Annotated in this window: 109 protein-coding genes, 4 tRNA genes and 1 pseudogene (1 of these 114 running past the window's edge); 65 read left to right on the plus strand and 49 right to left on the minus strand. The window is 71.7% G+C overall.

All coding sequences use genetic code 11. The annotated features are described in order from the left end of the window. Positions 1 to 346 (minus strand): DMT family transporter (locus ABME01_RS02980; protein WP_495532341.1); only part of this gene is annotated, 346 nt, incomplete at its 3' end. A gap of 87 nt (positions 347 to 433) precedes the next feature. On the opposite strand from ABME01_RS02980, the gene ABME01_RS02985 reads away from it, so the two are divergent. Beyond that, positions 434 to 796 carry a hypothetical protein gene (locus tag ABME01_RS02985; RefSeq protein ID WP_353826874.1) on the plus strand — a complete coding sequence of 121 codons (363 nt, stop codon included), beginning with the start codon at positions 434 to 436 and terminating at the stop codon, positions 794 to 796. 6 nt (positions 797 to 802) lie between these two features. Here the strand turns inward: ABME01_RS02985 and ABME01_RS02990 are convergent, their stop codons facing one another. Next, complete coding sequence (locus ABME01_RS02990; RefSeq protein WP_353826875.1) at positions 803 to 2347, minus strand: FAD-dependent monooxygenase; 1545 nt, start codon at positions 2345 to 2347, stop codon at positions 803 to 805. Positions 2348 to 2468: 121 nt separating this feature from the next. Between ABME01_RS02990 and ABME01_RS02995 the strand changes: the two genes are divergently transcribed. Then, positions 2469 to 3014 carry an RBBP9/YdeN family alpha/beta hydrolase gene (locus ABME01_RS02995; RefSeq protein ID WP_353826876.1) on the plus strand — a complete coding sequence of 182 codons (546 nt, stop codon included), beginning with the start codon at positions 2469 to 2471 and terminating at the stop codon, positions 3012 to 3014. Here the strand turns inward: ABME01_RS02995 and ABME01_RS03000 are convergent. Both ABME01_RS03000 and ABME01_RS03005 read right to left on the minus strand, forming a co-directional pair. Then, entirely contained in the window at positions 3001 to 3816 is an 816-nt protein-coding gene (locus ABME01_RS03000) for a DNA/RNA non-specific endonuclease (protein WP_353826877.1), read from the minus strand. The genes ABME01_RS02995 and ABME01_RS03000 overlap by 14 nt on opposite strands. A 64-nt stretch (positions 3817 to 3880) precedes the next feature. After that, positions 3881 to 4867 carry an acetylxylan esterase gene (locus tag ABME01_RS03005; RefSeq protein ID WP_353826878.1) on the minus strand — a complete coding sequence of 329 codons (987 nt, stop codon included), beginning with the start codon at positions 4865 to 4867 and terminating at the stop codon, positions 3881 to 3883. A 143-nt stretch (positions 4868 to 5010) separates the two neighbouring features. Here ABME01_RS03005 and ABME01_RS03010 point away from each other — a divergent pair, with 143 nt between their 5' ends. Then, the gene (locus tag ABME01_RS03010) at positions 5011 to 5919 is read left to right on the plus strand and encodes a carbohydrate kinase family protein (RefSeq protein ID WP_353826879.1); all 909 of its coding nucleotides are present in this window, start codon (positions 5011 to 5013) and stop codon (positions 5917 to 5919) included. Here ABME01_RS03010 and ABME01_RS03015 read toward each other — a convergent pair. The 3 genes from ABME01_RS03015 to ABME01_RS03025 form a co-directional block, all read right to left on the minus strand. Then, positions 5916 to 6347, minus strand: a complete 432-nt coding sequence (locus ABME01_RS03015; protein WP_353826880.1) for a pyridoxamine 5'-phosphate oxidase family protein — start codon at positions 6345 to 6347, stop codon at positions 5916 to 5918. The two genes, ABME01_RS03010 and ABME01_RS03015, sit on opposite strands and share 4 nt — an antisense overlap. A gap of 60 nt (positions 6348 to 6407) precedes the next feature. Continuing rightward, on the minus strand, positions 6408 to 7244 hold the full coding sequence (locus ABME01_RS03020; RefSeq protein ID WP_353826881.1) for a universal stress protein: 837 nt from the start codon (positions 7242 to 7244) through the stop codon (positions 6408 to 6410). A 109-nt stretch (positions 7245 to 7353) separates the two neighbouring features. Continuing rightward, positions 7354 to 8271 (minus strand): DNA-3-methyladenine glycosylase family protein, encoded by a 918-nt coding sequence (locus tag ABME01_RS03025; protein ID WP_353826882.1) that lies wholly within the window; start codon positions 8269 to 8271, stop codon positions 7354 to 7356. 119 nt (positions 8272 to 8390) lie between these two features. Between ABME01_RS03025 and ABME01_RS03030 the strand changes: the two genes are divergently transcribed. Continuing rightward, on the plus strand, positions 8391 to 9377 hold the full coding sequence (locus ABME01_RS03030) for a TIGR00341 family protein (protein WP_353827098.1): 987 nt from the start codon (positions 8391 to 8393) through the stop codon (positions 9375 to 9377). Here ABME01_RS03030 and ABME01_RS03035 read toward each other — a convergent pair. Beyond that, positions 9361 to 9837 carry a hypothetical protein gene (locus ABME01_RS03035; protein ID WP_353826883.1) on the minus strand — a complete coding sequence of 159 codons (477 nt, stop codon included), beginning with the start codon at positions 9835 to 9837 and terminating at the stop codon, positions 9361 to 9363. The genes ABME01_RS03030 and ABME01_RS03035 overlap by 17 nt on opposite strands. Positions 9838 to 10012: 175 nt before the next feature. Between ABME01_RS03035 and ABME01_RS03040 the strand changes: the two genes are divergently transcribed. The 3 genes from ABME01_RS03040 to ABME01_RS03050 all read left to right on the plus strand — a co-directional run bounded on the left by ABME01_RS03040 (position 10013) and on the right by ABME01_RS03050 (position 13487). Next, a complete protein-coding gene (locus tag ABME01_RS03040) occupies positions 10013 to 11170 on the plus strand; it encodes a trans-sulfuration enzyme family protein (protein WP_353826884.1) in 1158 nt (385 codons plus the stop codon). Positions 11171 to 11258: 88 nt separating this feature from the next. After that, positions 11259 to 12248: a hypothetical protein gene (locus ABME01_RS03045; protein WP_353826885.1), complete on the plus strand. Its 990-nt coding sequence runs from the start codon at positions 11259 to 11261 to the stop codon at positions 12246 to 12248. 9 nt (positions 12249 to 12257) lie between these two features. Next, positions 12258 to 13487 carry a DNA polymerase domain-containing protein gene (locus ABME01_RS03050; RefSeq protein ID WP_353826886.1) on the plus strand — a complete coding sequence of 410 codons (1230 nt, stop codon included), beginning with the start codon at positions 12258 to 12260 and terminating at the stop codon, positions 13485 to 13487. A 4-nt stretch (positions 13488 to 13491) separates the two neighbouring features. On the opposite strand, the gene ABME01_RS03055 is transcribed toward ABME01_RS03050, so the two are convergent. Next, entirely contained in the window at positions 13492 to 14094 is a 603-nt protein-coding gene (locus ABME01_RS03055; RefSeq protein WP_353826887.1) for a TetR/AcrR family transcriptional regulator, read from the minus strand. 80 nt (positions 14095 to 14174) lie between these two features. On the opposite strand from ABME01_RS03055, the gene ABME01_RS03060 reads away from it, so the two are divergent. The 3 genes from ABME01_RS03060 (at position 14175) to ABME01_RS03070 (ending at position 16605) form a co-directional block, all read left to right on the plus strand. Further along, complete coding sequence (locus ABME01_RS03060) at positions 14175 to 15260, plus strand: SDR family NAD(P)-dependent oxidoreductase (protein ID WP_353826888.1); 1086 nt, start codon at positions 14175 to 14177, stop codon at positions 15258 to 15260. Positions 15261 to 15306: 46 nt separating this feature from the next. Continuing rightward, a complete protein-coding gene (locus tag ABME01_RS03065; protein WP_353826889.1) occupies positions 15307 to 16326 on the plus strand; it encodes an SDR family oxidoreductase in 1020 nt (339 codons plus the stop codon). A 108-nt stretch (positions 16327 to 16434) separates the two neighbouring features. Further along, the gene (locus tag ABME01_RS03070; RefSeq protein ID WP_353826890.1) at positions 16435 to 16605 is read left to right on the plus strand and encodes a hypothetical protein; all 171 of its coding nucleotides are present in this window, start codon (positions 16435 to 16437) and stop codon (positions 16603 to 16605) included. 65 nt (positions 16606 to 16670) lie between these two features. On the opposite strand, the gene ABME01_RS03075 is transcribed toward ABME01_RS03070, so the two are convergent. Continuing rightward, entirely contained in the window at positions 16671 to 17855 is a 1185-nt protein-coding gene (locus tag ABME01_RS03075; protein ID WP_353826891.1) for a low temperature requirement protein A, read from the minus strand. A 157-nt stretch (positions 17856 to 18012) separates the two neighbouring features. Between ABME01_RS03075 and ABME01_RS03080 the strand changes: the two genes are divergently transcribed. After that, a complete protein-coding gene (locus tag ABME01_RS03080; RefSeq protein ID WP_353826893.1) occupies positions 18013 to 18672 on the plus strand; it encodes a DUF305 domain-containing protein in 660 nt (219 codons plus the stop codon). A gap of 106 nt (positions 18673 to 18778) precedes the next feature. Here ABME01_RS03080 and ABME01_RS03085 read toward each other — a convergent pair whose 3' ends face one another. Next, entirely contained in the window at positions 18779 to 20554 is a 1776-nt protein-coding gene (locus tag ABME01_RS03085) for a hypothetical protein (protein ID WP_353826894.1), read from the minus strand. Between the two features lie 249 nt (positions 20555 to 20803). On the opposite strand from ABME01_RS03085, the gene ABME01_RS03090 reads away from it, so the two are divergent. The 3 genes from ABME01_RS03090 (at position 20804) to ABME01_RS03100 (ending at position 22598) form a co-directional block, all read left to right on the plus strand. Further along, positions 20804 to 21526: an SOS response-associated peptidase gene (locus tag ABME01_RS03090; RefSeq protein ID WP_353826895.1), complete on the plus strand. Its 723-nt coding sequence runs from the start codon at positions 20804 to 20806 to the stop codon at positions 21524 to 21526. A 28-nt stretch (positions 21527 to 21554) separates the two neighbouring features. Beyond that, positions 21555 to 21941 carry a DUF2255 family protein gene (locus ABME01_RS03095; RefSeq protein WP_353826896.1) on the plus strand — a complete coding sequence of 129 codons (387 nt, stop codon included), beginning with the start codon at positions 21555 to 21557 and terminating at the stop codon, positions 21939 to 21941. 114 nt (positions 21942 to 22055) lie between these two features. After that, the gene (locus tag ABME01_RS03100; RefSeq protein WP_353826897.1) at positions 22056 to 22598 is read left to right on the plus strand and encodes a YbaK/EbsC family protein; all 543 of its coding nucleotides are present in this window, start codon (positions 22056 to 22058) and stop codon (positions 22596 to 22598) included. 22 nt (positions 22599 to 22620) lie between these two features. On the opposite strand, the gene ABME01_RS03105 is transcribed toward ABME01_RS03100, so the two are convergent. The 5 genes from ABME01_RS03105 to ABME01_RS03125 form a co-directional block, all read right to left on the minus strand. After that, positions 22621 to 23253 carry a hypothetical protein gene (locus tag ABME01_RS03105; protein WP_353826898.1) on the minus strand — a complete coding sequence of 211 codons (633 nt, stop codon included), beginning with the start codon at positions 23251 to 23253 and terminating at the stop codon, positions 22621 to 22623. 85 nt (positions 23254 to 23338) lie between these two features. Further along, positions 23339 to 23414 (minus strand) — tRNA-Gly (locus tag ABME01_RS03110). Positions 23415 to 23509: 95 nt separating this feature from the next. Further along, a complete protein-coding gene (locus ABME01_RS03115) occupies positions 23510 to 24547 on the minus strand; it encodes a hypothetical protein (protein WP_353826899.1) in 1038 nt (345 codons plus the stop codon). 9 nt (positions 24548 to 24556) lie between these two features. After that, complete coding sequence (locus ABME01_RS03120) at positions 24557 to 26428, minus strand: substrate-binding and vWA domain-containing protein (protein ID WP_353826900.1); 1872 nt, start codon at positions 26426 to 26428, stop codon at positions 24557 to 24559. A gap of 60 nt (positions 26429 to 26488) precedes the next feature. Continuing rightward, positions 26489 to 27160 (minus strand): phosphatase PAP2 family protein, encoded by a 672-nt coding sequence (locus ABME01_RS03125; RefSeq protein WP_353826901.1) that lies wholly within the window; start codon positions 27158 to 27160, stop codon positions 26489 to 26491. A 119-nt stretch (positions 27161 to 27279) separates the two neighbouring features. Between ABME01_RS03125 and ABME01_RS03130 the strand changes: the two genes are divergently transcribed. The 3 genes from ABME01_RS03130 to ABME01_RS03140 all read left to right on the plus strand — a co-directional run bounded on the left by ABME01_RS03130 (position 27280) and on the right by ABME01_RS03140 (position 28727). Then, on the plus strand, positions 27280 to 27819 hold the full coding sequence (locus ABME01_RS03130) for a YaeQ family protein (RefSeq protein ID WP_353826902.1): 540 nt from the start codon (positions 27280 to 27282) through the stop codon (positions 27817 to 27819). A gap of 222 nt (positions 27820 to 28041) precedes the next feature. After that, complete coding sequence (locus ABME01_RS03135) at positions 28042 to 28359, plus strand: hypothetical protein (RefSeq protein ID WP_353826903.1); 318 nt, start codon at positions 28042 to 28044, stop codon at positions 28357 to 28359. Positions 28360 to 28448: 89 nt separating this feature from the next. Further along, positions 28449 to 28727 carry a hypothetical protein gene (locus ABME01_RS03140; RefSeq protein ID WP_353826904.1) on the plus strand — a complete coding sequence of 93 codons (279 nt, stop codon included), beginning with the start codon at positions 28449 to 28451 and terminating at the stop codon, positions 28725 to 28727. A 70-nt stretch (positions 28728 to 28797) separates the two neighbouring features. On the opposite strand, the gene ABME01_RS03145 is transcribed toward ABME01_RS03140, so the two are convergent. Next, positions 28798 to 28884 (minus strand) — tRNA-Leu (locus ABME01_RS03145). A 257-nt stretch (positions 28885 to 29141) separates the two neighbouring features. On the opposite strand from ABME01_RS03145, the gene ABME01_RS03150 reads away from it, so the two are divergent. From ABME01_RS03150 to pknB, 9 genes are all read left to right on the plus strand, one after another. Then, positions 29142 to 30023: an HAD family hydrolase gene (locus tag ABME01_RS03150; RefSeq protein ID WP_353826905.1), complete on the plus strand. Its 882-nt coding sequence runs from the start codon at positions 29142 to 29144 to the stop codon at positions 30021 to 30023. After that, positions 30020 to 32539: a glycoside hydrolase family 65 protein gene (locus ABME01_RS03155; RefSeq protein WP_353826906.1), complete on the plus strand. Its 2520-nt coding sequence runs from the start codon at positions 30020 to 30022 to the stop codon at positions 32537 to 32539. The genes ABME01_RS03150 and ABME01_RS03155 overlap by 4 nt, the downstream gene beginning before the upstream one ends. 99 nt (positions 32540 to 32638) lie before the next feature. Continuing rightward, positions 32639 to 33388, plus strand: a complete 750-nt coding sequence (locus tag ABME01_RS03160) for an FHA domain-containing protein (RefSeq protein ID WP_353826907.1) — start codon at positions 32639 to 32641, stop codon at positions 33386 to 33388. Further along, positions 33385 to 33915, plus strand: coding sequence for an FHA domain-containing protein FhaB/FipA (locus tag ABME01_RS03165; RefSeq protein ID WP_353826908.1), 531 nt, complete (start codon positions 33385 to 33387; stop codon positions 33913 to 33915). The genes ABME01_RS03160 and ABME01_RS03165 overlap by 4 nt, the downstream gene beginning before the upstream one ends. Positions 33916 to 33918: 3 nt before the next feature. After that, on the plus strand, positions 33919 to 35151 hold the full coding sequence (locus ABME01_RS03170) for a PP2C family protein-serine/threonine phosphatase (RefSeq protein WP_353826909.1): 1233 nt from the start codon (positions 33919 to 33921) through the stop codon (positions 35149 to 35151). Positions 35152 to 35212: 61 nt separating this feature from the next. Further along, positions 35213 to 36544 carry an FtsW/RodA/SpoVE family cell cycle protein gene (locus ABME01_RS03175; protein WP_353827099.1) on the plus strand — a complete coding sequence of 444 codons (1332 nt, stop codon included), beginning with the start codon at positions 35213 to 35215 and terminating at the stop codon, positions 36542 to 36544. Continuing rightward, positions 36541 to 37995: a peptidoglycan D,D-transpeptidase FtsI family protein gene (locus ABME01_RS03180; protein ID WP_353826910.1), complete on the plus strand. Its 1455-nt coding sequence runs from the start codon at positions 36541 to 36543 to the stop codon at positions 37993 to 37995. Before ABME01_RS03175 ends, ABME01_RS03180 begins: the two co-directional genes overlap by 4 nt. Then, positions 37992 to 39689, plus strand: a complete 1698-nt coding sequence (locus ABME01_RS03185) for a serine/threonine-protein kinase (RefSeq protein WP_353826911.1) — start codon at positions 37992 to 37994, stop codon at positions 39687 to 39689. Before ABME01_RS03180 ends, ABME01_RS03185 begins: the two co-directional genes overlap by 4 nt. A gap of 46 nt (positions 39690 to 39735) precedes the next feature. Beyond that, positions 39736 to 41412: a Stk1 family PASTA domain-containing Ser/Thr kinase gene (pknB, locus tag ABME01_RS03190; RefSeq protein ID WP_436407391.1), complete on the plus strand. Its 1677-nt coding sequence runs from the start codon at positions 39736 to 39738 to the stop codon at positions 41410 to 41412. Positions 41413 to 41473: 61 nt separating this feature from the next. Here pknB and ABME01_RS03195 read toward each other — a convergent pair whose 3' ends face one another. Then, positions 41474 to 42112, minus strand: coding sequence for an anthranilate synthase component II (locus ABME01_RS03195; protein WP_353827101.1), 639 nt, complete (start codon positions 42110 to 42112; stop codon positions 41474 to 41476). A 221-nt stretch (positions 42113 to 42333) separates the two neighbouring features. On the opposite strand from ABME01_RS03195, the gene ABME01_RS03200 reads away from it, so the two are divergent. Beyond that, a complete protein-coding gene (locus tag ABME01_RS03200) occupies positions 42334 to 42573 on the plus strand; it encodes a cell division protein CrgA (protein WP_353826913.1) in 240 nt (79 codons plus the stop codon). A 413-nt stretch (positions 42574 to 42986) separates the two neighbouring features. On the opposite strand, the gene ABME01_RS03205 is transcribed toward ABME01_RS03200, so the two are convergent. Both ABME01_RS03205 and ABME01_RS03210 read right to left on the minus strand, forming a co-directional pair. After that, entirely contained in the window at positions 42987 to 43841 is an 855-nt protein-coding gene (locus ABME01_RS03205; RefSeq protein ID WP_353826914.1) for a rhomboid family intramembrane serine protease, read from the minus strand. 10 nt (positions 43842 to 43851) lie between these two features. Next, positions 43852 to 44391, minus strand: coding sequence for a peptidylprolyl isomerase (locus tag ABME01_RS03210; RefSeq protein WP_353826915.1), 540 nt, complete (start codon positions 44389 to 44391; stop codon positions 43852 to 43854). Between the two features lie 120 nt (positions 44392 to 44511). Here ABME01_RS03210 and ABME01_RS03215 point away from each other — a divergent pair, with 120 nt between their 5' ends. Beyond that, the gene (locus tag ABME01_RS03215) at positions 44512 to 45039 is read left to right on the plus strand and encodes a hypothetical protein (RefSeq protein ID WP_353826916.1); all 528 of its coding nucleotides are present in this window, start codon (positions 44512 to 44514) and stop codon (positions 45037 to 45039) included. A gap of 552 nt (positions 45040 to 45591) precedes the next feature. Further along, entirely contained in the window at positions 45592 to 45828 is a 237-nt protein-coding gene (locus ABME01_RS03220; RefSeq protein ID WP_353826917.1) for a hypothetical protein, read from the plus strand. Positions 45829 to 45943: 115 nt separating this feature from the next. Here ABME01_RS03220 and ABME01_RS03225 read toward each other — a convergent pair whose 3' ends face one another. The 12 genes from ABME01_RS03225 to dnaA form a co-directional block, all read right to left on the minus strand. Continuing rightward, positions 45944 to 46387 carry an NUDIX hydrolase gene (locus ABME01_RS03225; RefSeq protein WP_353826918.1) on the minus strand — a complete coding sequence of 148 codons (444 nt, stop codon included), beginning with the start codon at positions 46385 to 46387 and terminating at the stop codon, positions 45944 to 45946. A 20-nt stretch (positions 46388 to 46407) separates the two neighbouring features. Continuing rightward, positions 46408 to 47229, minus strand: a complete 822-nt coding sequence (locus tag ABME01_RS03230; RefSeq protein WP_353826919.1) for a class I SAM-dependent methyltransferase — start codon at positions 47227 to 47229, stop codon at positions 46408 to 46410. A gap of 110 nt (positions 47230 to 47339) precedes the next feature. Then, positions 47340 to 47561 carry a hypothetical protein gene (locus ABME01_RS03235; protein ID WP_353826920.1) on the minus strand — a complete coding sequence of 74 codons (222 nt, stop codon included), beginning with the start codon at positions 47559 to 47561 and terminating at the stop codon, positions 47340 to 47342. A gap of 126 nt (positions 47562 to 47687) precedes the next feature. Then, positions 47688 to 47760, minus strand: a tRNA-Ala gene (locus ABME01_RS03240). A 40-nt stretch (positions 47761 to 47800) separates the two neighbouring features. Further along, positions 47801 to 47874 (minus strand) — tRNA-Ile (locus tag ABME01_RS03245). Between the two features lie 66 nt (positions 47875 to 47940). Next, positions 47941 to 48345, minus strand: a complete 405-nt coding sequence (locus ABME01_RS03250) for a DUF3566 domain-containing protein (RefSeq protein WP_353826921.1) — start codon at positions 48343 to 48345, stop codon at positions 47941 to 47943. 5 nt (positions 48346 to 48350) lie between these two features. Next, complete coding sequence (gene gyrA / locus ABME01_RS03255; protein ID WP_436407392.1) at positions 48351 to 50861, minus strand: DNA gyrase subunit A; 2511 nt, start codon at positions 50859 to 50861, stop codon at positions 48351 to 48353. 79 nt (positions 50862 to 50940) lie between these two features. Continuing rightward, a complete protein-coding gene (gene gyrB, locus ABME01_RS03260; protein WP_353826923.1) occupies positions 50941 to 52953 on the minus strand; it encodes a DNA topoisomerase (ATP-hydrolyzing) subunit B in 2013 nt (670 codons plus the stop codon). 123 nt (positions 52954 to 53076) lie between these two features. Continuing rightward, positions 53077 to 53559, minus strand: coding sequence for a DciA family protein (locus tag ABME01_RS03265; RefSeq protein ID WP_353826924.1), 483 nt, complete (start codon positions 53557 to 53559; stop codon positions 53077 to 53079). Then, positions 53552 to 54754: a DNA replication/repair protein RecF gene (gene recF, locus ABME01_RS03270; RefSeq protein WP_353826925.1), complete on the minus strand. Its 1203-nt coding sequence runs from the start codon at positions 54752 to 54754 to the stop codon at positions 53552 to 53554. Before recF ends, ABME01_RS03265 begins: the two co-directional genes overlap by 8 nt. 70 nt (positions 54755 to 54824) lie before the next feature. Further along, the gene (dnaN, locus tag ABME01_RS03275) at positions 54825 to 55979 is read right to left on the minus strand and encodes a DNA polymerase III subunit beta (protein ID WP_353827102.1); all 1155 of its coding nucleotides are present in this window, start codon (positions 55977 to 55979) and stop codon (positions 54825 to 54827) included. 459 nt (positions 55980 to 56438) lie between these two features. Continuing rightward, positions 56439 to 57944, minus strand: a complete 1506-nt coding sequence (gene dnaA, locus ABME01_RS03280; protein WP_353826926.1) for a chromosomal replication initiator protein DnaA — start codon at positions 57942 to 57944, stop codon at positions 56439 to 56441. 411 nt (positions 57945 to 58355) lie between these two features. On the opposite strand from dnaA, the gene rpmH reads away from it, so the two are divergent. From rpmH to ABME01_RS03325, 9 genes and pseudogenes are all read left to right on the plus strand, one after another. Then, a complete protein-coding gene (rpmH, locus tag ABME01_RS03285; RefSeq protein WP_019181680.1) occupies positions 58356 to 58493 on the plus strand; it encodes a 50S ribosomal protein L34 in 138 nt (45 codons plus the stop codon). A gap of 8 nt (positions 58494 to 58501) precedes the next feature. After that, on the plus strand, positions 58502 to 58897 hold the full coding sequence (gene rnpA, locus ABME01_RS03290) for a ribonuclease P protein component (RefSeq protein WP_353826927.1): 396 nt from the start codon (positions 58502 to 58504) through the stop codon (positions 58895 to 58897). Further along, a pseudogene (yidD, locus tag ABME01_RS03295) lies at positions 58897 to 59193 on the plus strand (membrane protein insertion efficiency factor YidD); the annotation flags it as partial. The gene rnpA and the pseudogene yidD, both read left to right, overlap by 1 nt. 201 nt (positions 59194 to 59394) lie before the next feature. Next, positions 59395 to 60354: a membrane protein insertase YidC gene (yidC, locus tag ABME01_RS03300; protein ID WP_353826928.1), complete on the plus strand. Its 960-nt coding sequence runs from the start codon at positions 59395 to 59397 to the stop codon at positions 60352 to 60354. Between the two features lie 4 nt (positions 60355 to 60358). Beyond that, positions 60359 to 60859, plus strand: a complete 501-nt coding sequence (locus ABME01_RS03305; RefSeq protein ID WP_353826929.1) for a Jag family protein — start codon at positions 60359 to 60361, stop codon at positions 60857 to 60859. Positions 60860 to 60881: 22 nt separating this feature from the next. Further along, positions 60882 to 61535 (plus strand): 16S rRNA (guanine(527)-N(7))-methyltransferase RsmG, encoded by a 654-nt coding sequence (gene rsmG / locus ABME01_RS03310; RefSeq protein WP_353826930.1) that lies wholly within the window; start codon positions 60882 to 60884, stop codon positions 61533 to 61535. A 223-nt stretch (positions 61536 to 61758) separates the two neighbouring features. Further along, entirely contained in the window at positions 61759 to 62814 is a 1056-nt protein-coding gene (locus ABME01_RS03315; RefSeq protein ID WP_353826931.1) for a S66 family peptidase, read from the plus strand. A 2067-nt stretch (positions 62815 to 64881) separates the two neighbouring features. Further along, on the plus strand, positions 64882 to 65808 hold the full coding sequence (locus tag ABME01_RS03320; protein WP_353826932.1) for a ParA family protein: 927 nt from the start codon (positions 64882 to 64884) through the stop codon (positions 65806 to 65808). Then, positions 65808 to 66782: a ParB/RepB/Spo0J family partition protein gene (locus tag ABME01_RS03325; protein ID WP_353826933.1), complete on the plus strand. Its 975-nt coding sequence runs from the start codon at positions 65808 to 65810 to the stop codon at positions 66780 to 66782. The genes ABME01_RS03320 and ABME01_RS03325 overlap by 1 nt, the downstream gene beginning before the upstream one ends. Before the next feature lie 31 nt (positions 66783 to 66813). Here ABME01_RS03325 and ABME01_RS03330 read toward each other — a convergent pair whose 3' ends face one another. The 6 genes from ABME01_RS03330 to ABME01_RS03355 form a co-directional block, all read right to left on the minus strand. After that, the gene (locus tag ABME01_RS03330; protein ID WP_353826934.1) at positions 66814 to 67773 is read right to left on the minus strand and encodes a D-alanine--D-alanine ligase family protein; all 960 of its coding nucleotides are present in this window, start codon (positions 67771 to 67773) and stop codon (positions 66814 to 66816) included. A 16-nt stretch (positions 67774 to 67789) separates the two neighbouring features. After that, positions 67790 to 69115, minus strand: coding sequence for an aminotransferase-like domain-containing protein (locus ABME01_RS03335; RefSeq protein WP_436407389.1), 1326 nt, complete (start codon positions 69113 to 69115; stop codon positions 67790 to 67792). A gap of 162 nt (positions 69116 to 69277) precedes the next feature. Further along, positions 69278 to 69601: a thioredoxin gene (trxA, locus tag ABME01_RS03340; protein ID WP_353826936.1), complete on the minus strand. Its 324-nt coding sequence runs from the start codon at positions 69599 to 69601 to the stop codon at positions 69278 to 69280. 68 nt (positions 69602 to 69669) lie between these two features. Next, complete coding sequence (gene trxB, locus ABME01_RS03345; RefSeq protein WP_353826937.1) at positions 69670 to 70680, minus strand: thioredoxin-disulfide reductase; 1011 nt, start codon at positions 70678 to 70680, stop codon at positions 69670 to 69672. A 172-nt stretch (positions 70681 to 70852) separates the two neighbouring features. Beyond that, positions 70853 to 72475: a murein biosynthesis integral membrane protein MurJ gene (gene murJ, locus ABME01_RS03350; RefSeq protein WP_353826938.1), complete on the minus strand. Its 1623-nt coding sequence runs from the start codon at positions 72473 to 72475 to the stop codon at positions 70853 to 70855. Further along, positions 72468 to 74672 (minus strand): DUF6049 family protein, encoded by a 2205-nt coding sequence (locus ABME01_RS03355; protein WP_353826939.1) that lies wholly within the window; start codon positions 74670 to 74672, stop codon positions 72468 to 72470. Before ABME01_RS03355 ends, murJ begins: the two co-directional genes overlap by 8 nt. 118 nt (positions 74673 to 74790) lie before the next feature. Here ABME01_RS03355 and ABME01_RS03360 point away from each other — a divergent pair, with 118 nt between their 5' ends. The 6 genes from ABME01_RS03360 to dnaB all read left to right on the plus strand — a co-directional run bounded on the left by ABME01_RS03360 (position 74791) and on the right by dnaB (position 79908). Next, the gene (locus tag ABME01_RS03360; RefSeq protein WP_353826940.1) at positions 74791 to 76224 is read left to right on the plus strand and encodes a CCA tRNA nucleotidyltransferase; all 1434 of its coding nucleotides are present in this window, start codon (positions 74791 to 74793) and stop codon (positions 76222 to 76224) included. A gap of 150 nt (positions 76225 to 76374) precedes the next feature. Further along, on the plus strand, positions 76375 to 76746 hold the full coding sequence (gene rpsF, locus ABME01_RS03365; protein WP_353826941.1) for a 30S ribosomal protein S6: 372 nt from the start codon (positions 76375 to 76377) through the stop codon (positions 76744 to 76746). A 5-nt stretch (positions 76747 to 76751) separates the two neighbouring features. Continuing rightward, on the plus strand, positions 76752 to 77270 hold the full coding sequence (locus ABME01_RS03370) for a single-stranded DNA-binding protein (RefSeq protein ID WP_353826942.1): 519 nt from the start codon (positions 76752 to 76754) through the stop codon (positions 77268 to 77270). A gap of 63 nt (positions 77271 to 77333) precedes the next feature. Then, positions 77334 to 77588, plus strand: coding sequence for a 30S ribosomal protein S18 (gene rpsR / locus ABME01_RS03375; RefSeq protein WP_353826943.1), 255 nt, complete (start codon positions 77334 to 77336; stop codon positions 77586 to 77588). An 11-nt stretch (positions 77589 to 77599) separates the two neighbouring features. Beyond that, the gene (gene rplI / locus ABME01_RS03380) at positions 77600 to 78052 is read left to right on the plus strand and encodes a 50S ribosomal protein L9 (protein ID WP_353826944.1); all 453 of its coding nucleotides are present in this window, start codon (positions 77600 to 77602) and stop codon (positions 78050 to 78052) included. A gap of 485 nt (positions 78053 to 78537) precedes the next feature. Beyond that, on the plus strand, positions 78538 to 79908 hold the full coding sequence (dnaB, locus tag ABME01_RS03385; protein ID WP_353826945.1) for a replicative DNA helicase: 1371 nt from the start codon (positions 78538 to 78540) through the stop codon (positions 79906 to 79908). A 90-nt stretch (positions 79909 to 79998) separates the two neighbouring features. Here dnaB and ABME01_RS03390 read toward each other — a convergent pair whose 3' ends face one another. Further along, positions 79999 to 80487: a DUF6326 family protein gene (locus tag ABME01_RS03390; RefSeq protein WP_353826946.1), complete on the minus strand. Its 489-nt coding sequence runs from the start codon at positions 80485 to 80487 to the stop codon at positions 79999 to 80001. A 212-nt stretch (positions 80488 to 80699) separates the two neighbouring features. Here ABME01_RS03390 and ABME01_RS03395 point away from each other — a divergent pair, with 212 nt between their 5' ends. Next, positions 80700 to 81317 carry a TetR/AcrR family transcriptional regulator gene (locus ABME01_RS03395; protein WP_436407393.1) on the plus strand — a complete coding sequence of 206 codons (618 nt, stop codon included), beginning with the start codon at positions 80700 to 80702 and terminating at the stop codon, positions 81315 to 81317. A 6-nt stretch (positions 81318 to 81323) separates the two neighbouring features. On the opposite strand, the gene ABME01_RS03400 is transcribed toward ABME01_RS03395, so the two are convergent. Beyond that, the gene (locus ABME01_RS03400) at positions 81324 to 83036 is read right to left on the minus strand and encodes a cytochrome c biogenesis protein DipZ (RefSeq protein WP_353826948.1); all 1713 of its coding nucleotides are present in this window, start codon (positions 83034 to 83036) and stop codon (positions 81324 to 81326) included. Between the two features lie 177 nt (positions 83037 to 83213). On the opposite strand from ABME01_RS03400, the gene ABME01_RS03405 reads away from it, so the two are divergent. Next, a complete protein-coding gene (locus ABME01_RS03405) occupies positions 83214 to 83864 on the plus strand; it encodes a fasciclin domain-containing protein (protein ID WP_353827103.1) in 651 nt (216 codons plus the stop codon). Positions 83865 to 83942: 78 nt separating this feature from the next. Here ABME01_RS03405 and ABME01_RS03410 read toward each other — a convergent pair whose 3' ends face one another. After that, on the minus strand, positions 83943 to 85256 hold the full coding sequence (locus tag ABME01_RS03410) for an FAD-dependent oxidoreductase (protein WP_353826949.1): 1314 nt from the start codon (positions 85254 to 85256) through the stop codon (positions 83943 to 83945). 196 nt (positions 85257 to 85452) lie between these two features. Here ABME01_RS03410 and ABME01_RS03415 point away from each other — a divergent pair, with 196 nt between their 5' ends. Continuing rightward, on the plus strand, positions 85453 to 87384 hold the full coding sequence (locus ABME01_RS03415; RefSeq protein ID WP_353826950.1) for an FAD-dependent monooxygenase: 1932 nt from the start codon (positions 85453 to 85455) through the stop codon (positions 87382 to 87384). A 50-nt stretch (positions 87385 to 87434) separates the two neighbouring features. On the opposite strand, the gene ABME01_RS03420 is transcribed toward ABME01_RS03415, so the two are convergent. After that, positions 87435 to 88151: an IclR family transcriptional regulator gene (locus ABME01_RS03420; protein ID WP_353826951.1), complete on the minus strand. Its 717-nt coding sequence runs from the start codon at positions 88149 to 88151 to the stop codon at positions 87435 to 87437. A 115-nt stretch (positions 88152 to 88266) separates the two neighbouring features. Here ABME01_RS03420 and ABME01_RS03425 point away from each other — a divergent pair, with 115 nt between their 5' ends. After that, positions 88267 to 89463 (plus strand): adenylate/guanylate cyclase domain-containing protein, encoded by a 1197-nt coding sequence (locus tag ABME01_RS03425; RefSeq protein WP_353826952.1) that lies wholly within the window; start codon positions 88267 to 88269, stop codon positions 89461 to 89463. A 29-nt stretch (positions 89464 to 89492) separates the two neighbouring features. After that, a complete protein-coding gene (locus tag ABME01_RS03430) occupies positions 89493 to 90134 on the plus strand; it encodes a hypothetical protein (protein WP_353826953.1) in 642 nt (213 codons plus the stop codon). A gap of 21 nt (positions 90135 to 90155) precedes the next feature. Here the strand turns inward: ABME01_RS03430 and ABME01_RS03435 are convergent, their stop codons facing one another. Continuing rightward, the gene (locus ABME01_RS03435; RefSeq protein ID WP_353826954.1) at positions 90156 to 90515 is read right to left on the minus strand and encodes a GntR family transcriptional regulator; all 360 of its coding nucleotides are present in this window, start codon (positions 90513 to 90515) and stop codon (positions 90156 to 90158) included. A gap of 30 nt (positions 90516 to 90545) precedes the next feature. On the opposite strand from ABME01_RS03435, the gene ABME01_RS03440 reads away from it, so the two are divergent. From ABME01_RS03440 to ABME01_RS03460, 5 genes are all read left to right on the plus strand, one after another. Further along, entirely contained in the window at positions 90546 to 91619 is a 1074-nt protein-coding gene (locus ABME01_RS03440; protein ID WP_353826955.1) for a hypothetical protein, read from the plus strand. A 237-nt stretch (positions 91620 to 91856) separates the two neighbouring features. Further along, entirely contained in the window at positions 91857 to 93413 is a 1557-nt protein-coding gene (locus ABME01_RS03445; protein WP_353826956.1) for a Re/Si-specific NAD(P)(+) transhydrogenase subunit alpha, read from the plus strand. Between the two features lie 32 nt (positions 93414 to 93445). Further along, positions 93446 to 94861 carry a Re/Si-specific NAD(P)(+) transhydrogenase subunit beta gene (pntB, locus tag ABME01_RS03450; protein WP_436407390.1) on the plus strand — a complete coding sequence of 472 codons (1416 nt, stop codon included), beginning with the start codon at positions 93446 to 93448 and terminating at the stop codon, positions 94859 to 94861. A 169-nt stretch (positions 94862 to 95030) separates the two neighbouring features. Further along, positions 95031 to 95636: an HdeD family acid-resistance protein gene (locus ABME01_RS03455; RefSeq protein WP_353826957.1), complete on the plus strand. Its 606-nt coding sequence runs from the start codon at positions 95031 to 95033 to the stop codon at positions 95634 to 95636. Continuing rightward, positions 95633 to 95917 carry a hypothetical protein gene (locus ABME01_RS03460; protein ID WP_353826958.1) on the plus strand — a complete coding sequence of 95 codons (285 nt, stop codon included), beginning with the start codon at positions 95633 to 95635 and terminating at the stop codon, positions 95915 to 95917. The genes ABME01_RS03455 and ABME01_RS03460 overlap by 4 nt, the downstream gene beginning before the upstream one ends. A 22-nt stretch (positions 95918 to 95939) precedes the next feature. Here ABME01_RS03460 and ABME01_RS03465 read toward each other — a convergent pair whose 3' ends face one another. The 4 genes from ABME01_RS03465 to ABME01_RS03480 form a co-directional block, all read right to left on the minus strand. Continuing rightward, positions 95940 to 96608 carry a DUF305 domain-containing protein gene (locus ABME01_RS03465; protein WP_353826959.1) on the minus strand — a complete coding sequence of 223 codons (669 nt, stop codon included), beginning with the start codon at positions 96606 to 96608 and terminating at the stop codon, positions 95940 to 95942. Then, positions 96605 to 97513, minus strand: coding sequence for a YHYH protein (locus ABME01_RS03470; protein WP_353826960.1), 909 nt, complete (start codon positions 97511 to 97513; stop codon positions 96605 to 96607). Before ABME01_RS03470 ends, ABME01_RS03465 begins: the two co-directional genes overlap by 4 nt. A 117-nt stretch (positions 97514 to 97630) precedes the next feature. Continuing rightward, a complete protein-coding gene (gene purB / locus ABME01_RS03475) occupies positions 97631 to 99016 on the minus strand; it encodes an adenylosuccinate lyase (protein WP_353826961.1) in 1386 nt (461 codons plus the stop codon). Further along, a complete protein-coding gene (locus ABME01_RS03480; RefSeq protein ID WP_353826962.1) occupies positions 99013 to 99540 on the minus strand; it encodes a low molecular weight protein-tyrosine-phosphatase in 528 nt (175 codons plus the stop codon). The genes purB and ABME01_RS03480 overlap by 4 nt, the downstream gene beginning before the upstream one ends. Positions 99541 to 99609: 69 nt before the next feature. Between ABME01_RS03480 and ABME01_RS03485 the strand changes: the two genes are divergently transcribed. The 3 genes from ABME01_RS03485 to ABME01_RS03495 all read left to right on the plus strand — a co-directional run bounded on the left by ABME01_RS03485 (position 99610) and on the right by ABME01_RS03495 (position 102465). Then, on the plus strand, positions 99610 to 100530 hold the full coding sequence (locus tag ABME01_RS03485) for an aminoglycoside phosphotransferase family protein (RefSeq protein WP_353826963.1): 921 nt from the start codon (positions 99610 to 99612) through the stop codon (positions 100528 to 100530). A gap of 97 nt (positions 100531 to 100627) precedes the next feature. After that, positions 100628 to 100987 (plus strand): hypothetical protein, encoded by a 360-nt coding sequence (locus ABME01_RS03490; RefSeq protein WP_353826964.1) that lies wholly within the window; start codon positions 100628 to 100630, stop codon positions 100985 to 100987. Further along, complete coding sequence (locus ABME01_RS03495; protein WP_353826965.1) at positions 100975 to 102465, plus strand: alpha/beta fold hydrolase; 1491 nt, start codon at positions 100975 to 100977, stop codon at positions 102463 to 102465. The genes ABME01_RS03490 and ABME01_RS03495 overlap by 13 nt, the downstream gene beginning before the upstream one ends. 4 nt (positions 102466 to 102469) lie before the next feature. Here ABME01_RS03495 and ABME01_RS03500 read toward each other — a convergent pair whose 3' ends face one another. Beyond that, positions 102470 to 102853: a phage holin family protein gene (locus ABME01_RS03500; RefSeq protein WP_353826966.1), complete on the minus strand. Its 384-nt coding sequence runs from the start codon at positions 102851 to 102853 to the stop codon at positions 102470 to 102472. Between the two features lie 52 nt (positions 102854 to 102905). On the opposite strand from ABME01_RS03500, the gene ABME01_RS03505 reads away from it, so the two are divergent. Genes ABME01_RS03505 through ABME01_RS03520 form a run of 4 tightly spaced genes read left to right on the plus strand, consistent with a single transcriptional unit; the run spans position 102906 to position 107646 of the window. Then, positions 102906 to 103988 (plus strand): histidinol-phosphate transaminase, encoded by a 1083-nt coding sequence (locus tag ABME01_RS03505; protein ID WP_353826967.1) that lies wholly within the window; start codon positions 102906 to 102908, stop codon positions 103986 to 103988. A 43-nt stretch (positions 103989 to 104031) separates the two neighbouring features. Next, the gene (locus ABME01_RS03510; protein WP_353826968.1) at positions 104032 to 105165 is read left to right on the plus strand and encodes a thiamine pyrophosphate-dependent dehydrogenase E1 component subunit alpha; all 1134 of its coding nucleotides are present in this window, start codon (positions 104032 to 104034) and stop codon (positions 105163 to 105165) included. A gap of 59 nt (positions 105166 to 105224) precedes the next feature. Next, positions 105225 to 106190: an alpha-ketoacid dehydrogenase subunit beta gene (locus ABME01_RS03515; RefSeq protein ID WP_436407394.1), complete on the plus strand. Its 966-nt coding sequence runs from the start codon at positions 105225 to 105227 to the stop codon at positions 106188 to 106190. A 55-nt stretch (positions 106191 to 106245) separates the two neighbouring features. Then, positions 106246 to 107646 (plus strand): dihydrolipoamide acetyltransferase family protein, encoded by a 1401-nt coding sequence (locus ABME01_RS03520; protein WP_353826970.1) that lies wholly within the window; start codon positions 106246 to 106248, stop codon positions 107644 to 107646. Between the two features lie 18 nt (positions 107647 to 107664). On the opposite strand, the gene ABME01_RS03525 is transcribed toward ABME01_RS03520, so the two are convergent. Then, positions 107665 to 108162 carry a GNAT family N-acetyltransferase gene (locus tag ABME01_RS03525; RefSeq protein WP_353826971.1) on the minus strand — a complete coding sequence of 166 codons (498 nt, stop codon included), beginning with the start codon at positions 108160 to 108162 and terminating at the stop codon, positions 107665 to 107667. 122 nt (positions 108163 to 108284) lie between these two features. On the opposite strand from ABME01_RS03525, the gene ABME01_RS03530 reads away from it, so the two are divergent. The 4 genes in view from ABME01_RS03530 to ABME01_RS03545 are tightly spaced (at most 37 nt apart) and all read left to right on the plus strand, a layout consistent with a single transcriptional unit that may run on beyond the window. Beyond that, complete coding sequence (locus tag ABME01_RS03530) at positions 108285 to 109343, plus strand: metal ABC transporter substrate-binding protein (protein WP_353826972.1); 1059 nt, start codon at positions 108285 to 108287, stop codon at positions 109341 to 109343. Between the two features lie 4 nt (positions 109344 to 109347). Then, positions 109348 to 110115 (plus strand): metal ABC transporter ATP-binding protein, encoded by a 768-nt coding sequence (locus ABME01_RS03535; RefSeq protein WP_353826973.1) that lies wholly within the window; start codon positions 109348 to 109350, stop codon positions 110113 to 110115. Positions 110116 to 110152: 37 nt separating this feature from the next. Next, the gene (locus tag ABME01_RS03540; protein ID WP_353826974.1) at positions 110153 to 111028 is read left to right on the plus strand and encodes a metal ABC transporter permease; all 876 of its coding nucleotides are present in this window, start codon (positions 110153 to 110155) and stop codon (positions 111026 to 111028) included. Further along, on the plus strand, positions 111028 to 111551 hold the 5' portion of the coding sequence (locus tag ABME01_RS03545; protein ID WP_353826975.1) for a metal ABC transporter permease. Its footprint extends 319 nt past the window's final position; 524 of the gene's 843 nt are visible here — the first part of the coding sequence; the start codon lies at positions 111028 to 111030; its stop codon lies off the right edge, out of view. Before ABME01_RS03540 ends, ABME01_RS03545 begins: the two co-directional genes overlap by 1 nt.

Below are 111551 nucleotides of genomic sequence, written 5' to 3' on the forward strand. Positions count from 1 at the left end.
GGCCGAGGAACTCGATGGTCGCGGCGATGCCGAGCCCGAGCCGGTCGACCGATTCGTAGAACGACACGTTCATGACCGCGAGCACGAAACCGAGTGCCAGGGCGGGCCGCAGTCGTCGCCAGGTGAGCTGCGCCCGCCGGGGACGGTAGAACGGCAGGACCGCCGCGACCATCACCAGCTGGCGCACGGCCACCACGACGAACGCGCCGACCACCGGGATCACGAGGCCCGCGAGCGAGGAGCCGAAGTTGATCGAGACCTCGGTGCCGAGCTGCGTCGCGGCACCCGCGACCCTGCGCCCCGTGGCGTCGTCGGCCGTGTTCCCCGCCCCGTCCGTCACGTCCACGGGACGACGATACGCGCTCGCGCGACTCGCCCACGCGCCTGTCGCCGTGCCGCGGCCGCCTGGGGTTGGCTTGGTCGGGGGTGCACGATGACGAAGCCATTCGGGAGCCTGACTGACGACGAGGTGCAGCACGCGGGGCGGGCGGAACTGCGCCGCGTGGTCGTGACCGACGACGTCGAGTCGTGGGACCTGCTGCTCTACGCGAATGGCGGCATCGAGCCGATCGCGGTCGACGCGTTCAGCCTCGACGAACTGAACCGCACCAACCCGCCGTCCTCGCGCGACCTCGCCGACGGGGTCGCGAAGGTCGTGCTGGGATGCCACGGCCTGCGCCGGACCGAGCCGTGGGCCATGTCGCGCGATGCGACGAGCTGGTCCGCGCGCGTCGCCCCGGTGCCGGCCGCCGCCTCCCCCGAGGAGGCGGAGCAGCCCGGCGCCGCCTCCGGCTGACGCCGCTCAGCCGTCGAGCTGCTCGCGGAAGGTCGCGGGCACCGTGTCCGGTCCGGCTCGGCGTCCGGCCGGCACGCTCGCCTGCGCCGCCACGAACCCGTCCGGGCGCACGAGGTAGAGGCGGTCGGAGCGCAGGCGACCCGGGGCGGGCGGGAAGACGTGGTGCTCGAGTCCGAGCGAGGTCGCGACCCGCCGCACCAGCGTGGCCGGCGCGCCGTAGCCGTGCACCTGCCAGCGCATCGATCGCAGCGCGTCGAAGTTCGACGGCTCGCCCGCGACGTACGGCAGGCGCTTGCCCACGACGTCGTCGCGCACCTGGGATCGCGACGGCACGAGCTGCGACATCCGGTACCGGATGCGGATCTGCGAGATCAGGCCGAACACCCGAGCGCCGCCGAGCACCCTGGGCAGCAGCGGGACGACGACCCGGCCGACCGTCGGGATGACGCGTGCGCGGATCAGGTGCGCCCGGCGCGACTCGGACGTCACATCGGAGAACAGGCGGTCCGTCGTGGCCACGAGCTTCAGGGCGACCGGGCGCCGCTCGGCCTCGAACCGGTCGAGGCGGCGCGGCGGCATGCCGTCCACGAGCACGTCGGCGAGCGCGTGCGCGAGGTTGTGCGCGTCCTGCAGGCCGGTGTTCATGCCCTGCCCGCCGACCGGGGAGTGGATGTGGGCGGCGTCGCCGACGACGAAGCAGCGGCCGTCGCGGAACCTCGCCGCCACGCGGTGGTGCAGTCGGTAGGTCGCGAACCAGGTCGACGACCGGTACCCGACCGTGAACCCCCGCGCGAGGCGGGAGCGCAGGAGCGGCTCGGAGAGCTCCGCAGCGCCCCCGAGCTCGCGGTCGCGCACGACTCCGAGGATGCGATGGTGCCCCTCCCCGCCCATCGGGAACGACAGGAGGAGGTCGTCCGGCGCGAAGCGCACGTTGACCCACCCCTCCACCAGTCCGGTCGCCCCGATCGCGTCGGCGACGAAGAAGGTGTGCTGGTTCGTCACGCCCTCGAACGGGATGCCGTGGAGCTCCCGGACGGCGGAGTGGGCGCCATCCGCACCGATCACGTGCCGAGCCTCGACGACGACCTCCCCGTCGGGTCCCTCCAGCGTCGCCGCGACGGAGGACCGCTGCGAGTGGAGGGCGACCAGCCGGTGCCGCCAGCGCACGTCGCGACCGGCCTCGCCGAGCGCATCGACGAGCAGGCGTTCGTTCCGGCTCTGCTCGAAGATCGTGAGGTCGGGGAAGGGCGTGAGGCCCTCGCCCAGCCGGCGAAGCGGGATCCGTCCGATCTCCTCGTGCCGGAACCCGAGCACGGCGCCCTGCGCCTCGGCGCGACCCGCGAGCACGCGATCGGCGAGTCCGAGCTGGTCGTAGAGCTCCATCGACCGGGCCTGCACGAGCAGCGCGCGGGACTCGCGCGTCGGGCCGTCCTTGCCGTCGACGATGATCGCGTCGACGCCGCGGCGCGCCAGCACCAGGGCGGCCATCAGCCCGCTCGGCCCGGCGCCCACGACCAGGACGTCGGTGCGGAGGGTGTCGGGTTCCGCCATGCCCCCAGCCTGTCACCGCGCGCGACGTCACGTCACCCGTCGCGACCGCGCGCCGCGACTGGCATGCTGAACGCACCGGGCGAGGGCGCGCCGCCCCGTCCGCGCATTCGAGGAGCCGTCCATGCCGCACCCCCTGGTCCTCGTCCCCGGCGTCTTCGGGTCCGGCGCGACGCACTGGCAGTCGGCCTGGGAGCGCACGCTCCCCGAGGCGCGGCGCATCGCCCCGGCATCATGGGACCGTCCCGACCTCGACGACTGGATCCGGGCCGTCGACGCCGCGGTCGCCGCGGCATCACGGCCCCCGATCGTCGTCGCCCACAGCCTCGGCTGCCTCGCGGTCGCCCACTGGGCGATGCGAGCGCCGGCGGTGCGGCGGCGTGCCGTCGGGGCGTTCCTCGTCGCGCCGCCGGATCCGGATGCAGCCGCGTTCCCGCCGCCCGCGGTGGGCTTCACGATCGCCGACGGCCCGCTGCCGCTGCCGAGCGTGGTGCTCGGATCGTCGGACGACCCGTACGCGACGCCCGAGCGCATCGCGGCGTTCGCGGTCGCGTGGGGGGCGCGACTGGTCGAGCTCGGGCCGCTCGGACACGTGAACGCCGACAGCGGCCTGGGCGAGTGGCCGGAGGGGCTGCGCCTGCTCGAGGAGTTCGCCGTCATTCCAGGATGAGGTCCTCCGGCCCGCTCAGCTCGCGCGGCCCGGCGACGGCTGCGGCCACCGGCATGCGGTCGGCCGCCGCGAGTTCGGGCATGGAGAGCCCCGTGGCGGCCGCGATCTCGGAGACCGGCACCTGGAACGTGCGGAACGGACCGAGGTCGGGGACCTCCGCCGCACCGGCCGCGACCCGTTCGCGCTCACGGGCGTCGAGGCGCACGAGTGGCGACTGGTCGAGCAGGAACCCGGCGGTCGCGAGCACGTCGCCCGACCGCCAGGCGACGACCTTGACGAACCGCAGCGGCACCAGGATGCCGCGGTACGGCGGATCGTCGTCGTCGAGCACGGGCGCGGTGAACACGCTCAGCCGCTGGGCGTGCACCGTCGCGAAGGCGAGGACGTGATCCTCCAGGCCGTTCCAGAGCTCGAGCGACTGGTTGAACTCGGCCTGCTGCGGGGCCGCGTTCGTGAACCGGAACGTGTCGTCGTTCGCGCGGCGCGCGACCTCCGGCGGACCCCAGACCGGGTCGCGTCGACGCACGAGGTGACCGCGATCGAGGTCGTTGCGCGCGTAGACGTCCGGACCGGCCTGCCAGTCCTCGGGGATCCGCGCGTCGAAGCGCCAGTCGTCGGCGCGCGGCACCTCGACCACCCGCCCGCCGTCGACGTTGACGCCCGTCATCCGCGCGAACCGCCGGCACGTGTCGAGGACGATGGTGAAGTGCAGGTAGTCGAGCGCGACGGTCGCGGTGCGCTCATCGGGCGGCACCTCGGGCATCGGTGCGTCGAGGCCGAGGAAGCGCGCGTCGAAGCCCATGACCCCAGCCCAGCACGGACATCCGACACGGCGCGCCGCGGCGCGCCGACCGGCCGCGGCGGGTTCAGCTCGCGAGCGGCCCCCCGCGCAGCCGGTCGGCGAGCCACGAGGCCTGCCGCGACCAGTGCACGCCCTGCCCGCCCTCGTGCTCGTTGAAGGCGTACTCGGCGACCTCGGCCCCGACCGCGTGGTGGTTGGCGGCGGCGTAGACCGTCGACGGGGCGCAGACCGGGTCCATGAGCGCGACCGAGACGAGGGCCGGGGCGCTCGCCCGCTTCGCGAAGTTGACGCCGTCGAAGTACGAGAGCGTCGAGAAGACGGTGGGGGCGGCGTCCCGGTGCACGGCCAGGTACCGGACGATCTCGTGGTACGGGTCGCGATCGGTGAGTCCGACCGATCGCTCGAAGCAGCACAGGAACGGCACGTCCGGCATCGCGCCCACGAGTCCCTCCACGAGTCCGGCCGCGGCCAGCGCGATCCCGCCGCCCTGCGAGCCGCCCGTCACCGCCACGCGGCCGGCGTCGACCACGTCGAGCGAGCGCATCGCGTCGACCGCGAGCACCGCGTCGGTGAACACGCGCCGGTAGTAGTACTCGGCCGGGTCGTGGATGCCGCGCGTCATGAACCCCGGGAACGACGGTCCGGTGCCGTGCGGATCGGGCGTACCGCCGCCCGTCCCCCACGCCGACCCCTGCCCGCGCGTGTCCATCACGAGGTGCGCGTACCCGGATGCCGCCCACTGCAGCCGCTCGTGCGGCAGCCCGCGGCCGCCGCCGTAGCCGACGTACTCGACGATCGCCGGCAGCGGCCCCTCGGCGCCGGCGGGCGTGAGCAGCCATCCCTTGACCGGGTCGCCGGCGAACCCGGAGAACTCCACGTCGTGCACGTCGACGACCGAGAGCGGGGAGTCCACGCGGGCCACCCGCGGCGGCGTGGCGAACGCGCGCGACGCCGCGAGCGTCTCCGTCCAGAACGCGTCGAAGTCGACCGGCTCGGCGACCTCCGGACGGAACGCGCGCAGCTCGTCGGCGGGCAGGTCGAAGAAGGGCATGCGGACTCCTCGCGAGTGGTGGCCGGGTGGTCGCCAGCGTACGCGGTCGGCAGGGCGGGCTCGCCGACCCCTCCCGGCGGAACGCCGGGCGGTGCAGGATGGGACCGGATGCCGCGACCTCCGCGGCCGGAGCGGAGCGCAGCATGGGCGACCGGGTCGTCGTGTCGGGACCGGCATCGTGGAACCGGATCGTCCGGGTGGAGCACCTCCCCGAGCCCGTGCCGCACATGCAGTTCGCGCTCGGCGACCACGAGACCGTCGGCGGGACCTCGGCGGGCAAGGCGCTCGGGCTCGCCGCGCTCGGACGGCCGGTGGAGCTGTTCACCCTGATCGGGTCGGACGCCGACGGCGAGCGGCTCCGCAGCATCCTCGCATCCGTCCCGGGCCTCGAGCTCGACGAGGTCGACGGCGTCCGCACGGAGCGGCACCTCAACCTCATGACGCCCCTCGGCGAGCGCGTCTCCATCTACCTCTCCACGCCGGACGACCGACCGTCGCCAGAGGACGACCGACTGACGGCGGCGATGGAGGACGCCGCCGCGATCGTGCTCGACCTCTCCGAGCGCTCGCGCCGGGTCATCCCGGACGCCCGCGCGTCGGGCCGGCCGATCTGGACCGACCTGCACGACTACGACGGCACGAGCGCGTTCCACCGGCCGTTCCTGGATGCCGCCGACGCGGTGTTCCTCAACGCCGACCGCATCGGCGAACCGCTCCCATTCCTGCGCCGGGTCGTCGACGATGGCGCCCGGCTCGCGGTCTGCACGCTCGGTGCCGAGGGCGCGGTCGCGCTGTCCGCGCGCGGCGGCACCGTCACCGAGCACCGAGTGGACGCCGTGCCGGTCGACGTCGTCGACGCCAACGGCGCGGGCGACGCGTTCATGTCCGGTGTGCTGCACGCCATGCTCGACGGCGCCGACGTCGACGCGGCGCTCGAGGTCGGCGCGCAGCACGCCGCGTCGGCGCTGTCGACGCCGCACCTCCACCCGACGCTCGACGCGCTGCTCGACGGCGCGTCGGACACGGCGGATGCGGCGGCGGCCTCCTCCTAGCGGGCGCGCTGGAACGTCCGGCCCTGCACCTCGGTCGGCTGGACGCGAACCCAGCGGTCCTTGGCCTCCGGCGCCCACGGCTGCACGCCGAGGGTCTCGGCGTGCTCGATCTCGCTGTCGCGTTCGAGCTGCTTCGCCTCCCCCTTGAGCACCACGCTGAACGCGTCCTCATCGGTGTAGCCGTCGACCTGGAACGCGACGTGCGAGTGGATGGTCAGCTCCAGCAGCTTGGTGCCCGCGGCGGTGCGGAACACGATCGCCGGTCCGTCGACGCCGCTGCGGTCGACCCGGTGGTTCACCGGGAAGATGTCGACCTCCCCGGCGGCGTGCGCGGCGATGCGGCCGAACGGCGCGGCCTCGATACGCGCCCAGCACTCCTCCTCGGTCAGGCTTCGGGTGGGGGGACGGTCGTCGTCCAGTTCGTCCATGGCGTTCCTTCCTCCGGTCCTTCTCTCTCAGGTCCTGCGCCCGTGACGCGTGCGCGCCGGCTATCCCGCCTCGCCGACGACCACGACGGGGCCTGCCGCGCTGAGCAGCAGGTCGTGGCTCACCGAACCGAGCAGGAAGCGGACCATGCCGCCGGCGGCATGGCTCCCGACGACGACCAGGCGCGCCGTCTCGCTCGCCTCGGCGAGGATCGGCGCCGCGGCGCCGCGCTCGAGCCGGCCGGTCGGGTCGCCCCCGATCGAGCGCGCGTACTCGACGGCGGCGTCCAGCAGGTCGTGCCGCATCTCCTCCATCAGCGACACGTCGCCGAGGTACTCCACGTAGGCGGAGTTCCAGCTCGTCGGCACGACCCACGCGTGCAGCAGTTCGAGCGGCTCGCCGGTCCGGGCGGCCTCCTCGACGCCCACGCGGATGGCGGCCTGCGCCTCGTCGGAACCGTCCACGCCGACCACGATCCCCCTCCGGGTCGCGACGTCCCAGTCCGGCGGGATGACCGCGACCGTGCCCGAGCCGCGCCGGCCGGCGAGTCGGGCCCCCAGCGTCCAGGCGGTCTCGTGTCCGCTCTGCGACGCGCCGACCACGACGAGCGCGTCGTGCGCGACGCACGATCCGAGCACCTTCTCCGCCCGGCCGTGCACGGTCTGCGCCGACACGACGCGATTCGGATGCGTCGCGCGCAGCCCCTCGATGCGCTCGAGGAATCCAGCCGCCTCGTCGTCCGGTGCGAGGCGGGCGCGGGAACCGGGCTCCTCCGCGGCGGGAACGGCCACCGCGTGCACCAGTCGGAGCGGTTCCTCGTCGGAGCGCTCCGCGGCCCATCGCAGGGCGGCGTCCGCATTCGGCGAGCCGTCCCACCCCACGACCACCTGCGTGAACACGTCCGATCACTCCCTCGCCGCCGTCATCGGCGGCTCGCTGCCAGCCTCGCCGAGCGCGGTCGCCGCTGTCGGGCCGAAGGTCACTCGATCGGCGCGGCGGAGGCCGCGATCACCGCGACCGGTGGTCGACGAACGGCATCCGGGGTCCGCGTCGGGGGCGGCCCGGCAGGCCCGCCGCCATGATCAGGCGGATGACGCGATAGCGCTGGCCGGTCCACGGCGCGAGCGCCTCGAGCATCTCGTCGTCGTCCATGTCGCGCCCGAAGAGGGCATGCCCCACGTAGCCGGCGAGGTGGTAGTCGCCGACCGACACCGCGTCGGGGTCGCCGAAGGCGCGCTGCGCGACCTCGGCGGCGGTCCATGCGCCCACCCCGGGGAAGACCGTCAGTCGCGCGGCGGCATCGACGTGGGAGAGCTCGGCCGCCTCCTCCACGCGTGCGGCGCGGGACGCGACGCGCTGGATGGTCGCGGCCCGGCGCGGGTCGACGCCGGCGCGATGCCACTCCCAGGTCGGGATCGCGCGCCATCCGTCCGCCGACGGCGGCACGAGCATCGGACGCGGCGACGGACCGGGCGCAGTGGCGCCGAAGGCGCGCAGCAGCCGACGCCAGGACTCGTGCGCCTGCCGCGAGATGACCTTCTGCTCGAGGATGGCGGGCACGAGCGCCTCCATCACCCGCGCCGTGCGCGCCACGCGCATGCCCGGATTGCGGCGATGCGCGAGGTCGAGCACCTCGACCCCGGTGCGGAAGCCCGTCGTGTCGTCGCGTTCGCCGAGCATGGACGGCGCGAGGGCCACGGCGGCCTCGGCGCCGGGACCCCAGGCCTCGATGCGGACGAGGTCGGCGCCCCGCTGCACCACCCGGAGCGTCGCCGGCCCGTCGTCGGTCAGCGTCGACCGCCAGACGGCGCCGTCCGCGGCGCGCACGTAGGTCGGGTCGCCCGGGCCGCGGCGGAGCACGCCGAGCGTCTGCGCGACGTCCGTCTCGTGCGGTGCGCGCCAGTCGAGGGCGAGGTCGGGGGTCACCACTCCAGTCTGCGCCCTGCCCGTGTCACCGGGGTCGTCGCGGCGGGGACTCGCCCGACGTCGCGCGCCGATCCGGGCCGCACGGGCTCCGCGGTGGCATCATCCGATTCGTGGCGACCATGAGAGAGCTCCTGCTCCCGCCGGTGACGCGGAACCCGGTCGAGGACCTCCTCGACCAGCTCGACCTGGACTCGGGCGAGCGGGTCGGCAAGCGGAGCGGCTTCATCATCATGCTGATCCTGTCGGGCGTCATCGCGACGGCCGGCGTCCTCCTGGACTCGACCGCGACCGTGATCGGGGCCATGATCATCGCCCCGCTCGGCACGCCGATCCTGGGCATCGCCGTCGGCATCGTCACGGGTCGTGCGCGCCTGGTCCTCTCCTCCGTGCTCTGGGTCTCGGGAGCGGTCGCCGCCGTCATCCTCATCGGCGCGCTGTTCTCCCTCGGGGTTCCGAACAGCGCGAACCTCAACGCGAACTCGCAGATCGCCGGCCGCACCTCGCCGCAGCTGATGGACCTCGTCGCCGCGCTCGCGACGGGCGTCGCCGGGGCGTTCGCGATGAGCCGCAAGGACCTCAGCGCCGTCCTGCCGGGCGTCGCGATCGCGATCTCGCTCGTCCCGCCCCTCGCGGTCGTCGGGGTGACCCTGGGCCAGGGCGACTTCGACGGGGCCGTCGGCGCGTTCCTCCTCTTCTTCTCGAACGTGGTGGCGCTGATCATCGCCGGGGCGATCGTCTTCACCCTCGCCGGATACGCGCGCGACGCGCTCTCGCAGCGATCGCGGCGCCGCCGCGCCTACGCGATCATCGCCGTGCTCACGGTGCTGACCGCCATCCCGCTGGCCCTGAACACGGTCGTGATCCTGGCCCAGGCCGCCTGGACCGCGCGCATCCAGGCGGCGACGACGGACTGGCTCGGCGAGGGCGAGGTCCAGGGCATCACGTGGAAGAACCTCCGCGCGCGGGTCGCGGTCGAGGCGCCGGGGGGGAGGGTGCCGCCGCTGTCGCAACTGCGCGACGCCCTCGAGCCCGACCTGCCGACGTTCGTCGGCGTCGACGTAAACGTCACCGACGGCGTGGTGCAGCCGGTCACGAAGACGGACTGACCCCCGCGCGCCGCGTTCCGTCGGGAGGGGAACCGGGGCGGTCGGCCACGAGCACGCCCGGGATCGAGAGCAGCAGGCCGACCACCGCGACCGCGACGAGCCCCAGCCCGAAGTACCCGAACGCCTGCTGGTTGTCGGTGCCGAGCAGGCCGACGATGCCCGGCAGCATGAAGACCGGCAGCAGCCACAGGGCGAACCACGACCAGCGCTGCGCCGTCCGGAGCGCGAACACGCAGACGAGCACCGAGTAGAGCCCGACGACCAGCGTCCCGGCCAGCGACGCCCGGTTGGCGATCTCGAACTGGGCCGTGACCGTTGGGTACGCCGCCTCCAGCGCCTCCCACCGCACGCCCGTGTCGCCCTCGAAGGTCGCGCGCACGTCGCCGAGGAGCATCGCCCCGCCGGCGAGCACCTGCACCGCGGCGACGGCGAGCACCATCAGCCATCCGACCTGTCGCATCGCCTGCTCCTCCCCCGGCGCACGATGCCCGCGGGGACCGGTGGGATGGCGCCGGCCGGTCGGCCTCCGCGCACCCCCGCGCGCCCTCAGGGCGGACGATACCCGGATCGGCGGGCGTCGTCATCGCCGCCGCGATGGGCGAGGATCGAACCAGTCCGTCCAGCGAGGAGCCGCCATGCACGACCAGCCCGAGCCCGTCCCCGAGGGCGAGCACGCCCTCGACCTGCATCCGGAGACCCTCGCGGTGCACGTCGGACGCCCGGCGCGCGACCCGGACGCCCCGATGAGCACGCCCGTGCACCTCGCCTCGACCTTCCACGCGGGCGGACCGGCGGCGTACGGCCGATACGGCAACCCCTCGTGGACCGCCTTCGAGGAGGCGCTCGGCGCACTCGAGGGCGGCTCGTGCGTCGCGCTCGCCTCCGGCATGGCCGCGATCTCCGCGGTGCTGTCGCTGGTGCCGACCGGTGGAACGGCCGTCGCGCCCCGGCACTCGTACACGGGCACGATCGGCCTGCTCCACGACCTCGCCGCGACGCGCGGGGTCGTCGTGCGGCTCGTCGACGTGCGCGACACCGCGGGCATCGCGGAGGCGGCCGTCGGCGCCGACCTCGTCTGGGTCGAGTCCCCCACGAACCCGGCGCTCGAGGTGGCCGACCTGGCCGCGATCGCGCGCGCCGCGCGCGAGGCGGGCGCGCTGACGGCGGTCGACAACACCTTCGCGACCCCGCTGCTGCAGCGCCCGCTCGCCGAGGGCGCCGACCTGGTGGTGCACTCGGCGACGAAGTCGATCTCCGGCCACAGCGACGTCCTCATGGGCGCGGTGATCGCGCGCGACGACGACCTGCTCGAGCGGATCGTCGCGCATCGCAGCCTGCACGGCGCAGTCCCCGGGCCGTTCGAGACCTTCCTCGCACTGCGCGGACTCCGCACGCTGCACGTGCGGCTCGAACGGGCCCAGGCCACCGCGCGCGAACTCGTCCGCCGCCTCGACGGGCATCCGTCCCTCGAGGAGGTCCGCTACCCCGGCTTCGGCGCCATCGTCTCGATCGTCGTCGCGGGCGGGGCCGATGCCGCGGAACGGGTCGCGGCTGCGACGCGCGTGTGGGTGCATGCGACGAGCCTCGGCGGGGTCGAGTCCCAGCTCGAGCGCCGTCGGCGGTGGCCCGCCGAGGCCGAGACGATCCCCGACGGCCTGGTGCGGCTCTCGGTGGGCCTCGAGCACGTCGACGACCTCGCGGAGGACCTCGAGCAGGCGCTCGCCCGCGCAGGCGCGCCCGATGCGAGGGACGCCCCATCCGGCCCGCCGCCGTCCCCGTCCGCGGGCTACTGAGCGCACGACCGCACCGGGTTCCGCCGCCCGTCGATCCGTGCCATGGTGGGGTCAACGGCACCTGCTGCCGGAACGAGATGAGGTCGTCATGACCCGGATGCCGAGGAGCGGAGCCTTCCCGGGCCGGCGCGCCCGGGCCGGCGCCTCGTTCCTCGCGGTCGCGGTCGTCCTGGCGGCCACGAGCGTGTCGGTCGACCTCGCGGTGCCCGGCATCGCGTCCGATGCATGGCGCGACGTGGTCTCGGCCACCTCGGTGGTGCTCGAGGTCGCCGCGGTGTGGGCGGCGCTGCCGCTCGGGATCCTGCTGCTGGTCACCGCCGGCACGCCGGCCCTCTGGCGTCGGTGGGTTGCGGTCGCCGTCGCGGTGGGCCTGCCGCTGGCGGTCTGGTTCAGCGGCGCGGCGCGCTCCCCGTTCCTGATCCTGCTCGCCCTCGCCGCGGCCGTGGGCGGCTACGCCCTCATCGCGTTCGGACTGTCCGAGCATCGCGCCGATGCACGGAGCCTTCCGCGGGTGCGCGCGGCGGTGGCGGCCGCGGCGGGCGCGGAGCTGGCCGTGATCGTGCTCGGGACGCTGCACCTGCTCGTCTGGAACCCGGCGGCGAAGGTGCCCGACCTGCCCCTGCGACAGGTCTACGAGACGATGATCGACCGCGACGGGATGATCGACGGCGGCCCGCTGCTGTGGGCCCTCGGTGCGACGCTCGCGACCGTCGCCGGCTCGTACCTCGCGCTCCAGGGCGCGCGCCGCGGCCTGGTGACGCCGCACGACACCGTGACCGGCGGCCTGCTGCTCATCCACGCCACCACGTTCTTCCTGTGGTGGGCCGGGTTCGGGCTCGGACTGACGCTGGCCGACACGTTCGCGACCTCGGGCGGCGACGCGTCGCCCGTCGGGTCGATCCTCGCCCTGGCCGGCGCCTGCTGCCTGGCGGCGGCGATCCTGATGCAGCTCCGGCGACCGGCGGCGACCGTGGCTCCCGCGGCGGACCAGGATCCCGGCGTCGCGACGTCGAACCCGGACCGGCCGGGCGCCGCCGCGCCGGGCTCGACGGGCGCCACGGCGCAGGTCACCCCCTGATCCGGTGTCATGGCCGCACGCGACGACGCCGTGATGCTCGAGGTCGACGGGCACGAGGTCCGCGTGAGCCATCCGGACCGCATCGTCTTCCCCCAGGCGGGACTGACCAAGCTCGACCTCGTGCGCTACTACGTGGCCGTCGCCGACGGGGCGCTGCGTGGCGCCGGTGGCCGGCCCATGGTGCTCAAGCGCTTCGTGAAGGGCATCGATCGCGAGCCCTTCTTCCAGAAGCGGGTGCCCGAGAACCATCCGGCGTTCATCGACACCGCCACGCTGCACTACGCGCGCGGCACCTCGGCGGAGGAGGCCGTGGTGCGCGATGCCGCGGGCCTGGCCTGGGTCGTGAACCTCGGATGCCTCGACCTCAACCCGCACCCGGTGCGCGCCGAGGACCTCGACCATCCCGACGAGCTCCGCGTGGACCTCGACCCGATGCCCGGCGTCGACTGGTCGCAGATCGTCGACGTGGCGATGGTCGCGCGCGACGTGCTCGAGGACCACGGCCTCGTCGGCTGGCCGAAGACCTCGGGCTCGCGCGGCATCCACCTGCTCGTGCGCATCGCCCCGCGCTGGGAGTACCCGCAGGTGCGGCTCGCGGCCGAGGCCCTTGCGCGCGAGGTCGAGCGTCGTGCGCCCGGCCTCGCCTCCGCGCGGTGGTGGAAGGAGGAGCGCGGCGAGAGCGTCTTCGTCGACTTCAACCAGAACGCGAAGGACCGCACGGTGGCGTCGGCGTACTCCGTGCGTCCGCTGCCCGACGCGCGGGTCTCGACCCCGCTCGGATGGGAGGAGGTGCGCTCGCGGCGACCGGAGGAGTTCACGGTGCCGACCGTCCTCGAGCGCTTCGCCGAGCGTGGTGACGCGCACGCGGGCCTCGACGACGCCGTGGGCTCCCTCGAGGGCCTTCTCGCCCTGGCCGACGAACTCGGTCCGGCCGAGCGCGCGCCGCGGGGCGCGTCGCGCGGCGAGGGCTCGGGACGCCGGGTGTCGTCGATGCCGCTCATCGAGGTGGCGCGCACGGAGACCAGGGCGGAGGCGCTCGATGCGCTCGAGCGCTGGACGGCGTCGCATCCGGATGCCGCAGCCCGGCTCGCACCCGCGGACGTCCTCGTCGACGGCATGCGCGGATCGAGCTCGCTCTGGTACCGCGTGCGCGTGAACCTCCAGCACGTTCCCGAGGGCGAGCGGCCGGGGCAGGAGCCGCTGCTGGCCGACTACGATCCGTGGGCGGGGCGCGGCTGACCGGTCAGCGGTGGCCGGGACCGCCGGGCTGCGGGGCGAATGCGCCGTGCAGGAGCGCCCAGGCCCGCTCGGCGGTGCGTTCCCGCGCGTCCGGTTCGGTGCGGGCGAGCAGGCCCGCCAGCATGGAGATCGCGAGCAGCACGTCCTCGAGGTCGACGTGCTCGCCGAACCGGCCCGCCGCGCGCTCGTGCTGCACGGCGCCCTCGGCGATCCCGCGCATGCGGTCCCCGAGGCGCTCGACCCGAGGGTCGTGGGGGTTCGCCGAGATCAGGTCGATGAGCGCCGTCGAGCTGAGCGCCTGCGCGATGACGCGCTCGAGCAGCACGTCGAGCCCCGCGTCGGGTGCGGCGACGGCCTCGTCGAGCTCGTCGAGGTTCTCCTCGAACACGGCGACGGCCAGCGACAGCCGGTCGGGGAAGTGGCGGTAGAGGCTCCCCTGGCCGACGCCGGCGCGCTTGGCGATGGCGCTGAACGGGGCCGAGAGCCCATCGGCCGCGAAGATCTCGCGGGCGGCCGCGATCAGCGCGCGGCGGTTCCCGGGGCCCGCGCTCGGCCCGCGGTTGGGCCGGCGGGCGGTCGTGCCGACTCCCGGCTGACGCTCGGACATGGGTGCTACGTTACTACCGGACAGCGTTGTCCGGTGTCGGCGATCGCCGTCGGCGCCAGTGAAGGAAGGACATCCCCCTCATGAGCACCACGACGACCCTCACCGGAGACTCCTCGATCAGGACCTGGCTGAAGGACCCCACCGGCGGCCCCATCATCCGCGACCTGCTGTCGCAGTCGGGTCAGGACCCCGACGTGCTCCGGCCCGTCCACCGCCTCGCGCTCAAGCGCCTCGTCACCCTGAGCAAGGGACGCTTCTCGCAGGCGATGCTCGACGAGCTCGTCGCGCGGGCGGCGGCCGGCGAGGTGCCCGCGGGTGCGGCCCCCGCAGACGCGTCGACCGAGACCGCCGAGGCCGCGGCCACGGAACCGGCACCGGTCGAGCGCCCCGAGTGGCGCGAGCGGATCGATCGCGGTCGCTTCACCGGCAAGACGGTCATCGTCACCGGCGCCGGATCGGGCATCGGCCGCGCCACCGCCTCGCGCATCGCCCGCGAGGGCGGAAGGGTCGTCGCCGTCGACGTCTCGCGCGAGCGCCTCGACGACCTCGCCGGCGAACTCCGCTCCGCCGAGGACGCCGGGGCCGACCTCGTGACGCTCGCCGCCGACATCACCGACGACGCCGGGATCGACGAGATCGTGGCGGCCGCGGGCGAGCGCATCGACGGCCTCGCGAACGTCGCGGGGATCATGGACGACATGACCCCGGTCGGCGAGCTCGACGACGCCGTCTGGGAGCGCGTCATGCGCGTGAACGTCGACGGCACCATGAAGCTCATGCGCGCCGTCGTCCCCGCCATGGTCGCCCGCGGCGCGGGCTCCATCGTGAACACCGCGTCCGAGGCCGCGCTGCGCGGCTCGGCGGCCGGCGTCGCCTACACGACGTCGAAGCACGCGGTGGTCGGCCTCACGAAGTCGACCGCGTTCATGTACGGCCCGAGCGGACTGCGGGTGAACGCCGTCGCACCCGGCCCGACCATCACCAACATCGAGGCGAGCTTCGCCTCGCCGCTCGGCGCGCAGCGCGTGCGGCAGGCGATGGCGATCCTCCCCGACGCCGCCGAGGCCGAGGCCCTCGCCGCGTCGATCACGTTCCTGCTCTCGGACGACGGCGTGAACGTCAACGGCGTCGTGCTCGCCTCCGACGGCGGCTGGTCCGCCGCCTGACCCGCGGGGTCGCAGGGCCTGTCGTCGAGGGCCGCCGGATGGCACCATGGGGTCGGTGAGCGCGAAGCGGATCCTGTTCATCGGCGGCAGCGGCATCATCAGTTCCGCGTGCGTCCGGCGCGCCCTCGCCGTCGGCCACGACGTGACCGTCCTGAACCGCGGCGGCTCATCGGCCCTGCGACCCCTCCCCGGCGACGTGCGCAAGATCGCCGCCGACGTCCGCGACGTGCACGCCGTGAAGGAGGCGCTCGGCCGCGGAGGCGTCGATCCGCTCGAGTTCGACGTCGTCTGCCAGTTCGTGGCGTTCGCGCCCGATCACGTTCGCGCCGACCTCGAGCTCTTCGAGGGCCGCATCGGCCAGTACGTGTTCATCAGCTCGGCCTCGGCCTACCAGACCCCGCCGAGCCGCCTCCCGGTGACGGAGTCGACGCCGCTCGTGAACCCCGAATGGCAGTACTCGCGCGACAAGATCGCCTGCGAGGACGTCCTGGTCGGGGCCGTCCGCGAGCGGGGCTTCCCCGCGACCATCGTCCGTCCCTCCCACACGTACGACGCCACGTCGGTGCCCACCATCGGCCACTGGACCGACATCGCCCGCATGCGCGCCGGCCGCCCCGTCGTCGTGCACGGCGACGGCACGAGCCTGTGGACGATCACCCACCACGACGACTTCGCGGTCGCCTTCGTCGGGTTGCTCGGCAATCCCCTCGCCGTCGGCGACGCCTTCCACATCACCGGCGACCATGCCCCGACGTGGAACCAGATCTACCGCTGGCTCGCCGAGGCGGCCGGCGTCCCCGACGCGGAACTCGTGCACGTCGCGTCGGAGACCATCGCGGCGGTGCACCCCGACTGGGGTCCGGGCCTGCTCGGCGACAAGGCGCACTCGATGGTGTTCGACAACGCGAAGGTGAAGGCGCTCGTGCCGGGGTTCCGCACGACCATCACCTTCGACGAGGGCGCGCGGCGCATCGTCGACTTCCACGACGCGCACCCCGAGCGGCAGGCCGTCGACCGCGTGGCGGACGCGGCGTTCGAGCGCATCCTCGCGCTCCCCCGTCGGTGATCCGCGGGGCTCGTCCACCCCGTTCCCCCGCGGCCCGCGCGGCGTTAGCCTGATGGCACCTCGCGGAGCCCGGAGCCCCGGGCCGCCGCCCATCCGAAGGAGGATGCCATGACCAGCTTCGTCGATCCGCTCGAAGGGGACTTCAACCACGGCAGGGAGGCCGAGGTCGAGTACGAGGAGGAGCTCGAGGCCGAGGGCGTCGGCGAGGAGGACGTCGAGTTCGTCATGGAGGAGGTCGCCGACCCCGAGGACGACCAGGAGGAGTTCGGCGGTCGCTGAGCGTCGGCGAGGGCGCGAGCTCGTCGCCGCAACCGGAATGCGGCCGAGACGACGTCGCGCCCTGTTCAGCCGCCGGAGGGTGCGCGTCGGCGCATCCGCTCCAGGCTCTCGCCGACGGCGGTGGCGACGAGCACGACCGCGGCGAGCGCACCGGTACCGAGCGGATCGAGCAGCGGCGACATCGCCGCGACGACCAGGATGCCGCCGATGCCGGCGAGCTGCGCCCGCATCCAGCGCCGCTCGAGCACGCGCCGGAACGCCAGCGTCCCGACCAGGAACAGCGCCGGCCCGCCGAGCACCGTGACGACGGCTCCCAGGCTCTGCTCGTGCGGATGAGCGAGCAGTTCCTTGTCCCCCACGCCGAGCAGCACGATGCCGCCGACGATCAGCAGGTGGACCCACGAGTAGGCCGCACGCGCCATCCGGCCCGGCGCACCGGCGGCCTGCAGCGCCTCGGACCCGATCCGTTCGCCGTGGTCGAAGTAGATCCACCAGCAGGCCACGGCGAGCACGAACGCCAGGACCATCGCCAGCACGCGATCGGCGGACGCCTCCTCGCCGGCGAACTCGAATCCGGTCACGAGCAGCCCTTCGCCGAGGGCGATGAGCACGAACAGGGCGCTCCGCTCCGCGAGATGGCCCCCCGAGACGTCCCAGCGCTCGATCTCCACGCGGCCGCGGCCAGGGACCGGGTACCCGCGGACGCTGCCGACGAGCTCGAGCCCGAGCGCGGCCGCCCAGAACGGCAGCTGGAACGCCGTCGGCAGCAGCGCGCCGACGATCCACAGCACCGAACCGGCCAGCGCCCACACGAGCACGTTGCCGAAGTCGTGCGTCACCCGCGCGTCGTGCCGCGCCGTCGCCCACACCATGAGCACGGCGCGGCCGAGCTGCAGCGCGACGTACGCGAGGGCGAAGGTCCACGCCCGTTCGCCGAACGCCTCGCCGATCGCGACGCTCATGACGAACGCGACGAACGCGAACGCGATCACGGCGACGCGCACCGGCATCCGGACCGGATCGAGCCAGTTGGTCACCCAGGTCGTCGAGACCCACACCCACCAGAGCGCGCACACCATGATCGCGCCCTCGACCGCGCCGAGCGGGGTCTGGTTGCCGGCGAGGTAGGCGGCGAGCTGGTTCAGCCCGAAGACGAACACGAGGTCGAAGAAGAGCTCGACGTAGGTGACGCGCTCGGCGCGCTCCGAGTCGGCGGGTCGCAGCACGTCGGTGCGCAGTCCGATCGTCATGCGCTCATCCTGCACCCGCTCGGACCGGATGCGGGGAGGTCGCCGGAAGGCCGGTCGCGCGGGCTGCGGATCCGGGCTAGCCTGACGAGACCTGCAGCGCGGCGGGCCGACCCGACCGCGCGCATGACGTTCCCTTCGACGTGGATGAGGTACTCGGATGGCGGCTCTGACCCGGCCCTACGGCATCGCTGCGACGCTCCTGCTCGCCCTCGGGCTGACCGCGTGCACGGCGGACGGCGCTGACGACGCGCCGCAGGCGACGGGACCGGTCGTGCAGCTCGGCGCGCCGGGCGAGGAGAACCGCACGCTCTCCCCCGAGGAAGCGGCGGAGGGCTTCGACGCACCGGCCCATGTCGAGGTCGACGCCCAGTTCATGCGCGACATGATCCACCACCACGATCAGGCCATCACGATGACCGGATGGGTCGACGAGCGCACCACCGACCGCGACCTGCGCCTCCTCGCGGAGCGCATGAGCATCAGCCAGCAGGACGAGATCGAGCTCATGACGACCTGGTTGCAGGATCGCGTCGAGCCGCTGCGCGGCGGCCACGACCACGGCGCGGAGCTCATGCCGGGCATGCTCACCGACGACCAGCTCGAGCGTCTGGAGGCCGCGCGGGGCGTGGAGTTCGAGCGACTCTTCCTCGAGTACATGATCCAGCACCATCGTGGCGCGCTCGAGATGGTCGGCGACCTGTACTCGGCGGGCGGCGGCGAGGAGCCGACGATCTCGGACTTCGCCCGTCACGTCGAGGGCGACCAGAGCATCGAGATCTCGCGGATGCTCGGCATGCTGGCCGAACGTTCGTCCTGACCCGGGGCGCACTGCTCGGCCGCACGACCGATGCCCGGCGATCCGAGGATCGCCGGGCATCGTCGCGAGCGCCGGGGAGACCGGTCGCCCGGCCTCCCCGTGCGACTCAGTCGTACATCGCCACGAGCCCCTGCAGGCTCTGCGCGAGGTTCGAGTCCGGCGCGGCGCCGGACTTGCGCTCCGCGTTCATGAGCTGGTCGACGGCCGAGCCGTCGTCGCCCTGGGCCGCGAGCTTCTCGGCCTGGTCGATCGCCTTGCGCACCTGCTTGAGCGCATTCCCGCTCAGGCTGCCGTCGCGCTCGGCCTGGTCGACGAAGGCCCGCGAGAGCGCGAAGCTCGGCGCGTGCACGAGCATCGTCTGCATCTGCGCGTTGAACTCGTCGAGCTGGATCTCACCGGCTGCGGCGATCTCGTTGGCCGAGAGGTACATGCTCGGCGTGAGCGCCACGCTGTCGAAGCCGCGCGCGATCTCGCTGCCGAACACGTTGCCGTTGTACCAGTAGGTCGACCAGTAGCCGCCGAGCGTCAGGAAGCCCTCGGTGATCGGGCCGCGGTCGAGGTACGCGATCTCGACCGGGTTCGCCGAGTCGGTGAAGTCCCAGATCGAGAGGCCGCCCTGGTACCACGCCTGCACCATGACATCGCGCCCCGGGATCGGGACCAGCGAGCCGTTGTGCGCGACGCAGTTCTCGGTCGTGGTCTGCACGGCCGGGAGCTTGTAGTAGCTCGCGAACTGCATCTCGCCGTCGACGATGTCGAAGATCGCGTCGGCGCCCCACTCCGGGTGGTCGGTCTCACGGCACCGCGCGCCGCCGCCGCCGCCCCACTCATCGGTGAACACGACCTTGGTGCCGTCGTTGCTCAGCGTGGCGGAGTGCCAGTACGAGAAGTTCGGGTCGGAGACCGCGTCGGTCCGCACCGGGTTGGCCGGGTCGGTGATGTCGAGCAGGATGCCGTTGCCCTGGCACGCGCCGGCCGCGATGCCCAGCTCGGGGTACGCGGTGATGTCGTGGCACGTGTTGGTGTTCGGCGTCGGCGAGTAGATCGCCCCGCTCGGATGCTGCGCCGACCCGGGCAGCGTGTTCTGCAGGCCGTTGAACGCGCCGGTCTCCTCATCGGTGAAGATGCGGGGCTGGTTCACGACCTCCGCCGTCTCGGGCGCCGCGAGCGGCACCTGGATGACGTCGATGCGCCACTGCGTCGGGTTGCCCTCGGTCACCGGCTCCGTCGTCAGCGCCGCGTTCTCGCAGCCCTCCAGCTCGAGTGGCGAGCGCACGCTCGAGGTGCCCGAGTTGTAGACGTAGATGTTGTCCGGGTCGTTCGGGTCGGTGACGAGGGTGTGCGTGTGCGATCCGCGGCACAGCTGGACGCCCGGCAGCTGCACCGGGTTGTCGATGTCGCTGATGTCGAAGATGCGGACGCCGCGGAACCGGTCGGGGTTCACCGAGCCCGGCGCACCCTGCGTGCCGCAGTCGATCCGGCCGCTCGACTGCTCGACCGACATGAAGAGCAGGTCGCCGTACACCGACACGTCGCCCTGGCCGCCGGGACACACGAACGTGCCGCGCAGCGACGGCGAGGCCGGGTCGGAGACGTCGTACACCTGGAACCCGGCGTAGCTGCCGCCGATGGCGAAGTCGCCCGTGAACGCAAGGTCGGAGTTGAAGAAGACGTCGAAGGGAGACACCTTCGGCGTGCTCGAGAGCAGGTCGACGTTCGAGGTCGCCATTCCGGCGTCGAACAGGCCGGGCGCGAGGCCCTCGCGCGGGTCGTCCGCGGCGGAGGCCGCGGTGGCGGTCACGAGCGAGGCGCCGAGCAGCAGGGCTCCGGATGCCGCGATCGCGCGTCTGCGCCATCTGACGGGTCGGTGGTCGGATCTCATGGTGTGCCCCCTCCGGCCGCATTCCCGTGCGACCTGTCGTCGTTGACTGGGTGCGATCGACCCCTCCCGTTGGACTGGCCGCACGCCGTCGTGCGACCTCGACCCTCGGACGGGCAGATCTCTGCTCTCACCGTATCCATGCGGACGCATTCGCGACAGGGGAATCTCCGTTTCGACCCGGTCCCGCTGGGAGCCTGCAGCGTGTCCGCACCCCGGCGTAGGCTCGAGTGATCCGATCGGAGGGCCTCCATGTGCGGACGATTCGTGGTCTCGCAGCAGGCCGACGACCTCACGGCCGTGTTCGATGCCGAGAACGACTTCGCCGACTGGCGGCCGTCGTACAGCCTCGCACCGACCGACACCGTGCCGATCGTGCGCGAGCGCGCCCGCTCCGACACCGGTGAGTTCGTCCGGCGACTCGAGCCGGCCCGGTGGGACTTCCACCCCGCGTTCATGAAGGACTCCAAGCGGCCGCAGTTCAACAGCCGCATCGAGACCGTCGCGACCAACGGCCTGTGGAAGGGGGCGTTCGCGTCGGGCCGCTGCGTCGTCCCCATGCGCGGGTACTACGAGTGGACGGGCGAACCGGGGATGAAGCGCGCGCACTACCTGCACGGCGCCGACGACCTGCTCGCCGCCGCCGGCATCTCGACGGCCCGCAAGCTCGACGACGGCACGTGGGAGGTCTCGACCTCGATCATCACGCGCGAGGCGCGCGACGCCTCCGGCGAGGTGCACGACCGGATGCCGGTCTACCTGCCGCTCGACGCCGTCGACCACTACCTCGACCCCGCGAAGCTCTCGCCCGCCGAGGCGTCGGGCATGGTCGAGTTCCTCATCGCGCAGTCCGACCGCGTGGCGCCGACGATCCGCGAGTACGAGGTCGACCCGCGCGTGAACAACCACCGCCGCATCGACCCGCACGACCCCGCCCTGATCGACCCCCTCGCCGAGGAGCCCACGCTCGGCTGACCGGAACACCGAACGGGAAGGACGACCCATGAGTCCGTGGACCGACCACCAACTCGACCGCATCGGCGCCGCCGAGCAACTGGAGGTGGCGACCGAGCGCCAGGACGGGTCGCTGAGGCCGTACACGACCATCTGGGTCGTCCGCATCGGCGACGACCTCTACGTCCGCTCGGCGTACGGGCCCGGCAACGGCTGGTACAAGCGCGCGAAGGAGGGCGGCGCAGGTCGGATCAAGTCGGCCGGCGTGATCCGCGACGTCGTGTTCACGTGGGTCGCCGACGACGACCACGACCTCCACGCGGCGATCGACGCGGAGTACGAGCGCAAGTACGCCGCGCACACTCCCGCGGTCATCGCGACGGTCGTCGGCGAGCACGTCCACGGCACGACGCTCAAGGTCGACGCGAACGACTGACCGGGTCTCGTCCTCGACCATCTTCGTCGGCCTCCGTCCCGTGGGCCGGTGCATCCGATGCGAGTTCGCCGGCCGCAGCGCCGCAGCCGCGCCATCCGTCGTAGCCTGATCGCCATGCGCTTCGGCACGCTCGACTTCGCACCCGCACTCGACGCCCCGCGCCTGCTCGCGCCGCCGACCGAGCGTGCGGTCGCCACGATGGCCCCCACGCAGGCCGCCGACGTGCTCGTGTCCGCGATCGAGCCGGGCCTCGCCGACACGGCGGCGTTCTGCGAGCACTACGAGGTCTCGATGGCGGATGGCGCGAACTGCGTGGTCGTGCAGGCGCGGCGCGGCGAGCGCACCTGGTACGCGGCCTGCCTCGTCCGCGGATCCGATCGCGCCGACGTCAACGGCGTGATCCGACGGCACCTCGGAGCGCGCCGGCTGTCCTTCGCCCCGATGGACGACGCGGTCGAGCTCACCGGCATGGAATACGGCGGCATCACGCCGATCGGTCTCCCCTCCGACTGGCCGATCCTCGTCGACGAGTCCGTCGCCGCGCACCCCCGTCTCATCGTGGGCAGCGGCATCCGGGGCTCGAAGCTGCTCGTGACCGGACGCCTCCTCGCCGCCCTTCCGAACGCGGAGGTGCTGCCGCTCGCGATCGACGGCTGAGGCCGGCCGCGGACGGCCGCGGTCAGAAGAGCTGGGGCAGCGTGGACTGGTCGAACTGGAAGACGCCCGAGAGGTCCTTGCCGCGCACCGTGCCGTCGGCGTGGTACGCGAGACCCCACTCGTCGATGAACGATCCGTCGGCGAAGGTGCACGGCACGATGACGGGATCGTCCGCGTCGTCGGGGTCGGCCAACCCGCCGCCGCGGCCGCTCGATCCGAAGGCGCCGGTGCCGCCGAGCGACGCGCAGAGCGCCGAGGCGGGGTTGCCGGGCGGGTCGTCGGGGATCTCGGCGCGCGAGAGGTAGGCGAGTGCGGCCAGCGTCGGCTCGTCCGACGTGATCGTCACCAGGTCGACGTAGATGCGCGACTTCGCGTCGTCGTCGAGCGTCTGGAACCGGCACACCGCGACCGGGTCGCCGAGCGGGACCCACTCGGACTCGCCGAGGTCGGTCTGCGATGCGGGCTGACGCTGCTGCACTTCGCCGCCCTGCGACTCGCAGTACTCCGCAGCGCCCGCGAGCTCCTCAGCCGAGGTCGCCGGGTCGCTGGAGGGCCGGAGCACCGGATCGGTGCAGGCGACGAGTCCGATCGCGACGGCAGCCGGGACCAGCACTGCGATGAGTCGCCGCGCCCGTCGTCGCATCTGTCGCACCATCCCCCGTCGCCGACATCCCGGTCAGCCAAGGATAGAGGCTGCTGACGACGGTGCGGTCGGGGAACTCGCAGGGAGAGGAACGGAGTGGAGCGGATGACGGGGTTCGAACCCGCGACCTTCACCTTGGCAAGGTGACGCGCTACCAGCTGCGCTACATCCGCGTGGGGCGGCTCCGCCGCTCCGGTGCCGGCCGTGGGGCCGACTGGACGATACTAGCGGACGCCCGGACCACCGGATGACCGCGGAGACCCGCCCCTCACCCGCCCTGCGGCGGGTCCTGGCCGTCGTCCGACGCGTGCCGGAACGCCCGGTCCCACTCCTGCAACTCCTTGCGCCGGCCGATCAGCCCGTCGAGCGAGACCTGGAAGTGGAGCCCGCGGCGAGCGTTCACCTGCCTGATGTTCTGCACGAGGTCGTTGGAGACGGCCACGACCGCCTCGCGCACCTCCTGCACGCGCTCGTCCGGGTCGTCCCAGAGATGCGGGTGGGTGAGGATGTCGAGCAGGTAGTCGCGGTCGAGCGCCGCGGTGAGCTTGCGGAGCGTGTCGTCGACCTCGATCGCGGCGGACCCGCGCTGGGCGCCCCCGGCGCGGTCGAGCCTGGTGAACAGTTCCTCCACGTTCTCCGCGATCCGCATGGTGTCGTTGGCGGTCGCCGCCGCGGCGGCGTTGCCGCGCGCGCCGACCTGGGCGTACTCGGCCGCGAGCGAGCGGAGCGCGATCACGTGCCGGCCGATGGGCTCGGGAAGCCTCCCCCCGGCCGTGCGGCGCGCGCGGCGACGGCGCGCCCGGAGCAGGCCGACCAGCGCCGCCGCGGCGGCCACGAGCACGGCCGCGCCGATCACGAGCCCGAGGCCGAGGCCGCCTCCGCCCGCATCGCCGCCGCCGACGACGGGGGCGGGCTCGGCGGCGACCTGCACGCCCTGCACCGTCTCGGCGAGTGCGGCGTCGAGGTCGCCTGCGCCGGCCTCCGCCTCGTTCGCGATCTGCATCGCCTCTCCGGCGTCGAGCACGCGCGACCCGGCGACGAGGTCGTCGCCGACCGCGACGATGATCGTGTCGTAGGTCGTGGTCTCGGCGAGCCGGCCCAGGATCTCCGTTCCGGATGCCTCGAGCGCGGCGTTGTCGGAGAACACGGCGATGCCGATGGAGTCGTCGCCGACCCGGGCGAGCAGCTCGTCACGCAGCGCCGACGCTCCGCCCACCTCCGCCGAGACGTAGACCGGCGAGGTCTGCAGCGCCTCGGTGGCGTCGTCGATGTAGCCGTCCGCGGCCGCGATGGTCAGGGCATCCATCCGCCGCCCCTAGAAGTTGTTGATGACGGAGGCGAACACGAGGTCGATCTTCGCGGCGTCCGACGCGTCGAACCACTGTCCGCCGGTCGCCTCGGCGATCCGCCGCAGCGAGCCGGTGTCGGCGCCCTCGCCGTACGCGATCGGGAAGATCCGCACCGGCGCCGCGTCGCCGCCCTCGCGGGAGGATCCGCCGATCTTCGCGATGAGCGAGTCGATCGAGATCGACGAGTCGGTGTCCTGGCCGTCCGAGAGCACGACGATCGCGTTGATGCGTCCGGGCTCCGCACGCGCGACCATCTCGTCGTACGCGACCGCGATCGCGTCGTACAGGGGCGTGCCCTCCCGGTTCGCGTAGCGCAGGTCGTCGACGGAGGCGCTCAGCGTCTCGCGGTCGGACCCGAGGGGCGAGACGTCCCGCAGCACGATGAGGTTCCGCCCCGCCGTCGAGTCCACGCCGGTGGTGAACGCCCACATGCCGACCTGGTCGGTGCCGCGGAAGTGTCCGAGCGTGGCCTGCGCGCCCTCGATCGCGCCGTCGAGCTTCGACCGGCCGTCGCCGATCGGGTCGTCCATGGAGCCCGACACGTCGATGAGCTCCAGCACCGACGACGGCTTCCGGATCTGCGTCCACTGGTCCAGCGCGGCCGACACCACGTCGACGCCCGGGCGCGGCAGCGTGATCGCCGGTCCGGCGGGATCCACGCCGTACTGCTCCGTGAACAGGTCGCCGAGCGGCACCGACTCGTCGAGCGGCCGGAACCCGTACTCGGGCAGGATCCGCTGGGCGGGCTCGGTGGCGAGGAAGTCGACGAACGCCGTACCCGCCGTGCGCTGCACGTCGGTCACCCAGTCGGCCCCGAGCACGGTGATCGGGTTGTCCGACCACATCGATCCGCCCGAGGGGTAGATCGCGACGAGCTTCTCCTTCGGCGGCGTCAGCGTCTCGCCGGGCTGCACGGTGTGCGAGTCGGGGTTGCCCTGGTTGTAGTTGAGCATCGAGGTCTCCTCGAGCGCGACGACCGAGACGTACCCGGACCCGCCGGCCCCCTCCTGCGTCTCGTCGTACAGCGTCGTGAGCACCTTCCCGGTGGTGTCGCCGTAGTGGATGACGCACTCCTCGAACACCCGCGAGAACTCCTCGGCGCCCGCGACGTCCGCCGCCGTGAGGCCGTCGGCCTTGCCCGACGCCTCGTACGACTGCATCAGGATCGCCGACAGCCCGGTGGTCGAGGTGTTCGGGTTCGTCTTCGAGATCTTGAACGAGCCCCAGATCGGCTTGCCCGCGCTGCTCCATCCGGCGGGGTCGGCGCACAGCCGTTCGAAGTCCGCGATGCCGATCTCGGCGTCCGGCCATCCCAGCGCCTTCGCCATGGTCTCGGGCATCGCGAAGATGATCGGCGTGTGGGTGAACGACACGGGGTCGCCGACGAGCGAGGCTGATGCCGCGGCTGCGACCCGCTCGGTCCACACCGTCGAGGCCGGCGACCAGAGAGTCGGCCAGCGTCGGACGTCCTCGTCGGGCCAGTCCCCGCCCGCGGTGAGGAACCGCGTCGCATCGCCCGACGACACGTTGACCGGCCGGATGGTGGCGCACTCGTCGAGCGCCGCATGCTCCGGCGACTCCTTGAACGCCGCCGCCAGCGCGTCGAGCATGTTGACCTTCTCGGAGGAGGTCGCGACGACGACGCTCGTGCAGCCGTCGTCGGAGAAGTCGCCGCCGTCGACGCTGCCGCGATCGACGTCGTCCTGGCCGAAGGTGCACGCGCTCAGCGCCACGGTCATCGCCGCGAGGACGACCACCGCGAGTCCCCCGCGGAACCCCCGGCGAGGCGCCGTCGTGATCGCGGGTCGAGCGGCCGTGCGCCGCGGAACGGGTGCCATGTCAACAGGGTAGGTCCCGCGAATATCGAACGCATCACGGTTCGGCTCGCCGGGGCTCGGCTAGGCGCGGAGCAGCGCCCGCCGGACGGTCGTGGCGCTCCAGCGGCCCAGCGCGGCACCCGCGATCGTGTCCGTGACGTGGTGCTGTCCCCGGTGGATCCGCGAGAACGCGATGGCACCCGGGATCCCGTACCGCAGCATCGGCCCGACGAGCCGGGCACCGCGCACCCCGTGCCGATCGAGCAGGTCGGCGAGCGTGCCGTGCAGCGCGAAGGCCGCCGCCGTGTGCCCCGACGGGAACGACGACGTGGCGTGCGGCGGCTCGGGTCGCCACACGTCGCGCGGTCTCGGCCGCCCGACCAGCGCCGCGGATGCCGTGAAGCACGCCGTCTCGAGCGCGAGCGCCGCACCGGGCGCGAGCGCCGAGCGACCCTCGCGCGTCAGCAGCCAGGCGACGCCGCACCACAGCGCGCCGTTCGCGACCGTCTGCGGCACCCCCGAGTACCAGGAGAGCGGGCCGGTGACCCGATCGACCGCGCCGCCGCGGCCGGCGGCCGGCCCGGCCGGCGGGTCGTCGCCCGCGCGGTGCCCGGTGGCCTCCTGGAGCGCACGCACCGCCCGGTCCTCGCGCGGGTCGTCGCCTCCGACGAGCCGCACCACGCGTCCGGCCGCGGCGAGCACGGCGATCGCGCCCAGACCCGGCAGGACGAGGGATCGGAGCACCGGGTGCATGCCCGCAGCCTAGCCGCCGGGCCCCTCCGCCCACGTGCCCCGGTCCCTGTGCCCCGTCCGGCGATGACCCGCACGGCGGGGTGCGCGATCGGGACGCCTCGCCCGTAGGCTCGAGGACCATGGCCCTCGGTGCGACGATCCACACGTTCGACGTGCAACTCGCCGACGTCGACCGCGGGATCTACGAGAGCCTCACGCTCCGGATGGCGCGGCACCCCTCCGAGACGGACACGTTCATGGTGACCCGCCTGCTCGCCTACTGCCTCGAGTACGAGGAGGGCGTCGCCTTCAGCGAGGGGATCTCGGCCACCGACGAACCCGCGGTGCTCGTGCGAGACCTCACCGGACGGATCACCGCCTGGATCGAGGTCGGGGCCCCGGATGCCGAGCGCCTGCACTCCGGGTCGAAGCACGCCGGTCGCGCCGCCGTCTACACGCATCGCGACCCGGCGAAGGTCGCGGCCGCGTGGGCGGGCAAGCGCATCCATCGCGCCGAGGAGATCCCGCTGGTCAGCTTCGATCCCGGGTTCATCGACGACGTCGCGGCCGCACTGGAGCGCCGGAACTCCATGACGCTGTCGATCACCGAGCGTCACGCGTACCTCGAGCTCAACGGGTCGAGCTTCAGCACGGGCATCCACGAGCAGCCGGCCGGGTGATGCGAGAACGGACAGGGTCAACGACGGGCGACGGCGCGATTCCGCGCCTCCGGGACCTTCGTTCCAAGCTTGCGCACTCGGCATCCGTGACCATCCGAGCGCCCCGACGGTCGGTGCCGAGGGTGTGCATTTCCGCCCCCGTTCGGGTGTCGCAGCCAGCGTCTCCCAGTGCCAGTGTGGCGTTTGGCGGCATCCGCTCATCGCGGGGATCCGGGGGGAATCATGCCAAGCCAGGTCTGCATCGAGATCAACGGGAAGACACTCTGCTTTCCGCTGTTCCTGCCCGTCGGATGGCACTGGAACGACCCGCACGGCCCTACACCGGACCCGTGGGGGAAGATCGCGGGGCCGTTCCCCGACCCGTGGCGCGACCTCGTCATCCTGGACGCGATCGTCGAACTCGCTCGTTCACTCTCGGAGCGGATCGCGGTCAGGGTGGACCTCGAGCAGACGGCCCATCGTGCACTGCGCGCTGCCGTCGATGACCTCGGCGTCGGCGCCGAGTTGAGGAGTGACGACCGCGGGGCGGCCGCAGGCTGAGTTCGTCGGAGTCCTGCCCCGAGGAGGGCACGCCTTCGGCGAGGCCGGCGCCGGCGGAGTGCGCCGGCATCGATTGGGAGGGGGAACCCATGTCACACGAGATGTGCATCACCGTCAACGGGGAGAAGATCTGCTTCCCGTTGTACGTTCCGGTTCGCTGGTGGTGGGAGGACCCGAACCCTCCGGACCCGTTCGGGCCATGGCGTGACCTGTTCATCCTGAACAGCCTCGTCGACCTCGCCGGCTCCCTGTCCGAGCGGATCGGGGCACGGGACGAGCTCGTCCAGATGGCGCAGCGCACGCTGCAGGTCGCCGTCGACGACCTCGGCATCGGAGCGGAGCTCAGGGTGGTGGAACAGCGGTCCTGAAGGCCGGCATGGCACGAACGGTTCGATGACGCAGAACGGCCCGGGTCGATGACCCGGGCCGTCTGGATGTTGGTGCGCAAGGGGGGAGTTGAACCCCCACGCCCTCACGGGCACACGGACCTGAACCGTGCGCGTCTGCCTATTCCGCCACTTGCGCATACCGTTCCGCACGAGGTGCGAACCAGCCAAGCGAGCCTAACACAGCGGCTTCGCGCGGCCGAATCGGGCGAGCACCGCGGCAGGGGCGTCTGAGGCGTCCGCCGAGCGGCCCGCGAACGGCCGGGCGCGGGCTGCGTCCGGCCGCCTTGGCATCCGCTTCGAGTCGAGCGTCCACCTCGCGCCGCGGGCGACCCGGGCATAGCCTTGCACCACGGCACCGGCGCCCGACCGCCCCCTCGAACGAAAGGACCGCCCGTGACCCACCCCCGCGACGCGCACGCCCCCGTGGCCCCGGCCGAGGCCGACCTCGGCGGCATCCGCGGCTGGCTGTTCGACCTCGACGGCGTCCTCACGCCGACGGCCGTCGTGCACATGCACGCGTGGGCCAGGCTGTTCGCCCCGTTCCTCGAGGAACACGGCGCGGCACCGTACCGCGACGCCGACTACTTCGCGTACATCGACGGCAAGCCGCGATACGACGGCGTCCGCTCGCTCCTCGAGAGCCGCGGCATCCGGCTGCCCGAGGGCGAGGTGTCCGACGCGGCGACCGACGAGACGGTGCACGGCCTCGGCAACCGCAAGAACGAGGCCTTCAACGCCACGCTCGCCGAGGAGGGCGTCGAGCCCTACCCGGCGAGCGTCGCGCTGCTCGACGCGATCGAGCGGGCGGGCGGTCGGGTCGCGGTCGTCTCGAGCTCGAAGAACGCGCCGGCCGTGCTCGAGTCCGCCGGCCTCGCTCCCCGCTTCGAGGTCGTCGTCGACGGCGCGGTCGCCGCACGCGACGGCATCGCGGGCAAGCCGGCCCCCGACATGTTCGAGCGCGCCGCCGAGCTCCTCGGCCTCCCGCCCGAGGAATGCGCCGTGATCGAGGACGCCGAGTCGGGCGTCAAGGCCGGTGCGAGCGGCCCGTTCGGCATCGTCGTCGGCGTCGACCGCGGCGTCGGGCGCGAGGCGCTCGCCGAGCTCGGGGCCGACGTGATCGTCGACGAGCTCGACGAGCTGATCCCCGCCCTCGAACGCGCGGGCGAGACCTCGACCGCGATGAACGACGGCGCGGACCCGCAGACCCCGGACGCCCGGACCCCAGACGCCCAGACCCCAGCCCCGACCGCAGCATCCGAGGAGGACCGCGCATGAGGTTCGCCGACACCGACCCGCTGAACCGCACCCGCTTCCCGCTCGACGAGTGGGCGCTCGTCGAGACCGAGTTCGGCGTGCACGACATGGGTCGCACCGAGACGTTGTTCGCCGTCGGCAACGGCTACCTCGGCCTCCGCGGCAACGTCGAGGAGGGTCGTGACGGGCACGTGCACGGCACGTTCCTCAACGGCTTCCACGAGACCTGGCCGATCCGCCACGCGGAGGAGGCGTTCGGGTTCGCGCGCATCGGGCAGACGATCGTCAACGCCCCGGATGCCAAGGTCATCCGCCTCTACGTCGACGACGAGCCGCTCGTGATCACCGAGGCCGAGATCATGTCGTACGAGCGGCGACTCGACTTCCGCCTCGGGTTCCTGAGCCGGAGCATCGAGTGGCGCACCCCGTCGGGCAAGCGGGTGCTCATCACGAGCCGACGCATGGTGAGCTTCACCGACCGCCACCTCGGCGTCATCGACTACGAGGTCGAGATGCTCGACGCGGACGCCGCGGTCACGATCTCGAGCCAGATCCTGAACCGCCAGGACGGACGCGACGAGTACCGGTCGGGCGTGACCGAGCCGATCGGCGCGTTCGATCCGCGCAAGGCCGAGACGTTCACCGAACGCGTGCTGCAGCCTCGCGTGCAGCGGCGCAACGAGGACGGACGGTACATCCTCGGCTACCAGACCACGAACTCGAAGATGGCGATCGCGATCGGCGCGCAGCACTCGATCGTGACCGACAACGAGTTCAGCGAGTCCGGCCTGGTCGCCGACGACCTCGCCAAGCACATCTACCGGGTGCAGGCCAAGCGGGGCGTGCCGATCCGCATCACGAAGCTCATCAGCTACCACACGGCGCGCAAGGTTCCCGCGCGCGAACTCGTCGACCGCTGCGACCGCACGCTCGACCGCGGCGCCGAGATCGGCGTCGCCGAGCTGTTCGGGCAGCAGCGGGCGTGGCTCGACGACTTCTGGGCGCGCTCCGACGTCGAGATCGCCGGCCAGCCCGAGCTGCAGCAGGCGACGAGGTGGAACCTGTTCCAGCTCGTCCAGGCCACGGCGCGCACGGACGGCGGCGGCGTCGCGGCGAAGGGCGTGTCGGGGTCCGGCTACGGCGGGCACTACTTCTGGGACTCCGAGATCTACGTGATGCCGTACCTGACGTACACGGCGCCGATCGTCGCCCGCAACGTGCTGCGATTCCGGCAGCGGATGCTCGAGCCGGCACGCGCCCGCGCGCTCGAACTGAACCAGCGCGGCGCCCTGTTCCCGTGGCGCACGATCAACGGCCAGGAGTCGAGCGCGTACTACGCGGCGGGAACCGCGCAGTACCACATCGACGCCGACATCGCGTATGCGCTCTGCCAGTACGTCGCCGCGACCGGCGACGAGGACTTCCTCGCCCGCGGCGCCATCGACATCCTCGTCGAGACCGCGCGCATGTGGGAGGACCTCGGGTTCTGGCGCACGAACACCGACGACGTGTTCCACATCCACGGCGTGACCGGGCCCGACGAGTACACGACCGTCGTGAACGACAACCTGTACACGAACGTCATGGCGCGGGCGAACCTGGCAGCCGCCGCGGAAGCCGTCGACGACCTCCAGGTGCTCGACCCGCACGCGCACAAGACGCTCGTGGAGCGGCTCGGGGTCACCCCGGCCGAGGTCGCCGGATGGCGCCGGGCCGCGGCGTACATGCACATCCCGTTCGACGAGAAGCTCGGCGTGCATCCCCAGGACGCCGCCTTCCTCGAGAAGGAGCTCTGGGACCTCGAGCACACGCCCGACACCCGCCTGCCCCTGCTGCTGCACTACCACCCGCTGGTCATCTACCGGTTCCAGGTGCTGAAGCAGGCCGACGTGGTGCTGGCGCTGTACCTGCAGGGCGACCGGTTCTCGACCGAGGAGAAGCTGGCCGACTTCGAGTACTACGACCCGCTGACCACCGGCGACTCGACGCTCTCCGCGGTCGTGCAGTCGATCATCGCCTCCGAGGTCGGCTACCACGAGCTCGCGCTGCGGTACTTCCGCTCCGCGCTGTTCGTCGACCTCGCGGACCTGCACCACAACGCCTCGGACGGCGTGCACGTCGCCTCGACCGGCGGCGTATGGGCGGGACTGGTGTCCGGTTTCGGCGGCTTCCGCGACCACAACGGCCGGTTCACCTTCGACCCACGACTCCCCGACGGATGGGAGCGGCTGACCTTCCGCCTCACGATCCGCGGCAGCCGCGTGCGCGTCGACCTCACCGAGGACGCCGTCCGGTTCGAGCTCGAGACGGGCGACGCCGACGCCGCGATCCCGATCGAGGTGCGCGGGCGCGAGCTGGTCGTCGCGAAGGGCGAGCCGGTGACCGTTCCGCTCGACGGCCACGGCGCCAGGCGGGTCGGCGCGCCGACCATGCAGAACGTGCGCGGCGCCCGACGGGCGGACGGCACGCTGCTCACCGCATCCATCCCGACGCTCTCGCTGGACGACGAGGAGGAGGAAGCCGCCTTCCTGGACTGAGGCGGAAGTTCTCGGAACGGCATCGTTCCACCGCGAGCCGGGCGACTTCGCGCGGGCGTTCGTTAGCATGTGAGGCGGAACCGACCGGACGGGAGACCTGTGGGCCTACTGGACAACTTCGAGAAGGGTCTCGAACGCGCCGTGAACGGTGCGTTCGCGAAGACCTTCCGCTCGGGGCTGCAGCCGGTCGAGATCACGGCCGCCCTGAAGCGCGAGATCGACACCAAGGCCGCGGTCGTGTCGCGCGACCGCGTGCTCGTCCCGAACCGGTTCACCGTGCGGATGGCGCCGGCCGACCACGAGCGGATGAGCTCGCTCGGGCCGTCGCTCATCGACGAGCTCGTCGACCTCGTGCAGAAGCACGCGGCCAGCCAGCACTTCCAGTTCGCCGGCGGAATCTCGATCCTGCTGCACGCCGACGCGAACCTGTCCGAGGGCATGGTGCAGGTCGACTCGCACAACGTGAAGGGCCGGATCGCCTGGACCCCGGTGCTCGACGTCGACGGGAAGCGCCATCCGATCCTCAAGGGCCGCACCGTCATCGGCCGCGGCAGCGAGGCCGACCTCACGCTCGACGACGGCGGCGCGTCGCGCCGGCACGCCGAGGTGGTCTGGGACGGCCAGCGCGCCCGCCTCCGCGACCTCGGCTCCACGAACGGCACGCAGCTCGACGGCTCGCCCGTGTCGGATTCGATCCTCGAGCCGGATTCCGTGATCACGATCGGTCGCTCGCGTATCGTGTTCCGCGTGCTCGCCCAAGCCGACCCGACCGAGACCGACGCCTCCAGGCGCGTCGACCCCGCCTCCCAGCGCCGCGATGACGGTGGCTACGGGGGCGCGCGCCGATGAGTGAACTGACCCTGCTGGTCCTCCAACTCGGCTTCCTGCTGCTGCTGTGGGTGTTCGTCTTCGCCATCGTGTACGCGCTGCGCAGCGACCTCTTCGGCCAGCGCGTGCGCAAGCTGCAGCCCGAGGCCGCGGCGGCCGGCGCAGCCGCACCCGCCGCGCCGGCGAACGCCACCGCCCCGACCGCCGCGGTGTCCCGTCCGGCGCCCGCGGGGAACGGCGAGGACGCCACGACCGAGAACGCGTCGCGCCTCGTGATCACCTCCGGCGGGAAGTCGGGCGCCGAGTTCCCGCTCGGCCGTGACGAGATCACGATCGGCCGTTCGAGCGACTCGGCGATCATCATCCGCGACGACTACACCTCGACCCACCACGCCCGCCTCATGCTGTGGAACGGCCGCTGGATGCTCCAGGACCTCGACTCCACCAACGGCACGTTCCTCAACGGCTCCCGAGTCACCGTGCCCACCCCCGTCCCGCTCGGAGCCACCGTCAAGGTCGGAGCGACGACGTTCGAGCTGCGGCGGTAGGCCATGGCGAGCGTCAAGGCGAGCGCCGCGGTCTCGCACGTCGGCCGGGTCCGTTCGAGCAACCAGGACTCCGGCTATGCCGGGCGGCGGCTGTTCCTCGTGGCCGACGGCATGGGCGGCCACGCCGGCGGCGACGTCGCGAGCGCGATCGCCACGCGGCGCATCGCCGAGGCCGACGGCGACTACGCGACCTCCTCCGATGCTGCGGAGGCCCTCGAATCCGCCCTGCTGTCGGCGAACCGCCGGCTCGAGGAGACGGTCGCCGAGCACTCGGAGCTCACCGGCATGGGCACGACGGCCAGCGCGATGCTCGTGGAGCACGACCGCGTGGTCATCGCGCACATCGGCGACTCGCGCGTCTACCTGCTCCGCGGCGGGGAGCTCAGCCAGGTCTCCACCGACCACACGTTCGTCCAGCGCCTGGTCGACGCCGGCCGCATCACCGCCGAGGAGGCGATGGTGCACCCGCGGCGCTCGGTGCTCATGCGCGTGCTCGGCGACGTCGAGTCCTCGCCCGACGTCGACACGATGGTCATCGACGCGCATCCGGACGACCGCTGGATGATCTGCTCCGACGGCCTGTCGGGCGTCGTCCCGTTCGATGAGATCCACGACCTGCTCTCGGCCGACGCCGGCGCGAAGCAGGTCGCCGACCGCCTGGTGAAGGCCTCGCTCGACGGCGGGGCCCCCGACAACGTCACGGTCGTCGTCGTCGACATCGGCGACCCCCCGGCGCCGGAGACGCCGCCGCTCATCGTCGGTTCCGCGGCCGCACCGCTCGCCTTCGGAACGGTGCCCGCGCCCGAGCGCCGGCCGGGCATCCGCCTCACGCCGTTCCGCCCGCATCCGGTGCAGGAGACGCACTTCGAGCCGGACTCGGAGGAGTACTTCGACGAACTGATCGAAGAGGACGAGCGACGGCGTCGTCGTCGGAAGATCGTGTGGGGCGTCTGGATCGCGTTGTTCATCGGCGCGATCGTGACGGTGGCCGCGCTCGGCTACCAGTGGACCCAGACCCGCTACTACGTCGGCGAGTACAACGGCCGCGTCGCGATCTACCAGGGCATCCAGCAGGACCTCGGACCGATCTCGCTGCACCGCCTGCACTCCGAGACCGCGGTCGACATCGCCGAACTGCGCGTCTACGACCAGCAGCGGGTCGAGCAGACCATCACCGCCGGCACCCTCGACGAGGCCTTCCGCATCGTGAACCGTTTGGAGGAGTCCGTTGACTGACCGCAACGCGACCCGCTCACCGGAGCGCGCGGGCGACACCGGCAGCATCCGTCGCATCCGGATGCCGCAGAAGCTGCGCAACCTCGAACTCGGGCTGCTCATCGCCGCGTGCATCATCAACGGCGGGGCGATCGTGCTCGTGCAGCTCGGCGCCCTCGGCCGTATCGACACCCAGCTCGTCGTCCTCGGCGCCGGGCTCTCGGCGCTCGTGTTCGGCCTGCACATCGCGATGCGCTTCGTCGCACGCGACGCCGACCCCTTCCTGCTCCCGATCGCGACCGTGCTCAACGGCCTCGGCATCGCGATGATCTACCGGATCGACCTCGCCTTCGGCGACACCGGCTGGGACAGCGCCGCCGTGCGGCAGATCGTCTGGAGCGTGATCGCCATCGTGGCCGCACTGGCGACGATCCTGCTGATCCGGAACCATCGCGTGCTGTTCCGCTACACCTACCTCTCGGGCCTCATCGCGATCGTGCTGCTGCTGCTGCCGCTCGTGCCCGGACTCGGCCGCCAGGTCAGTGGCGCACGCGTGTGGATCGGCATCGGCGACGTGGTCACGTTCCAGCCCGGCGAGATCGCGAAGATCGCGTTGGCGGTCTTCTTCGCCGGCTACCTCGTGCGCAACCGGGACTCGCTGTCGATGGTCGGCCGGAAGTTCCTCGGAATGCGCTTCCCGCGGGCGCGCGACCTCGGCCCCCTGCTCGTGGTGTGGGCGCTGTCGATGGCCGTCATCGTCTTCCAGCGCGACCTCGGAACCGCCCTGCTGTACTTCGGCCTCTTCCTGGTGATGCTCTACGTCGCGACGAGCCGGCTGTCGTGGGTGGTCCTCGGGCTCACGCTCTTCTTCGCCGGCGCGATCATCGCCAGCCAGACGCTCGACTACGTCAACGGCCGCTTCCGCAACTGGCTCGACCCCTTCTCGGCCGAGCAGTACGACGCGGCGGGCGGTTCGTTCCAGCTCGTGCAGGGCCTCTTCGGCCTCGCCAACGGCGGGCTCATCGGCACCGGGCTCGGCGAGGGCCGGCCCGACCTCACTCCGGTGCCGCAGTCGGACTACATCATCGCGAGCCTGGGCGAGGAGCTCGGCCTCGCGGGGCTGTTCGCCATCTTCGCGCTCTACGTGCTGTTCGTCGCCCGCGGGTTCCGCATCGGCTTCGCCGGCCAGGACGACTTCGGCAAGCTGCTGGGCGTCGGCCTGTCGTTCGTCGTGGCCCTCCAGGTCTTCATCGTCGTCGGCGGCGTGATGCGCGTGATCCCGCTGACGGGCCTGACGACGCCGTTCCTCGCCGCAGGTGGCTCCTCGCTCGTGGCCAACTGGATCATCGTCGCGCTCCTGCTCCGGCTCTCCGACACGGTCCGCAACCACCCCAGGCTGGTGATCGACGGATGAACCGCGAACTCAAGCGGGTGACGATCGTCGCCCTGCTCATGTTCCTCACGCTCTTCGTGGCGTCGACCGTGGTCCAGTACGTGCAGGCCGACGCGCTCGCGGCCGACCCCCGCAACGCCCGCACGCTGTACCAGAGCTACTCCGTCGAGCGCGGGCCGATCCTGGTGCGCGGCGAACCGGTGGCCTTCTCCGAGCCGTCCGACGACGACTACAAGTTCCAGCGCATCTACGCCGACGGCCCTCTCTACGCCCCGGTGACCGGGTTCATCCCCGTCAACGGCGAGCCGACCGGCCTCGAGGCCTCCCTGAACGACGTCCTCAGCGGCCGGAGCGAGTCCCAGTTCTTCGACTCCCTGAACCGGCTGATCTCCGGCCAGGACCCGATGGGCGCCTCGGTCGAGGTGACCATCGACCCCGTGGCCCAGCAGGCCGCGTGGGACGCGCTCGGCGACCTGACCGGCGCCATCATCGTGACGCAGCCGAAGAGCGGTCGGATCGTGGCGATGGTCACCAAGCCCACCTACGACCCGAACACCCTCGCCGTCCACAACGGCGACGAGGTCGAGGAGACCTACCAGAACCTGCTCGAGGACCCGGGCGACCCGCTCTTCAACCGCGCCACCGGCGGTGACATGAACCCGCCCGGCTCGGTCTTCAAGCTCGTCATGACCGCTGCGGCGCTCGAGTCGGGGCAGTACACGCCCGATTCGACGTTCCCGAACCCCGCTGAGTTCACCCTCCCCGGCACCAGCTCGATCGTGCGCAACTCCTCCGGCGGCTCCTGCGGCGGCGGCTCCGAGGTGACGCTCGCGACCGCGCTGCGCCTGTCGTGCAACATCCCCTTCGCCGAGCTCGCCCTCGAGCTCGGCGACGACGCCATCCGGGCGCAGGCGGAGAAGTTCGGGTTCAACTCGGAGTTCGAGATCCCGAACCCGACCGAGCCGAGCACGTACCCGGCGGACCCGAACGAGCCCCAGACCGCGCTGAGCGGCTTCGGGCAGGGCGACGTCCGTGCGACGCCGCTGCAGATGGCGATGGTCTCGGCCGCGATCGCCAACGGCGGCATCGTGATGAACCCGAACCTCGTCGAGGCGATCACGGCTCCCGACTTCCGACCGATCCAGGAGTTCGACGCCAGCCAGTTCGGCCGTGCGATCAGCGAGTCCACGGCCCGGACGATGACCGAGATGATGGTCAACAACGTCAATGACGGTGCCGCGAGTAATGCAAGAATAGACGGCGTCAGCGTGGCCGGTAAGACGGGTACAGCGGAGAACGGCGAGGACGACCCCTACACCTTGTGGTTCACCGGTTTTGCCCCCGCCGACGACCCTCAGTATGCGATCACGGTGCTCGTGGAAGACGGCGGAGGGCTTGGTCAGGAGGGGTTCGGCAACCTGCTTGCCGCGCCCCTGGCGAAACAGGTACTAGAGGCGGTGCTGAACAAATGAGACCGAGTGCTGGGCTCACCTTCGGTGGACGATACGAGCTGCAGTCCCGGATCGCCATCGGCGGTATGGGGGAGGTGTGGAAGGCGACCGATCAGGTGATCGGTCGACAGGTCGCGCTCAAGATCCTCAAGGACGAGTATCTCGGCGACCCCGGCTTCCTCGAGCGCTTCCGCGCCGAGGCGCGTCACGCGGCGCTCGTGAACCACGAGGGCATCGCCAACGTGTTCGACTACGGCGAGGAGGAGGGCAGCGCCTACCTCGTGATGGAGCTGGTGCCCGGCGAGGCGCTCTCGACGATCCTCGAGCGAGAGCACGTGCTCTCGACGGACAAGGTGCTCGACATCGTCGCCCAGACCGCGTCGGCGCTGCAGGCCGCCCACGCGGCCGGGCTCGTGCACCGCGACATCAAGCCGGGCAACCTGCTCATCACGCCCGACGGCCGCGTCAAGATCACCGACTTCGGCATCGCGCGCATCGCCGACCAGGTGCCCCTCACCGCGACCGGGCAGGTCATGGGCACGGTCCAGTACCTCTCCCCCGAGCAGGCGTCCGGCCACCCGGCGTCGCCGACGACCGACATCTACTCGCTCGGAATCGTCGCCTACGAGTGCCTCGCGGGACGTCGCCCGTTCACCGGCGAGTCGCAGGTCGCGATCGCGATGGCGCAGATCAACGAGACCCCGCCTGACCTCCCCGTGACGGTCTCCGAGCCCGTCCGGAACCTGGTCTACTCGTGCATCGCGAAGAACCCGGCCGACCGGCCGCAGACCGCGGCGCACCTCGCGCGCGCCGCCAACGCGCTGCGACGCGGCGACGTGCAGGGCGCCGCCGTCGCCGTCCCCGCCGTGCTCGGCGCGGCCGCGGGTGCGACCGCGGCGACGATGCTGATGCCGCAGTCCGGGGCACCCACGGCCGCCACGACCGTGCTCGCCGCCGGCACCGCCGGCGTGCCGGTCGACGGCGAGGAGGAGCTCGAGACCGAGGAGCGCAAGCGCAGCCCGTGGACCTGGCCGCTCATCGTGCTCATCGTGCTGCTCGCACTCGTGCTGATCGGGACGATCATCGCGCTGGCGCTGAACGGCGGCGACGCGCCGGAGGAGACGACCAGCGGACCGCCGACCTCGTCGACCCCGCCGCCCACGACGGACACGCCGACGCCCACGCCCACGACCGAGGCGCCGACCACCGGCCAGGTCGACCGTGACGCCTACATCGGGCGGAGTGTCGACGAGGTGCGCGGCGAGCTCGAGGGCATGGGCTTCGTCGTCGACACCCAGCAGGGCGCCCCGGCGACCACCCCCGACAAGGCGAACACCGTCTCCGACGTCAACCCCAGCGGCCCGGTGCCGCTCGGATCGACCGTCACCGTCACCTACCTGGGCGCGCCCGAGACGCCGAGCGCTCCGGCCAACGCGCCGACCGTGAACCCGGCCGACGTCGCCTCCGGCGGAATCGTCCAGGTGAGCTGGCCGGCCGCATCCTGCCCCTCGGGACAGCAGCTGAGCGGCTACGAGGTCGCGGTCACGGGCGATGCCACGGCGCCGAGCCCCGTCGGCGCGGGCACCACGAACGTGAACGTGCAGGCGGGGAACGAGAACTTCGAAGTCACCTACCGCTACTTCTGCGGTCAGCTCGACTCGCCGTACTCGCCGGCCGCGCCGGTGACGGTCCAGCAGCAGACCAACGGCAACTGACAAGGTCGACCCCTACACGATCGGAGCCACTGTGAACGATGAACGTATGCTCGCGGGCCGGTACCGCGTGGGTGCGCTCATCGGGCGTGGCGGCATGTCCGACGTGCACGTGGGGCAGGACACCCGGCTCGGGCGCCAGGTCGCGATCAAGCTGCTGAAGCCGCAGCTCGCGACCGACCCGACGTTCCGCATGCGGTTCCGCCAGGAGGCGCAGTCGGCGGCGCGGATGGCGCACCCCACCATCGTCCGGGTCTTCGACGCCGGCGAGGAGACGGTGCTCGACGCCTCGGGCCATGAGGTGCAGCTGCCGTTCATCGTGATGGAGTACGTCGAGGGCCGACTGCTCAAGGACATCGTGCACGACGGTCCCCTCGAGCCGCTCGCCGCGGCTCGCGTCATCGACGGCGTGCTCACGGCGCTCGAGTACTCCCACCGCGCCGGCGTGGTGCACCGCGACATCAAGCCCGGGAACATCATGATCACCACCGGCGGCCAGGTGAAGGTGATGGACTTCGGCATCGCGCGCGCGGTCTCCGACTCGGCGACGACCGTCGCCCAGACCACCGCGATCCTCGGCACGGCGTCCTACTTCTCGCCCGAGCAGGCCAAGGGCGAGACCGTGGACGCCCGCACCGACCTGTACAGCACGGGCGTGGTGCTCTTCGAGCTGCTCACCGGGCGCCCGCCCTTCCGCGGCGACACGCCGGTCGCCGTGGCCTACCAGCACGTGAGCGAGCGGCCGGTCAAGCCGAGCGTGATCAACCCCAAGGTCTCGCCCGCGCTCGACGCCGTGGTCATGCACGCGCTCGCGAAGGACCGCACGGCGCGGTACCAGACCGCGGCCGAGTTCCGCGCCGACGTCGAGACCGCGGCCTCCGGCCGAGTGCCCCGGCAGCGCGAGGTCGACGACGCGACGGCGCTCTTCGGAACCCCGACGGGTGCGATGTCGACCTCGGAGCTGACGCTCCGGCAGCTGACCGAGGACGACACGATGACCCGCACGCAGCGGCGTCCCCCGGCGATCTGGATCTGGTCCGGCATCATCGGGGTGATCGTGATCGTCCTCTCCGTCATGTACTGGGCGTTCAACCTCCAGCCGACCGATTCCGTGCCCTCGAACGCGCGCGAGGTGCCCGAGCTCGCCGGCACCGCGTGGGAGGACGCCGAGAACCAACTCGGGGCCCTGACCCTCCCGGCGACGCGAGAGGACGAATCGAGCGAGTCGGTCGAGGCCGGCCTGGTCATCCGCACGGAACCGGGCGCCGGCGAGATCGTCGACACGAACACCCCGGTCACGGTGTTCGTGTCGACCGGCCGCGAAGCCGTACGGGTCCCCGACGTCGTGAACATGCAGCTCGACGAGGCGAGGACCGCGATCACCGAAGCGGGTCTCAGTCCCGGGACCGAGACCCGCCAGAACTCGCCGACGGTCGCCGCGGGCACCGTCCTGTCGACGAACCCCGAGGGCGGCGGCTCGGCGGAGGCCGGCAGCGCCGTGAACTTCGTGATCTCGTCCGGGAACGTCACGCTGCCCGATCTCACCGGTCAGTCGCTGCAGGCCGCGTCGGACTACCTCGGCACCTCCTCGCTCCAGCTCCGGGCGATCCCGGTGCCGGATGCGTCGTGCGCCTCCCAGCCCGGCTCTCCCGTCATCCGGCAGTCGCTCGCGCCGGGCGACGTGCCGCAGGGCTCCGAGGTCGAGCTGACCTACTGCGCGGGCTGAACGCGACCCGCGGCGTCCCCGGCCGCCGCGGCGATCGACGGCCGATCCCGCGCGAGCGGATTCAGCTCGCGCGTACGAGCGGATGCAGCGACTCCGCCCGGACCTTCGCCTCGGGCAGGCCGGCGGTCGCGAGCCAGTTGCCGAGCATGCGGTAGCCGCCCTCGGTGAGCACCGACTCGGGGTGGAACTGCACGCCGAGGATCGGCGCCGTCGCGTGGCGCAGGCCCATGATCACCCCGCCCTCGGTCCGGCTGGTGACGACGAGGTCGTCCGGGATGGTGCCGTCGACGACCGCGAGCGAGTGGTATCGCGTCGCGGTGAAGTGCTGCGGCACGCCGTCGTAGAACGGGCTCCCGTCGTGCACGACCGTCGAGGTCTTGCCGTGCATGAGCTCCTCGGCATTCGTGACCACGCCGCCGAACGCCTCGGCGATCGCCTGGTGGCCGAGGCAGACGCCGAGCAGCGGCTGCCCGGCGGCCAGCGCCGCCTCGACGACGGGGATCGACACCCCGGCATCGGCGGGCTTGCCCGGGCCGGGAGAGATCAGGACGGCGTCGTACCGGGCGATGCGCTCGGCGACCTCGTCGACCGGGAAGTCGTCGTTGCGTACGACCTCGGTCTCGGCGCCGAGCTCCTGCAGGTACCCGTTGAGGGTGTAGACGAAGCTGTCGTAGTTGTCGATGACGAGGATCCGGGTCATTGCTCCACCGTGACGTCGATTGGGGTCCAGGATCTCCACGTCGACGGAGGACCCGCGCGACGGGACGAAGATCACGCCGGCGAGGAGGTCCAGCACGAGGCTGACGCGGAACCAGACCGGTTCCGGCAGGATACGCCACGAGCCCGAGTGCACGCGCATCGGCCGGGTCGCCGGCCGACCACGGGATTCCGGCTGCGGCGCGGTGCACTAGAATCTCCGGCATGGCACGCACGAATTCTTCGAAGCCCGCGCGCGCGGAGCAGCCGAGCGGCGAGGACGCGCCGAACCCCGTCTGGTTCAAGCCCGTCATGTTCGGCTTCATGCTCCTGGGTCTGATCTGGATCATCGTCTTCTACGTGAGCCAGGGCGCGTTCCCCGTGCCCGCACTCGGATCCTGGAACATCCTCGTCGGATTCGGCATCGCGTTCGTCGGCTTCCTCATGACCACCCGCTGGCGCTGACGCCGGCCTGACCACCACCGTCGAAGCGGGGCGGATGCTGCGGCATCCGCCCCGCTTTCGTCATCTCTGCACAGGGTTATCCACATCATCCACAGGTTTCTCCACACCGTCCACAGCCTGTGGAGACGGCTCATGCCCGCAATTCCGGACATCGTGCGGAATCACACCCGTGTAACTCTCCCCAACTGTGGACAGCGTTGTGGATAACCCGCCGCGATCCGCTCACAAGGCGGGTTGCGCGCACCCCGGGTGCCACCCCTATGCTTCGCCGAGCACGCTCGTGCGGATGCGGAACGCGCGGCCGGCGGCGGCTCGCACGAGCGCGCGGGCACGCCGTCTCCGGGCGCGCACGAGGGCACGCCGGGAGCGACGGCGGCGGACGTCGGTCGGGCGACGCGCGGCGAGACGAGCCGTCAGCCGAGCGGGAAGAAGAAGTAACGCAGGCCGAGCAACAGGAGCACGGCGACGAGCGCGACGAGCAGGACCACCTGCAGGCGGCGCTGGTCGCGCTTTCGCGTCTCGACGTAGATGAGCCCGATGAGGGCGCCGGCGACCAGGCCGCCGAGGTGCGCCTGCCAGGCGATGTTGAAGCCGGGCACGAACCCGATCACGAGGTTGATCCCGACGAGCACGAGCAGCTGGGTCGCGTTCCCACCGAGCCGGCGCTGGATCACGAGGAACGCGCCCATCAGGCCGAAGATCGCGCCGGAGGCGCCGACGACCCCGGTGCGCGGGTCGGAGAGCCACAGCACGGCCACCGAGCCGGCGAGACCGGATATGAGGTACAGCGCCAGGAACCGCCACCGGCCGAGGACGTTCTCGAGCAGTTGGCCGAATATCCACAGCGTGTACATGTTCAGCAGGACGTGGAAGATCAACGCCGTCGAGTGCACGAACATCGTCGTGATCATGCGCCACGGCTCGAAGTTGAACGGCAGCGAGTAGACGCCGGCGTACAGGAGGCGATCCGTCACCGCGAGCCCCGGGACGAGCTGCAGCAGGTAGACGGCGACCGTGATGCCGATGATGGAATACGTGACCACCGGGGCGCCCCGTCCCGCCGCCGAGCGGACGCGCGTCAGCACCGCAGGACGAGTCCTCGGCGCCGACGCGCGCTGCTCGCGCATGCATTCGGGGCAGATCACGCCGACCGGGGCCGGCGTCTGGCATTCACCGCAGATGGTGCGACCGCAGCGCTGGCAGAGCACGAAGCTCTGGCGATCGGGATGCCGGTAGCAGGTGCCCGCGCGCGTCGTCTGGTCGCTCACCGGAGACTTCTCAGAGCTGCTCGACCGAGATCTTCTCGATCACGACGTCTTCGAGCGGGCGGTCGCGGCCGTCCGTGGGCACCGAGGCGAGCTTGTCGACGACGGCCTGGCTCGCGGCATCCGTGACCTTGCCGAAGATCGAGTGCTTGCCCTGCAGCCACGTGGTCGGTCCGACCGTGATGAAGAACTGCGAGCCGTTCGTGCCGCGCCCACCCTGGATGCCGGCGTTGGCCATCGCGAGGACGTAGGGCTCGGTGAAGTCGAGCTCGGGGTGGATCTCGTCGTCGAAGCGGTACCCCGGGCCGCCGACGCCCTGGCCGAGGGGGTCGCCGCCCTGGATCATGAAGCCGGGGATGATGCGGTGGAAGACGACGCCGTCGTACAGCGGGTCCGTGGTGGTCTGCCCGGTGGCGGGGTGAGTCCATTCGATCTGCCCCGTCGCGAGTCCGACGAAGTTCTCGACGGTCTTCGGCGCGTGGTGGCCGTAGAGGTCGACCTTGATGTCGCCGTGGTTCGTGGTGAGCGTCGCGACTGCGGTGGGATTCGGCATACCTGCGATTCTCTCATGCAGTATTCGGCACGAGGGCCGCAACCCCCGTGCTTCTCACCCCACATCCAGCCGGTTCGGTGGCAGGATGGAGGAGTTCGCTGCACAACGATGGAGGTCGAGATGAGCCTGTCACGCAAGCGCCGGAAGGAACTCAAGCGGCTGCGCAGCAGTGCAGAGGAACTGTGGGGGAACCAGCGAGACGTCTTCGACACGTCGAAGGGCGTCGCACGCGAGGCGAGCCGCCAACTGAACCTGCTCGCCCGCGAGGAGGTCGCTCCGCGAGTGCGCACGGGCTACGACAGCTACGTCCGTCCGGGCGTGGACCAGGCCAGGGTGTTCGCTCGCAGTGCGGGCGACCAGGTCGAGCGCACGCTCGGCACCGCGCTCGGCTCGATCCTGTCGATCGGCGACATCGCCAACGATGCCCGAGTGCGTCGCGCCGTCCAGCGCGTCGCACCGAGCGCGCTGCCGCAGAAGCAGGGCCCCGGCGTGGGCACCTACCTCGCGATCGGCGCCGGGATCGTCGCGGCGGCCGGCGTCGCCTATGCGGTCTGGCAGACGTTCCGCGCCGACGACGAGCTCTGGGTCGCCGACGAGGAGCCGAGCGGCGCCTCGTCGTCCGGCTCGACGCCGTCGCCGGTCATCTGAACCCACGGTTTCACGACGGCCCCCACCCGATCCGGGTGGGGGCCGTCGCCGTATCCCTGGAGTGATGGCCCTCCGTGCCGCACCGATTCTCGGACGAATCCCGCCGGAGCTCTTGTGCGTCAGGAGCGAAGAGCGCTATGGTCGTGACTCGGCCCGCCACGCACGGCACACGGAGAGGAGGCGAGACCACGATGATGACGCAGCGAATCCACGCTTCCATCCGGACGGAGGTCGCCTTCCTCGGCGCCCCGTTCGCGGCCTGCTGAACCGGCGCATCGCGCTGACCGCAGGCCCCACCGCCTGACGACGACCGGTCGTTCCCCGATCCGGACCTCGTCGCATCGGCTCCCGACCGCCTGACCCGCCGACTCGACGGGTCCACGCGCGGTCCACGGGTCCGCCCACCTCTCCCGCCCTCGTGTGCGCACCGCACGACGCCCGTCATCGGACGGTCGACGCGCCACGCCGCCGGGAGCCCGCACCCGCACGTCACCTCCCGGCGCGTCGCACCCGCGCGCGCCATCCCTCCACCATCCGATGAAGGAATACACCGTGAACACCTCACTGACCGCCACCCGCTCGACCGCGCAACAGGCCGCGGCCGGAGCCGGCCGCCTGCAGGAGCGCCTTGCGCGCCGCACCGGGCTCGCACTCCTGGCCTGGAGCCGGGCGTCCGAACAGCGCCGCGCCCGACCCGAGTTCGTCCGCTCGGCCGGACTCGCCCGCGAGGCCGATCGCCTCCGCGAGGCGAACTTCACCACGCTCGCCCTCGTGGCACGGACGCTCTGATCACCATGAGCGTCCCGCCCGTCCCGATCACGACGGCCCTTTCCGGTTCCGGACAGGGCCGTCGGCCGTTTCCGGGTCGTGGCGCACCGCGAAGCGCATCGCGGAGCCCGGCAGCTCAGCCGCGCGGCACGGCTCCGATCGCCGGTTCCTCATCGTTCATGCGCAGCGCGATGTCGAGCAGGCTCACGCGCGTGAGCGAGTCGACCTCCGCGAGCGGGAACCAGCGCGCCTCGTCGCTCGAGCCGCCGACCTCGTGCTCCAGCCGGCCTCCGACCACGTGGGCCCGGTAGACCACGCGCATCGCGTACAGGGGTGACGAGCCGTGGTGCCGCTTCGCCGCGGGGACGATCATCGTGTCGATGCCGAGCAGCCGATCGATCTCGGCGTCGTAGCCGGTCTCCTCGCGGATCTCCCGACGAGCCGCTGCGACCGGATGCTCCGCCCCCTCGATTCCGCCGCCGGGCAGCGTCCACGCCGACCGGCCGTGCTCGTTCCAGTGGGACAGCAGGATCTGACCGTCGCGGATGATCACCCCGTATGCGGCGATGCGGATGTCCATCCCGCCACTGTATTACCCGGTCACGGCCCGATCACCCCGATGACCGCCTCGAGGATCCCCGTGCGCGTCGCCCGGGCAGGATGGATCCGCACGGCGAGGCCGGCGACGCGCGAGTGACCGGCCGCGACGGGCAGCTGCGCCGAGTGCAGCTCGACCAGCACGCGCCCGCCCGGGGCCAGCCACTCGGGCGCGGCACCGAGCAGGTGACGGGTCGCGTCGAGCCCGTCGGCACCGCCGCCGATCAGCGCCGTCCGAGGCTCGAACTCGCGCGCTTCGCGTGGGAGGGTGACGAACTCCGCCTCGGGCACGTAGGGCGGGACGGCGGCGATGACGTCGACGCGGCCCCGCAGATCGGAGGGGAGGCCGACCAACCCGTCCGCGACGTGCACGCCCGCGCCGGGCGGGAGGTTCTGGCGGGCGTACTCGATCGCCGACCGATCGGCGTCGGCGGCGTGCACCTCGGTCCCGGGGACGGATGCCGCGACGGTGGCCGCAAGGGGTGCGACGCCGCAGTAGGGCTCCAGCATGACGGGTGCCGGGGGCGCATCGCGTGAGCCGGCGCGCTCGCGGATCCGGCGGACGGCGAGCCTCGCCAGCCGGAGGCTGCGCTGACGAGGAACGAAGACGCCCGATCCGACGGCTAGGTCGAGTCGACCGAACCGCACGCGCCCGATGAGCGGCTCGAGGGGTTCGCCGGCCACGCGGCGCGCGACGAGCGACTCGAGCTCCGCGGCATCCGTCGCCGCTCCCAGCAGGATCGCGGCCTCATCCTCGGCGAACACGCTCCCGGACACTCGCAGGCGCGCCACGAGGTCGTCGAGCGGCATGACGGTGGGGTCCACTCCCCCAGTCTGGTGCAGCCTCACCGCCCGCACGGAAGGCCGGGCCGGCCATCCGAACCGGCCCGGCCTGCTACGGGCTGATGGTCGCGGAGCACCGCTCCGCGACGGGCTCAGTCGCCGGCGCAGATGCCCCGGGCGATCTCGTTCTTGCCCTGGCCGCCGACGGCCTTCACGACGTCGCCGACGTTCGTGAAGCCGAGGGCGCCCTCGGTGTTGATCGTCTTGTGGATCTGCCCGAAGCACGCGGCCTCGTTGGGCATCGCCTGGGCGGTGCCGGCGAAGCCGACCGTGGCGAGGCCGATGATGAATCCGGTGGCGAGAATGCGCTTCATTGGACTTCCCCTTCAGTAGGCGGGTGCGTGTTCACCCTCTACTTGTACTTCCGGCCGAGAAGCGGCTTCGGATGCACCTGCATGGAGAAATTCCCACGGGAACGACGCGATCGCGGGAGATGACGGTGGAGCCTAGGAGATTCGAACTCCTGACATCCTGCTTGCAAAGCAGGCGCTCTACCAACTGAGCTAAGGCCCCTGGGCGGGTGCCGGAGCACCCGGGTGTGGAGTTTTCGGAGTGGGGCTACGAGGACTTGAACCTCGGACCTCTTCGTTATCAGCGAAGCGCTCTAACCGCCTGAGCTATAGCCCCGAATTTCGGCCGAAGGAAACACTACCCGAAGGGTGGCGAATATCCGAATCGAGCCGAAGGCCGGCGTCAGTTGTTGGTGAACCCGACCAGGATGCCGCCGGTGATCTTCACGCTGAGGTTGTAGAGCACGGCGACCACGGCGCCGAGCGCGGTGGTGACGACGAGGTTCAGCAGCGACACGACGACGGCGAAGCCCATGACGTTCCCGATCGAGACGATCGACCGGAGGTCGGTGCCGGCGCCCGCGACATCCTGCACCAGGCTGTTCAGGTTCTCGAACAGGCCGGTCGACTGCACGATCGTGAAGACGAGGAACGACGCGACGATGTTCACGACCGCGAGGCACACGGCGACCAGGAACGACAGCTTCACGGCAGACCAGAAGTCGATGTACACGAGGCGCAGGCGCACCTGCTTGGCCGGCGGCTTCCGGTTCGACTTGCCGGCCAGTTTCTCTGCGACGCTGCTCATGACGGTCACTCCTCTCCCGCGGTCTCAGCCGCATCAGGCTCTGCGGCCTCTTCCACCAGGTTCCGCTCGGAATTCCTCGCGATCGCGATGATCCGATCATCCGCGACGAACTTGGCGAACACCACGCCCATCGTGTCCCTGCCCTTGGCCGGGACCTCGGCGACGTCAGAGCGTACCACCTTGCCGCTGGCAAGGACCACGAGGACCTCGTCGTCGCGCGAGACGGTCAACGCACCCGCGAGGTCGCCGCGGTCGTCGCTGAGCTTGGCGACCTTGATGCCGAGTCCGCCGCGCTGCTGCTTCCGGTACTCCTCGATCCGGGTGCGCTTGGCGTACCCGCCTTCGGTCACCACGAACACGTAGGTGTTCGACGGGCTCTGCTTCTGCCCCGTGACATCCGGCGCCTCCGAGACCACGTCGCCGTTCGAGTGCGGCACCACCCGCGCCGCGAGCAGCTCGTCGCCCTCGCGGAAGCTCATGCCCTTGACTCCCGAGGTGGAGCGGCCCATGGGACGCAGCGCCTCGTCGGTCGCCTCGAACCGGAGCGACATGCCCTTGCGCGACACGAGCAGGATCTCGTCGTGCTCGTCGACGAGCATGGCCGAGACGAGCTCGTCGCCCTCGCGGAGGTTGATCGCGATGACCCCGCGCGAGCGGTTGGTGTCGTAGGCGGTGAGGTCGGTCTTCTTGACGAGGCCGTCCCGCGTCGCGAGCACGAGGTACCTGGCGACCTCGTAATCGCGGATGTCGAGGATCTCGGCGATCTCCTCGTCGGGCTGCAGCTCGAGCAGGTTCGCCACGTGCTGGCCCTTCGCGTCGCGACCGGCCTCCTGGATCTCGTACGCCTTCGCACGGTAGACCCGGCCCATGTTCGTGAAGAACAGGAGCCAGTGGTGCGTGGTCGTCACGAAGAAGTGGTCGACCACGTCGTCGGCGCGGAGCTGCGCCCCGCGCACGCCCTTGCCGCCGCGGTGCTGCGACCGGTAGTTGTCGCTGCGGGTCCGCTTGATGTAGCCGCCGCGCGTGACGGTGACGACCATCTCCTCCTCGGGAATGAGGTCCTCGACCGACATGTCGCCGTCGAACCCGGGCACGATGTGCGTCCGGCGCTCGTCGCCGAACTTGTCGACGATCTCGCGGAGCTCCCCCGCGATGAGCGTGCGCTGACGCGCCGGCGTGGCGAGGATGTCGCGGTAGTCGGCGATCTGGCGCTCGAGCTCGGCGGCCTCGTCCATGATCTTCTGGCGCTCGAGCGCGGCGAGCCGGCGCAGCTGCAGCTCGAGGATGGCGCGGGCCTGGAGCTCGTCGATCTCGAGCAGGCCCATCAGGCCGTCGCGTGCGTCCTCCGCGGTGGCGGAACGGCGGATCAGCGCGATGACCTCGTCGAGCGCGTCGAGCGCCTTGAGGTAGGCGCGCAGGATGTGCATCCGCTCCTCGGCTTTGCGCAGCCGGAACTCGGTGCGCCGGACGATGACCTCGACCTGGTGGTCGACCCAGTGCGTGATGAAGCCGTCGATCGAGAGCGTCCGCGGCACGCCGTCGACGATCGCGAGCATGTTCGCGCCGAAGTTCTCCTGCAGCTGCGTGTGCTTGTACAGGTTGTTCAGCACGACCTTGGCGACGGCATCGCGCTTGAGCACGATGACCAGCCGCTGCCCGGTCCGACCGGAGGTCTCGTCGCGGATGTCGGCGATGCCGGCGAGCTTGCCGTCCTTGACGAGGTCCGCGATCTTGATCGCGAGGTTGTCGGGGTTGACCTGGTACGGCAGCTCGGTGACGACGAGGCACGTCCGGCCCTGGATCTCCTCGACGGCGACCACCGAGCGCATCGTGATCGACCCGCGACCGGTGCGGTATGCGTCGTGGATGCCCTTGACGCCGAGGATCTGCGCACCGGTCGGGAAGTCGGGGCCCTTGATCCGAGCGATGAGCGCGTCCTGCAGTTCCTCGCGGGACGCCTCCGGGTGCTCCAGCGCCCAGAGCGCGCCGTCGGCGACCTCGCGGAGGTTGTGCGGCGGGATGTTCGTGGCCATGCCCACCGCGATGCCCACCGAGCCGTTGACGAGCAGGTTCGGGAAGCGGCTCGGCAGGACCGTCGGCTCCTGCGTGCGACCGTCGTAGTTGTCCTTGAAGTCGACGGTGTCTTCCTCGATGTCGCGCACCATCTCCATGGCGAGCGGCGACATCTTGGTCTCGGTGTACCGGTGGGCGGCCGCCCCGTCGTTGCCCGGGGAGCCGAAGTTGCCCTGGCCGAGCGCGAGCGGGTATCGAAGGGCCCAGGGCTGCACGAGCCGGACGAGCGAGTCGTACACGGCCGTGTCGCCGTGCGGGTGGAACTGCCCCATCACGTCGCCGATGACGCGCGTGCACTTCGAGAACGCCCGGTCGGGGCGGTAGCCGCCGTCGTACATCGTGTAGATGACTCGGCGGTGCACGGGCTTCAGTCCGTCGCGGACATCGGGCAGGGCGCGCCCGATGATCACGCTCATCGCGTAGTCGAGGTAGGAGCGCTGCATCTCCAGGTGCAGGTCGACCTGGTCGATCCGGCCGTGGATGCCGAACGACTCGCCGTCGCCCGCGCCGGGCTCGATGGTGTCAGATGTCAAGGAAACGCACGTCCTTCGCGTTCTTCTGGATGAATGACCGTCGGCTCTCCACGTCGTCGCCCATCAGGGTCGAGAAGATCTCGTCCGCGGCGGCCGCGTCGTCCATGGTGACCTGCAGCAGGGTGCGGGTCTCGGGGTTCATCGTCGTGTCCCACAGCTCCTGGTGGTTCATCTCGCCGAGGCCCTTGTAGCGCTGGACGCCGTTCTCCTTCGGCAGGCGCCGGCCGGAGGCCTGCCCGTCGGTGATCACGGCGTCGCGCTCGCGGTCGGAGTACACGTAGTCGTGGTCGGCGTTCGACCACTTGATGCGGTACAGCGGCGGCTGCGCCAGGTAGACGTAGCCCATCTCGATGAGCGGGCGCATGTAGCGGAAGAGCAGCGTGAGCAGCAGGGTCGTGATGTGCTGGCCGTCGACGTCGGCGTCGGCCATCAGCACGATCTTGTGGTACCTGGCCTTCTCCGCGTTGAAGTCCTCGCCGATGCCCGTGCCGAACGCGGTGATCATCGCCTGGATCTCGGCGTTGCCGAGCGCTCGGTCGAGCCGGGCCTTCTCGACGTTCAGGATCTTGCCGCGCAGCGGCAGGATGGCCTGGGTCTCCGGGTCGCGGCCGGTCTTCGCCGAACCGCCCGCCGAGTCGCCCTCGACGAGGAAGATCTCGGAGATCGTCGGGTCCTTGCTCGTGCAGTCGCTGAGCTTGCCGGGCATGCCGCTCGTCTCGAGGAAGCCCTTCCGCCGGGTCGCCTCGCGCGCCTTCCGCGCCGCGATCCGGGCGGTGGCGGCCTGGATCGCCTTGCGGATGATCTCCCGCGCCTGCACCGGGTTCCGGTCGAACCAGTCGCCGAGCTGGTCGCCGACCACGCGCTGCACGAACGACTTCGCCTCGGTGTTGCCGAGCTTGGTCTTCGTCTGGCCCTCGAACTGCGGTTCGCCGAGCTTCACGGAGATGACGGCGGTGAGCCCCTCGCGGACATCGTCGCCGGAGAGGTTGTCGTCCTTCTCCTTCAGGATGCCCTTCTCCCGCGCGTACCGGTTCACAAGCGTCGTGAGCGCCGCGCGGAAGCCCTCCTCGTGCGTGCCGCCCTCGTGGGTGTTGATCGTGTTCGCGTACGTGTGGACCGACTCGTTGTACGCCGTCGTCCACTGCATCGCGACCTCGAGGGCGATGCGCCGGGCGCCGTCCTCCGCCTCGAACGAGATGACCTCGTCGTTGACGAGATCGGCCTTCTTCGACTTGTTGAGGTACTCCACGTAGTCGACCAGGCCGCGCTCATACAGGAACGTGTCGGTCCGGGGTGCGGCCGGCTCAGCCTCCGTCTCCGGGGTGTCCTCCGGTTCGATCTCGGTGTGCCCACGACGCAGGTCGGTGAGCGTGATCCGCAGCCCCTTGTTCAGGAACGCGTACTGCTGGAAGCGGGTGCGCAGCGTCTCGTAGTCGAACTCGACCGTCTCGAAGATGTCGGGACTCGGCCAGAACGTGATGGTGGTGCCGGTCCGGTCGCTCTCCTCGCCCTTGGCGAGCGGAGCGCGCGGGACGCCGACGTCGTACGACTGCCGCCAGACGTGGCCCTGCCGCTGCACCTCGACCTCGAGCCGGGTGGAGAGCGCGTTCACGACCGACGAGCCGACGCCGTGCAGGCCGCCGGAGACCGCGTAGCCGCCGCCACCGAACTTGCCGCCGGCGTGCAGCACGGTCAGGACGACCTCGACCGTCGACCGGCCCTCGGTCTTGTGGGTGTCGACCGGGATCCCGCGGCCGTTGTCGACGACCCGCACCCCGCCGTCCTCCAGGATCGTGACGTCGATGCGGTCGGCGAATCCCGCCAGCGCCTCGTCGACGGAGTTGTCGACGATCTCGTACACGAGGTGGTGGAGTCCCCTGGGCCCCGTCGAGCCGATGTACATGCCGGGGCGCTTCCGAACCGCTTCGAGGCCCTCGAGAACCTGGATCGCGTCGGCGCCGTATTCAGGCGCACCCTGGGCCTTCGTCGGTTCCGCTGTCATGGGTGAATCGGGCTCCAAACCGTCGTTCTGGCGACCCTTGATCCTATCAAGTCCCGGCTGCTCGAAAGCCGCTCCGCGCCGATCTGCGGGCTCGACAACGACGGATCGACCGAATTTGTCTTCTCAGCCGTAGGTGTCGCGCGGGCCACGCCCTGGAACCGATCTGGGGCCCTTTTTCCACGTGGGGGCGTCCGGCCCCTGAAAGCGGATGGTGTCGACGCCCGCCGACGGGTGGCGGTCGAGGATGGCGCGCAGGAGGTCGTCCCGCATCAACCGGAGTTGCGTCGCCCAGGCGGTGGACTCGCACCGGACCTGCAGCACCCCGCCCTCGATCGCGATGGGCTCGGAGTGCCGGGCGATCTCGTCTCCGGCGATGTCGGGCCACGCCGAGAGCAGTTCCTGCTGCGACAGCGGGCCCGTCCAGCCGAGCTGCGCGGTGAGCGCGTCGATCGCCGATCCGAGCGACTTCGGGTCCCGGCCCGGCGCGAACGGCTCGCTGCCCCCCTTCTCCCCGCGTGCGCGGGCACGAGACCGACCCGGGCGGATCCTCGGGTCGCCGCCGAAGATCTCCCGGAAGTGCGCGTAGGTGCGCGCGGCCTCAGACACCGGATGCCTCCGAGGGCATGTGTTCCGGGGCCTCGACGACGCGGCCGGCGGCGATGTGCACGACCCGGTCCGCCAGCGCCGCCGGGACGTCCTCGAGCACCGCGGCCGTGATCAGGACCTGCTCGTAGCCGCCGACGGCGTCGGCCAGTCGCTCCCGGCGCAACCGGTCGAGCTCGGCGAAGACGTCGTCGAGCACGAGCACCGGATCGCCGGTGCTCGAGTCGCCCCGGAGCAGCTCGGCGGACGCGAGGCGCAGGGCGAGCGCGAACGACCACGACTCGCCGTGGCTCGCGTACCCCTTGGCGGGGAGCCCGTTCAGCAGCAGCCGCACGTCGTCGCGGTGCGGACCCGCGAGGGTGATCCCCCGCTCGAGCTCCTTGCGCCGGAGGGAGGCCAGTGCCCCGGCGAACCGATCGGCCGTCGACGATTCCGAACCGGGATCGGCTGGGCCGGCGGGCGCGGCGTCGGCATCGGGATCGGGATCGTCCGGATCTGCTCCGTCGATGGAGAGCACGAGCTCGAGCTCGGGCCGGTGGTCCGCATCGACGATCGCGCGGTACGCCGCCGCCACCGGGGCGCGCAGTTCGGCGACCAGCTCGGCGCGGCGATCGATGAGCTCCGCACCGAGCTCGACCAGCCGCTCGTCCCAGATGTCGAGCGTGGTGAGCTGGGATGCCACCAGGCCTCGGGCGCGGGCGCTCTTCAGCAGCGAGTTGCGCTGCTTGAGCACGCGTTCGTAGTCGCCCATCACCCCCGCCAGGCGGGGTCCCCGCTGCACCAGGAGCCCGTCGAGCATTCGACGGCGCACCGAGGGTTCGCCGCGCACGATCGCGAGGTCCTCCGGAGCGAAGAGCACCGAGTGCGCGTAGCGCGGGAGCTCGCGCGGCTTGGCGGACCCGCGGTTCACCTGGGCGCGGTTGGACCCCGCGCGGTTCAGCTGGAGCTCCAGCAGGACTTCGCGACCGCCGGAGGCGAGCAGGGCGCGGACGATCGCGGCATCCGCACCGGCACGGATGAGCGCCTGGTCGCCGGACACGCGATGGGAGCCGAGCGTGGCGAGGTAGCCGATCGCCTCGACCAGGTTGGTCTTGCCCTGGCCGTTGCGACCGACGATGACGGTCGGGCCCGGCTCGAAGGCGAGTTCGGCCGACTCGTAGTTGCGGAAGTCGGTGAGCGAGAGCCTCGCGACGTGCACGGTGCGGCTCCCTTCTTGCGAACCCTCACGCTACCCGGACGCACCGACACGGCCGGCCGGGCCGCCGGGCCTAGCGGAGCAGCAGGTTGGGCTGGAGCAGGTAGCGGTAGCTGTCGGACCCGGCCTGCTCGCGCGAGGTCTGGCTCGTGATGAGCACCGGCCCGGGCTTGTTGGGGTTCTCCGTCTTGGTGAACGAGATGCGCACGAACTCGCTCGGGACGGCCTGCAGGCCGTCGAGCAGGAACTGCGGCTTGAGCGAGACCACCGTCTCGTCGCCCGTGAGGATCGCGTCGATCGACTCGGAGGCCTGCGCCTGCTCGCTGCCGATCGCCTCGAGCGTGAGCCCCTCCGAGGAGAACGTGTACCGCAGTGCCGCTTCGCGCTCGAGCACCAGCGCCACGCGCCGGGTCGCCTCGATGAGCTCGGCGGTGTTCATGACCGCGTAGTTGTCGACCGTGTCGGGGAACAGGCGCCGCACCGGCGGGAAGTTGCCCTTGATCAGCAGGCTCGTGACGGTCCGTCGGTCCGCGGAGAACGCGATGAGCTCGCGGTCGTCGCGGCTCGTGATCGCCACCGAGATGTTCCCCGAGTGCCCGAAGGTCTTGCCCACCTCCTGGAGCGTGCGTGCCGGGACGAGTGCGGCCGCGGGCGATTCGTCGGCGTCGGCGACCCCGCCGCCGTCCCACTCGATCTCGCGGATGGCGACCCGGTAGCGGTCGGTGGCGACCAGGCTCAGGTTCGTCTCGCGCACCTCGAGCTGCACGCCCGTGATCACCGGCGTCACGTCATCCCGCGATGCGGCGACCGCGACCTGCGCGACGGCCGACGCGAACTCCTCCGCGGGGACCACGCCGGTCTGCTCGCCGATCTCCGGGATCGAGGGGTACTCCTCGACGGGCATGGACAGGAGGGTGAAGCTCGCGGACCCGCACGTCACCGAGATCCGGGATTCCTCGGTGGACACGCGCACCGGTGCGTTGGGCAGCCGGCCCGCGATCTCCGCGAGCAGGCGACCGGAGACCAGCACGGTGCCGGGCTCCTCGACATCGGCCTGGATCTCGGTGCGCGAGGAGACCTCGTAGTCGAAGGAGGAGAGGACGAGGCCGTCGCCCTCGGCCTGGATCAGCACCCCGGAGAGGATCGGCAGGGTCGTGCGCTGCGGCAGCAGCTTGACGGCGAACGACACGGCCTCACTGAAGACGTCGCGATTGACCTGGAACTTCACGGTTCTCCCGTCGTGGAGGTGCTGGGTGGGTCCCATGCTATCCGGATGGCCTCGCCCGGACCCGGCGAATCATGCGGGGTGTGCGGCGATCCGGCGACCGGCGCCCGCCGCGCGTCCGAGGTTGTCGAACGCCGTGTCTTAATCCAGATATCTCTTAACGGCGTTAACCGGTGTGGAAACTGTGGATGGCGTGCGGAGATCCGCCCGGGCAGTGCGATCGGGGCCCCTTCGAGCTGTGCACGACGTGTGGAAACCAGGCGCATCGAGGCCGAGCGCCGCCGCATGGCGTTCGGAGTTGTGCACAGGCCGTGGCACCGTTTCAACAGCAGCGACGCGGTTGCTCGTTAACAATCCACAGATTGTCCACACCTGTGTGGAATCGCCCGGCGGGCGGTTCCGGGGCCGTCGGACGGGTCGCCGGAACCGCGCGCCGAGCGGCGCGCGCGGCGGCATCCGGGATCAGCGGTAGCGGGCGGTCTGCTTGATGCGGGCGGTCAGTTCGGTGACCTGGTTGTAGATCGAGCGACGCTCCTTCATGAGCTCCGAGATCTTCTTGTTCGCGTACATCACGGTCGTGTGGTCGCGGTTGCCGAAGAGCTGGCCGATCTTCGGGAGCGAGAGGCTCGTCAGTTCCCGGCAGAGGTACATGGCGATCTGCCGTGCGGTCGCCACCGCCTGCGACCGGCTCGATCCGTACAGGTCGTCGACCGTGAGCTTGAAGTAGTCCGCGGTCGCCGTGATGATGTCGACCGGCGCGATCACGTTGTCCGTGTCATCCGTGATCAGGTCCTTGAGCACCGTCTGCACGAGCGGCATGTCGACCGGAGTCCGGTTCAGGCTTGCGAACGCGGTCACGCGGATGAGCGTTCCCTCGAGCTCTCGGATGTTGCTCGACACCTTCGACGCCATGTACTCGAGGATGTCGTCGGGCACCTGCAGGTGCTCGTTCTGAGCCTTCTTCCGGAGGATCGCGATGCGCGTCTCGAGGTCGGGCGCCTGGACGTCGGTGATGAGGCCCCACTCGAACCGGCTGCGCATCCGGTCCTCGAAGCCGGTGAGGTGCTTCGGCGGCACGTCGCTCGTGATCACGACCTGCTTGTTGTGGTCGTGCAGCGTGTTGAAGGTGTGGAAGAAGGCCTCCTGCGTCTCGGCCTTGCCCTGCAGGAACTGGATGTCGTCGATCAGGAGGATGTCGATGTTGCGGTACCGCTGCTGGAAGAGCGAACCGCGGTTGTTCGCGATCGAGTTGATGAAGTCGTTCGTGAACTCCTCGGACGACACGTACCTCACCCGGATGCCCGGATAGAGGCTCTGGGCGTAGTGCCCGATCGCATGGAGGAGGTGGGTCTTGCCGAGTCCCGAGTCGCCGTAGATGAAGAGCGGGTTGTAGGCCTTGGCGGGCGCTTCGGCGACGGCGACGGCGGCCGCGTGCGCGAACCGATTGGACTGGCCGATCACGAAGCTGTCGAAGGAGTACTTGGGATTGAGCCGGGCGTCGCGCGGGCGGTCGACGCCGGCGCTGTCGAAGATCGGTTGCGGGGCGGCCATCGCCTCGGCGGCCTGGTCGCCTCCCATCGGCATCGCGGCCAGGCCGACGCCGCCCATGCCCGTACCCATGCCCGCGCCGGGGAGGCCGGTCGGTGCGGCCGGTCCGGTGATCGGGTCGCCCGTCGCGGCATCCTGCTGCCGGAGCTCCTCGAGCTCGGGATTCACGACGACGTAGAAGGAGGTGACCGGGGCCGGCGAATCGATCGCGCTCATGGCGGAGAGCAGTGAGACCCGCATGCGCTGGTTCAGCATGCTCGCGGTGAAGTCGTTCGGTACTTCGAGGTAGAACGTGCCGGCGGCGATGCCCTTGGGCTCGACGAGGTTGAGGAATCCCTGGAGCATCGGCGTGATGGCCTCGTCGTCGGTGAGACGCTCCAGGACCGTCGCCCACGTCTCGGTGATGGGCTGTTCCGTCATCGCTCCCCGCAATCTCTCGCACCGTCCGGTGGCCGCTCGTCGTTCCCCCCGAACGATCCGAGGAGCGGCCCGAAGGCGTCTGTCCACAGTTGTCCACGGCCTGTGAGCAGTGTCGCGAGAACCGCGGGATTCCGCCGCGCAGGCTGGGGATAACTTGGTGTCACACGCTAGCGAATCGGGCTGCCCCGGACAAATGCCGCGGCGCGGATCCGCCGCGCCGCGGCGTGTCGTTCCGGGCACGAACCTGTGGATCGGTGGAGAATGTCGAGTCCGGAGTGCGCCTCGGTTTGACCGCGATGGCCGCAGGGCCGTAGTTTTAATCAGTTGACCGCAGCCCTTTCGGGCACCGAGTTTTCCCGCCGACGCACCTGTGACGCGTCTGAGCGCGGGAGTCCCAGTCGGAGAAGAAGAATGAGCAAGCGTACGTTCCAGCCCAACAACCGCCGCCGCGCCAAGAAGCACGGCTTCCGCGCCCGCATGCGCACCCGCGCCGGCCGCGCCATCCTCGCGGCCCGCCGCTCCAAGGGTCGCACCGAGCTCTCCGCGTAAGTTCCTCGGTGCTCGCCAAAGCGAACCGCATCACGAGCGCCGATGACTACCGGTCGGTCGTGCGTCGCGGTGCGAAGGTCGCCGGCGCCCATACGGTGAGCTACATCCGCTCACGGGACGCCGGCGCCGACGCGCGCTTCGGCTTCATCGTGTCCAAGAAGGTCGGCACGGCCGTCCGTCGGAACCTCGTCCGGCGACGGCTCAAGGCCGCCGGCCGCGAATTCGTCGACGGTGGAACCTCCGCCGTCGACATCGTCGTGCGCGCACTCCCGTCCGCGGCGGGCGCCGACTACGCAGCCCTTCGCGGCGAGCTGGCGACTGCGCTCTCGGCGCCCCCGAGGCGCGGAGTCCCTCGTGCCGGCCGCCCGGCTGCGTCACGACCGGCGACGACGGAAGGCGCCTGATGCGCGACCTGGCGTGGTTCGTCTGGCTCCTCCCCCGCAACGCGGGCGTCCTGCTGATCCGCGCCTACCGCGCCGTCGTCTCCCCGCTCTACGGCGACGTCTGCCGCTACTACCCGTCGTGCTCCGCATACGGACTCGGTGCGGTCCAGCACCGCGGCCTCGTCGTCGGGTCGGCGCTCACCGCCTGGCGGATCGTGCGCTGCAACCCCTGGTCTGCCGGCGGCATCGACGACGTTCCGCTGCCCAGGGTGCGACGCTTCCACGTCACTCGCTTCGGCCTCGTCATCCCCTCGTCGTGGGCCGGCTCGGCGAGCGAGCGCGGCCGTCACGCGCATCGCCCCGGTCGCCGCCGCGCCGGCACCCCGGTCCCGTCCGCCCCGGAGGCGGCAGGCCGCGCACCGAACGGCCACGACCACTCGCACGTCGGCATCGATCTCGTCGCACGCGACGAACCCGAGCTCTCCCCCATCACGTCCCGGAAGGACTGACCCACCCCCATGGACATCTTCAGCATCATCCTGTGGCCCATCAAATGGGTCATCGAGCTGATTCTCGTCGCGTTCCACTCGCTCTGGACGTTCCTCGGCCTGCCCTTCGACGCCGGGATCACCTGGGTCCTCTCGATCGTCGGCCTCGTCATCGTCGTGCGCGCCGCCCTCATCCCGATCTTCGTCCGCCAGATCAAGAGCCAGCGACGCATGCTCGAGGTCGCGCCGCAGCTGAAGAAGATCCAGGACAAGTACAAGGGCAAGAAGGACCAGTTCTCCCGCGAGGCGATGTCGCGCGAGACGATGGAGCTCTACAAGCGCACCGGCACCAACCCCCTCTCGTCGTGCCTGCCCCTGCTGCTCCAGATGCCGATCTTCTTCGGCCTCTTCTCGGTGCTGAACGACGCCACGCGGCACGCGGAGCGCGGCGGCGTCGGCGTCCTGACGCCGGCACTCGCGGAATCGTTCTCGAACGCGGAGTTCCTTGGCGCCCCGCTCAGCTCCACCTTCATCGAGGCGATGAACGCCGGCGGCCCGTGGCAGGTCATGGTCGTGGCCGTCGTCATGATCGTGCTGATGACCGCGTCGCAGTTCATCACCCAGCTCCAGATCGTCTCGAAGAACATGTCGCCGGAGACCAAGGCGAGCCCCATGTTCCGGCAGCAGCGCATCCTGCTGTACCTGCTCCCCCTCGTGTTCGCGTTCTCGGGCGTGGCCTTCCCGCTCGGCGTGATGTTCTACTGGCTCGTCTCGAACTTCTGGACCATGGGCCAGCAGTTCATCGTGATCCGCAACATGCCGACCCCCGGCAGCGAGGCTGCGAAGGCGCGCGAGGCGCGACTGGCACGCAAGGGCAAGCTCGTCGTCGAGTCGGGAGAGGATGCCTCGGCCGAGGACCAGAAGCCGACCAGCACGCAGCGGCAGCAGCCGATGGGCAAGTCCCGGTCGAAGAAGCAGAACAGGAAGTGACCCGATGACCGACGTCCAGGACGACGCCGCGACCCGTTCCCTCGCGCAGCTCGAGGAGGAGGGCGACATCGCCGCCGACTACATCGAGGAACTGCTCGACATCTGCGACCTCGACGGCGACATCGACATCGATGCCCGCAACGGCCGCGCGTACGTGTCGGTGCATGCCGCGTCGGCGGACGCGAACCTCTCGGTGCTCTCGCGCCCCGAGACCGTCACGGCGATGCAGGAGCTCACGCGGCTCGCGGTGCAGACGAAGACCGGCGCGTTCTCGCGTCTGATCCTCGACATCGGCGGTTCGCGTGACGCACGCCGCGACGAACTCGCTCGCCTGGTCGCCCACGCAGCGGACCGACTCGAGGATGGCGCGGCCGAGGCGGCCCTTCCGCCCATGTCGTCCTACGAGCGCAAGCTCGTGCACGACCTCGTGGCCGAGCGTGGACTGCACTCGGAGTCTCGCGGCGAGGGCGCCGATCGTCACACCGTGATCACGCGGGTCGGCTGAGCTCCGCCGTTTCACGTGAAACATGACTGACACCTCGACCTGGCGCGACGCGCTCGAGCCCGAACCGGATTCCGCCGCGGCGGTCTTCGAGGACCGGCTCGAGCACGTCCGGCGGTTCACCGAGAACCTGGCCCGGGAGGGCGAGGAGCTCGGCCTCATCGGCCCGCTCGAACTCCCCCGCCTGTGGTCCCGCCACATCGTCAACTCGGGGCTCGTCGCGCCACTGCTCCGACCAGGTCGCGTCGGGGACGTCGGGTCGGGCGCGGGTCTGCCCGGCCTCGTGCTGGCGATCGCACGACCCGACGTGCAGTTCACGCTGATCGAGCCCATGGAGCGACGTGTGGCGTGGCTCGACCGACAGGTCGCCGAGCTCGACCTCGAGAACGTCGACGTGGTGCGGGCCCGCGCGGAGGAGGCGAAGCTCGCCGGTCGGCTCGATCAGGTCACGGCCCGCGCCGTGAGCGCGCTCCGCACCCTCATTCCGATCACGGCGCCATTGCTGCGACCCGGCGGCGAGTTGGTGCTCATGAAGGGCGGCGGCGTGCAGGGTGAGATCGGCGCCGCGGAGAAGGCGATCCGCAAGTACAAGCTCCAGGGCGTCGAGGTCCTGGTGCTCGGAGAGGGTGTCGTCGAGGACGTCACCCGGGTGTTCCGGGCCCGCACACCGTCGTCCTGATCGAGGGCCCGACTCGGTCGCGCTGCCGATCCCGTCTTCGCTCCGCCATCGCGCGGTCCGAGCTGCTCGTACCGTGAAGCCCCGCCGCTGCCCGATCGGCCCTGTCCGGCACGAACGCGCCGGCCTGACGCGCCGCACCTGATCACGGCGTCGACGTCGAGTGGATCGACGACGCGCGCGCCGAGTCGTCGGCACGCGCGGGTCACCGCGGGATGATCGAGCAGTGAACGCCCATCGCGTCGAGTCGCCGCCGAAGGCCCGCCCGGGTGATCGCGTCGCGGTGGTCTCGCCGTCGTGGGCGGCACCGGCGGTCTTCCCCGCCATCCACGAGCAGGCGATGCGACGCCTCGCCGATGCGACCGGACTGGTCCCGATCGAGTTCCCGACGACGCGTCGGCTCGACGCCTCGCCGGAGGACCGAGCATCGGACCTGATGTCCGCGTTCGCGGACCCGTCCATCCGGGCCATCGTGGCCACGATCGGCGGGGAGGACCAACTGCGGGTCATCCCCCACCTGGACCCCGACATCGCGCTTCGCGACCCGAAGCCGTTCGTGGGCTACAGCGACAACACGAACCTGCTGCATTGGCTCTGGACGATCGGGATCGGAGGGTTCTATGGCGGAAGCACGCAGGTCCACGTCGGGCCGGGGCCGGGGATCGACGAGGTGCACCTCCGCTCGCTGCGCGCCGCGCTGCTGGACGGCGGCGCACTCGACATCATCGACCCGGGCGAGTCGGAGGACCTCGGCATCCCCTGGGATGACCCGCGGTCCCTTCGCGAGCACGGGGAACGCGAGGCGACGGAGCCCTGGACGTGGTCGGGTGGGTCGCGGCCGGTCAGCGGACGCACGTGGGGCGGCTGCCTCGAGGTGTTGGACTGGATCATGGTGGCCGATCGATTTCCGTTCTCCCCCGATGTCCTGGACGGCACGATCCTGCTCATGGAGACCAGCGAGACGCTGCCATCGGCGGACTGGGTCTCCGGGATGCTGCAGGCGATGGGTGAGCGGGGACTCCTCGCGCCGCTCGCGGGCGTGATCGCGGCCCGCCCGCCGACGAGCTCGCTCACTGAGCACCCGGAGCCGGCCGCGCGCGCAGCTCGGCGCGAGGCCCAGCGGGACGCGATCCTCACCCAGCTCGATCGGTACTGTCCGGATGCGGTCGTCTGCGTCGGCCCGCCGTTCGGCCACACCCGTCCGCAGTGGATCCTCCCCCACGGTGGTCCCGTGGCGCTCGACCCGTCGTCGGGAACGATCTCCGCAACCTACTCCTGGTGATCGCCGAGCGGGTCGACCCTCGTACTCCCTGCTCGCGTTCCACGTGGAACGCGGGCGCCGGCGCCGGTGGGTCCCGTCCGTGGAGCGTGGAGACCCGCGGAACCGAGGATCGATTGTCCTGGCACCGTCCCCGGGGTCTCCTTGGGCGGCTCGTTTCACGTGAAACATCTCGCGCTGCAATGACGACTCGCGCTCCGAGCCGATGCCTCGCGTCGTCGGGCGACGAGTACGCCGGCAGCCTGGTGGAGTTCGCGACGGACAGGATCGCTTCGCTCCACGTACGGTGCGAAGCTCCACGCCACGGGTTCTCGTTCGCCACGTTTCACGTGAAACACGCACCGGGACTGCCCTGAGGACGCAGGAGCGAAGCGAGCGTGCTGGTTCGGGTGGCATGACGGTGCGGGTGGACAGGCCTGACCGACGGGCCAACCCTGGCTGTCGTGACGCGATGCCGATCCGGCGTGGCGGCCGCCAGCGCCGGCGCCGATCCGGAGTCGGGTCGTGCAGGCGGGAACTCGCATCGAGCGGCCACGGAATCGAGCGGAGACGGGGTCGTGCGCGACCCCGACGCAGGGGCACCGTCGGGAGCGGAAGTCCTCGGCGCAGGACGACCTCGGGAATGCACCATGGCCACCGTCCGATCGCCTCTCCCCGGCCATGAACCAGATATCCGATCGGGCGCGATCGCGCCCTGGACGGTCGACGGCGTCATGCGGTGCGGGTGGCCGACTCGTCATGGTCTGCCCGGACGTCACGTCGTTGCAGTGCGGACGGCGTCCGGCTGCGGTTCGAGCGTCGCCCGATGTTCGTCCGAGACGCGTTTCACGTGAAACGGCTCCGGCCCGGGCGGGCCCGAACCGGGTGACGGCACCCGATCGAACGCATCCGTCGGCCGCACGGTCGAGTTCGTGCCGGGCGGAGAGGGCCGTCGATGGCCGAGTCTCGAATGCCCGGCGATCACCTCGTCCCGCGTCTGCGGCGACGATTAGGCTTGGGAGCCGGAAGCCGCGTCGTGAGGGCACGGCGGGGGCGTGGATCGGTCAGGAGCGGGGCATGGCGAACGGTGGGCGGGGCTGGTTCCAGCGGAGGCGACCGGCGCCCGACATCAGTACGCCACGTTCGGAGGATCGAACCCCCGAGCCCACCCGCATCGAGGCCTACGAAGCGCAGCGGCGTGCACAGGGTGGATCTCCGTCGGCGTTCGGCGACGAGCCGGACTTCGATTCCCTGCTGCGTCCGCACGAGTCCTCGGCACGCGCAGGCGCGCCGCGCGATGAATCACCACTCCCGGCTCGCGCTCCCGAGGACGCCGATGACCGTCGGTGGGCGCCCCCGCGCGAGACTCGGATGACGCGCTCCCCCGAGGATCGGGAACCCGGCCCGGTTGCTCGACCCGCAGACTCCGGATCGAAGGTTCACTCGACCGACGACTCCGACTCACGACCTTCGCGCCCCGCCGCGGGTCCGCAGGACCCGGTCGGTCGAGTGGACGAGGCCGGTCACGGCCGTTCGGCTCCCACTCCCGCCCCCCAGGTGCCGCCGCAGGATGCCTCACCCTCCGCTCCGGCGGCTCGAGAGCCCGACGCACGACCTGTCCCGACGCGGTTCGACTGGGATGCCGCGACCGCCGCTGCGCTCGCGGACGATCCCGCACAGTTCGACCCGGTCGGCGAGCAGCCTCGAGCACACGGCGATCCGGACCGCCTGCTCGAGGACATCATCCGCGAGATCGTCGGCGAGCAGACCGCCGATACGGTCTCGAGCCTGCAGGAGCCGGCGTCCCGTCGAAGCGAATCGCGCGAGCACCCCGCCGCATCATCCCCCACGCATCCTGACGTCGGCTCGGACGTGGATGGAAGCTCGCCCCCTCCCCCCTCCGACATCGCTGCGCCCGCGGTCTCGGAGACCGCCGCCGAGGCCGTGCCCGAGGCGGACGGGACGTATGCTGTCGAGGCGGAGAACTCCAGGACGCCCGAGTTCGGAGCGCCGCCCGTCGCCGATCCGGCGCCGGCCTTCCATGCGTACGACGCCCCGCCGACCTCGGTCGCCGCCTCGGCTGAACACGCGGTGGTTTCACGTGAAACATCCCCGACAGACGGAGGAACTCCCCTGGCCGATCAGCTTGCCGACGAGACCCGGCGCCGGAACGCGCTGGATCAGGCGGTGCTGCCGCTCCCCACGGCTCCGCGCGTCTTCACGATCTCGAATCAGAAGGGCGGCGTCGGGAAGACGACCACCGCCGTGAACCTCGCCGCCGCGCTCGCGCGCGCAGGCGCCCGGGTGCTGGTCGTCGACCTGGACCCGCAGGGCAATGCGTCCACCGCGCTCGGTGTCGACCACCGCTCCGACCAGCAGAGCGTCTACGAGGTCCTCGTCTCCGACCTGCCGATCGCCGACGTGGTGCGGCCGTCGACCGAACACGAGAACCTCCACTGCGTTCCGGCCACGATCCACCTCGCGGGCGCGGAGATCGAACTCGTCTCGCTCGTCGCCCGCGAGCAACGGCTGCGTCGCGCCCTGGATGCGCACCTGGATTCGATGGCGCAGCCCTACGACTACGTGTTCATCGACTGCCCGCCCTCCCTCGGCCTGCTGACGATCAACGCGTTCGTGGCGGCTCGCGAGGTGCTGATCCCGATCCAGTGCGAGTACTACGCGCTCGAGGGGCTGTCGCAGCTCCTGAGCAACATCGACCTGATCGAGCGTCACCTCAATCCGGAGCTGCGCCTCTCCACCATCCTGTTGACGATGTACGACTCGCGGACGAACCTCGCCCAGCAGGTCGCGCAGGAGGTCCGTGAGCACTTCCCCGCGCAGACGCTCGACACGATCATCCCGCGGTCCGTCCGCGTCTCCGAGGCGCCGAGCTACGGCCAGAGCGTGATCACGTACGACTTCACGTCGACCGGCTCCCTCTCCTATCGCGAGGCGGCGGCGGAGATCGCGTGGCGTGGTGCCGAGCGTGGGACCGAACAGCAGAAGGAGTCGAGCTGATGGCGACCAAGCGCACCGGACTCGGGCGCGGGATCGGCGCCCTGATCCCCACCGATGAGCAGGCCAAGCGCCCCGAACGCCCGGTCGACGTGTTCTTCCGCGAGTCCGACACCCCGGCCACCGCCGTGGCCGCGGTCGAGCAGGCCGCGGATGCCAACCTCGTGACCGTCCCCGGAGCCCACCTCGCGCGGCTCGCACCGGACGACATCGTGCCGAACGCCCAGCAGCCGAGGACGAGCTTCGACGAGGACGATCTCGCCGAGCTCGTCCACTCGGTGCGCGAGTTCGGTGTCCTGCAGCCGATCGTGGTCCGACCGCACGCCGATCAGCCCGGCAAGTACGAGCTCGTCATGGGCGAGCGCCGACTGCGCGCGACCAAGGCCGCGGGCCTCGAGAGCATCCCGGCCGTCATCAAGGACACCGCCGATGAGGCGATGCTCCGCGACGCCCTGCTCGAGAACCTCCACCGCTCCCAGCTGAATCCGCTCGAGGAGGCCTCGGCGTACCAGCAGCTCCTCGCCGACTTCGGCATCACGCAGGAGGAGCTCGCGAACCGGATCGGCCGCTCACGTCCGCAGATCTCCAACACGTTGAGACTCCTCAAGCTCCCCGAGGCGGTGCAGGTGCGGGTCGCCGCAGGAGTCCTGAGCGCCGGACACGCTCGCGCCATCCTCGCGGCCGGCGACCCCGAGGCCATGCAGCGGCTGGCCGACAAGATCGTGAACGAGGACCTCTCGGTGCGCGCCGCCGAGGCCATCGTCGCCCAAGCGCCCAAGCCCGGTCGCGTGAAGCCCGCCGCGGGCAAGCGCCAGGAGTTCCTCGACGACCTCTCGACGCGTCTGGGAGACCGGCTCGACACGCGCGTGCGGATCTCGCTCGGTGCACGAAAAGGCCAGATCAACATCGATTTCGCGACGGTTCAGGATCTTCGCCGGATTCTCTCGGAGCTCGGCGAGAACCTCGAGGGGCTCTGACCCGTTCCGAGCCGTACCGCGACCGACCCGGTCAGGCGCCTCGTCGCGCCGCCGCGCGGACGAGCTCGTCGTAGACCGTCGCGGCGTCGGTCGCCGAGGCCTCGATCGCGAGCGGCAGGAGGGACGTCTCGGTCAGGCCCGGCATCACGTTCGCCTCGAGGAACCACGCGGTACCCTCGTCGTCGACGATGAGGTCCACGCGCGAGAGGTCCCGGAGCCCGAGGGCCCGGTGCGCGTCGAGCGCCACCGCCGCGGCGTGGTCGATCGTCTCCTGGTCCAGCCGGCAGGGTGTGAAGAACGTCGTCTCCCCCGCGTTGTACCGGGCCTGGAACGAGTAGACGCCCGCCGACGGCACGATCTCGACGGGAGGCAGTGACCGCTCGGCGCCCTCCGACTCGACGATGCCCACCGCGAGCTCGGTGCCGATGATCCGACGTTCGACGATCGCGACGTCGGAGTAGGTGAATGCGTCGACCATCGCACGCGGAAGCCTCGCCGGATCCTCGACGATCGTGACGCCCTGAGCCGAGCCGCCGGAGCCGGGCTTGACGACGAGATCGCCGGGAAGGGCGTCCCGCACGACTCCGAGGACGCTCGCCGCGCCAAGTTCCCGGAACGCCTCGTGCGAGAGCACGATCGACTCCGGGACCGCGACGCCTTCGCGCCGGACGATCGAGCTGGCGACGGGCTTCGACCAGGCCCGCCGCGCAGCGGCACCGGTGGAGCCGACGGTCGGGACGCCGAGCGCGGCGAGGAGTTCGAGCAGCGTGCCGTCTTCCCCGCTCGATCCGTGCAGCGCGGGGAACACCACGTCGGGGCGGTGCTCGGTGAGGCGCGGCAGCAGGCCGGCGTCGGGATCGAGCAGCTCCACCCGGTGCCCCGCCGACGAGAGCGCATCCGCCACGCGGCGGCCCGACCGCAGCGAGACATCTCGTTCATGCGAGATCCCCCCGGCGAGCACGACGACGGAGAGTCCGTTGGAATCGCTCATGATCAGGGGTTCTCCATCATTTCAGGTCGGTTGGCGGGGCGAGCTCGATGCCGGGGCGATCGGGCAGGTGCAGGGTGCCGGTGCCGGCGAACGTGTCGAGCAGGTCGAGCTCGCCGTTCACCACGGTGGCGAGGCGCCGGATCCCGACTCGGATCGATTCCGGCGTCGGGTAGCAGAACGAGAGCCGCATCGCATGCCGTCCGCGTCCATCGGCGAAGAAGGCCGTCCCCGGGGTGTAGGCGACGAGCTCGCGCACGGCACGCGGCAGCATCTGCTTGGAGTCGAGGACGTCGGGCAGGCTGACCCACACGTAGAAGCCGCCGTTCGGGTCGGTCCACGTCAGCTGCGGAAGGTACTCCCCCAGCGCACCCACCATCGTCTCCTTGCGTTCACGGTAGACCTCGCGGAACGCGTCGATCTGGCCGCGCCAGTCGGCCTCGGAGAGGTACTCGGAGACGACGAGCTGGCTGAACGACGACGGGGAGAGGATGGCCGACTCGGCGGCGAGGATCAGCTTCTCGCGGATCGCGTGCGGCGCGAGCGCCCACCCGACGCGGAAGCCCGGTGCGAGCGTCTTCGAGAAGGACCCCAGGTAGATGACGCCCTCGGAGTCCATGGACCGCAGCGCGTCGGGGGCCGGCTCGTCGAAGTGCAGCAGGCCGTAGGGGTTGTCCTCCAGGACGAGGATCTCGTTCGAGCGGCAGATCTCGAGGATCTCGGGCCGCCGCGCCGCCGAGAGGGTCACGCCGGCGGGGTTGTGGAAGTTCGGGATCGTGTACAGGAACTTGATGCGACGGCCCTGCCCGCGCAGGTGCGCGATCGTCTCGCGCAGCGCATCGGGGATGAGCCCCTCGTCATCCATCGCGACGTGCACGACCGACGCCTGGTAGGACCGGAAGACGCCCATCGCGCCGACGTACGAGGGCGCCTCCGCGAGCACCACGTCGCCGGGGTCGAGGAACAGCTTGGCGACGAGGTCGAGCGCCTGCTGCGATCCGGTGGTCGTCACGACGTCGTCGACGGAGGCACCGCGGATCCCCTCGAGCGACATGACCTCGAGGATGTGCGCCCGGAGCGCCGGGATGCCCTGCCCGGAGCCGTACTGGAGCGCGACCGGCCCCTGTTCGCGCATCGTCCGTTCGAAGGCCGACGTGATGAGCTCCTGCGGCAGCGCCGAGACGTACGGCATGCCGCCGGCGAGCGAGACCACCTCGGGGCGCGAGGCCACGGCGAACAGGGCGCGCACCTCCGACGCGGCCAGGCCGGCCGCACGGTCGGCGTAGTTCGCGTACCACGGGTCGAGGTTGTTGCCGGCCCGGGCGGGCACTCCGTCGGAAGTCACTGCTGGGGGTTCCGTTCTGCTCAGGCATCCCATGCTAGCCAGCGGCCCGCGCCCGCCCGAACCGGATGACGCTGCGCCCGCCGGGCACCCCGATCGCCGCACGCGCGAGGGCCCGGCCCCGCAGCGCGGGAGCCGGGCCCTCGGACGTGCCCGAGCGCGACGTCAGCCGATGAACTCGGCGAGGTCCTGCTCGAGGATCGGCTTGGGCTTCGCGCCGATGACGGTGCGAACGACCTCGCCGCCCTTGAAGACCTTCATCGCCGGGATGGCGGTGATCTGGTACTTCATCGCGAGGCCGGGGTTCTCGTCGACGTTCAGCTTCACGATGTCGAGCTTCTCGGAGTGCTCGGTCGCGATCTGGTCGAGGATCGGGCTCACGGCGCGGCACGGGCCGCACCACTCGGCCCAGAAGTCGACCAGGACGGCCTTGTCGTTCTGCAGCACCTCCTGGTCGAAGGTGGCCTCGGTCACTGCGCGTGCAGTCATGCGTCTCTCCTTGCTGTCGGCAGGGTTCGTGGCGGTGGCGTCGAAGTCCGACGCCACCGGAGGTCGGGTCAGCGCGCGGCGTCGGCGAGGTCGACGGCGACGAGGTGGTCGACCTCGGCGGCCTCCTCCGATGCGGCCTCGGGCTCGTCGCCGGTGTCCTCGAGGGCGGCGAGGTAGTGCTCCGCGTCCAGCGCGGCGACCGTCCCCGAACCCGCGGCGGTGACGGCCTGGCGGTAGGTGGGGTCGATCACGTCTCCGGCGGCGAACACGCCGGCGACCGAGGTGCGGGACGAGCGGCCGTCGACCGCGATCGTGCCCTCGGGCGTGAGATCGAGCTTTCCGTGCACGAGGTGCGTGCGCGGGTCGTTGCCGATCGCCACGAACAGCCCGTCGAGGTCGAGCGCGCGGACGTCGCCCGACACGGTGTCGCGGAGCGAGACACCGGTCACGGCGGTGTCGCCGTGGATCGCCGACACCTCGGCGTTCCAGACGAACTCGATCTTCGGGTTGTCGAAGGCACGCTGCTGCATGATCTTGGACGCCTTCAGCTGGTCGCGACGGTGGATGACGTAGACCTTCTCGGCGAAGCGGGTCAGGAACGTCGCCTCCTCCATCGCCGAGTCGCCGCCGCCGACCACCGCGATCTTCTTCTCGCGGAAGAAGAAGCCGTCGCACGTGGCGCACCACGAGAGTCCGTGGCCGGACAGGCGTTCCTCCTCGGGCAGGCCGAGCTTGCGGTAGGCGGATCCGGTCGCGAACACGACGGCCTTCGCCTCGTGCTCGGCGCCGCTGCCGAGCTTGACGCGCTTGACGGGACCCTCGAGCTCGAGCTCGACGACGTCGTCGTAGACGACCTCGGTGCCGAACCGCTCGGCCTGGGCCTGCATCTTGCCCATCAGGTCGGGGCCCATGATGCCCTCGGGGAAGCCCGGGAAGTTCTCGACCTCGGTGGTGTTCATCAGCTCGCCGCCGATCTCGACGGAGCTCGCGATGAGCATCGGCTTCAGCTCGGCGCGAGCCGCGTAGATGGCGGCGGTGAAGCCCGCCGGCCCCGATCCGATGATGATGATGTCGCGCAAACCCGCTCCTGTCGATCCTGTGCACTGCTCGGGCATCCGACGTGAGGATGCCACGACAAGGTGAACACAGTCTAGGCGGCCGGTATTCCGGTGCTTCCGTGCTCTCGGGCGGGTCTCAGGGAGCCTGCGGGGCGGCATGGGAGGGCGGCCGCCCGAGCGCCCCGGGATCGGCTCAGCGGCGCCGGAGCCGCGCCAGCACCGGCGCGGCGAAACCGCGCAGTTCCGGCGAACGGAGGAGCCAGAGGATCCCGAAGTAGAGCGTCGCCATCACGAGGCCGGCGAGTGCCATGGCCAGGATGGCGCCGAGGCGGTCGGCGATGGCGAAGCCGCCTTCGGTGAACGCGCCGAGCGACCACACGACGGCGACTCCTGCCGCGACCGGAAGGACGACGCCGACCACGTCGCGGCCGAGGCTCGCCACGACCCGCCGCCCGTCGAGCGTGCCGAGTCGGCGGCGCAGCAGCGTCACGGCCACGATCAGCTGGACGGTCCCCGCGACGGTGGTCGAGAGCGCCACGCCCACGGCGAGCCACTGCAGCGGCAGCAGCATGCTGGTGAGCGCAAGGGCCGTGAACACGACGACCTGCACGAGGGTGAACAGGAACGGCGTGCGGGTGTCGCCGAGCGCGTAGAACGTGCGCTGCACGACGAAGAGGACGCTGAACGGCAGGAGGCCGATCGCGAACGCGATGATCACGTTGCCCAGGGCCGACGCGTTCGCGAGGTTGCCGGGCTGGAACACCGCGGCGAACGGGTAGGCCACCACGATGAGCACGGCCGACGCGAGGAGCAGGATCAGGCCGATGCCGCGCACGGCGGCCGAGAGGTCGTCGCGGACCCGGTCGAGGGCGTCGTCGCGAGCGTGCTCGCTCATGCGCGTGAAGTAAGCGGTCGCGATCGAGACCGTGATGACCGAGTGCGGGAGCATGAAGATGAGCCAGGCGTTCTCGATCGCGGCGATCGAGGCGTCGTCGCCGGACGCCGCGCTCGCCACCCGGGTCTGCACGATGCCCGCGAAGGTCGTCAGCAGCAGCATCCCGAACGTCCACCCGGCCATCCGGCCCGTGGAGCGCAGGCCCACGCCGCGCCACTGGAAGTCGGGGCGGTAGCGCAGGCCGATGCGGCGCCAGAACCAGAACAGCACGACCGCCTGCACCACGATGCCGAGCGTCGCCGAGCCTGCCAGCAGCGCGACCATGCCCGGCGTCCACTGGTCGGCGGTGCGAGTGCCGTCGGGGTCGAAGCCGAACAGGAGGCCGAAGGCGACGAGGCCGGCGAGGGCCACCACGTTGTTCAGGACCGGCACCCAGGTGAAGGGGCCGAAGCTGCGTCGGGCGTTCAGCACCTCGCCGAGGAGGGTGTAGAGCCCGTAGAAGAAGATCTGCGGCAGGCACCAGAACGCGAACGCCGTCGCGAGCGAGAGGGTGTCCGGCGGCAGGCTGCCGCCGTAGATCCACGCCAGCAGCGGGGCCGCGGCCGTCGCGACGACCGTGGCTCCGCCGATCACGACCAGGGCGAGCGTCACGAGCTTGTTGATGTAGGCGCTTCCGCCGTCGGCGTGCGCCGCCGCCCGGACGATCTGGGGAACGAGCACCGCGCTGAGCACGCCGCCCGCCACGATGACGTAGACCGTGTTCGGAAGGCCGTTGGCCACGGCGAAGGCGTCCGCGCTCGCGGAGCCGACGACGCCGATCGTGGCGGCGAGCACGATCGCCTTCAGGAATCCGAGCAGGCGCGAGACGATCGTGCCCGACGCGAGGAAGATGCTCGCCCGGGCGATGCGGTCCTCAGCCATCCGTGGGTTCCTCCTGGCGTTCGGGTCGCGCCGCGGGCTGCGCCCGAGCGTGCTCGTCCTGCGGGCCGGCGTCCTCCGCCGGGGCCGCATCGGTCTCGGGTCCGGCCTCCGGCGCCGCGTCCGCCCGGGCGTCGCCGGTCGCGGTCGCGATGCGTGCCCGGCGCCGGCGGCGCACCGTGCGCACGATGCCGACGGTGAAGACGAGGACGGCGGTCGCGGCGAGCACGGCCGCCCCGACGCCCTCCCAGTCGGCATGCACGTTCGCGGGGATCGTCACGGTGCCGCCCACCGGGGTGCCGGAGGGAGAGCTGAGCGACACGACGAGGTCGACTTCGCCGGAGCCGACGCCCGCCTCCACGGGGACGCGGATCGTCTGGCGGCTGACGCCCTCGACGGTGGCCTCGACCGCGTCCTGGACGAGCAGCCGGCCGTTCGAGGGGTCGACCGTGAGGACCACGTCGACGGCGTAGGGCAGGTCGTTCTCGACGGTCACCGGGATGCCGGTCTCACTCGCGACGACGAGCACGCTGCTGCTCGGGACGACGCGCACGGCGTCGGTGAGCGCGCGCTGGTCGATCAGCCAGCGGCCGACGGCCTGGCTCCAGTCGGAGCTCGCCTCCGGCTCGAGCCACCCCACTCCGAGCAGCGCGAGCAACTGGCGTCGCGCGGGGTTGGAGAGCAGCGACGGGTCGGACAGCACGTCGGAGAAGGCGTCGACGGACTGCTCGGCGGCGAGGAGCCTCCCGATGTCTCGGATCCGCTGCGGGTCCTCGGGCATGGACGCCAGCGTGCGGGCCTGCGGCGGCGCGCCGATCGCCTCGGCCAGGGTCGCGCCTCGCGACCAGTCCGATCCGTCGAGCTCGCGCAGCGTCGCTCCGACGCGATCCGCGTCGGCCCCCGCCGAGCGGGCGAACGTCGCCAGCATCACCGACGAGCCGTCGGCCGGGGACACGGCGAGCTCGGCGAGCAGCCGTGCGGTCTCCCCGCGCCATCCCACCTCGGTCTCGGCCGCGGCCGCCGCCCGCAGCGCGTCCTGGACCCGCGAGTCGGCCACGACCGCGGCGCGCCCGTCGATGGTGGAGGCCGCGTTCGAGGTCGCATCCGCCGGCTCCACGTTCCCGGGGGCGAGGATCGAGGTCGTCAGGCCGTTGGCGGCGATGCGGTCGAGGTCACCTGACGCGACGGTGTCGTCGGCCGGCCAGGCGATGTCGGTGCGCGTGAACGCCCACGCGACCAGGTCGTCATCGGAGGGCGTCTCCCCCGCGCCGGTCGTGACACCGCCGAGGGTCACCTCACCCCAGAAGTCGCTCGCGTCGATCACGTCCGACAGTCCGAGCGGCTCGAGCGGCGCCTCGAGGCCCGCCTGGGCCTGGCCGGCGAGGTCGGCGTCGGCGTACGTGAGGGGGAAGACCTCGTTGGGCATGCGGTCGAGCGCATCGAGCCACTCCACGGCCGACTCGGGCGCCGAGGCGCCGAGCACGCGGATCGATGCGAGGATGCGCGGATCGACGGCGACGGCGACGGGCAGGCCCGTGACGGCCTCGAGCTGGCGTGTGAGCAACCCGGTCGGGCCGGTCCAGGACTCGAGGTCGTCGGCGGGGACGAGCCCGTCCGAGCTCGCGGGCACGCTCAGGGGGTAGGCGAGGGCGAGTGCCGGCTGCGACGAGCGCTCGACCCGGGTGTTCGCGACCGCCGTGCGGTCCGAGGAGATCTCGGCGCCGTCGATCGTGAGCGACGCACTGAGGCCGATCACGGGATCACCCGCGTCGGTGGCGTCGTCGGGGAGCGTGATCCGGTAGGTCGTCGCGGCCCCCACGGAGAGCGTGGCGGATGGCTGCTGCTGGACCACGCGCGAACCGGCGGCGCCGGAGAGCCACGCGTCGAGCCCGGCGGCATCGTCGATCCCCGTGCGCGCGACGCCCAGTCGGAGCTCTCCCGCCGGCACGGGGGCGTCCGAGCCGTTCACCAGCTCCACCTCGACCTCGAGCGGGTCGCCGGCCGCCGCCTGCGGGGCGACGACGGGAGCGACGCTCACGCGGACCCCCTCCTCATCGGCGGCGACGGCGCGCCACGGACCCGCTGGTCCGCCGAAGGGCACGATCGCGCCCGCACCCGCCAGGGCCGCGGCGAGGGCCGCGGGGGCGAGCAGGGAGAGAAGTCGGCGCAGGCGTCGAGGAGGGTTCGACTCGGCCGGCATGGAGGCGATTCTACGGCGTGGGGACTGCGAGGATGCGGCGTCCGCGGGCGCCGGTGCGGCGGGTCGCGCGCTGGGCGCTCGGCGCCCGGCGTGCGTGCGTCCTGCCTAACATGGAGCAATGCAGAGTGTCGCGGAGGCCCTCGACCGGCTGACGGGCCTGGCGGCCTCGCCGACGGTCGCCACGCTCGCCGACGCCTTCGAGGCGGCCGGCTTCGAGCTCGCCCTGGTCGGCGGGCCCGTCCGCGACGCGTTCCTCGGCCGGTCGACGAACGACCTCGACTTCACGACGGATGCCACGCCCGACGAGATCCTCGGCGTGGTGGCGCCGATCGCCGAGGCGCACTGGGACATCGGGCGGGCGTTCGGCACCATCGGCGCCAAGCTGCACGGGCACACCGTCGAGATCACGACCTACCGCGCCGACGCGTACGACGGGAATTCGCGAAAGCCCGAGGTGGAGTTCGGAACCTCGCTCGAGGACGACCTCGTGCGTCGCGACTTCACCGTCAACGCGCTCGCGCTCCGGCTCCCGGCGCGCACCCTGGTCGACCCGTCGGGCGGGGTCGAGGACCTCATCGCCGGCATCCTCCGCACCCCCTCGGCGCCGGAGGTCTCGTTCGGCGATGATCCGCTGCGGATGATGCGGGCCGCGCGCTTCGCCGCCCAACTCGACTTCGACGTGGAGCCGGGCACGCTCGCGGCGATGGGCGCGCTCGCCCCCCAGATCGAGCGCATCTCGGCGGAGCGCGTGCGCGACGAGCTGTCGAAGCTGCTCATGACCGGTGAGGCGAGCCGTGGCATCCGCCTGCTCGTCGACAGCGGGATCGCGGCCCGCGTGCTGCCCGAGGTCCCCGCGCTCCGGCTCGAGATCGACGAGCACCACCACCACAAGGACGTGTACGAGCACAGCCTGACCGTGCTCGACCAGGCGATCGACTACGAGGTCTCGCGCGGTGAGCTCGACTCCCCCGACCTCGTGGTGCGCCTCGCGGCACTGCTGCACGACATCGGGAAGCCCGCCACGCGCAAGCTGGAACCGGGTGGTGCGGTGTCGTTCCACCACCACGACATGGTCGGCGCGAAGCTCGCGAAGAAGCGCCTCCGGGCGCTGCGCTTCGACAACGACACCGTGAAGGCGGTCTCACGGCTCATCGAACTGCACCTGCGATTCTTCGGTTACGCCGATGGCGCCTGGTCGGACTCGGCGGTGCGCCGCTACGTGCGCGACGCCGGCGACCAGCTCGAGCGGCTGCACATCCTGACCCGGGCGGACGTCACGACCCGCAACCGCCGCAAGGCCGACCGGCTCGGCTTCGCCTACGACGACCTCGAGGAGCGCGTCGCCCGCCTCGCCGAGGAGGAGGAGCTCGCGGCGGTGCGGCCCGAGCTCGACGGCGAGCAGATCATGTCGGCGCTCGGCATCCGCCCCGGGCCGGTCGTCGGGCAGGCCTACAAGTACCTGCTCGACGTGCGCCTCGACGAGGGACCCATCGGCGAGGACGCCGCACGCGAGCGCCTCCTCGCCTGGTGGGCGGAGCGCGGCGAAGCCTAGGCGCCCGACGGATGTGCGCAGGGACGCGGCATCCGTTACGATATGAAGGTTGTCTGCGCGCCCGACTCCGGGCCTCCGCGGTACGACGCATGAACACCCTCCTGTCACAGACCGTCTGTGACCGCTGAGTCCGAAGGAGGTGGGTCTGTCATGCACCAGTACGAGCTGATGGTCATCCTCGATCCGTCGATCGACGAGCGCACCGTTGCTCCGAGCCTCGACAAGTTCCTCAACGTCATCCGCAACGATGGCGGCACCGTCGACACCGTCGACATCTGGGGCAAGCGTCGCCTGGCCTACGAGATCAACAAGAAGTCCGAGGGCATCTACGCCGTCGTCAACTTCACGGCCGAGTCGGCCACCACCGACGAGCTCGACCGCCAGCTGAACCTCAGCGAGGCGATCATGCGCACCAAGGTCCTCCGCACCGAAGAGGCCGTCGCCCGTGCCGAGAAGGTGCGCGCCGACGAGGCCAAGCGTGCGGCCAAGAAGGCGACCGCCGCCGCCAAGAAGGACGCCTAGTCCTCATGGCCGGCGAGACCGTCATCACCGTGGTGGGCAACCTCACCGCCGACCCCGAGCTGCGCTACACGCAGTCGGGGCTCGCGGTCGCGAACTTCACGATCGCGTCGACCCCCCGCACGTTCGACCGTCAGGCGAACGAGTGGAAGGACGGCGAGGCGCTCTTCCTGCGTGCGAGCTGCTGGCGCGAGTTCGCCGAGCACGTCGCAGGGTCGCTCACCAAGGGAACCCGTGTCATCGCCTCCGGGCGTCTCAAGCAGCGCTCCTACGAGACGAAGGAAGGCGAGAAGCGCACCACCATCGAGCTCGAGGTCGACGAGATCGGCCCGAGCCTGCGCTACGCCACCGCGTCCGTGACGCGCGCCCAGTCCAACCGCGGCGTTGGCGGCGGCTCCTCCTCCTACGGGGGCGGGTCCGGCCGGTCCGATGACGCGTGGGCGCCGAGCGCACCGTCCCAGTCGTCCGGAGGTGCCGACGTGTGGAACACGCCGGGCACCAACTTCGGCGACGAGACGCCCTTCTAACACTCCGGGCGCCGGCCCCGTGGCCGGCCCGCCCGATCCGATCTCCAAGACAGGAAAGAATCCATGGCTGGAAAGAGCAGCGGCGACCGCCGCAAGCCTCGCAAGGGCCCGAAGAACGCCGCCCCGGCGAAGTCCGTCAAGGTCGGCGTCATCGACTACAAGGATGTCGCGACCCTTCGCAAGTTCATCTCGGAGCGCGGCAAGATCCGCGCCCGTCGCATCACCGGTGTCTCCGTGCAGGAGCAGCGCCTCATCGCCCGCGCCGTGAAGAACGCGCGCGAGATGGCGCTCCTGCCCTACTCGGGCTCCGGCCGCTAAGGAGCACGACAATGGCAAAGGTTATCCTCACGCACGAGGTCTCGGGTCTCGGCGCCGCCGGCGACGTGGTCGAGGTCAAGAACGGCTACGCCCGCAACTACCTGGTCCCCCAGGGCTTCGCGACCCCGTGGACCCGCGGCGGCCAGAAGCAGGTCGACCAGATCAAGGCCGCGCGCGCCGCGCGCGAGCTGCACTCGCTCGAGGACGCGCAGTCCCTCAAGGCGAAGCTCGAGGACGGCAAGGTCCGCCTCGCCGTCAAGGCCGGCCTCGGCGGCCGCCTCTTCGGTTCGGTCAAGCCGGCCGACGTCGCGACCGCGGTCGCGGACGCGGGCCTCGGCGACATCGACAAGCGCAAGGTGGAGTTCCCCGCACCGGTGAAGTCGGTCGGCGACCACGAGGTCACCGTCCGTCTCCGCGAGGACGTCACCGCGACGATCACCCTTCAGGTGGTCGCGGCGAAGTAGTCGCATCGACACGACGCGGCGGCGGGCGATGGGCCCGCCGCCGCGTCGTTTGCGTGCACCGCATTACACCCGTTCGGAGTGCGCGCGCAAGACCTCGTTCCGGGGCGTTGTCCTCAGCTTTGTGCACAGGAGGGGCGCGTCCGTATCCGGAATTGAGAAGAACTTTTCCCCCACAGGTGTGGATGCCGAGAATACCTGTTCAGGGCACATTTCACTCCCGCATGTCCACGGGATATCCACAGTTCTCCACAGGCTGTGTGCACAAGTTCCACGGCGTTTCGCCCACGTCCTCCACAGAGTTATCCACAGGCTGGCTTGTGCGCTCGGAACCCCTTATCTATCGTGATTCAGCGTCACCTTCAGGGGTGGTCGGAGCGGGTGCTCCCGCCGGCTCGAGAGGGTGGCCTGGGGGAACGTGTGGGCGGGTCCTGATAGGTCTGGGACCGAGGCGGGAGCCCGCCCGGAAAGCGAGCCGGAGGTAGCAGTTGTCGATCGCGCACATCGGGGTCGCCGAGCCCGTCGACGCCGACTCTCGGCGAGGCGAGCGGACCCCGCCGCACGACCTGCTCGCCGAGCAGAGCGCGCTCGGCGGCATGATGCTCTCCAAGGACGCGGTCGCCGACGTCATCGAGACCCTGCGCGGCATCGACTTCTACGTGCCGAAGCACGAGGTCGTCTTCGACGCCATCCTCTCGCTCTACTCGCACGGCGAGCCGACCGACGTGATCGCGGTCACCGACGAGCTCACCAAGACCGGAGACCTGCAGCGCGCCGGCGGGGTGGAGTACCTCCACACGCTCACGAGCCTCGTCCCGACGGCGGCCAACGCGGGCTACTACGCCTCGATCGTCGCCGAGCGCGCGCTGCTGCGCCGGCTCGTGGAGGCCGGAACGCGCATCGTGCAGATGGGCTACTCGGGCGAGGGCGAGGTCGTCGACCTCGTGAACAACGCCCAGGCCGAGATCTACAACGTCACGGGCTCCGTCGAGAGCGAGGACTACGTCCCGCTGACCGACGCCATCGGCACCGCGATCGACGAGATCGAGGCCGCCAAGCACACCGACGGGAAGATGACGGGCGTGCCCACCGGGTTCGCCGACCTCGACGACCTGACGAACGGCTTCCACCCGGGCCAGATGATCATCGTCGCCGCGCGTCCCGCGATGGGCAAGTCCACGCTCGCGCTCGACTTCGCCCGGTCGGCGGCCGTCACGCACGACCTCCCGACGATCTTCTTCTCCCTGGAGATGGGGCGCAGCGAGATCGCGATGCGCCTGCTCTCGGCCGAGGCATCCGTGCCCCTCCAGAACATGCGCAAGGGCACGGTCGACACGCGGGACTGGACGACGATCGCCTCGACGCGCGGGCGCATCAACGATGCGCCGCTCTACATCGACGACTCCCCCAACATGACCCTCGTCGAGATCCGCGCGAAGTGCCGGCGCCTCAAGCAGCGGGTGGGCCTGAAGATGGTCGTGATCGACTACCTCCAGCTCATGACGAGCGGCAAGCGCGTCGAGAGCCGGCAGCAGGAGGTCTCCGAGTTCTCGCGTGCGCTGAAGCTGCTCGCGAAGGAGCTCCAGGTTCCCGTGCTCGCGCTGTCGCAGCTGAACCGAGGTCCCGAGCAGCGTGCAGACAAGATGCCCGCGCTCTCCGACCTCCGCGAATCGGGCTCGATCGAGCAGGACGCCGACATGGTGATCCTCCTGCACCGCGAATCCGCGTACGAGCGCGACAGCCCGCGCGCAGGCGAGGCCGACCTCATCGTCGCCAAGCACCGCAACGGCCCCACGCGCACCGTGACCGTGGCCTTCCACGGGCACTTCTCGCGCTTCGCGGACATGGTGCAGGTCTAGGCGCTGCCGCTGCCGGCGTCGGTGACGCCGACCGGCGACGGGGCGTGAGGCGCCCGTCGGGCACCCCCCACCCCGTCTCGATCGATCGTGCTACCGAGTGCGAACGGCCGCACCGTCGGGGCCGGTCGAGGTGTGCGCCGACCGCGCAGTGCGGGGCCAGGCCCAGGCGGACCGCAGCACGAAGGCGAGCAGCAGCAGCTCGAGTCCGATGGAGAGGGCGTAGAAGGAGGCCCAGTCCCAGGTCTCGCCGACCGCGTTGAACATCGTGACGGGGATGTACAGCGAGGCCACGACGAGGTTGGCCACGCGGTTGACCCGGGCGGGGAGCGCGACGGAGAGCACCACCATCAGCGACGGGATCGAGATGAGTGCGAGGAACCCGGTGATCAGCGCCGGCTGGACGTCGAATTCGAAGACGACGCCGGCCAAGATGTCGTCGACGACGCCGGGTCGGTAGAGGTGCAGGTAGTCCACGTAGATGTAGAGGAACATGAAGCTCGTCCAGGCGGCGGCGAGCTTGGCCTGCACGGGGATCGGCGCGTTCTCGAGCGGGTTCCGGGTGTTCGTCGTGGTGGTCATCGGTCCTTCTTTCACGGGGGTGTTCCTCCGCCGGAGCGGCGGCGGCTCGGACGTCCGGCCACGATCCCAATCGTTCGTACACCGTACGTCGTACACTGTACTCTGCGCCGTACGCTGTACGATTGTCAAGACGTCCGATCGAGCGAGGAGACCCGGTGCCCACGAGCGAAGACCGTCAGGGGGCTGCGGAGGCGGGGCTGAGCAAGGACCGGCTGGCGGTCGAAGCCGTCCGGCTCGCCGACCGGGAGGGGGTCGACGGACTCAGCATGCGGCGGCTCGCCGGCGTGGTCGGCGCGGGCGCGATGTCCCTGTACCACTACGTGGCGAACAAGGAGGAACTGCTCGACGCCATGATCGACCTCGTGTTCGACGAGATCGAGCTTCCGCGAGACGAGCCCGACTGGCGGGCGGCGATGCGACGGCGCGCGGTGTCCGCCCGACAGGTCCTCGCACGCCACCCGTGGGCGATCAGCCTGATGGAGTCGCGGACCTCGCCGGGACCCGCCAACCTGCGGCATCGCGAAGCGGTCACCGCCTGCCTGAGGCGCGCCGGCTTCTCGGTCGTGATGGCGACGCACGCCAACTGGGTGCTCGACAGCTACGTCTACGGGTTCGCCCTCCAGGAGGCCGGCCTGCCGTTCGACACCGCCGACGAGCTCGCCGTCATGACCGAGGGCGTCTACCTGCCGCAGCTTCCCCCGGACGAGTTCCCCTACCTCAACGAGTCGGCGGCGGAGCTCGTCGCGGCCGGCTACGACCCGTCGGAGGAGTTCACCTTCGGCCTCGACCTCGTCCTCGCCGCCCTCGAGCCCCTCAGGGCGTCAGGATAGGGCGACTCACCCGAACGTGAACGAGTAGGCGGTCACTCCGACCGGGACCTCGACCAGCAGTTCGCCGTCGCCGACGTCCGCCCCCTCGTGCACCGCGTACGAGCGGGGCACGCCGCCGACCGCGATCCGGCGGGTATCGTCGCCGTCGCGCACCACGATCGTGCCCTCGCCCGAGACCACCATGCGGACCTCGGCGGCCGTGAACCGCAGCCGGATGGCGCCGCCGTCGCCCTCGGGTGCGATCGCCTGCGTGTCGAGGGCCCACCCGCCCTCGAGCGCGAAGGAGTCCGCCGGCTGGCGCTCGGGCAGGGTGAAGGCGGTCGTGGACCGCCGGTACGGCTCGTCGCCGGCGAAGTTGACCTGCTTGGTCGTGCCGAGGAAGGTCTCCGGGGTGAGGGTGCCGACGTTCGGCGTCTCGTCGGCGACCTCGGTGGGCTCCGGCAGCGAGGCGGCGGGATCGGCCGAGCGGAGCAGTTCGCGGATCAGCCGTTCCGTGCGCTCGTAGTGGCCCTCGCCGAAGGCGACGTGCCGGACGGTGCCGTCGGCGTCGATGAGGTAGTGCGCGGGCCAGTAGCGGTTGCGGTAGTTCGTCCAGGTCGACAGCGAGTCGTCCAGGGCGACGGGGTACTCGATGCCGAACGACTCGGCCCCCGCCGCGACGTTGCGGGCCTCCTTCTCGAACGCGTACTCGGGCGAGTGCACGCCGATCACGGTGAGCCCGGCGTCGCGGTATGCCTCGTCCCATGCGACGACGTGCGGGATGGAGCGCTGGCAGTTGATGCACGAGTAGGCCCAGAAGTCGACGAGCACCACCCGGCCGCGCAGGTCGTCGAGGTCGACCGGCTCGCCGCCCGGCGTGTTGAGCCATCCCGAGATGCCGCGGATCGACGGCGCGGGCCCGCACGACTCCAGTTCCGCCGCGCCGTTCGTGCACTCGGAGAGCTGCCGGTTCTCGTCGGTGACGAGCCCGCCGAGGTCGAGCGCCTCGGCGACTTCGTCGGAGCCCGCGAGCTCGCGCTGCAGGTCGGCCGTGTAGTCCGGGACGAGCCGCTGGAGCGCCTGGGGCAGGTTGAACGCGAGCCCGACGGCGAGGGCGATCATCACGACGCCGCCCGCGAGCCGGATGCCGCGCTGCCGGCGCCGGAACGCCGCGAGCCGCTCCGCCATCCCGCGCCCCGCCAGCGCGAATGCGAGCAGCGGCGCCGCGGCGCCCACCGCGAACGACGCGGTGAGGACGATGGTCTCGACGCCGACGCGACCCGTCGACCCGGCGACGGTGATCGCGGCGAGCACCGGCCCGGCGCAGGGCACGTAGACGGTGCCGAGCGCGAGCCCGAGCCCGAACCCGCCTCGGTCGGTGCCGACCTCGCGCCGGGGGATGCGCGAGAACGGCGCCTCGAGCAGCTCCTGGAAGCGGGGCACGATGAGCCCGATGCCGATGAGCACGAGCACGACGATCCCGGCCCAGCGAAGCACGTCCTGCGGCAGGCCGAGGAGGCTGAGCAGGAGCGATCCGATGAGGGTCACGAGGGTGAAGCTCACCACGAGGCCGGCGATGACGAGGTAGGGGCGCCATCCGCTCGACCGCCTGCCGTCGCCCTCGCTCCGGGCGCCCTGGGCGCCGCCGGAGAGCAGGATGACGGGCAGGACGGGCAGGATGCACGGCGAGATGCCGGTGATCAGCCCACCGGCCAGTCCGATCAGGGCGAGAGCGAGCACGGGACCTCCTCGGTCGTCGATTCGACCGGGGGTTCGGAGCCGGACCCCGGTTCCGATTGGTCGGAATCCCCGTGGAACCCGATCGGGATCGCGGGCAAACCGCATTCGCGAGGGCGCCGAACCCCACGTGACGGCCCGCCGGGGCCGACGAACCGAAAGGGGAGATCCATGCGATCCATGCGCAGCATCCGTTCCGCCGGGACGGCGCTCTCGATCACGGCCGTCCTCGCGCTGGGCCTGACCGCGTGCAGCAGCGGCGGCGCCGAGGAGACGTCCGACACGATGGCCGACGAGCCGACGATGAGCGAGGAGGCCGAGTCGATGGAGGCCGACCCCGCCGCCGACCTCGTGGGCCCGGGCTGCGCCGCCTACGCCGAGGCGGTGCCGGACGGGCCCGGCTCGGTGGTCGGGATGTCGCAGGACCCCGTCGCCGTCGCGGCATCCAACAACCCGCTGCTGACCACGCTCGTCGCCGCGGTCTCGGGCGGGCTGAACCCCGACGTCGACCTCGTGGACACGCTGAACGGCGACGAGTTCACGGTGTTCGCGCCGGTCGACGACGCGTTCGCCCAGATCGATTCGGCGACCCTCGAGTCGCTGAAGACGGACTCCGAGACGCTCACCTCGATCCTCACGTACCACGTGGTGCCCGGGCAGCTCTCGCCCGACGAGGTCGTGGGCACCCAGGCGACCGTCCAGGGCGGGACCGTCGAGGTCACCGGCTCCGGCGATGAGCTGATGGTCAACGACGTCAACGTCATCTGCGGCGGCGTGCGCACGGCGAACGCGACCGTCTACCTCGTCGACGGCGTGCTCCTGCCCATGTGAGGCGGGATCCGCGACGGCCGGCGGCGCCGACGGGGACGGGAGACCGTGCCGGTCGGCGCCGCCGCCGCGTCGCGTCGCTCAGTCGCCGTCGTCGCGAGGCGCGATGATCCCCAGGTCGCGAAGCACCGCGCGACCAACCCGATCGCCGGACACGAGTGCGCCCTGGATGGAGGCGGTGTCGCGGTGGTCGCCGGCGACGTAGAGCCCGTCGTCGAGCCGGGCGGGCGAGGTCGTGCGCAGGGGCGGCGACTGCGCGGGCAGCGCGTCGTGGACGTCGTCGCGCCGCAGGAGACGCCAGTCGGACGCGGACGCACCCCAGAGTTCCGCGAGGTGACGCCGGATGTCGGGTTCGGACGGTGCCGCGGCAGGGTCGGCCCGCGCGGTGCGCGGGAGCAGCGCCGTCGCCTGGACGAGGTGGCGGCCCGGCGGCGCGTACGACGGCGCGGTCCGCGTCATGGCGACGGAGTTCACGATCGGCCCGGCCCGGCGCCCGTCCACCACGAGCAGCCCGGAACCCGCCGGCGGCGCGTCCGCCGCGAACCACCAGGTCTGCAGCCCCCGGGTGGCCGGCGCCGGCACGTCGAGGAGTCCCGCGACCGCGCCGGGGCCGACCGCGACCACGACCGCGCCGGCGGAGAGCGATCGAGCGCCGGCGATCCGCACCCGGCGCCGGCGCCCGCGCTGCCGGCGATCGATGCCGACCACGCGTGCCCCGGTCCGGATGTCGGCACCCGTCGCGCGTGCGCGCGCCGCGAGCTGCTGCGGAAGGGCGCCGATGCCGGCAGCCGGGACGCCGGGGGCGCCGAGCGCGAACATCCGCACCAGCAGTCGCGCGAACGCGTCGGAGGTCGTGCCGCGATCCTCCGCGAGGACCCCGGCGAGGAACGGTTCGAGCACCTCCACGCGCAGCGGTCCGCGCAGGCCCGCGGCGTCCCATGCCGCGGCGAGCGTGCGGTCCGCCCCGGCGATCACCGACCGGGGGCGCAGCAGCGCCGGGGCGAGCCAGCGGGCGAACCCCGCGACGTCGCGCGGATGCAGCATCCCGCTGCCCAGGGTTGCCGGGATGGAACGAGGGCGGCGCAGGGGATGGCCGAGCTCGGCCCATCCGCCCTCGCGACGCACGCGGATGCCGACGGGGAACGCGCGGAGATCGAGGCCCGCGACGTCCACCCACCGACGCACCGCGGGATAGGCGGGGTTCAGGACCTGGAACCCGCGGTCGAGCAGGAAGCCGTCGACGCGGTCGGTGCGCTGGCGACCGCCCACGACGTCGCCCGCCTCCAGCACCACGACCTCGAGCCCCGCCGAGGCGATCCGCTCGGCGCAGCGGAGCCCGGCGAGCCCGGCACCGACGATCACGACGTCGGCGCTGGCCGACGGGGCGGTGCGCATCGATCCTCCCTCGCGTCGGCTGGGCCGTGCCTCCATCATGCGCCACGGGGAGCGGGCGGATGCCCGGCGGGGGCCCGGACCGGGCGGCACTTGTGCGATCAGGGACGCGGCTCTACCATGACCCCGCGCGATAATCGAAAGCTACATCCGATTATCGAACGCGAGACTCGCACCACGACGACGTGAGGAGCACCCCGTGCAGTTCCACCACCACGGCTACGTGTCCGGCGATCCCCGGGTGAAGCCCGCCGCCGGCGTCGGCATCGACCGCCCGGAGGAACTGCCCGACGAGATCGACGTGCTCGTCGTCGGCTCCGGTCCGGCCGGCATGCTGCTCGGCGCGCAGCTCTCGCAGTACCCCGACGTCGTCACCCGGGTCATCGAACGCCGTGAGGGGCGCCTCGTGCTCGGCCAGGCCGACGGCATCCAGCCGCGCAGCGTCGAGACGTTCCAGGCGTTCGGGTTCGCCGAACGCATCACCGCCGAGGCCTACAACATCGGGTACATGAACTTCTGGGGCCCCGACCCGTCCGACCCGACGAAGATCATCCGGACCTCCCGCACCGAGGACTACGGCTACAAGATCAGCGAGTTCCCGCACCTCATCGTCAACCAGGCGCGCGTGCTCGACTACTTCGCCGAAGCCGCCGCCAACGGGCCGGGGCGCATCGTGCCCGACTACGGGATCGAGTTCGCCGGGCTCACCGTGCACGACCAGGGCGCCGAATCCGCGGGCGAGTACCCCGTCGAAGTGCGCGTGCGCCACACCGCCGGGGAGCGTGCCGGCGAGGAGCGCACGGTGCGCGCCAAGTACGTCGTGGGCAGCGACGGCGCGCGCAGCGGGGTCCGCGAGGCGATCGGCCGCAAGCACGTCGGCGGGATCTCGGCGCACGCCTGGGGCGTGATGGACGTCGTCGTGAACACCGACTTCCCCGACTGGCGCACGAAGTGCGCGATCAACTCCGCCGCGGGCAACATCCTGCACATCCCCCGCGAGGGCGGGTACCTCTGCCGCATGTACATCGACCTCGGCGAGGTGGCCGACGACACCCACGAGGTGCGCAGGACGCCGATCGAGACGATCATCGCCAAGGCGAACGACATCCTGAACCCGTACACGCTCGACGTGCGCAACGTCGCCTGGTTCAGCGTCTACGAGGTCGGGCATCGGGTGACCGACCACTTCGACGACCGCGACGAGGGGGCGGACGCCGCTCCGCGCGTGTTCCTCACCGGCGACGCCTGCCACACGCACAGCGCGAAGGCCGGGCAGGGCATGAACGTCTCGATGCAGGACGGGTTCAACCTGGGATGGAAGCTCGGCTCGGTCGTCACCGGCCTGGCACCGGCCGACCTGCTCGCGACCTACTCGTCGGAGCGGCAGCCGGTCGCGCAGCAGCTGATCGACTTCGACCGCGAGTGGTCCTCGCTCATGGCGCGCAAGCCGGAGGAGATCTCGGACCCGCAGGAACTGGCGAAGCACTACCTCGGCACCGCCGAGTTCCCGTCGGGGTTCATGACGCACTACGGCCCGTCGATGATCACCGGCGGTGGCGAGCACCAGGCGCTCGCCACCGGGTTCCCCATCGGCATGCGCTTCAAGTCCTCGCCGGTGTCGCTCGTGTGCGACGGGAACGTCGTGCACCTCGGCCACCACGCGCGGGCCGACGGACGGTGGCGGATCTACGCGTTCGCGGACGCGCCCGCGGCCGGCGAGGCATCCGCCCTGCAGGACTGGGCCGAGTGGATGTCGTCGCCCGACGCCCCGCTGACGCGGTACACGCCCGACGGGGTCGACGTCGACGCCGTGTTCGACGTCAAGGTGATCTACCAGCAGCCGCACGAGGACGTCGACATCATGGCCGCGCCGGAGGTGTTCCGGCCGAGGACCGGTCCGTTCGCGCTCATGGACTGGGAGAAGGTGTTCGCGGCCGGGCCGAGCGCGTGGTGCCCCACCGACATCTTCGAGGAGCGCGGCATCGCACGCGATGGCGCCGTCGTCGTGGTGCGGCCCGACCAGTACGTGGCGCACGTCCTGCCGCTCACGGCGACCGCCGACCTCGAGGCGTTCTTCGCACAGCACCTGCTGCCGCAGCGAGCGGCGACGGACGCGTCGATCCCCCGCTGACCACGGGTTCGGCTGCGGGCGGATCGGACCGGACCGGACCGCCGCCGCGCTCAGGCCCCGTAGCTGCGGGACACCGCGCGCGCCGCGGCCGCGAGTCGCGCGGCGACCTCGCTCTCCGGCGCGGGCATCGACACGTGGATCACTGCGATGGCTGCGGGCGGCTGGCCGGGGAGCGTGAGCGGCACGGCGACCGAGCGGAGCGACGGCACGACCTCGTCGTGGCTCAGCGCGTACCCGCGCGCGCGGCTCTCGGCGATCTCGGCGCGCAGTGCCGCGGGCACGTCGGCGGGCCAGGAGCTCTCGGGCATGGCGATCAGGATCGCCTTGCCCGGACCGCCCCGCGTGATCGGGTGCCGGTGCCCGGGCCGGTACGAGACCACGGTCATCGCCCGGCGGGGCGCCGCGCTGAGCAGGGTGACCGCCTCCTCGTTGTCGGCGAGCACCGCGATGAGGCAGGTCATACCGAGCTCGTTCGCGACCTCGGTGAGCTCGGGCAGGGCGACCTGCTGCAGGTCTCGCGCGACGCCGGCCGCGAGGGCGGCGAGTCCGGTGCCGAGTGCGAGCCGGCCGCTCCCATCACGGGTCACGAGCGTGTGCGCCTCGAGCGTGCGGACCAGCCGGTAGGCGACCGATCGGTGGACGCCCAGCCCCGCGGCGACCTCGTCGATCGTGAGGTTCCGGTCGGCGTCGGCGAGCACCTCGAGCACGCGGATGCCGCGGCTGAGCGTCTGCGATCCCGTCGACGTCGCCGGCTTCGCTGCGTCCACCCCGGTCCTCCGTGACGTCGCGGGCCCGAGCTGATGCCAGGGCGCTCGGTCGATAGTAGAACGCGACGCCCGGAAACCGAACACTTCGCGACGCGGTCGGGCTAGGCTCGGCCGCGTGCGGTGGTTCTCACGCGAGGAGGCGGCCGAACGCGGCGGGGTCGAGGGGAGCTACCTCGACCGGCTGGTCGCGCTCGGGATCATCGTTCCCGAGCGACCCGGGAGCTTCTCGTCCGCCGACGTCCGCCGCGTGCTCCTGGCCCGCTCGCTCGAGGATGCAGCCGTGCCGCTGGGGCGGCTGGGTGCGGCGCTCGAGCAGGGCGCGATCACGCTGGATTTCCTCGACTCGGACACCTACGGCCGCTTCGCCACGCTCATGGGCGAGACGTTCCGGCAGGCGGCGGACCGGACGGGCATCCCGATCGAGCTCCTGACGACCGTCAGGGAGGCGATCGGGTCGCCGCCGCCCGATCCGGACGAGCCGATGCGCGACGACGAGTCGGCGGTCGTGCCGTTCATCGCGGTGCAGGTCGAGGCCGGATTCCGGCCGTCGGCCATCGAACGCCTGCTCCGCGTCTACGGCGAGAGCACCCGCCGGATGGCGGAGGCCGAAGCCGACTGGTGGAACACCGAGGTCATCACGCCGGCGATGCGCGCCGGCAAGAGCGCCGAGGAGATCTCGGACCCCGCGTTCTCCGAGTTGAGCACGCCGTTGGCGCAGCAGGCCGTGCTCGGCATGTACCACGCCCAGCAGGCCCGGGCCTGGATGGGCAGCATCATCGAGACCTTCGAGATGCTCCTGGCCAACGCCGGCATCCACAGTCACCTCGAGCGTCCGCCGGCGATCTGCTTCCTCGACATCACGGGGTACACGCGGCTCACGCAGGAGCGCGGCGACGAGGCCGCCGCCGACCTCGCCGCGACGCTGGCGCGACTCGTGCAGCGGGGCTCGGTGCGCCATGGCGGCAAGCCGGTCAAGTGGCTCGGGGACGGCGTCATGTTCCACTTCCGGGACCCGGGCCCCGCCGTTCGCGCGGGCCTCGAGATGGTCGAGGAACTGTCGGCCGCGGGACTGCCGCCGGCGCACGTGGGCCTGCACTCGGGGCCGGTGCTGTTCCAGCAGGGCGACTACTTCGGGCAGACCGTGAACCTCGCGTCGCGCATCGCCGACTACGCGCGACCGAACGAGGTCCTCGTCACGCAGGCGATCGCGGACTCCGGCGACGGGGACGGGATCGTCTTCCGCGATGTCGGCCCGGCGGAGCTCAAGGGCGTGACCGGGCCGATGCGGCTGTTCCGGGCCGAGTTCGCCTGACGGCGGCGGATCCGAACGAGGGGGCGATCATGGGCGAAGCGCAGCGCGGCAAGAGACCCGGCGGCGCACCGCGCGTCGGCGCCGCGATGGTCGTCGGGGCGGTCTGCGGGATCGCCTGGGCCGCTGCGTTCCGCGGATGGATGGCGGCCATCGCGGGCGGCGCCTCCGCATTCGGCTGGTCGGGCACGTTCCTCGCCGTCCTCCTGCCCGGCGCCGTGGCCGGCGCACTCCTCGGCCTCGCGGAGGCGGTCAGGAGGCGAGGCGGCCGACGGCACTGGCGGTGGCTGGCACTCGCCCCGCTGGCGTTCGCCGTGGCGCCGTTGGTCCTGCCCGGCGCGATCGCCGCGCTCTTCACTCAGGCGCTCGGGACCGGCGCGATCGCCGTGCCGCTGGCGGCGATGGCCGGGGGGTTCGCGCTGTCGGGTCGCGGGTCCCTCTGGCTGCGGATCCCGCTGGGCGTGCTCGCCCTCGCGTTCGCCGGCGCGCTCGTCGCGACGACGGCGGTGGTGGGCGGTGTGCGGTACTCGTTGGACCAGCCTCGCGGGGCGTGGGCCGCGACGCTGGCCGTGTCGGCGTTCGCGGTGCTGGCGATGGCCGCGTCGATCCCGTTCCGCCGAGCCGCCGCCGTCGCGGCGGACGACGCGGCGGCGGAGATGGGAGCGCCGGGCTGATGGCACGGCCCCCGGGGCCGGTCATCCGATCGCGCGGACGATCTCGACGACCTCGTCGAGCGCGTAGCCGTTCCTCCGCGCGAATTCGACGAGTTCGCGCGCCTTGTGGAGGACCGCGCCCCGCTCCGCGCTCGCCGCGACCGAGACGCCGCGACCCCGCCGGAACTCCAGCAGGCCCTCGTCGCGCAGCAGCCGCAGCGCGCGAAGGACGGTGTTCGTGTTCACCTCGAGCACCGCGGCGAGGTCCTTGGCCGGGGGGAGCCGCTCGCCCGGCTTCGCCTCCCCTTCGGCGATGGCGCGCCGGATCTGCCCGGCCACCTGCTCGTAGAGGTCCGTCGGGTCCTGTCGATCGATCTTGACGGCGCGCATGATGCTAGTCATACTAGCTTCATGTAGTGAATGGAGCAACGCATGTCGCTCACTGCTCCCCCGCACCGTACCGAAGACGCTCGACGCGTCGACGATGCCGCCGAAGCCCTCATCGAGGAGGCACGCCGGCGCGCCAAGAGGCGGCGACTCGCGCTGGCGGCCGCGGCCGCGGTCGCGGTCGCGGTCGCAGCGTCGGTGATCGTCGCGACGGCGATCGGGCTCGCCACGTGGTCCGCATCCCCGGTGGCACCGGATCCGGGGGTCGCCGGCGCCGACGCCGGGGTGGCAGCCCCGATCGGCTCGAGTGAGCTGGTCGCTTCGATGTGGACGCACCACAGCGTGACCGACGATCCGGACAGCTGGGCCTACGTGTTCGACGACGGTCGACTCGTCAGCCGGACCATCAACACCGGATGGTCCGAGCGACGCCTCTCAGCGGCCGGCGTCGAGGCCGTGCGGACGGCCTTCGGTGCATCGGGGCTCTTCGATCCCGAGCACCCGGTGCCCACGGGCGACCCGGAGCAGTGGTCGATGGCGTCGCTCCAGCTCAGAGTGGGAGACGCGCTCGTGCTCGCGCGGCGACCGGCCGACGGCGGAGCGCTCGCAGTGAGCTTCGACCGGCTGGCCCGTATACTCGACGACCCCGAGTACTGGCTCTCGGCGGGGGCGTGGATCCAGGTCGAGGGTGTGCCCTACCGGCCTGCCGAATACGAGTTCTGTCCCGGTCCGCGTGGGGAGTCGGGTGCGGTCGGCGAAGCGGAGTGGGCCAGCGCATTGTCGCGTCCCGCACGCGACATCCTCGATGCGGCCCCGCCAGTGACCGCGCCCCCGCCCGGGACCGACCTCGCGGCCGAGCACGGCGACCTGTCCCTCGAACGGCCCGGCTGCCGTCGCCTCACCGCTGCGTCCGCCGCGATCATCGCTGACGCGTTGGTCGCGGCCGCGTGGCCGGACGTCGACGATCGACCGGGAGCGTATCGGGACGGCGGAGCGCTCCTCGCGAACAGCTCCGGCAACGTCGGGCTCTGGTTGCCCATCCCCGGACGCGCATTCACCGACTACGAGTTCCTGCCCGTGCTTCCGCACGGTGTCGTGGAGTGCGCCTGCCTGAGCTGACCGCCGTGGGCTGAAGGTCTGCGCTGACGAGCCACCTCTTCCGCTCCGCGAAAGAACGGCAGGAGTTTCGACGCTCCGAGACGCCGAAACGTGGAGTCCTCGCCGTCCGGCGACATAAGGTGATCGCGTGCAGCAGCGTCGCGGCTCCGGACCCCACCGGACGACGGGCTCGCACGGACCCGTCCACGAGGTGCCGCCCCGCCCGACCGCTGGTCGGCGCGGCGAGAAGGAGTACGCATGACGCGCATCGGCGTCGTCACCGAGCCCGGCTCGGAGACCCGGGTCGCCGCCACGCCGGCGACCGTGAAGCAGTTGATCGGGATCGGCTACGACGTCGTCGTCGAGGCGGGCGCCGGCGCGCGTTCGTCGTTCCCGGACGACGCCTACTCCGCCGCAGGGGCCTCGATCGTGTCGCGCGACGAGGCCTTCGCGAGCGGAATCGTGCTGAAGGTCCTGCAGCCGGCGCCCGACGAGATCGCGAGGCTCCGCCCCGGCACGACGCTCATCGGCCTGCTCAGCCCTGCGCTCCGCCCCGACCTGCTCGACGCGCTCTCGGCGCGCGGGGTCACCGCGCTCGCGCTCGACGCGGTGCCGCGCATCTCCCGGGCGCAGTCGATGGACGTGCTGAGCTCGATGGCCAACATCGCCGGCTACCGCGCGGTCGTCGAGGCCGCGCACGAGTTCGGCCGCTTCTTCACGGGCCAGGTCACGGCCGCGGGCAAGGTGCCGCCGGCGAAGGTGCTGGTCGCCGGCGCGGGCGTCGCCGGACTGGCCGCGATCGGCGCGGCGTCGAGCCTCGGCGCCATCGTGCGTGCGACCGACCCCCGCCCCGAGGTCGCCGACCAGGTGAAGTCGATCGGCGGCGAGTACCTGAAGGTCGAGGTCGAGGTCGAGCAGTCGACCGACGGCTACGCCAAGGCCACGAGCGAGGCGTACGACCGTCGCGCGGCGGAGATCTACTCGGAGCAGGCGGCCGACGTCGACATCGTCATCACCACCGCCCTGATCCCGGGACGCCCGGCGCCCCGGCTCATCACCGCGGCGGACGTCGCGAGCATGAAGCCGGGCAGCGTGATCGTCGACATGGCGGCCGGCCAGGGCGGCAACGTCGAGGGATCCGTCGCGGGCGAGCGGATCGTCACGCCGAACGGCGTGATCATCCTCGGCTACACGGACCTCGCCTCGCGGCTTCCCGCGCAGGCGTCGCAGCTGTACGGCACGAACCTCGTGAACCTGGTCAAGCTGCTCACGCCCGGCAAGGACGGGCAGCTCGCCATCGACTTCGACGACGTGGTGCAGCGGGCGGTCACGGTGGTCCGCGAGGGCGAGACGACGTGGCCGCCTCCGCCCGTGCAGGTCTCGGCGGCGCCGGCGGCTCCCGCGGCGGCAGCGGATGCCGCGGCATCCACCCCGGCGAAGACGTCGCGCACGCTCTCGGCCGGCGGCCGCACCGCGCTCATCGCGACCGGGATCGTCGCCCTCTTCGTGGTCAACGCGATCGCGCCGCCGCCGCTCCCCCAGCACTTCACGGTGCTGGCGCTGTCGATCGTGATCGGCTTCTACGTGATCGGCAAGGTCGCGCACGCGCTGCACACCCCGCTCATGAGTGTGACGAACGCGATCTCGGGCATCATCATCGTCGGTGCGATCGTGCAGGTCACGAGCGACGTCCCGATCGTGCAGGTGCTCTCGGCCATCGCCATCCTGCTGGCGAGCATCAACATCTTCGGCGGCTTCAGTGTCACCCGGCGCATGCTCGGCATGTTCGCCAAGGGCGACCGAGCGACGAACTGACCCGACGAGACCGTCACTGAGGAGCCCCCAGCGTGCCCGAGTCCCTGATCACCCCCGCCTCCGTCGCGGGCGCCGCGTACCTCGTCGCAGCGCTCGCGTTCATCCTGAGCCTCGCCGGCCTGAGCAAGCATGAAACCGCCAGGCGCGGTGTCGGCTACGGCATCGCCGGCATGGCCATCGCCCTCGTCGCAACGGTGTGGGTCACCGTGCAGGACGCCTGGGGCGAGCCGGGCGCCCCGCTCGGCCTCGTGCTGCTCGTCGTCACCGTCCTGGTCGGCGGCGCCATCGGCCTGTGGCGGGCCCGCCGCGTCGAGATGACCGGGATGCCGCAGCTCATCGCCCTGCTGCACAGCTTCGTCGGCCTCGCCGCCGTGCTCGTCGGCTGGAACGGAGCGCTCGCCGAGCCCGAGCTCGAGGGCGCGCTGCGCGACATCCACCACGCCGAGGTCTTCATCGGCGTCTTCATCGGCGCGGTCACGTTCACCGGGTCGATCGTCGCGTTCCTGAAGCTCTCGGCCCGCATGAAGTCGGCCCCGCTCGTGCTGCCGGGCAAGAACGCCCTGAACCTCGGCGCGCTCGTCGCGTTCCTCGTGCTGACGATCTGGTACGTCATCACGCCCGACCTCTGGCTGCTCGTCGTCGTGACCGCGCTGGCCCTGGCACTCGGCTGGCACCTGGTGGCCTCGATCGGCGGCGGCGACATGCCCGTCGTCGTGTCGATGCTGAACAGCTACTCGGGCTGGGCGGCCGCGGCCGCGGGCTTCCTGCTGGACAACGACCTGCTCATCGTCACGGGCGCGCTCGTGGGCTCGTCGGGTGCCTACCTGTCGTACATCATGTGCAAGGCGATGAACCGGTCGTTCATCTCGGTCATCGCGGGCGGCTTCGGCATCGAGGCCCCGTCGAAGTCCGACGAGGACCTCGGCGAGCACCGCGAGATCCAGGCGACGGATGCCGCGGAACTGCTGGTCAACGCCTCGAGCGTCGTGATCACGCCCGGCTACGGCATGGCCGTGGCGCAGGCGCAGTACCCGGTCGCCGAACTGACGGCGAAGCTGCGCGAGCGGGGCGTCCACGTCCGCTTCGGCATCCATCCCGTCGCCGGCCGGCTGCCGGGCCACATGAACGTCCTCCTCGCGGAGGCGAAGGTGCCGTACGACATCGTCGAGGAGATGGACGAGATCAACGACGACCTGGCCGGCACGTCGGTCGTGCTCGTCATCGGCGCGAACGACACCGTGAACCCGGCCGCGGCCGAGGATCCGGGCAGCCCCATCGCGGGCATGCCGGTCCTGCGCGTCTGGGAGGCCGAGAACGTCATCGTCTTCAAGCGGTCCATGGCGTCCGGCTACGCCGGCGTGCCGAACCCGCTGTTCTTCCGCGAGAACGCGCAGATGCTGTTCGGCGACGCGAAGGAGCGGGTCGAGGACATCCTGAAGTCGCTCTGACCTCGGGATCCGGTCCGGTGACCGGATGAAGCGGTGTCGGATGCCGCGGCCCCGCGCCGCAGCATCCGGCACCGTCCTCGTTCGCGCGCGACCGGCGTCCCCGTTCCCGGCAGACGCCCGGGAACGCCCCGCGTAGGATTGCAGGGTTCCCCAGTCGAAAGAGGTCGCCGTGGCCGATGCCCGCGATGCCGCGCCGGAGCGCTCCGGCGCGTGGCTGCTCCCGGTGACCCGCGGCGCGCTGGCACTCGTCCCGTCCGCGGTGATCACCTTCACGCCCGACCACTCGCCGGCGTTCGGGCTCGCGGTCTTCGGATGGTGGGCGCTCGCCTCCGGCGTCGTCGTCGGTGCGCTCGCAGCGCGCCTCGTCGCGGACCGCGCCGCCCGTTGGAGCCTCGTCGCGAACGGCGTGGTGGGGGCCTCGGCCGGGCTCGTGGCGCTCTGGCTCGCCGACACCGCATCGATCGGTGTCGGTGCGTTCGCCTTCACCGTCGCCGTGTGGGCGGCCGTCACGGGCGTCGTCGAGCTGCTCGCCGGCATGCGCCTGCGCGGCCGCGACGCCGGCGCGCGCGACCAGCTCGCCGTGGGCGGGCTCACCGCGGTCCTCGCCCTCGTGTTCGTCCTGTTCCCGCTCGATCCCGTGACGGCGGTGGGCCTCTTCGGCGCCTACCTGGTCGTCATCGGCGTCCTGCTCGTGATCGGCGGGTTCTCGTTGAAGTGGGCCGAGTCGGGGGCCGTGGGCTCCGACGACGCGGCATCCGGATCGGAGCGATCGTGACCAACAGCCCGAACGACGGCTACCGTCCCAAGCGCCGCGACCTGCTCCGGCCGGTCGAGTACGTCGGCGGCGCGGCGATCGCCGCCGTCTTCACGGCGGTCGTCGTGTTCTTCGGCACTCGCGACTGGAACTCCGCGCTCATCGCGCTCGGCGCCGTCTTCATCATCGTGCTCATGGTGCTCGCGCTGCTCACCATGGCGGTCAAGCCGACTTCCGACGACCACGGCGACGGAACCGGCGGCGACCCGGCCCGTGCACCGGAGGACGACGCCGGGCACTGACGCCGGGGCGACGCCCCGTGCCCTACGTCGCGGCGTAGGTCGTCGCGAGCAGCACGTCGAACTGCTCGATCTCGTAGGCCTGCGTGCTCGCCATCTGCGTCGCGGCGCGTCGCACCTGCGCGGTCTCGGCCCCGAGGGCGGCGCCGGCCATGTGGACGCCCCCCACGTGGTGCGCCCGCATGAGCTCGAGGAAGCGCCGACCCTTCGCCGGTCCCGCGAGGACGGCGAGCTCGGTCATCTCCGAGTCCGAGGCGAGGCCCGGCATCTCGGACGCCGGCACGGCCATCCCCATCCACGCCATCACGGTCTCCGGCGGTGCCGTGCTCTGTCCCCACGTCTCCAGCCACGCGAGCATCAGTCCCCGCTCGAACGACTGGTTCTGCAGGATCTCGGCCGCGGCCGCCTGCACCGAACCCCCCGTGTCGCTCCCCAGCACGCGCTGGCACATCGCGAGCGCCTGCTCGTGGTGCAGCGACATTTCGCGGCAGAAGCCGACGTCGATCGAGTCGGCCGCCGGCGCCGCCGCCGAGCCCGAGACGGGACCCGCGAGGGCGGATGCCGCGGCGGCCCCGCCGGCGCCCGCGGCGACGCCCAGGCCGACGAAGCCGATGCTCCGGAGGAACCCGCGACGGTCGACCGTCGGCCGGCGGCCGCGACCGCCGCGCGGACCGTTCGGTCGCCTCGACGTCACCGGCCCGGTCCCCCGCCGGCCGCCGGGATCGCACTGTCCGCGACGGTGCCCGTGTAGCAGCCCAGCACGTACGGGAAGCTCGTCGTCGTGTAGTAGCGGTACTGCCCGTCGTCGTCGACACGGCCGTTGCACCGGTCGAGGTCGCCGGAGCCCTCGACGTACGAGTGCGCCGCCCAGGTGTCGGTGGCGAACAGCGACGCGTCGGTCAGCTGCCAGCTGCTCGTGAGCTGCTCGGTGGACGTGCACGCCTCGTCGGCGCAGACGAGGCCCGACATGATCGGGTAGCCGTCCGGACTCCATCCGACCTGGACCGACCCGGTCGCCACCTCGTCGGCGCTGTAGAGGCAGTCGGTGCCCGACTCCCAGCCGAAGAGGTGGAGGTGGAACCCGGTCGGGCCGTTGTGGCTGCCGCAGGCCGACAGCGCGCCGGCCAACGACAGGACGTCGCCGCCGCTCCCCTCGGTCGGGCCGTAGATCGGCACGCCGTCGACGGCGACCGCGATGGGTCCGAGCAGCGCCACGTCGCTCGGCTCATCGGCCGGCACCGGCGCCAGCGGGATCTCGAAGGCGAGGTCCTGCGCGGTGGGCACGCCGGGCGAGGTCGCGATGTACGCGTAGTCGGGGATGCCGTTGCCGGAGACCGTCACGACCTCGCCGTCGCACGACGTCTGCAGCACCGGATCCGCGAGGTCCGGGTTGGCCGACACGACGTCGCGGAATGTCGCGGTGACGTCCTCGCACGTGCCGGCGGAGGCGTCGGTCCCCGCCGAGCCGTCGGTCGTGGCGGGAGCCGACGTGGAGGACCGCCCCGACGTCGGGTCCTGCGCGGGTGGCCCCGAGCATGCGGTGAGCCCCACCAGGGCGAGCACCGCCGTCGCTGCCGACATCGCCTGCGTCCTCGTCATGTGCCGCGCCTCTCCCTCGGATCGGGAGTCACGCTACGGACGCGGCATCGCAGCCGCCCATGGGCTCGCTATGGATCGCCTATGGGCGACGGGCGCGTCGGCGACCGGATCCGGCGCTCACGCCTCGATGCGGTCGACCAGCCCGTCGGCGAGGCCCGTGTAGGTCGCGGGCGTGAGCGCGAGGAGGCGCTGCTTGGCCTCGTCCGGGATCTCGAGGGCCTGCACGAAGTCCGCGAGCTCGGCCGAGCCCACGCGCTTGCCGCGCGTGAGCTCCTTGAGCAGCGCGTACGGGTCGGCGATCGACGAGCGGCCCGCGGCGACCTCGGCGCGGATGACCGTCTGGATCGCCTCGCCGAGCACCTCCCAGTTGCCGTCGAGGTCGGCCAGGAGCAGGTCGCGGTCGAGATCGATCTCGCCGAGCCCGCGCAGGATGTTGTCGAGCGCGAGCAGCGAGTGGCCGAAGCCCACCCCGATGTTGCGCTGCGAGCTCGAGTCGGTGAGGTCGCGCTGGAGGCGGCTGGTCACCAGGGTCGCGGCGAGCGAGTCGAGCACCGCCGAGGAGAGCTCCAGGTTCGCCTCGGCGTTCTCGAAGCGGATCGGGTTGACCTTGTGCGGCATGGTCGACGACCCCGTCGCCCCGGCGGCCGGGATCTGGCGGAAGTAGCCCAGTGAGATGTAGGTCCAGATGTCGGTCGCGAGGTTGTGCAGCACGCGGTTCGCATGCGAGATCCTGCCGTACAGCTCGGCCTGCCAGTCGTGCGACTCGATCTGCGTGGTGAGCGGATTCCAGCTGAGCCCGAGCGACTCGACGAACTCGCGAGACACCGTGGGCCAGTCGACGTCGGGCGCCGCCACGACGTGGGCCGAGAACGTGCCGGTCGCACCCGAGAACTTGCCGAGGTACTCGGTCGCCTCGACCTGGCGCAGGATGCGCTCGAGGCGGTGGGCCGTGACCGCGAGCTCCTTGCCCATCGTGGTGGGCGTCGCCGGCTGCCCGTGCGTGCGCGAGAGCATGGCGGCGTCGCGGTGCTCCTGCGCCAGGCCGATCAGCTTCGCGATGACCGCCCGGTACTTCGGCAGCCACACCTGCGCGACGGCGTCGCGGACCGTGAGGGCGTACGACAGGTTGTTGATGTCCTCGCTGGTGCAGGCGAAGTGGGTGAGCTCGGCGAGCTCCGACAGGCCGAGTTCGTCGAGCTTGCCGCGGACGTAGTACTCGACCGCCTTCACGTCGTGGCGCGTGGTGGCCTCGAACCGCGCGAGCTCGTCGATGTCGGCCTGGCCGAACCCGGTGACGACCTCGCGCAGCGCCTGCTTCGCGTCATCCGCCAGCGGGGTCGTGCCGAAGAAGCCGCGGTCGGTCTGCGCGATGAGCCACTCGACTTCGACGTGCACGCGTGCCCGGTTCAGGCCCGCCTCGGAGAGGTGCTCGCCGAGATCGCCCACGGCGGCGCGATAGCGCCCGTCGAGCGGGCTGAGCGGCTGGGGAGGCAGCGAGGTCATCGGTTTCCTTGTCTGAGAGCGGGAGCGAGTTGCCGGAAGAGGGCCGACGTCGACCGCTCTATCATCCCAAGAACCCGGTCGAAGGTCGCATCGTCGCTGTAGTACGGGTCGGGCACGTCCTGCAGCGCCGCGAGCTCGGCGTCGAACTCCAGCAGCAGCCGCACCTTGTGCGCATCGACCGGCGTGCGCGCCCAATTGCGGAGCACGCGCGTCTGGCCGCGGTCGAATGCGACGACCAGGTCGAGCCGTTCGAAGTCGCCCGGGTCGAACTGGCGGGCCCGGTGCCGGCTCCCGTCGTAGCCTCCGCGCTCCAAGGCCGCCAGCGTGCGGTGGTCGGCCTGCTCCCCCACGTGCCAGTCGCCGGTCGCCGCGGACTCGATGCTCAAGCGGTCGCCGAGCCCCGCCTGGTCGGCGAGCGAGCGCAGCACGACCTCCGCCATCGGTGACCGGCAGATGTTGCCGGTGCAGACGAACGAGACCCGGAAGCGCTGCGCGGACTCCCCCTCGGGTTCCGCTGGCGTCATGGAACCCTATTCTGGACCGAGTCCGCCCCGGGGAACAGAGCGGGATCGGGTGCGGGTATCGGAGGGACGATGCAGGGGGATGCGCCGGAGGCCGACGTGACCGTCGACGCGGCGCTCGTCGAACGGCTGGTGGCGGCGCAGCACCCGGCCTACCTCGGCCCGGTGCGCCCCGTCGCGTCCGGCTGGGACAACGTGATCCTCCGGCTCGGCGAGCGCTGGGCGGTGCGGATGCCGCGGCGCGCGCCGGGCGACCGGCTCGTCCGCGCCGAGCAGCGCTGGCTGCCCGTGGTCGCCGGCTCGCTGCCCGACGGCGTCGCGGCGCCGGTGCCGGTGGCCGCCGGCGTGCCCGGCGAGGGCTACCCCTACGCGTGGAGCATCACGCCGTGGTTCGACGGCGAGCCGGCGGCATCCCTCGACCCCGCAGAACGGGTCGGCCTCGCCGATCCGCTCGCCGACGTGCTCGTCTCGCTCGGTCGTCCGGCACCCGCGGGTGCGCCCGCGAACCCGTATCGCGGCGTGCCGCTCGCGCACCGCGACGAGGTCGTCGCCGAGCGGCTCGCGTCGGGCCGTATCGAGCGGATCGTCCCCACGGATGCCGCGGCGCTCGGCGAGGTCTGGCGCGATGCGCTCCGGGCGCGCCCGTGGCCCGGCCCGGCGGTGTGGGTGCACGGCGACCCGCACCCGGGCAACCTGCTCGTGGCCCGCGGCCCCGACGGCGCCGCGCGACTGGCCGCGATGCTCGACTTCGGCGACCTCACCTCGGGCGACCCCGCCACCGACCTCGCCGCGGCGTGGCTCGTCTTCGATGCGGCCGGGCGCGCGCGCTTCCGGCGGAGGGTGGAGCGGCTGCGCGCGACGGACGGCGCGGACTGGGACCGGGCGCGCGGATGGGCCCTCGCGATGGCCTCGGCGATCGTCGACACGATCGGCGTCGGCGGACCGATCGGCCGGGTCGGCGCGCACGCGCTCGAGCAGGTGCTCCTCGACTGAGGAGGTCGACTCCTCCACACCGCGGGAGCTCCAGGAGCCCTCCCCCGGTCGCCGCAGGCCGCCGAGGGCCCGGCCGCGTGCCGTCGACCATGCTCGGGTGGATGCCGCCGACCCGTTCTCACTCCAGTTGGCCGCCGTGACCGCCGCGCGTCGCCGGGAGGCGCTCTGGTCGGAGCTCATGGCCCTGCGCACGCTGCGGCGCGAGCTCCAGGCCGCCCGCCCGGGCCTGTTCCGAGCATGGATCGACGGATGGCGCGCTCCGTCGGCGGTCCTGTACGGCGATCGGATGGGCGAGCTGTCGGCGATGCTCGACCGGGTCGAGGGCGAGCTCGAGCTCGCGGAGTTCGGGATCGACGCCGAGTGCGACCGCCTGGCCGCCGAGGAGGCGGTGGCCCGGCGGGCCGCGACACCGGACCACGCGGTCACGGCGACGGGGCGGGCCCCGTGGTCGAGCTGAGCGTCTCCGACGGTGGCACGGTCGCCGTCGAGACGGACGCACTGCGGCGGGAGTCCGCGCGGGTGGTCGGCGCGGCGCACCTGCTCGCAGGATGGGCCGCACGGGTCGGCGCCCTGCACGAGCGGACCGGCTTCGACCCCGCCGGTCCGGGCGAGCTGGCACCGCCCGCGGTGCGCGCACTGCTCGATTCGGCCCGCGGGCGGCTCGCCGTCGCCGCCATGCTGGCCGAGGTGCTGGGCGACTCGCTCGCCGCCTCGGCGGCCGACTACGAGCGCGCCGACCACCTGGCCGAGACCGGGCGTCGCGTCGCCGCGTTCGCGTTCGGGCTCTCGGCGCCACCGCTGGCGTTCGCGGCGGCATCGGGCATCGCCGTGGCCGCCGGCCCGTCGATGATCGCCTCCGGCGTCCTCTCGCTCACCGACGGTGGCGCCGGCGTCGAGCGGCGGTGGCGTCGCCTGCTGGAGGGGGTCGGCCTGCCCCTGCTCTCGGATCCGGCGTTCGTCGCCGTCGTGCGCGCGGTCGCCGATCATGCCGACGAGTTCGCCGGGGGCCTGCGCGCGGATCCGTCGGCGCTCATCGTCGGCGATGCGCTCGAGGCACCCGAGAACGCGCACCTCATGCTCGGCGCGGCCGCCGCACTCGGCACGATCTGGCGGATGCCGGTGCCGCACGAGACGCCGGTGCGGGTCGACCGGGTCAGGCCGCCGGGGGCCCGCGACGGGCAGTCGAGCGAGGCGGCGGCCGCGCCGCGCGGCATCGGCGGCCTGGCCGAGCGCATCCCGACCGGCGGGACGACGGCCCCGAACGTCCGGATCGAGCGCTACGGCGCGCTCGGCGACGCCCGATGGGTCGTGTACGTCGGCGGCACCCGGGACTTCGGGATGGTGCCCGCGGACCAGCCCGTCGACATGTCGTCGAACCTGCACGGCGTCGCCGCGGCATCCTCGATCCCCGCACCCGCGGCGACCTCGGGTGCCGACCGACTCGTCCGTGACGCGATGGCACAGGCCGGCGTGGCCGCGGGCGAGCCCGTCGTCGTGATCGGCCACTCGGCCGGCGGCATCGTCGCGGCGAACCTCGCCGCCGAGCCGGAGGCGGGCGTGGTCGCCGCCGTCAGCCTCGGCGGCCCGGCCCAGCAGGTCGACACGGGCCGCACCCCGGTGCTCGCCGTCGCCCACGCGGAGGACCTGGTGCCGGCGACCGGCGGGTCCGGTTTCGCCTGCGCCCAGCGCATCGACGTCGGGCGCCGCCTCGGCGACGTCGCGCCGAGCGCAGCCGAGCCGATCCCGGCGCACGCGCTGCGCGCGTACCGCGAGACCGCCGACCTGATCGACGAGTCCGACGATCCCCGGCTGGCCGGGTTCCGCGACATCCTCGACGACGTCACGCGCGGCGAGCCGGCGGAGGTCACGTTCTGGCGCGGCAGGCGAACGCCCGCGGCGGAAACCGCCGCGGGCGCCGGCGGGGGCGTCCCGTGAGTCGTCAGTCGGTCGCCGGACGGACCACCAGGCCGATGAGCCAGCTGATGAAGCCCAGGACCAGCGCGCCGAGCACGCCCCACCAGAACCCGTCGACCTCGAGGCCGAAGCCCATCAGGCCGCTGATCCAATCGACGAGCAGCAGCAGGAGCCCGTTGACGATGAACGAGAGCAGGCCGAGGGTGAGCACGTAGAGCGGGAACGCCACGATGCGGATGAACGTGCCGAGCGTCGCGTTCACGATGCCGAAGATGAACGCGATGAGCAGGTACGTGAGCACCGTGGCGAGGTCCGTGTCCTCGTAGGGGACGACCCGGACGCCGGACACGAGGAGCGTCGTGAGCCACAGCGCGAACGCCGAGACGATGACCTTCAGCAGGAAACGCATGCCCCCACTATGGCAGCGGGAGCCCCGAGGGCGAAGGGGTACGGTGGAAGCCGTGACCGCATCGGAGCCCACGACCGCGCAGGTGCGCCTGCGCGCCGACATCGCCGCCCTCCCGCCGTATCGACAGGGGCGTCCCGCCCCGGCGGACGGCTTCAAGCTCTCGAGCAACGAGAACCCGTGGCCGCCGGTGGAGGGGGTCGAGCGGTCCATCGCCGCCGCGGTGACCGAGGTCAACCGCTACCCCGACGCCACTGCGCTCGTGCTGCGCGAGCGGCTCGCCGAGATCTACCGGGTCTCCGTCGAGGAGGTGCTCGTCGGCGCGGGCTCGGTGTCGCTGCTCGCCCAGTTCATCCTCGCCGCGTGCGAGCCCGGCGACGAGGTGGTCTACTCCTGGCGGTCGTTCGAGGCCTATCCCGGTCTCGTGACCGTCGCGGGAGCGTCGAGCGTGCAGGTGCCGAACCGGCCCGACCACGGCCACGACCTCGACGCCATGGCCGACGCGGTCACCGACCTCACGCGCGTGATCATCGTGTGCTCCCCCAACAACCCGACCGGCGTCGCGGTGACCGCCGACGAGTTCGCCCGGTTCATGGACCGCATCCCGGCCGACCGGCTGGTGCTGCTCGACGAGGCCTACGCCGAGTTCGTGCGCGACGAGGCGGCGGTCGACGGCAGCACGTTGATCGGGCGGTATCCGAACCTCGTGGTCCTGCGGACCTTCTCCAAGGCCTACGGACTCGCGGGCGTGCGCGTGGGCTACGCGATCGGTCCCGTGCCCATCCTCGACGCGGCGCGGGCGACCGCCATCCCCCTGTCCGTCACCGCGCTCGCGACGGCCGGCGCGCTCGCCGCGCTCGAACCGGCGCACGAGGCCGAGCTGATGGAGCGCGTCGACGCGCTCGCCCGGCGGCGCGAGGCGCTGCGCGAGGCGCTCATCGACCACGGCTGGGCCGTGCCGGCCGCGCAGGGCAACTTCGTCTGGCTGCCGACCGGTGATCGGACGGTCGAGGTCGCGGAGCGGCTCTTCGAGGCGGGCATCGTGGCGCGCGCCTTCCCCGGCGACGGCATCCGCGTGTCCGTGGGCGAGCACGAGTCTGTCGAGGTGCTCCTAACGGTTCTGAAGGGTCTTGTCTGACCTCCACAAGATTGGGCCCGGAGCGAGCGGGTACCGTGGAACGGTGGCACCCCCCTCACGTGACTTCACCGCTCCGACGGTCCAGCTCCTGACGCCGGAGGGCGATCTGCGTCCGAGCGCGGAGGCGGAGGCCTACCTGCCGCTCGTCGAGGCGCTGCCCGACGCCGACCTCGAGCGCTTCTACCGCGACATGGCGGTCTCGCGCCGCATCGACGTGACCGGGGCGAACCTGCAGCGGCAGGGCCAGCTCGCGCTCTGGGTGCCGAGTTCGGGCCAGGAGGCGGCCCAGGTCGGCTCGGCGCGCGCCGCGCGCGCGCAGGACCACATCTTCCCCTCGTATCGCGAGCACGTCGTCGGCATGATCCGCGGCCTCGACCCGGTGGACATCATCCGCCTCCTCAAGGGCGTGACGCTCGGCGGGTGGAACCCCGAGGAGAACGGCAACTTCCACCTCTACACGCTGGTCCTCGCGTCGCAGACCCTGCACGCGACGGGCTACGCGATGGGGCTGCAGTTCGACGGGGCGACCGCGACGGGCGACGCCGAGTCGGATGCCGCGGTCCTCGTCTACTACGGCGACGGCTCGACCTCGCAGGGCGACGCGAACGAGGCGCTCGTGTTCGCCTCGAGCTACCGGACCCCGCAGGTCTTCTTCGTGCAGAACAACCAGTGGGCGATCTCGGTGCCGGTCTCGCGTCAGTCGCGCAGCCCGCTCTCGCTGCGCGGCGGCGGCTTCGGCATGCCCGGCATCCGCGTCGACGGCAACGACGTGCTCGCCAGCTACGCGGTCACCCGCCAGGCCATGGAGGACGCACGTGCCGGCGAGGGACCCTCGCTGATCGAGGCGGTCACCTACCGCCTGGGCGCGCACACGACGGCCGACGACCCGACGAAGTACCGCACCGATGAGGAGGTCGCGTACTGGACGGCGCGCGATCCGATCGTGCGGTTCCGCACGTGGCTCGAGGGCCGCGGGGCATCCGAGTCGTTCTTCGCCGGTGTCGACGAGGAGGCGGCCGACCTCGCCGCCGACGTCCGCGCGCGTGCGCTCGAGATCACGGCTCCCCCGCGGAGCGAGATCTTCGAGCACGTCTACCACGAGGCCCATCCGCTCATGGAGGCGCAGGCGAAGTGGCAGGCGGAGTACGAGGAGTCGTTCGAGGGAGGCGCGGCATGACGGTCGAGACGGTCGCCGGTGCGCCGGCCGAGGCGAGCGAGCTGCGCGGGGTGCACACGATGTCGATGGCGAAGGCCATCAACGCCGGGCTTCGCGACGCGCTGCGCGCCGACCCCAAGGTGCTGCTCATGGGCGAGGACATCGGCGCGCTCGGCGGCGTGTTCCGCGTGACCGAGGGGCTCCTGGCCGAGTTCGGCGACCGGCGGGTGCTCGACTCGCCCCTGGCGGAGTCCGGCATCGTCGGCACCGCGATCGGCATGGCGATGCGCGGCTACCGCCCGGTCCTGGAGATCCAGTTCGACGGCTTCATCTTCCCGGCGTTCGACCAGATCACGACCCAGCTCGCGCGCATGAACCTGCGCCACGCCGGCGCCACGCCGATGCCGGTGGTCATCCGGGTGCCCTACGGCGGGCACATCGGCTCGATCGAGCACCACCAGGAGAGCCCGGAGGCGTACTTCGCGCACACCCCCGGCCTTCGCGTGGTCAGTCCGTCGAGTCCGCACGACGCGTACTGGATGATCCAGGAGGCGATCGCGTCCGACGACCCCGTGCTCTTCTTCGAGCCGAAGAGCCGGTACTGGCCGAAGGGGCCGGTCGACCACGACCACGCCGGCCTCCCCCTGCACGCGAGCCGGGTCGTCCGCCGCGGCGACGACGTGACGCTCGTCGGGCACGGCGCGATGGTCGCGACGCTCCTGCAGGCCGCCGACATCGCGGCCGAGGAGGGGCGGAGCCTCGAGGTGATCGACCTGCGATCGATCTCCCCCATCGACTTCGGACCGATCGTCGACTCGGTGCAGCGCACCGGCCGCCTCGTGGTCGCGCAGGAGGCCTACGGCTTCGTGAGCGTCGGCTCCGAGATCGCGGCGACGGTCGCCGAGCGCGCCTTCTACTCGCTCGAGGCGCCCGTGCTGCGCGTCTCGGCGTTCGACACCCCGTTCCCGCCGGCCGCGCTCGAGAGCGAGTACCTGCCCAGTGCGGACCGCGTGCTCGAGGCCGTGGACCGATCGCTGTCCTATTGACCCGCCGGTCGCACCGACCCGGCACCGACGTCCGATCCGATCCCCGAGGAGCACGATGAGCGAGATCCGGTTCCCCCTGCCCGACGTGGGCGAGGGCCTCACCGAGGCCGAGATCGTGCAGTGGCGCGTCGCCCCGGGCGACCGCGTCGCACTGGACCAGGTCTTCGTGGAGATCGAGACGGCGAAGTCGCTCGTCGAGCTGCCGAGCGCCTACGAGGGCACGGTCACGGAGCTCCTCGTCGAGGAGGGGAAGACGGTCGACGTCGGGACGCCGATCCTCGTGATCCGGACGGATGCCGCAGCCGGCATGTCCGAAGGCGGCACCGCCCCGGCCGCACCCGCCGAGGCTGCCTCGGACGCCTCCACCGCGCCGGCCGCCGACGAGGGCGGAGCCGTGCTGGTGGGGCGGGGCACGACCGAGCCCGCACGCAGCCGACGCCGCCGGCACCCGAGTCCCGGCGGCGCGCACGAGAACCTCGCTCCCCCGCCGCCGGCACCCGCTCCGGCTCCCGCCCCGCCCGCGCCGTCCGCGGAGCCGGCGGCCGCCGTCTCCGCCGCCGACGCCAAGCGCCAGCCGGAACGCACGGACGACGGCGTGCCCGTGATCGCGAAGCCGCCCATCCGCAAGCTCGCCAAGGACCTCGGCGTGGACCTCTCGCGGGTGACGCCCACCGGCGCCATCGGCGAGGTGACGCGCGACGACGTCATCCGCGAGGCGAGCCAGGCGAGCGTCTTCCGCAACATCCAGACCCCCGAACTGCCGGCCGATCGCGAGACGCGGATCCCGGTCAAGGGCGTGCGGAAGGTGATCGCGCAGACCATGGTGCAGAGTGCATACTCCGCGCCGCATGTATCGGTCTTCGTGGATGTCGACGCGACCCGGACGATGGAGTTCGTGAAGCGCCTGAAGGCCTCCCCCGACTTCGCCGGGGTGAAGGTCTCGCCGTTGCTCATCATGGCGAAGGCGATGGTCTGGGCCGCTCGACGCAATCCGACGGTGAACGCGCAGTGGACCGACGACGAGATCATCGTCAAGCACTACGTGAACCTCGGCTTCGCGGCGGCGACCCCGCGCGGGCTGATCGTGCCGAACGTCAAGGAGGCGCAGGCCATGTCGATGGTCGAGCTCGCGACGGCGCTCGAACAGCTCACCCTGACCGCGCGCGAGGGGAAGACGCAGCCCTCCGAGATGCAGGGCGGCACGATCACGGTGACGAACATCGGCGTGTTCGGGATGGACACCGGGACCCCGATCCTGAACACGGGCGAGGTCGCCATCGTGGCCATGGGCACGATCAAGCAGAAGCCGTGGGTCGTCGACGGGGAGGTGCGCCCGCGCTACGTCACGACGATCGGCGGGTCGTTCGACCACCGCGTCGTGGACGGCGACGTGGCGAGCCGGTTCCTCGCCGACGTCGCGTCGATCATGGAGGAGCCGGCGCTGCTGCTCGACTGAGGCGGTGTCGCGGTCGGCTCAGAGCCGGATCTCGAGGACGACCCGATCGGCTGCGCGCGCGACCTCGACGAGGCCGGCGGACTCGAGCACCCGACGTGCCGGGAGGTTGGCGATCTCGCATTCGGCGCGGGCGATCTCGACGTCGGCGTCGCGGAGGACGAGCAGCGCCGCCTCGACCACGTGGTGCGAGAGCCCCTCGCCGCGCACCGCGGGAACGAGGCCGAACGCGAACTCGACGGCGCCGCGCTCGTCGGGCGGTCCGAACAGGTTGACGCCCCCGATCGCCGCGCCCTCCTCCGAGCCGTGGCCCAGGCGTCGCACCAGGTAGGGGCCGAACGGGGCCGGGTCGCCCTCGCGCCGCACCGTGCGAACGTACTGGTCGAGGAGGTCGGGCTCGTCGGTGAACGAGTACCCGCCCTCCCACCCATCCAGGGGGTCGACGTCGCCGTCGAGCAGGCGCTCGGCGTCGGCGAGGGTGAACGGGTGCAACGCGATAGGGCTCGTGGCAGTCTCCACGGCTGACACTCTCGCATGGACGACCGACGAACGACAGCCCCTTCTCCACACGACGTCATCGTGCAACGGCGCGGCTCCAGATGGTTTTGACAATCATTATCAATAACGCGTACGCTCGAGTCATGCCCAGCAGCCCCGTCGCCCGTCACGCCCGCCGCGCACTCGCGATCCTCGGCGCAACGGCGACCGTCGCGGCACTGGCCGGCTGCGCGTCGTCGACCGGCGCAGCCGAGCGCGACGGCGTGCAGGTCGTCGCGACGACCACGCAGGTCGCCGACCTGGCGCGCGAGGTCGCGGGGGAGTCGGCCGAGGTGACCGGGCTCCTGCAGCCCGGCCAGAGCGCCCACTCGTTCGACCCGTCGGCCGCCCAGCTGCTGGCGCTGGCGTCGGCCGACGCGCTCGTGATCAACGGCGCCGGCCTCGAGTCGTGGATCGACGACGCCGTCGCGGCGTCCGGCTTCGACGGCGTGCTCGTCGACTCGAGCACGGGCATCGTGCTCGAGTCCACCGACGACGACCACGGGCACGACCACGACGAGGTGCACGCCGACGCCGAGGCCGCAGGCGACGACAGAACCGGTGGCGAAGACGACCACGGCCACGCCGAGGGCAACCCGCACATCTGGACCGACCCCGCGCTCGCGGAGCGCATGGTCGCCACGATCGCGGCCGGACTCGCGGACGTCCCGGGCATCGACGCGCCGGCGATCGAGGCCAACGCCGCGGCCTACACGGCGGAGCTCGAGGCGCTCGACGCGTGGATCGACGAGAACGTGGACCGGGTCCCGGTGGAGGACCGCCTGCTGGTGACCAACCACGACGCGTTCACCTACTTCATCCACGCCTACGACCTGACCTTCGTCGGCAGCGTCATCCCGAGCTTCGACGACAACGCCGAGCCGAGCGCGGCCGAGATCGACGACCTCGTCGCCGCGATCCGCGAGACCGGCGTCCGCGCGGTCTTCTCGGAGGCCTCGATCTCACCGAAGGCGGCGGAGACCATCGCCGAGGAGTCGGGCGTCGCGGTCTACTCGGGTGAGGACGCCCTCTACGGCGACTCGCTCGGGCAGCCCGGCAGCGAGGGGGAGACCTACCTCGGCAGCCAGGTGCACAACGTGCGGCTGATCCTGGAGTCGTGGGGCATCGAGCCTTCCCCGCTCCCGGCCGCGCTGGAAGGATGAGCGCATGAGCGACGCCGAACCCGTCCTGCTCCTGCGGGAGGCCGCGTTCCGGCACCCGGGTGGTGCGGGCGTCTCCGGGCTCCGCCTCGGCGTCGCCCCCGGCGAGGCCGTGGCCGTGATCGGCCCGAACGGCGCCGGGAAGTCGACGCTCCTGCGGGGCATCCTCGGGCTGGTCCCACTCGTCGACGGGGAGATGCGCATCGGTGGAGCCGATCATGCCGCCGACGGCATGGTCGGGTTCCTTCCGCAGTCGGCGGAGCTCGATCCCGAGTTCCCGATCAGCCTCGAGCAGGTCGTCATGCAGGGTCGGTACCGGCGCCTGGGGCTCCTGCGGTGGCCCGGCCGGCACGATCGCGAGCTGGTGGCACGCGCGCTCGAGACCGTCGGGCTCGCCGACCTCGCGGGCCGTCGCTTCGGCGAGCTCTCGGGCGGGCAGCGACAGCGCGGCCTGCTCGCGCGCGCGCTCGCCTCGGAGCCTGCGCTGCTCCTGCTCGACGAGCCGTTCAACGGGCTCGACCAGGTCAACCGCGACGCGCTGCTGGCCACCATCCGTGCGCTCAAGGCGCAGGGCGTGGCGATCGTCGTCTCGACGCACGACCTCGAACTCGCGCGGGCCGTGTGCGACGCGGTGCTCCTCGTCAACGGCGGCCAGGTCGGCTGCGGTCCGGTCGACGAGGTGCTGACGCTGGAGAACGTGCAGCGCTGCTTCGAGGGCATGGGCGTCGAGATCGACGAGCACACCGTCGTCGTGCCCGACCACGAGGGGCATTGATGCCGCATCCGGCATGCGAGCGGGGGAGTGGGGCGCGATGAGCCTCGGGGATGCCCTCTTCGGCGCGTTCGCCCTCCCGTTCATGTCGCGCGCGCTCGTGGTGCTGCTCGTGCTCGCGGTGGTCGCGGCGGTGGTCGGCGTCCTCGTCAACCTGCGCGGGCTCGAGTTCGTCAGCGACGGGCTCACGCACGCGGTGTTCCCCGGCCTCGCCATCGGCCTCGCGGTCGGCGGCACCGCGGGCCTCCTGCCCGGCGCGGCCGTGGCGGCGCTGGCCGGGGCGGTCCTGCTCACGCTCTTCCTGCGGGTCGGCGTGACCTCGGACGCGGCGGTGGCCGTCGTCCTGACCGCGACCTTCAGCGTCGGCGTGATCGTCGTGTCGCGGAGCGAGGACTACGCGGGCGAGCTCGAGGCGCTGCTGTTCGGGCGCGTGCTCACGATCGCGCCCGCCGACGTCGTGCCGCTCGTCCTGGTCTCCCTGCTCGCCGCGGCCGCGATCGGGATCACCCTCAAGCAGCAGCTCTTCCGCGCGTTCGACGCGCAGGGCAGCCGAGCGGCCGGTGACCGGGGGCTCGTGCTCGACCTCGTGCTGAACGGCGCGATCGCGCTCGTCGTCGTGGCCGGCGCGAGCACGGTCGGCACGCTCCTCGTGCTGGCCCTGCTCATCGTTCCCGGTGCCTCGGCGCGGCTCGCGACCGACCGGCTCTGGCTCCTCTTCCCGGTCGCGGCGGTCGTCGCCGGACTCAGCTCCTGGCTCGGCCTCGCCGTCGGGTTCGGCGCGTCGGTGGGCGCGGGCGTCGACCTCCCCGCCGGCGCGACGGTCGTGGGCGTGTTCGTCGCGGCCTACGCGCTGATGCTGGCGTTCCGACTGGTGCGGGACCGGATGGCGCGGCCGGTCCGGGCGGGGGAGCGCTGATGGGGTACTTCGAGCGCGCCCTGGTCGCGGCGATCGTGATCGGCGCCGGCGCCGGCTTCGTGGGCGCCCTCGTCGTCCTCCGCCGCCGCACGTTCTTCGCCCAGGCGCTCACGCACGCGACGTACCCGGGCGCCGTCGCGGCGGCGGCGCTCGGCGTCAGTGTGCCGCTCGGCGCGGCCGCGGCATCCGTCGCCATCGTCGCGGTGATGGCGGGCGTCGCGCGGGTCCGACGACAGGGGGCGCAGGTCGCCGCGGGCATCGTGCTGACGGCGGGCTTCGCGGCGGGGGCGATCATGCAGGCCGTGATCCCGGGGCTCCCGGTGCGTCCGGAGTCGCTGCTCGTCGGCTCGATCCTGACCGTGAGCGATGCCGACATCGCGCTGGCCGCCGCCGTGCTGGTGCTCGCCGTCGTGCTCGTGGCCGCGTTCGGACCGCGCATCGCCTTCTCGACCTTCGACCCGCAGGGGTTCCGAGCCGCGGGCTTCCGCGAATGGCCCGTCGAACTGCTGGTGCTGGCGCTCAC

The organism is Agromyces litoreus, from assembly GCF_040496015.1.
Lineage (GTDB): Bacteria > Actinomycetota > Actinomycetes > Actinomycetales > Microbacteriaceae > Agromyces > Agromyces litoreus.

What these genes read in the sequence shown, in the direction of transcription:
- ABME01_RS02985 (WP_353826874.1), top strand. Translation starts at nt 434, where the DNA reads ATGACGAAGCCATTCGGGAGCCTGACTGACGACGAGGTGCAGCACGCG.
- ABME01_RS02990 (WP_353826875.1), bottom strand. Translation starts at nt 2,347, where the DNA reads ATGGCGGAACCCGACACCCTCCGCACCGACGTCCTGGTCGTGGGCGCC.
- ABME01_RS02995 (WP_353826876.1), top strand. Translation starts at nt 2,469, where the DNA reads ATGCCGCACCCCCTGGTCCTCGTCCCCGGCGTCTTCGGGTCCGGCGCG.
- ABME01_RS03000 (WP_353826877.1), bottom strand. Translation starts at nt 3,816, where the DNA reads ATGGGCTTCGACGCGCGCTTCCTCGGCCTCGACGCACCGATGCCCGAG.
- ABME01_RS03005 (WP_353826878.1), bottom strand. Translation starts at nt 4,867, where the DNA reads ATGCCCTTCTTCGACCTGCCCGCCGACGAGCTGCGCGCGTTCCGTCCG.
- ABME01_RS03010 (WP_353826879.1), top strand. Translation starts at nt 5,011, where the DNA reads ATGGGCGACCGGGTCGTCGTGTCGGGACCGGCATCGTGGAACCGGATC.
- ABME01_RS03015 (WP_353826880.1), bottom strand. Translation starts at nt 6,347, where the DNA reads ATGGACGAACTGGACGACGACCGTCCCCCCACCCGAAGCCTGACCGAG.
- ABME01_RS03030 (WP_353827098.1), top strand. Translation starts at nt 8,391, where the DNA reads ATGAGAGAGCTCCTGCTCCCGCCGGTGACGCGGAACCCGGTCGAGGAC.
- ABME01_RS03035 (WP_353826883.1), bottom strand. Translation starts at nt 9,837, where the DNA reads ATGCGACAGGTCGGATGGCTGATGGTGCTCGCCGTCGCCGCGGTGCAG.
- ABME01_RS03040 (WP_353826884.1), top strand. Translation starts at nt 10,013, where the DNA reads ATGCACGACCAGCCCGAGCCCGTCCCCGAGGGCGAGCACGCCCTCGAC.
- ABME01_RS03045 (WP_353826885.1), top strand. Translation starts at nt 11,259, where the DNA reads ATGACCCGGATGCCGAGGAGCGGAGCCTTCCCGGGCCGGCGCGCCCGG.
- ABME01_RS03050 (WP_353826886.1), top strand. Translation starts at nt 12,258, where the DNA reads ATGGCCGCACGCGACGACGCCGTGATGCTCGAGGTCGACGGGCACGAG.
- ABME01_RS03055 (WP_353826887.1), bottom strand. Translation starts at nt 14,094, where the DNA reads ATGTCCGAGCGTCAGCCGGGAGTCGGCACGACCGCCCGCCGGCCCAAC.
- ABME01_RS03060 (WP_353826888.1), top strand. Translation starts at nt 14,175, where the DNA reads ATGAGCACCACGACGACCCTCACCGGAGACTCCTCGATCAGGACCTGG.
- ABME01_RS03065 (WP_353826889.1), top strand. Translation starts at nt 15,307, where the DNA reads ATGGGGTCGGTGAGCGCGAAGCGGATCCTGTTCATCGGCGGCAGCGGC.
- ABME01_RS03070 (WP_353826890.1), top strand. Translation starts at nt 16,435, where the DNA reads ATGACCAGCTTCGTCGATCCGCTCGAAGGGGACTTCAACCACGGCAGG.
- ABME01_RS03075 (WP_353826891.1), bottom strand. Translation starts at nt 17,855, where the DNA reads ATGACGATCGGACTGCGCACCGACGTGCTGCGACCCGCCGACTCGGAG.
- ABME01_RS03080 (WP_353826893.1), top strand. Translation starts at nt 18,013, where the DNA reads ATGGCGGCTCTGACCCGGCCCTACGGCATCGCTGCGACGCTCCTGCTC.
- ABME01_RS03085 (WP_353826894.1), bottom strand. Translation starts at nt 20,554, where the DNA reads ATGAGATCCGACCACCGACCCGTCAGATGGCGCAGACGCGCGATCGCG.
- ABME01_RS03090 (WP_353826895.1), top strand. Translation starts at nt 20,804, where the DNA reads ATGTGCGGACGATTCGTGGTCTCGCAGCAGGCCGACGACCTCACGGCC.
- ABME01_RS03095 (WP_353826896.1), top strand. Translation starts at nt 21,555, where the DNA reads ATGAGTCCGTGGACCGACCACCAACTCGACCGCATCGGCGCCGCCGAG.
- ABME01_RS03100 (WP_353826897.1), top strand. Translation starts at nt 22,056, where the DNA reads ATGCGCTTCGGCACGCTCGACTTCGCACCCGCACTCGACGCCCCGCGC.
- ABME01_RS03105 (WP_353826898.1), bottom strand. Translation starts at nt 23,253, where the DNA reads ATGGTGCGACAGATGCGACGACGGGCGCGGCGACTCATCGCAGTGCTG.
- ABME01_RS03115 (WP_353826899.1), bottom strand. Translation starts at nt 24,547, where the DNA reads ATGGATGCCCTGACCATCGCGGCCGCGGACGGCTACATCGACGACGCC.
- ABME01_RS03120 (WP_353826900.1), bottom strand. Translation starts at nt 26,428, where the DNA reads ATGGCACCCGTTCCGCGGCGCACGGCCGCTCGACCCGCGATCACGACG.
- ABME01_RS03125 (WP_353826901.1), bottom strand. Translation starts at nt 27,160, where the DNA reads ATGCACCCGGTGCTCCGATCCCTCGTCCTGCCGGGTCTGGGCGCGATC.
- ABME01_RS03130 (WP_353826902.1), top strand. Translation starts at nt 27,280, where the DNA reads ATGGCCCTCGGTGCGACGATCCACACGTTCGACGTGCAACTCGCCGAC.
- ABME01_RS03135 (WP_353826903.1), top strand. Translation starts at nt 28,042, where the DNA reads ATGCCAAGCCAGGTCTGCATCGAGATCAACGGGAAGACACTCTGCTTT.
- ABME01_RS03140 (WP_353826904.1), top strand. Translation starts at nt 28,449, where the DNA reads ATGTCACACGAGATGTGCATCACCGTCAACGGGGAGAAGATCTGCTTC.
- ABME01_RS03155 (WP_353826906.1), top strand. Translation starts at nt 30,020, where the DNA reads ATGAGGTTCGCCGACACCGACCCGCTGAACCGCACCCGCTTCCCGCTC.
- ABME01_RS03165 (WP_353826908.1), top strand. Translation starts at nt 33,385, where the DNA reads ATGAGTGAACTGACCCTGCTGGTCCTCCAACTCGGCTTCCTGCTGCTG.
- ABME01_RS03170 (WP_353826909.1), top strand. Translation starts at nt 33,919, where the DNA reads ATGGCGAGCGTCAAGGCGAGCGCCGCGGTCTCGCACGTCGGCCGGGTC.
- ABME01_RS03175 (WP_353827099.1), top strand. Translation starts at nt 35,213, where the DNA reads ATGCCGCAGAAGCTGCGCAACCTCGAACTCGGGCTGCTCATCGCCGCG.
- ABME01_RS03180 (WP_353826910.1), top strand. Translation starts at nt 36,541, where the DNA reads ATGAACCGCGAACTCAAGCGGGTGACGATCGTCGCCCTGCTCATGTTC.
- ABME01_RS03185 (WP_353826911.1), top strand. Translation starts at nt 37,992, where the DNA reads ATGAGACCGAGTGCTGGGCTCACCTTCGGTGGACGATACGAGCTGCAG.
- pknB (WP_436407391.1), top strand. Translation starts at nt 39,736, where the DNA reads ATGCTCGCGGGCCGGTACCGCGTGGGTGCGCTCATCGGGCGTGGCGGC.
- ABME01_RS03195 (WP_353827101.1), bottom strand. Translation starts at nt 42,112, where the DNA reads ATGACCCGGATCCTCGTCATCGACAACTACGACAGCTTCGTCTACACC.
- ABME01_RS03200 (WP_353826913.1), top strand. Translation starts at nt 42,334, where the DNA reads ATGGCACGCACGAATTCTTCGAAGCCCGCGCGCGCGGAGCAGCCGAGC.
- ABME01_RS03210 (WP_353826915.1), bottom strand. Translation starts at nt 44,391, where the DNA reads ATGCCGAATCCCACCGCAGTCGCGACGCTCACCACGAACCACGGCGAC.
- ABME01_RS03215 (WP_353826916.1), top strand. Translation starts at nt 44,512, where the DNA reads ATGAGCCTGTCACGCAAGCGCCGGAAGGAACTCAAGCGGCTGCGCAGC.
- ABME01_RS03225 (WP_353826918.1), bottom strand. Translation starts at nt 46,387, where the DNA reads ATGGACATCCGCATCGCCGCATACGGGGTGATCATCCGCGACGGTCAG.
- ABME01_RS03235 (WP_353826920.1), bottom strand. Translation starts at nt 47,561, where the DNA reads ATGAAGCGCATTCTCGCCACCGGATTCATCATCGGCCTCGCCACGGTC.
- ABME01_RS03250 (WP_353826921.1), bottom strand. Translation starts at nt 48,345, where the DNA reads ATGAGCAGCGTCGCAGAGAAACTGGCCGGCAAGTCGAACCGGAAGCCG.
- gyrA (WP_436407392.1), bottom strand. Translation starts at nt 50,861, where the DNA reads ATGCAGCGCTCCTACCTCGACTACGCGATGAGCGTGATCATCGGGCGC.
- gyrB (WP_353826923.1), bottom strand. Translation starts at nt 52,953, where the DNA reads ATGACAGCGGAACCGACGAAGGCCCAGGGTGCGCCTGAATACGGCGCC.
- dnaA (WP_353826926.1), bottom strand. Translation starts at nt 57,944, where the DNA reads ATGACGGAACAGCCCATCACCGAGACGTGGGCGACGGTCCTGGAGCGT.
- rpmH (WP_019181680.1), top strand. Translation starts at nt 58,356, where the DNA reads ATGAGCAAGCGTACGTTCCAGCCCAACAACCGCCGCCGCGCCAAGAAG.
- yidC (WP_353826928.1), top strand. Translation starts at nt 59,395, where the DNA reads ATGGACATCTTCAGCATCATCCTGTGGCCCATCAAATGGGTCATCGAG.
- ABME01_RS03305 (WP_353826929.1), top strand. Translation starts at nt 60,359, where the DNA reads ATGACCGACGTCCAGGACGACGCCGCGACCCGTTCCCTCGCGCAGCTC.
- rsmG (WP_353826930.1), top strand. Translation starts at nt 60,882, where the DNA reads ATGACTGACACCTCGACCTGGCGCGACGCGCTCGAGCCCGAACCGGAT.
- ABME01_RS03325 (WP_353826933.1), top strand. Translation starts at nt 65,808, where the DNA reads ATGGCGACCAAGCGCACCGGACTCGGGCGCGGGATCGGCGCCCTGATC.
- ABME01_RS03330 (WP_353826934.1), bottom strand. Translation starts at nt 67,773, where the DNA reads ATGAGCGATTCCAACGGACTCTCCGTCGTCGTGCTCGCCGGGGGGATC.
- trxA (WP_353826936.1), bottom strand. Translation starts at nt 69,601, where the DNA reads ATGACTGCACGCGCAGTGACCGAGGCCACCTTCGACCAGGAGGTGCTG.
- murJ (WP_353826938.1), bottom strand. Translation starts at nt 72,475, where the DNA reads ATGGCTGAGGACCGCATCGCCCGGGCGAGCATCTTCCTCGCGTCGGGC.
- ABME01_RS03355 (WP_353826939.1), bottom strand. Translation starts at nt 74,672, where the DNA reads ATGCCGGCCGAGTCGAACCCTCCTCGACGCCTGCGCCGACTTCTCTCC.
- ABME01_RS03360 (WP_353826940.1), top strand. Translation starts at nt 74,791, where the DNA reads ATGCAGAGTGTCGCGGAGGCCCTCGACCGGCTGACGGGCCTGGCGGCC.
- rpsF (WP_353826941.1), top strand. Translation starts at nt 76,375, where the DNA reads ATGCACCAGTACGAGCTGATGGTCATCCTCGATCCGTCGATCGACGAG.
- ABME01_RS03370 (WP_353826942.1), top strand. Translation starts at nt 76,752, where the DNA reads ATGGCCGGCGAGACCGTCATCACCGTGGTGGGCAACCTCACCGCCGAC.
- rpsR (WP_353826943.1), top strand. Translation starts at nt 77,334, where the DNA reads ATGGCTGGAAAGAGCAGCGGCGACCGCCGCAAGCCTCGCAAGGGCCCG.
- rplI (WP_353826944.1), top strand. Translation starts at nt 77,600, where the DNA reads ATGGCAAAGGTTATCCTCACGCACGAGGTCTCGGGTCTCGGCGCCGCC.
- ABME01_RS03390 (WP_353826946.1), bottom strand. Translation starts at nt 80,487, where the DNA reads ATGACCACCACGACGAACACCCGGAACCCGCTCGAGAACGCGCCGATC.
- ABME01_RS03405 (WP_353827103.1), top strand. Translation starts at nt 83,214, where the DNA reads ATGCGCAGCATCCGTTCCGCCGGGACGGCGCTCTCGATCACGGCCGTC.
- ABME01_RS03410 (WP_353826949.1), bottom strand. Translation starts at nt 85,256, where the DNA reads ATGCGCACCGCCCCGTCGGCCAGCGCCGACGTCGTGATCGTCGGTGCC.
- ABME01_RS03430 (WP_353826953.1), top strand. Translation starts at nt 89,493, where the DNA reads ATGGGCGAAGCGCAGCGCGGCAAGAGACCCGGCGGCGCACCGCGCGTC.
- ABME01_RS03435 (WP_353826954.1), bottom strand. Translation starts at nt 90,515, where the DNA reads ATGACTAGCATCATGCGCGCCGTCAAGATCGATCGACAGGACCCGACG.
- ABME01_RS03440 (WP_353826955.1), top strand. Translation starts at nt 90,546, where the DNA reads ATGTCGCTCACTGCTCCCCCGCACCGTACCGAAGACGCTCGACGCGTC.
- ABME01_RS03445 (WP_353826956.1), top strand. Translation starts at nt 91,857, where the DNA reads ATGACGCGCATCGGCGTCGTCACCGAGCCCGGCTCGGAGACCCGGGTC.
- ABME01_RS03470 (WP_353826960.1), bottom strand. Translation starts at nt 97,513, where the DNA reads ATGACGAGGACGCAGGCGATGTCGGCAGCGACGGCGGTGCTCGCCCTG.
- purB (WP_353826961.1), bottom strand. Translation starts at nt 99,016, where the DNA reads ATGACCTCGCTGCCTCCCCAGCCGCTCAGCCCGCTCGACGGGCGCTAT.
- ABME01_RS03480 (WP_353826962.1), bottom strand. Translation starts at nt 99,540, where the DNA reads ATGACGCCAGCGGAACCCGAGGGGGAGTCCGCGCAGCGCTTCCGGGTC.
- ABME01_RS03485 (WP_353826963.1), top strand. Translation starts at nt 99,610, where the DNA reads ATGCAGGGGGATGCGCCGGAGGCCGACGTGACCGTCGACGCGGCGCTC.
- ABME01_RS03500 (WP_353826966.1), bottom strand. Translation starts at nt 102,853, where the DNA reads ATGCGTTTCCTGCTGAAGGTCATCGTCTCGGCGTTCGCGCTGTGGCTC.
- ABME01_RS03515 (WP_436407394.1), top strand. Translation starts at nt 105,225, where the DNA reads ATGTCGATGGCGAAGGCCATCAACGCCGGGCTTCGCGACGCGCTGCGC.
- ABME01_RS03520 (WP_353826970.1), top strand. Translation starts at nt 106,246, where the DNA reads ATGAGCGAGATCCGGTTCCCCCTGCCCGACGTGGGCGAGGGCCTCACC.
- ABME01_RS03530 (WP_353826972.1), top strand. Translation starts at nt 108,285, where the DNA reads ATGCCCAGCAGCCCCGTCGCCCGTCACGCCCGCCGCGCACTCGCGATC.
- ABME01_RS03535 (WP_353826973.1), top strand. Translation starts at nt 109,348, where the DNA reads ATGAGCGACGCCGAACCCGTCCTGCTCCTGCGGGAGGCCGCGTTCCGG.
- ABME01_RS03540 (WP_353826974.1), top strand. Translation starts at nt 110,153, where the DNA reads ATGAGCCTCGGGGATGCCCTCTTCGGCGCGTTCGCCCTCCCGTTCATG.